This window comes from Vibrio coralliilyticus ATCC BAA-450 (genome assembly GCF_000176135.1).
In the GTDB taxonomy this organism is placed as follows: Bacteria; Pseudomonadota; Gammaproteobacteria; order Enterobacterales; family Vibrionaceae; genus Vibrio; species Vibrio coralliilyticus.
The window spans coordinates 865,070-946,679 of record NZ_ACZN01000017.1; the positions used below are offsets into that span (position 1 = coordinate 865,070).

Below are 81,610 nucleotides of genomic sequence, written 5' to 3' on the forward strand. Positions count from 1 at the left end.
AGGTCGGTTATTCGCTCCCGAACTGACGGTCGATTACACCACGCTATTTGGCCGTGAGGCTCAACAAGTCAAACGCCAAGATTTGATGCAACAGTGGGCGGGATTCCTGCCGGGTTTTGACGCCACTTTCCATGACTTAAGCAATCTGAACGTCTTTATTAATGGTGATAAGGCGAATGCAACAGTCGACTTCACCGCAAGCCACTGGTCAGGTGAAGAAGGTTTCTGGTCCGTTTCGGGGGAATACGAGTTTGGTTTGCAACGAGCAGGTGATAATTGGCAAATCACTTCAGTAAAGCTAAATCGAAAAGCAGAGCAAGGCAGCCGAGATGTGTTAGCAGAAGCGCCTAAGCATGCAGCACAAAACTTAAAAACACGTGAAGCGCTAAAAGTGACATACCAATAACCACACTAGAGCGTCAAAAAGGCACCAACTGGTGCCTTTTTAATAATTAACTAAACTTCTATTCTCGGGTAACGCATTGCGCCACATGGTCCTTATCTTCCTTCAAGCCCCCTCACTTCAACAAACAAAACATACTTAAAGCAACCAAAAAAACTAATTAGATAGTCATTTTCATCATTTTACTAGGTATAACAAACATTTGGCACGTCAACCGCACCACGCATCTTGCTAGAAAAATTAAACCGTGGAGAATACTGTTATTATCTTCTTGTCCTAGAAAAGTAGCACCTATGAGACGTCACTCAAATCCCGTATTACCAACAACCACGCAAAAAACCACCAGAGAGCTAGCAGCAAGTCAACAGTCACAACGAATTACTGACTCAAAGTACACTCCAGCCGACTATGATCGTTGGCAAAAGCGGTGCAATGAGCAGAGTGAAGCGGCCGCAAAGACAAAGCGTCTAGTCGCTTTTTTACATATAGGAACTAGGTCTGTACACAGAAATACAGTCAATATTGTGGCTGAATTTGATAAGGACGGAAATCTTAAACCAAATAGCGAAGAAGCACTTAAAGGGCTTATCGATGGCAATAAAGATTATGTGATAGGTTTTTCTGGCCACTCAATTCCTATAAAAAATGGCACGCCAAATAAATATACCTATACGAAAGAAGTTAACGGGAAAATGGCTGGCAAAGTCGATACAGCTGGAGCTATGAGAAGTATTTCTGACTGCTTAAAAGTTAAAGGTTCTAGCATTGTAGGTTTGGTGGACGGGCATTGTTTTTCAAAAACAAGAAGCCTTAGTACAATGCTAAAAGGCTTGGAGCATGAGCTGGATGCGAGTCGTATACACAGCACCACAAAGAAAACAACTGCCGAAGAATCGCGAATGGAGGGCCTGAAAATGGTGATGAAGCTTAATAAAAGGTAATCGAATTGGCGATCTTTGAAGCGTTAAAACAGGTTAAGTAAGCCACACGTCAATGTGCCAGTTCTCGTAATCTAAACTCTAAAAACTTACGTGTCCCCGCACTTGGAGCCTTCTCAATCGCCAGTTTATAAAAAATGATCGCCTCTGCATTTTGCCCTAGCTTACTCAGAATATGCGCCCGCGCTGCATACCAAGGTTGGTAATCTTTAAGGTCCTCTTTAAATTCATCCAGCTTCTTGAGTGCAAGTTCTGCGCAATCAAGCTCTGCCATCACGACTGCCCAGTTCAAAGCGACAACCGGAGTGGGCTCGAATCGCCATAGCGATTGATAAAGCAGAGACATCTGAACCCAATCAGGACTGGGCTTCATCATGTGGCAGTCTGCAATTGCTGCCTTAATCTGAAAATGCCCAGGTTGTCTTCTTTCGACAGCATTAGAAAGGATGTGGTGAGCCTCATCAATATTGTTTTGCTGCCATAGCGCAGCGTCCTGTTCTTCGACAGGCACCATAACTCCATCTACATTTATTCGAGCTGCGCTTCTCGCATCGGTGAGTAACATTAACGCCAGTGCGCCTTCTATTTCCGGCTCATACGGTCGCAGCTTAGTGAGAAGTCTAGCTAAGAAGATCCCCTCTTGGCATAGGGTACGCGGGCACTCCTCTTCCAAGACATAGCCAGTGGTGAATATCAAATAGATGGTTGTTAGCACTGTCTCCAGTCTGTCATGCCATCTGTCTGCCTCGGGGAGAGAGAACCGAATTCCTTTGGCTTTAATCTTTGTCTTGGCGCGATACAATCGTTGCCCCATGGTTTGCTCGCTATCAAGAAAAGCGGCGGCGATTTCCTTGGTCGTTAAATTACAGACCGTACGCAGGGTCAAAGCAATACGCGACTTTTCTTCCAGGGCTGGATGACAGCAGGTAAAGATAAGACGTAGACGTTCGTCCGGAATGGTCTCGGGAACATCAAGCTCTTTACCACCGGTGAAAGTGTCAGCAAGGCCCTCCACTTTACGTTGCTCTCGCTGAACTCGACGAAGATGGTCTATACCTTTGTTCAAACCAACTCTAAGCAGCCAAGCTTCTGGATTATGAGGTGGACCAGATCGAACCCAGTGTTTCAATGCCGCCATCGATGCTTCCTGTAGGGCATCCTCTGCTAATTGAAAGTCATTAAGACGCGAAATAAGCCCCGCCAAAAGCCGCCCTCTGTCTTTACTCAAGACATCATTGATAGCATGACCGATAGCAATAGCTTTTGAAGAGGCGTTATTCATACGTTAATCGGCTTCGTTATAATCCAATAGAGGGCGGACTTCGACGGTGCCGAACTTAGCCACTGGGATGATTTCTGCGCATCGCAGTGCGGCGTCCAAATCGGGAACGTCAACAATATAATATCCACCCAAGTGTTCACGTGTTTCCGCAAAGGGGCCATCCATAGTTTCCACCTTACCGGACTTAATCCGCAGTGAAGTTGCCGTTTCAACCTCCTGTAGCCCTTCGCCGCCAACAAGCACCCCATCCTTTTCAAAAGTCTCACTGGTAAGGGCAAAGTCTTCCATCATCTTGTCAAATTCAGGGGTGCCAAACGCCGGTTCTTGATCTGGTGCAGCATAAAGCAAAAGCATGTATTTCATTTTAGGTTTCCTTCTGGTTTGTTGTTTCAAACTCAAGGACGTTTTCACTTCGTTATTTTCGACACGTACTCAAATTTTTTTTCAACCTTGTGAATGTACCGCAGAACAAAAACTAGTTAGCTATCCATGGCAAGATTTGTGTTGGGTGTCGTTCAACCAGGCTGTATGTCACCCCTTTGGCGCATGACTGGCGTTAAACTGTCATATAAGAAATGTTGAATTCATATATGCTTGAGTCTCAAACATTCGATGTTGGACGTGTAATGAAGGTTAATACTAAAAAAATATCAAATGAACGTAAATCTAGAGCATGGAGTCAACAACACTTAGCTGATGTAAGTGCATTAAGTTTAAGAACCATTCAAAGAGTTGAGAAAGAAGGCACAGCCTCACCCGAAACAGTCAAAGCACTGGCAGCTAGTTTTGAAATAGATGCCAATGAACTGCTAGTACAAGAAGAAAGCTCAGAAAATTCCATCGGCATAAGTTTCAAAACGAAACTCGCGGCGATGTGCTCTTCAGTTATCGTTATTTTTGTCAGCGTTATATTGTTTTTTGTACAGCCCACAATGGCTTCAAGTATTGAAATTAGTGCAGATCAGATAGAAAGTTCTGATGAAAACAACGCTCAACTCTTTAGTGGCAATGTAGAAATATTTGTGCCTGAAGATTTGACGTTTGAAGTAGAGTCAGATGAACTTTGGGGGACAGAAGCCGCTTCCGTTGTAACAGGAAGCGTAAAGGTAATGCTAGAGGATGCGACGTTAGTAGTAGGTGATGGTGTCCTTATCAAAGTCGACAATGGTATAAAGATTACTACCGACTACGCGGAGCTTAGTCCTTTAACACTGGAGTAGAATACTGAAACCATTGTCCGATTGATCGCACTAGACACAGAACAAACGTTGCATGATTTCACTGACAGTAGTCTTCGGGCAGAAGAGCATCGCCTGAATGCTCAGCAAGATAACTAAGTGCGTCAATCACTCGGATAGGCGTTAACAAGTTTTCTTCATGACATGGGTCGAGTTCGAATGTAAGGTGAATTTGGTCTTGTTCAATTTTAAGAAACAGGTTTCCTTGAGGAGCTCTATCTTGTGTGAGAGCGAAAATACCGATACCAATGAAGTGCGAACTCTTCAGGTTTCTCGTTGGGTAGATATCACAATTCAACTTGTGGGCTAGCGCTATGAAATCGAGAAGTAAGTTGATCTGTTCATCTGAGACGCTATCCAAGGCTTTGACATGTGGCGCTTTGCAGAAACGCTCTAAATAGCTAATCATCTCATCGATATCATTGTTAAATAGCATCTTGGCTCATCCTCGCTGGAAAGCTTGCGATTGTACCTTTCACACACAGCATAACAAGGCGTTAGGTACTTCTATCTAATTAAACGCGATGTGTCACTGAACTTATACCTTATCACCTGCGTAAAACCTGTTGTTTTTAATGCAATTAGATCGGTATGGCGTTGAGATGAATCGAATAAACCCAGCTAAATTACCTAACAGCAAATGGACAGCCTTAGAGCCTGTTAATCGAGAAAAGCATTTCTTAGTCTCTGAAGTCGAGTTTGACGAGGATGGTGTGGTCACCTCTTGTAAACTGGAGGCGGTGCTATCCAAAAAAGAATATGCCATTGACTGGCGAGACTTAAAACACCGGGAGAAATGGCTTCAAGGTTGGAAATGAATACCGCTTCCTCCTCCTTGCTAAGCATTCTCACTGAAAAGGGTTCAGGATGGACCATCCTGAACCCTTGGTGGCCTTAAAGGTTACTAAAGAGTCGCTAATATATTCTCAGCCTTACTCACCTCAAATTGCTTAGGTTCTTCAACATTTAACTGGGTCACCACACCGTTTTCGATAACCATGGCATAGCGCTGTGAACGAATACCACCGAAGGTCGCCGTGTCCATTTCAAGTCCCAAAGCTTTTGTAAAGCTCGCATCACCATCAGCCAGCATCATAATTTCCGTGGCATTTTGCACTTCTCCCCACGCTTGCATGACAAAAGCATCGTTCACCGAAACACATGCGATAATATCGATACCTTTTGCCTTAATGTCGTTAGCAAGTACAACGTAACCAGGCAAATGAGCTTCTGAACAGGTTGGCGTAAATGCGCCTGGAACAGCAAAAAGCACAACTCGCTTGTTTGCAAAAAGCTCCTCTGTGTTATGGGTTACCATACCCTCCCCACCTAGTTCGCTAAGGGTTGCGGTTGGTATAGCTTGGCCTTTCTGAATCATGTCTGCATTCCTTGTTTTGTTTGCCTGAACAGTGTAGCCGCCAAAGCAAGGAGGAACCACCCACACAAAATCCGGGTATCTTCGGGGGACCGAATACACCGAACAATCCACTCCAGCCGATTAGTAACCTTGTTTGGTGTCAGTGTTCCACGTGATATAGCTAGGTGTTGTGGTCGCGTCAATCATACCGCATTACTATGTGGTTAGAATCTACACTGCGCTGTTCAAAACACTTTATTAACAATAACGCTAGAAAAATGGGTGGCATTTTGCGCTTTATGTTTCACTTCTGTGCTCGCCCAGCTTGCCAACGCTAGCCACGTGTATACAAAGTGAAGTATCATTGTTTTATCAGGGAAATAAATAGGTTGAGGGTGACAAGCCGCCTATGGCAAATCTAAAAAATTCTGTGGCGAAAAACATTAAAACAAAAGTCGCCGGTCAAACGCAGGATGACGTGGTTTATTGCCACATCTTCGATGCGATACTTGAACAACGGTTGCCACCAGCGACCAAGCTGAATGAAGAAGCTTTAGCAGAGATCTTCAGCGTTAGTCGAACCATCATACGTCGAGCCTTGCTCCGACTGTCGATGGAACAGGTGGTCAGCATCAGGCCAAACCGCGGTGCGATGGTGTCTGCACCGACCAAAGAAGAAGCAAAACAAATCATCAAAGCGCGTGAAGTCATGGAGCTTGCCATTATTGAGCTTGCCGTTGAACATGCCACCACCGCGAAGATAGAAGAGTGCCGACGCTTGGTAGAGAAAGAAAACGAGGCTTTCGATAACGGTGATTACGGTAAAGGACTTCGACTATCTGGGGAGTTCCACATTAAGCTGGCCGAGATGGCAAACAACGCCCCATTGCTCGCATTCCAGAGAAGCTTAGTGTCGCAAACATCACTGCTGATTGCCCAGTATGAAACTGGCAACCATTCAAACTGCTCTCAGGACGAGCATACCCAGTTGCTAGATACGATTGAATCTGGCGATACTGAGCAAGCTATCAGCCTGATGGAAGAGCACTTATCTCATATACGTTCCAAGCTAAACCTTGATAGTAATGCTGCTTCAAACGACCTACATGTCGTCTTTTCGGATCTATTGAAGAACAAATAATCAGCTAATTTTGCACTACCTAAGTCCGGCGCCCTGCCGGACTTTTTGTTTCTCACCATCAAGATTGTACACAAAATAAAATACAATATTAAATTTCTTTACGTTAAAATTTTTTACGTCAAAACAAACTTTAACATCATTAAATTCATAGACTTACTTTGCCACCACTCTTGTTAATGACACCTTTATCGGTCATTTCATGTTGCAATATTGTAAAATTAAAGTTGACCTTATAGTCAAATTATCCAATTATTGACCCAAAGGTCAGAAAATTATTATTGGAACAATAGTGTCAATGCACAAGGAGGTCTCTTGATTACTTTCCTACTCAATCAAGAACTCAGACAAGAGAGTGAGCTGTCACCAAATATGACAGTGCTGCAGTACCTGAGAACACATGTACAAAAAACAGGTACTAAAGAAGGCTGTGGCTCAGGTGACTGTGGTGCCTGTACCGTAGTACTAGGCGAAGTGATCGAAGGCCAACTTCAGTATCGCTCGGTGAATTCCTGTCTGACGTTCGTATCCGCACTACATGGTAAGCAGCTGATTACCGTTGAAGACTTGCAGAACAAAAACAAGCTTCACCCAACTCAGCAAGCTATGGTCGATTTCCACGGTTCTCAATGTGGTTACTGTACTCCAGGTTTTATCATGTCGATGTTTGCTCTGAGCAAGAACAAACCTGCGGCGAACAAGGAAGATGTCATGGAGTCTCTGGCGGGTAACTTATGCCGCTGTACCGGGTACCGCCCTATTGTTGACGCCGCTTTGTCTCTGACTTCTGATGAACCGTTGATGGACCAGTTTGTTGAGCTGGAAAAAGAGACCATTGCTCGACTAGAAGCTCTTCAGGGGCAACCCGCCAGTCTGAGCCAAGGTAACCTAACAGCGTATATCCCTCGTAGCATTGACGAACTGGCTCAAATTTACACTGCAAATCCAAAGGCCAAGCTGGTTGCTGGCGGTACTGATTTGGCTCTTGAAGTCACCCAATTCCACCGCGAGATTGAAACGTTGATCAGCGTAAATCTGGTTGAAGACATGAAAGTGTGTGAAGAAAGTGACGATGCTCTGCACATTGGTGCTAACGTTGCGATCAGCGATGCCTACCAACTTCTGACTCAACATTTCTCTGATTTTGGTGAGCTGCTGCATCGCTTTGCTTCTCTTCAGGTTCGTAATCAGGGCACACTGGGTGGCAACATTGGTAACGCCTCTCCTATCGGTGATGCGCCGCCGCTTTTGATTGCACTGAATGCACAAGTGAAATTGCGCCGTGGTAAGCAGACCAGAATCTTGCCGATTGAAGACTACTTCATCAGCTATAAAGTCACCGCTCAGCAGGAAAGTGAATTTATCGAGCAAGTGATTATTCCTAAATCAAAAGCGAACGAAACCTTCCGTGCTTACAAGCTTTCCAAGCGTCTAGACGATGATATTTCTGCGGTTTGTGGCGCATTCAATATTGAGATTGAAGACAATAAAGTCATCAATGCCCGCATCGCTTTCGGTGGTATGGCGGCAACGCCAAAACGTGCAACGCACTGTGAAAATGCGCTATTAGGCAAAGAATGGACACAAGCAACCATTGATGCCGCGATGGCTGAAATCCATAACGATTTTGAGCCACTGAGCGACTTCCGTGCCAGCAAAGAGTACCGCTCAATGACAGCAGCGAACATGCTGCGTCGCTTCTACATCGAGCAGACTCATCACAACAACCAGATCGAAACAAGGGTAACGTCTTATGTCTAACGCACATCATCAGACCATGACTCAAGAAGAGATGGTCGCCATCGTAAAGCAGGATCTGAAAACCGGCGTTGGTAAAAGCGTAAAACACGACAGCGCCCCGAAGCAGGTCACAGGTGAAGCGGTTTACATTGATGACCGCTTGGAATTCCCTAATCAGTTGCACGTGTATGCACGTCTGAGTACGCAAGCTCACGCAAAAATCACCAAGTTGGACGTCTCGCCGTGTTACGAATTTGAGGGCGTTGCGATTGCCATCACCCACGAAGACGTACCGGGCCAGTTGGATATCGGTGCCATTCTACCGGGCGATCCACTGCTTGCTGACGGTCTAGTTCAATACTACGGTCAGCCCGTACTTGCCGTTGCCGCGGATGATATGGAAACGGCACGCAAAGCCGCACAAGCCGCCATTGTTGAATACGAAGCCCTACCGCCAGTACTCGACGTAAAAGAAGCGCTTGAGAAAGAGCTGTTTGTCACTGAAAGCCACCAGCAAAAACGCGGTGACTCAGCGGCTGCACTCGCCAAAGCAAAACACGTGATTGAAGGCGATCTAGAGATTGGTGGTCAGGAACACTTCTACCTTGAGACTCAGGTCAGCAGCGTGATGCCAACCGAAGATGGTGGCATGATCGTTTATACCTCGACACAAAACCCAACTGAAGTACAAAAGCTGGTCGCCGAAGTACTTGGGGTTTCGATGCACAAAGTCGTGATCGATATGCGTCGTATGGGCGGCGGTTTCGGGGGTAAAGAAACGCAAGCCGCAGCGCCAGCGTGTATGGCTGCAGTCATTGCACATCTAACTAAACGCCCAACTAAGATGCGTCTGCCTCGTATGGAAGACATGACCATGACGGGCAAGCGTCACCCATTTTATAACCAGTACAAAGTAGGATTTAACGATGATGGCGTCATTGAAGGGGCAGACATCATCGTAGCGGGTAACTGTGGTTACTCTCCGGATCTGTCGAGCTCGATTGTCGACCGTGCCATGTTCCACTCAGACAACGCATATTATCTGGGTGATGCTACAGTGACAGGTCACCGCTGCAAAACCAACACGGCGTCGAATACGGCTTACCGTGGATTTGGTGGCCCGCAGGGGATGATGACCATTGAGCATATCATGGATGAAATTGCCCGCTATCTGGGTAAAGATCCACTCGAAGTCCGTAAAGCGAATTACTACGGTGGTGAGGGGCGTAACGTCACTCATTACTACCAGACAGTTGAAGATAACTTCCTGCCAGAAATCACTGAGCAACTTGAACAAAGCAGTGACTATCACGCCCGTCGTAAAGCCATCGCTGAGTTCAACAAGCAAAGCCCGATCCTTAAAAAAGGTCTGGCGATCACACCAGTGAAATTTGGTATTTCTTTCACTGCGACTTTCCTGAATCAGGCTGGTGCGCTCATCCATATTTACACCGATGGCAGTATTCATTTGAATCACGGTGGTACGGAAATGGGTCAGGGTCTGAACATCAAGGTGGCGCAAATCGTTGCTGAGGAGTTCCAAGTAGATGTTGAACGTATCCAAATCACCGCTACCAACACAGACAAAGTACCGAACACATCACCAACCGCGGCCTCATCGGGCGCCGACCTCAACGGTAAGGCCGCCCAGAACGCCGCACTGACTATCAAACAACGTCTGATCGACTTCGCTGCCAGTCACTACAAAGTGTCAGCAGAAGAAGTGGTGTTCAAAAACGGTATGGTCGTGATTCGTGACGAAATTCTGACCTTCGAAGCCTTTGTTCAGCTGGCTTACTTCAACCAAGTATCGCTATCGAGCACAGGTTTCTACCGCACACCAAAAATCTACTATGACCATGAAAAAGCACGTGGCCGTCCGTTCTACTACTTCGCGTACGGTGCCTCTTGTTCAGAAGTCATCGTTGATACCCTGACAGGCGAATACAAAATTCTTCGCGCAGACATCCTGCACGATGTAGGGGCTTCTCTTAACCCGGCAATTGATATTGGCCAGGTCGAAGGTGGCTTCCTGCAAGGCGTGGGCTGGCTGACCACAGAAGAGCTGATCTGGAACGAACAGGGTCGTCTGATGACTAATGGGCCAGCCAGCTATAAGATTCCGGCGATCGCCGATATGCCTATCGAGTTCCACACTCACCTTCTGGAAAACCGAGCCAACCCAGAAGATACCGTGTTTAACTCCAAGGCTGTCGGTGAGCCGCCATTCATGCTCGGCATGTCAGTGTGGAGTGCACTGAAAGATGCCATTGCCTCAGTTGCCGTTGAAGGTGCTATACCTAAATTAGATACACCAGCAACACCAGAACGTGTGTTGATGGCAATCAATGAGGTAACGCAAACGCAACAACAAGTGGCAAAACAGAACACGCAAGAGGTTTAAGCGGTTATTCAAGGGTTTACCGTTCAAGGAGAGACGTATGTTTAAGGACAATTGGATTCATGAACTGGCACAGCTAGAGAAAAACAGTGAACCTTGCGTGATGGTGACCGTATTGGAAGACCGTGGCTCAGTGCCACGGGATGCGGGCACAAAAATGTTGGTCACTCGCGACCGTTTGATTGCCACCATTGGTGGTGGTCATCTGGAGCACATCGCCACCAAAATGGCGCGTGAAATGCTGCTTGCGGGTGAACGTTCACTGAAAGTGGAGCGCTTTAATCTCGGGGCTCGTTTAGGTCAGTGTTGTGGCGGAATGGCAACACTGAGCTTCGAACCAATTGGTACCGCGCAAAAACATCTAGTGGTATTCGGTGCCGGCCATGTAGCCAAAGCCCTTTTGCATATCGTCTCGACTCTCCCTTTCCGTGTCACTTGGATTGATGAGCGTGAAGACGTATTCCCTGACGAACTCCCTCGCAACGTAACCAAACTGGTGAGCGATGATCCGGTCGCTGAAGTGCGCGACATGTCACCAAACAGCTACTATCTGGTCATGACACACAATCATCAACTCGATTTTGAGTTGGCCAAGGCCATCATCGATCGCGACGACAGTGTGTATTTCGGCATGATAGGTTCACTAACCAAGCGCAAAAAGTTTGACATGCGTTTGGCGCAGCGAGGCTACAGCCAGCAACAAATAAATACGATGATTTGTCCAATTGGAATCAGCATGGTGAATGGAAAACATCCTGCTGAAATTGCGGTATCGGTTGCGGGTGAATTAATCGCACACTATCAGGGAATTTCGCTTGAAGAAAAACGCCCTACGCCACACAGTAAAGAAGAACAACTGAGCGATTCATCATTGGAAGAGAAAATCGCCTAGCCCCAAAGAGGGCCTTTAAAGGAAGTAAACATGACAACTCAACGTAAAGCTTATCGTGCAAGCCTTCTGCACAGTATTGCTGACCCAAAAGACGTCGGACTGGAAAACTCGTATCAGTTTTTCGACGACGGTCTTCTCGTAGTAGAAGACGGCCACGTCGTCGATATCGGTGAGACAGAAGAGGTGCTCAAAAGGCAGCCAAAGAACCTCAACATCACCGAATATGAAGACAAGCTGATCACATCAGGTTTTATTGACACCCATATTCATTATCCGCAAACAGGCATGATCGCCTCCTACGGTGAGCAACTGCTCGACTGGTTAGAAAACTACACCTTTCCAGAAGAAAGGCGTTTCAAAAATCCGGTTTACGCGCATAAAGTCGCAAAACTGTTCTTCAATGAGCTAGCGAGCAACGGTACCACCACAGCATTGGTGTTTGGCACAGTACATAAAGAGTCGGTCGACGTGTTCTTTGAAGAAGCCGAGCGCCGCAACTTGCGTATGATCGCAGGTAAAGTCCTAATGGACCGCAACGCACCAGACTACTTAACCGACACACCAGAATCCGGCTATGAAGCATCTAAAGAGCTGATTGAAAAATGGCATAACAAAGGTCGACTGCTTTATGCGGTTACACCTCGTTTTGCTCCAACCAGCACACCGGAACAGCTAGCAACTGTAGGTAAACTTCTGGAAGAATACCCAGATGTGTACATGCATACCCACCTTTCAGAGAACAAGAAAGAGATTGAATGGGTACTTGAGCTGTTCCCAGAACGCGACTCTTATCTGGATGTCTACGACCATTACGGACTTCTGCATAAGCGCTCTGTGTTTGCTCACGGCATTCATCTCTCTGATTGTGAATGCCAGCGTTTGGCAGAAACTGAATCGGCAATTGCCTTCTGTCCAACATCGAATCTTTTCCTCGGTTCTGGTCTCTTCAAGCTGCCTAAGCTGGAAGAGCATGGGGTTCGCGTCGGTATGGGCACCGATGTCGGCGCCGGCACCAGCTTCTCGATTCTTGAGACAATGAGTGAAGCGTATAAGATCATGCAGCTTCAACAGGAGAAACTGCACCCATTGAAGTCCCTGTTCTTAGCAACCCTGGGCGGCGCACGTTCACTCCACCTTGAAGACAAAATTGGTAACCTTGAAGTGGGTAAAGAAGCGGACTTTGTCGTGCTTGATTTACACGCAACTCAACTGATGCGTTTCCGCATGGAACAGGCCAAAACCTTGGAAGAGAAGCTGTTTGTGCTGATGAGCCTTGGCGATGACCGCACCGTTTCTAAGACGTACATCTATGGCGAGAAAGCCTATGACGCAGAAGGACGTATCGACGCAAAAAAGTTTGCTAGTTAACTCGGTCTTTTAGTGAAAACGCCCTTGCTTCGCAAGGGCGTTTTTTGTTTCTCGTATCTTATTGAATATCAAAATCAATCTCAAAATAATAACGTCTGCAATAGTCAAAATAAACACATATAAAACAGCGACTTAAATACAAAAAATATCGGCACAATAACTGCTAAGTTTCATCATAACAATGGAGGTGTTGAATATGAGTGAACAAGCTAAGTATCTTGGCCAGAATAAGATTGTTTTATCCAAGGGAGACATTATCGACAAGGAGCTGTTTCACCTTGTGTCAGATATTATTGAACGCTACATCCCAAACCCTAACCAAGCACATTTTCTCGATGTCGGTGGAGGCAACGGTAGCTACGCAGACAAACTCATCGGCCGATATCCAGGCTGCCAGGTCACTATCGTTGACCCCGACGAGAATGCATTGAACGAGAACAACCCTAATAGTCGCAAAAACCTGATCCAAGCCCATTACCAAAGCTTCGACTGCTTCTTCAAATACGACTTAATCCAGTTCAACTGGGTACTCAACCATTTTGTCGCGCCAACCTACTCCAAGACGCAGGATTTACAGCTGAAGGGGTTAAAAGATGCTTACGACATGCTAGCACCTGAGGGCATCGTTGTGATTTTTGAGAATCTGTATGAAGGCACGGACCACTCCAATATTCCAGGCAAAAGAATTTATCAGCTCACCTCCTCGACTCTGATTAAAACGCTTGTAGCCAAGTTAGGTTCAAATAATGCCGGAGTTGGAGTGTGTTTTAATTCAGAACTTTTCTGGCGAGAACAACTGATCAAAGCAGGCTTTAGCAGCGTTTTCTCAGCCCACTGCTACGACTTTGGTAACTTAAATCCCATCAAAAAATGGCTGCTAGGTATCGAGAACCAAAGAGTGGGAATGATCGTGGGTGTGAAATCTGATTAGAACTACAAACTCATGCGTGTTTCTCTAACATCCCTTTCAACCACTCTAACTTAAATGGTTTAGGAAGCACGTTATCAAAGCCTTGCTCTAGGTAGTTCTGTACATCACTTTCAAACGTGTTGGCGGTCAGCGCGATGATTGCGGTATCTGGTGCAAGGTTGTCACGCTTTATCTGTTTGAGTGCTTCTAACCCATCCATGACCGGCATCTGGATATCCATAAAGATAATATCGAAATGCTCATGATTAAGTAAGTCGACACATTCCTGCCCGTTGTTCACGGTGGTGACCTCTGCCTCCAAGGTTGCCAGCATTTTCTGAGCGACGATTTGGTTCATACGAATGTCTTCAACCAACATAACGGAGACCCCAGAAACGTCGTCCCCACCCACAGTGCGCTCTTGTTTTGAATCCGTTTTAGCCATCGCTTGTAAACAATCGAGCAAACTAAATAAGTCGTACGGCTTACTCAATAATGTCATATTTTCGCTCGGCGGAAGTGTCGTATTGATATTCCCATACACAATGAGTGTTTGGTCATCACGGCAGTGCGCTTGTTTGAGCGTATTTTCCAAAACATCATCACTGCGCAGATAACATAATACCGAATCCCCATGAGCGTCATACAGCTCCAGCTTGTTAAGCTCTTTGATAATCAATTCAGTCGCATAGCGGTTATCTGATACTACTCTCACTGATCCTGTCGCCAGCTTGTCACTGGCTAAAGGGGCGGAATCAGTAATACTCACGGGGACTTCAATTGAGAATTCACTACCCTCACCCAGCGAGCTTTCTACACTGATAGCGCCACCCAACAAATTCACTAAAGACTGACATATCGACAGCCCCAGCCCGGTGCCTCCATACTTTCGGGTAATCGAGTCATCTGCTTGGGTAAACTCCTGAAACACTTTATCCAATTGCTCCTGAGTCATACCAATCCCAGTATCCTTCACCACAATATGCAGCATCCCAGACTCTGAACTAAGAGATATGTGGATCTCGACATGACCTGATTCCGTAAATTTGAGCGCGTTGTAACCTAAGTTATTGATTATCTGGACGAGCTTAGTTTTATCCGACTTTATCTTATAGTTTCGATCCAAGGATACTGAAAAGAAGACATCTACCGCTTGCTGCTTATCGAAGTTAATAAACACGGTTTTAGAGACATCAATCAGCTCACTGATAAAGAACTCATCACTGTCCAATTTGGACTTACCTTGCTCAATCTTGCTGAGGTCTAACACGTTGTTAATCAGCTTAAGCAAGTGCTCACCAGAGCTGTTGATCATCGAAAGGAAGTGTCTGGTTTGCTCATCAGACGATTGGTAATACTCTTTCTGACTCAACCCGATAATTGCATTCAGAGGAGTTCGCATTTCATGAGACATGTTGGCGAGAAATCGAGCTTTCGCAATAGAGCTTTGCTCAGCGTTGCGCTTCGCCTCTTCCATCACCTTGGTTCTTTCCTCTAGGTCTTTACTTAACCGAATCTGGTGCAGATACATCCATGAAATCACACCAATCATCAGCATGGAACACAACAAAATGATGCCTAAATAAACATACTGTTTGTTATAGAAAGATTCTTTGAAATCGAGAAACTCGATCTGTTGACGTTGTACTTCGGCGACAAAGTCAGCTAGGTAAATATTGAGTCTCGAATAAGTACCATCAATACGATTTATCACTGTATCGATATTTTCCACATTGGTAAGGCTAAGCTGGTCTATCGAGTCGAAAACAGATCGAATATCCTCAACAACTTGCTGAAGTTCATCCACGTTACCAAATTTTTCATGAACACGATTGGTTCGTTCAGCGAGGAGGTCCTGCAGGATACTCGACTTATAAATTCTGGATTTAAATTTGAGTTTTGACAGGCTTTTCTTATCTCTAAGGGCGGAAAAGGAAAGCACTTCAGATTTTACGAACAGCAGTTTTGTTTTAGCTGAAATGTTGTTGCTGATGATCGTAACGTAAGGCTCAGAGGATACATTTTTGATTTCTGTTACAGAGTAAAAAACATAGGCAATGACCAACAAAAGCAGAGAGCACAATGCCGAAATAATCACAACAAAGTAACGTCCCCTATCCCAAAACCGTTCCATACTGCTTACTCGATAACAATCTCTCGAACTTGCCACACGGACAGGCTATAAAACAGATCGTTTTGGATCTTGGGGTTATCAGTGAAGGGGAATACAACGAAGAACGGACCTTTACCATCAATGGTCATTTTGATGCCATCTTCATGCGTCGCAAGCAAAACACCGTATTTTTTGATGTCTGACATCGGAATGCTGACCACATATTCATCCCAAGCAATGACTTTGACCGTCGAACCTTTAGCACCCACATAATCCAACAAAGCACTCATTTTCGGTCCTTTGTATTCGACAACATCAGAAACCACATGGTTATTGGTCTTAATCGTTCCTTGCTCAAGTTGCTTTATCATCGCGGAATCGAGCTCAACACCATCGGCAGTGTTGGATTTGGTAATCTTTCCCGATACCCAAAGAATTGGGTCACCTTCCGGAACCGGCAGAGCGTAAACCACATTGGATAACATCAAACCAACCACCAAAGTGCTAAACCAAGTTGTTCTGCGCATAGAGACCCCTCGAATATCCCGCTTCAATCATTCACACTATTTATCAGTGTTCAGAATCAGTATAGACAAGGATTCATTAAATGCCTTTTCAAGCCTTTGAAGTCAAAACAAAAGCTGCACATTTCACACAGGAAGTTCAAGACCAACTTTACCCGGTTGAATCACGACTTTGGTCGAAAACTTTTTGATATTTTGGTTGGACATAAACAGACGCCTCGATAGTGCATCATAGGCCTTCATATCCTGAGTGACGACAATGACGACAAAATCCACGTCGCCCGCTACGTAATAAAACTGCTGAACCTGAGACTCAGCTTCAAGCGCGTGAATAAACTCATCTAGCGCAGTTTCTCCACCACGCTCCAGAGTGATATCTACCAGTGTGGTGATGAATCCCGGCAGTTGACTAGCATCCAGCACCGCCACTTCTTGCTTGATCACCCCCTGTTGTTTGAGTTTTTTGATCCGCCGCTGACAGGCCGATGGTGATAAACCAATCTCAGCACCTAATACTTCGCTACTGATTCGACTGTTGTTCTGAAGAGCTCGAAGAATGTGATGATCAAAAGCATCCATGCCATTATTCCGCGTATAATTGAATTATACGCCTTTTTATAGGCGTTTACATGTCGATATTCAAGCGAACTAACAGCGGAGCAACCTTATAATAGGGCCATCATCATCAGAAAGGACGCAACATGAAACGCATTCTCTACAGTGGTAATCGCAATGCCTCTAGCTGGGCATTCAGGGCTTGGTTGGCGTTAAAAGAACAGGGGATTCCTTTTGAAGAGCGGATTATGGACATTCGCCGCCCGCAACGTTGGGAAAACCTGCAGCATATCGGCACCTTTTCTCCACCGGCAGCAGTGCCCGTGCTGGATGACGATGGCCTGATCATTTTTGACTCACTGGCGATCGCAGAATACGCCAGTGAACTCGGTGAAGGTAGTTTGTGGCCAGAGGACATTGGCGCACGGGCGAAAGCCAGATCGTTTGCCGCCTGGCAGCATTCCACTTTTGGCCGTGTCTGCTCAGCATTATCGTTTGAAAGTGCATTTTATCCAGACAAAAAAGCGCTGAGCCAAGATGAGACAACGCAAATTGAAGCCATTTATCAGCTCTGGAACGACACCATTAACGAGTACGGAGGGCATTACTTGGTAGGAGAGTTTTCCATCGCCGACATTATGCTGTTGCCTTCGGTGGTGCGTTTCTCTTCTCACCTTGAGGCCGATGAACGATGGCCTTATACCCAACGTTGGTTCAGTGAACTTCTCAATCGCCTATACGTAAGAGAATGGCTAGATGAAGCTTCCCAGCAGGAGCCTATCTATCTGCCTGGCTATCGCAACGATCCCTAGCCTCCAATAAAAAGCGGCCTTATGGCCGCGGCCGCCTTACGAGTTAGAACTTGAACTTCGCCACCAGCTGGCTGAGAGAATTCACATTCTCTTTCAGATCGGCACAATGATGGGAGGTTTGATTCACCATCTCAGTGTTGCTGCGTGCCACATCAGCAATACTCGATATATGCGGAGCAATTTCATTGATAACCTGAGACTGCTCATTGGTCGCAGTGGCGGTCTGGCTACTCAGTTGGTGAATCTCATCAACAAACTGATTGATAGACTCTAAGTGCTTCTCTGAAGCCTGAGCGGCGGTTAAACACGCTTTACCGGTACTGTGACTCTGGCCAACTTCTTTCACCACCGTATCGCTGAGGCCCTGAAGATTTTCGATAATGGTGCGAATTTCACTGGCTGAATCCTGCGTGCGTGACGCTAATGTGCGTACTTCATCCGCTACCACAGCAAACCCTCTCCCCTGATCTCCCGCACGAGCTGCCTCTATCGCCGCGTTGAGTGCAAGCAAATTGGTTTGCTCCGACACGCCACTGATCACATCCAGTACCGTATCAATGGCGTTGATATCATTAGAGAGTTTCTCAATACTCTGACTACTCTGATCCAACTGTCGACTCATCGCTTCGGTATGAGAAAATGTGTCACTGACCGATGACAAACCATGTTTCACTTCTACTGTCGCTTGCTGCACATTGTCTGACGTATTGTTGGCATTGCTGGCGATCTCTTCCGAGCTAGCGCTCATTTCATGGATCGCTGTCGCAACTTGGTCAATGTTCTGCTCCTGCCCTTGGATCTGATGTTTCATCTCACTGGCTTGAGAATCAATATGATCAATGGTTGCCACCAAATCAGCGCGCGAGCGGTCGATCTCTTGTAAGACATTGCCCATATAAGCAACGAACTGGTTGTAACCACGGGCAATGCTGCCGACTTCGTCATTACGGCTTTCGTCCAGCCTTTGCGTCAGGTCACCACCACCGCCGCCGATTTCCAGCAGCAAGTCTGCTGTGGTCGACAGAGGTTTAAGCAAAGCATTCGTCATATAAGCACTGATGACAATAAAGAGTAAGGCCACCACCACACCGATGTAAGTCATGGTCTGAATGAACTGATTCAGCTCCGCCAGCACTTCACTTTGGGGCTGAAGAGAAACTAGTGTCCAACCTAGCTCTGGCAAAGCAATAAACCCGACAATCATGGCGCTGCCGTTCACTTCAGCTTCAATAATGTGTGAGTCTGTGTCACTGAGTTTACCCAGCTCCGCTGCCAATTCTCGCAACTGTAAGTCGTTGAGTGATTTACCAACTAGATTGGCATCTGCGTGAATTTTCACTACTCCTTGATTGTCGACCAGCATCAGTTGACCTTGCTCACCCAGTGAGTAGTTGGCGACGGTTTTCCCCATATTTTGTAGCGACAAGCCAATCCCGGTAACACCAATACGCTTGCCTTGTTGCATCACCACATGGTTAACAAACACAGTCGCTACACCAGTAGAGTCATCGACATCAATCGATAGCTCGACTTTCTTGCCACTGGCGAGAAAGCCATAAAACCATTGGTCATCATTAGACTGCGCCGACATGTCTTTCAATTTGCCGGTCGGAATGTAGTAGCTACTATCAACGGTATTAACGTAGAACGCCGTCAGTGCACCGAACTGTTGCTTGATACGGCTAAGGATGTCGACGATTTCTGCACTGCCTTCTCCGGTAAATTCGGTCAGCTGGGAAAGCTCTGACATCACATCTGCGATAACCAGCGGTTTCTCCAGCTCAAGCTTAATTTTGTTACTCACTTCTCCCAACGAAGCCGGAAGCTGCTGTGAATAGGTTTGGTCGAGAATGATCTTACGACCTTGGCTCACGGTGGTACTGATCAGTACGATGATCACCAGAACCACTGCCAATACTGTCGCCAGTATGGTTTTGTGTCTGATGCTGATGGCTAATTTCGTCACATCTAAATCCTTTTATAATTGACCAATGTAGGGCGCATCTAATGAGCCCGTGAAAAGAGAAAGAAGGTAGAAATGTCGCTCTCAGCCTTTCATTCACAACTAATGCGTTACCTATCAATAGTAAACGTAGCACAGCCGAAATTTCTGCATGCGTTGATTGAAGGTAAACATCACAACTTCAACAACCTTGCATTTCTTGCTTCTTAACACCTATAAAAAACCCCGGAACACGTTCCGGGGAAAGGGAAATACACTGTCTGGAGACAGCTGGGAATGAGGAGTCTATGTCAGCCTGAACATAGGATGACAGGAAGTCAGGCTGACACTCAGTCCCGCAAGGACAGTTATTGGATAACTGCACCTTGTTCCACCCAAACTCCGATAAGGGATCGTTCCTCATCAGTCATCTGAGTAAGGTTGCCCAGCGGCATCACTTTAGTCGCAACGGACTGAGAAATGATGCGTGGAACGTTCGTTAAGATCTCTTCAGGGGTATCCAGTACAACTCCTCCAGGCGCAACCGCAAATGCTGCGTGCGTTGGCGTGGCAGAGTGACATACAGAGCAACGCTCCTGAATGACCTTGTTCACTTCGGCAAAGCTGACACCACCTGTTGCAGGTGCTGCTTGCTCCTGAGGAGCCGCCTGCTCAGCGGTTGATGCCGATGCGGTTTGATTTGCTTCTGTTGTTGCAGCTTCAGCAACAGGCGCAGCCTGCTGTTGTACAACCGGTGCTTTCGCCACTGGCGCTGCAGGTCGGTTCGCATAAGGAGAAGTCACAAATGCCAACGTGATCATACCCAAAGCCGCCACAGGGATCGTCCAGGCAAATTTCTGACTGCCATGACGTGTGTTGAAATAGTGTCGTACTAGGATACTGAAGATCGCCAAACCCGCTAGAATCGCCCAGTTGTACTCCGAACCGTAAGTGCTCGGGAAGTGGTTACTGATCATGATGAACAGTACAGGCAGTGTCAGATAGTTATTGTGACGAGAACGCAGTAAACCTTTCGCTGGCAGTGCAGGATCCGGTTCGCGGTTTTCTTCAATCGCACTCACCAGATTGCGCTGCGCTGGCATGATAACGCGGAAAACGTTACCCACCATGATAGTACCTATGATGGCACCAACGTGGATGTAAGCACCACGACCACTGAAGACCTGAGCCAGTCCGTAGGTCGCACCGACAAGCAGTACAAACAGAACCAGTCCCAGCAACATTGGGGTTTTGCCTAAAGGCGAATCACACAAGAGATCGTAAATGAACCAGCCCGCGACTAACGCACCCACACCAATCGCAATAGCAGTGGTAGGTGACAGGCCAGAGCCTGGTGCAATCAGATAGATTTCTGCGTTGAGATAATAAACAACCGCCAGTAGCAACACACCAGTAATCCAAGTGAAGTATGCTTCCCATTTAAACCAGTGCAGGTGCTCTGGCATTTCTGGTGGCGCAAGCTTGTACTTTTCAAGGTGGTAGATACCACCGCCATGAATTGCCCACAAGTCGCCTGACAGGCCAGTTTTCGGGTTAACGCGGTTTAGGTTGTTCTCCAACCAAACAAAGTAAAACGATGCGCCAATCCAGGCGATCCCGACTATCATGTGAACCCAGCGAATCGCCAGATTCAACCACTCCGTGATATGTGGATCCATAATAAACTCCTATTTACTGCCAACGCTTTCCATCACAAGGGAACCCTGTGATGGGCAGTGCCAACATTACAACGCTTGTTCCATGCGTTGCTCTTCATCCGTGCTGCTGTTGCCTGGAATATCTTCCAGATGCAGAGAGACCAAATCGGTGTCGAAAAACACTTCATCACAGTTATGCCCTTCACCACCTCGATCGACGATCAAAAACTGATCACGCTCGGTCAGCGCCAACACCGGGTGGTGCCAAACACCTTTGTGGTAATTGACACCTTGTCGGCCATTGCTGATAAAGGCACGGCTTTGCGACAACTGCGGGTCATCTCCTTTCGGTGCAACAACAATTAAATATGGTCGCCCAAGCAACGGAACGAAGGCCTGTGAGCCAAGCGGATGACGTTCCAGCATTTTTATCGTTAACGGGTAACTCAGCGGCGTGGCCTGAAAGATACTGATGATGGCTTCACCACCTTGATCTTGTACATCCGTGCTCGCTAGCTTGTGGTAACGACGGGTCGAGCCGTTATTGATCATAAAGTAGTCGCTGTTTTCGACTTCAATAACGTCTCCAAATTCTGCAAACGCCTCTTTGGTGAGTGGCTCTATTTTTAATCGGCGAATTCCATTGCTCATTGTGCTTCCCTCGCTTATTCCGCTTTAGTTCCAAATAAACGCAGACGGCTAATACCACCATCCGGGAAGATATTCAGACGAACGTGCGTCACAGCACCCAGTTCATTCACTTCAGAGACAAACTCATGAATGTCGTGTGCCTTGAGCTTCTGCGCAGGCAAAAGTTCACGCCAGAACAGGCTTTGTGTCGCTACTTGGTCATCCGTGCCACCTTTAACGTAGGCCGCCTGAATAGAGCAGCTGTCTGGGAAGTTGCCTTTAAAGTGCGCAGTATCCACCACAACACGGTCAATATTGCCAGCATGGCCCAGCGCAACGATCACCCAGTCATTCCCTGGAGTACGTCGACGTGCGGTTTCCCAGCCATCCCCCATATTTTCGCCTCGTCCAGGGCCAAGAATGTTTGATTTATTACCATAGTGCTCGTCACTACATGCCAACGCACGACCACCATTTTCAACAGCGGCTAAGTCCACTTTCTGCTGAGCATCAATGCGGTCCCAATCCACGCTTGGTCGGCCGTAAACACGAAGACGTGCAACACCGCCATCTGGATAGATGTTAAGACGTAAGTGAGTGAACACTTCGTCGCTTTCAATTTGCTCAAGGTGATGATGGTCGCCTTGCAAGCTCATTGACGGCAGAATTTCTTGCCACTCAGTGGCATCCGTTGGGTCGCCATCTGGTGAGTAACACGCATCAATAGATGCCGATGGTGGGAAGTTGCCCGTAAAGAAAGAGGTATCGATATCAACGCCTGCAATTGTGCCAGCTAGGCCTAGACGAATCACACAATAGTCGTAGCCTTCACCACGTTTACGGCGGCTTTCCCAGCCATCCATCCATTTACCATTATCGTCATAAACACCCTCCTTCCACTCCGGCGCTTCACGGCGCAAAAGGCGGCTTTTATCAGCAAAGAAATCGTCGGTCGCGTAAATAGCTTGAGCGCCCAGTTTGTCATCAGCGAGGTTTATGTATTGTTCAAAATCTAAGGACATTTCCTTCATCCTTCCAATTAATCAAAAATAGGTTAAGTGAGTCAGTTATCTGCTCTCTAGAGAGCGTTATTACGGGATAGTCGCCAGCTCTGTGACTTACATATCTCGCAGGCGAAACAGCGCAATCTTGTTGATTTCCTGAATCGCAGTAGCAAACTCAGTTTCACTATCATTTCCTAATCGCATCTCGAACGACTCAAGAATTTGGTAACGATTGGCCCCTTTCACAGCCATAATGAAGGGAAAATTGAAGCGACTTTTGTAGCTGTTGTTATAAGTGGTAAATTTCTCGAACTCGTCCGCAGAGCATTGGTCAATGCCCGCCCCCGCTTGTTCAGCAGTCGAGGCTGCGGTCAGTTCCCCATTAACGGTAGCACGTCCGGCTAAATCCGGGTGAGCGTTAATCAGATCCAGTTGTTGATCTTTGTCTGCACCCAGCAAGGTTTTAGCCATACGCAGGTGCAAGTTTTCAATTTTGTTGTCTTCGGTATTAAGCCCTTGATCGAATACCGATTCGGCCACCCATGGGCTGTGCTCATACACATCACCAAAATGCGAGACAAATTCCGCGCGAGCCATCTCTGATGGTTTACAAGTACGAAATTCAGTCATATTACTTCTCCTTTTTTGGTGTGTATGGGTGGTGCTCATGCCAGTGGTGAGCAATATCAATGCGGCGACATAGCCACACATCATCATGTTGTTTTACGTAATCGAGAAAACGCTTGAGTGAAGCAAGACGACCGGGTCGACCAATCAATCGACAATGCAATCCGACCGACATCATCTTCGGGGCGGATTCCCCTTCTTCATAAAGAGTGTCAAACGTGTCTTTCAGATACTGGAAGAATTGCTCACCAGAGTTGAACCCCTGAGCGGTAGCAAAACGCATGTCATTAACATCCAAAGTGTATGGAATCACCAACTGAGGACGACCCGCTTCAGTGTGCCAATACGGCAAATCGTCATCATAGGCATCGGAGTCGTATAAGAATCCGCCTTCTTCCGCCACCAAACGGCGGGTATTTGGCCCAGTGCGACCGGTATACCAACCGAGTGGTCTGCTACCTGTGATCTCTTTGATGATTTCAATCGCTTTTGCCATGTGGTCACGCTCTTGTGACTCATCCATGTACTGATAATCAATCCAACGATAACCGTGGCTACAAATTTCATGGCCTGCTTGCACCATGGCTTCTGCCACGTCAGGGTGTCGCTCAATCGCCATAGCCACCGCAAAAACGGTGAGTGGAATTTCGTATTCGTCAAACAGGCGTAAGACACGCCACACACCAGCACGACTACCGTATTCATAGATAGACTCCATGCTGATATGGCGCTCACCCTTAATAGGTTGAGCGGCTGGGATTTCAGATAGAAAGGCTTCGGACTCGTCATCTCCATGCAGAAGGCAACGCTCACCACCTTCTTCATAATTCAATACAAATGACACTGCGATACGAGCACCGCCCGGCCATTTGGGATGCGGAGGATTCGCCCCATAGCCAACCAGATCTCGTGAATAATCCTTATCCATTCAGGCTCTCCTTAAAAAGCTTGGCGCGATTGTAACGCCACATCAACTTCATACATTCATTGTATACAATAAAATATCTTAATGTAAAGATTTTGTTGCTAAAGTTACTTTTTATCAACATAAGCATATTAATCAATTAGTTACAAATAAACGCACTTCAATACAGACGAAATTACACTTCACATAATTCATTTTTCAATTTATCCACTAGTAACATTTTTATAACAACGAGCTTTACTATATGAATATTTTGTGTACATATATAGGTATCCAACAAAGTTTAAAAACAACTTTGTATACAATTTAAAATAACCTCAAAGCTAAGGAGAGCGCGACGCGCGAACAGGAATTATGGGAAAACTAACCACACACGTATTGGATACAATGCATGGCCTGCCAGGTGCAGACATCGAAGTTGAACTGTTCCGAGTGGAAGGTGACAACCTAACCAAGATTAAAACCGTCACGACTAACTTTGATGGCCGCACTGACGCGCCTGTTTTAGAAGGCGAAGCTTTTGAACTTGGAAAGTATCAGCTTGTTTTTCACGTTGCCGATTATTTTCGCAACAAAGACGTCGACCTGGGCGACATTGCCTTTCTCGATGACGTCGTGATCCGTTTTGGATTGGGTGAGAAAGATGCGCACTATCACGTGCCGCTACTGGTTTCACCGTATAGCTTCTCGACTTATCGGGGCAGCTAACTCAATAACGATAAGCGTCACCTAACAGCGTCATATAACTATTCAATCGGGATAATTGAAGTTCGTCTGAGACAGAGAAGTCCGGGCGAAGTGCGGTCTTCAATTGAAGAAACACCAAAATAAAAGGACTTGCTGACATGAATGAAAGCAAAGCAGAAGTGCTTAATACCGAAGGTCAACCTAGTGGCTTTTTGGAGCGCTTTTTCAAACTGAAAGCACATGGAACCAGTGTCAAAAATGAAATGATTGGGGGCATCACCACCTTTGCCACAATGGCGTACATCATTTTCGTAAACCCTCAGATCATGGCCGCTTCTGGAATGGATTCAGGCGCCGTCTTTGTCGCAACCTGTATCGGTGCAGCCATCGGCTGTCTATTAATGGGGCTGTTTGCTAACTGGCCTGTCGGTCTGGCACCGGGTATGGGCCTCAACGCGTTTTTCTCATTCACCGTTGTCAGCGAAATGGGTTACAGCTGGGAAGTGGCACTAGGTGCGGTGTTCCTCTCTGGTATCCTGTTTGTCGGGATGAGCTTCTATAAGATTCGTCAGTGGATCATCGAAAGTATTCCTGAAAGCTTGCGCTTCTCTATGACAGCCGGTGTCGGACTATTTCTTGGTCTGATTGGTCTTAAAACCGCAGGCATTGTCGTCGAAAACCCAGCAACTTTGGTCTCACTAGGCGATTTCACCAAGCCAGATGCCATGCTCGCTGCCATCGCATTCCTTATCATCGCTGTGCTCAGCGAACGTAAAATCTTCGGTGCTGTTCTTATCGGCATTCTGAGTGTGACTCTGATTGGCATGATGCTAGGGCTGGTGCATTACAACGGCTTCTTCTCTGCACCGCCAAGTATTGCTCCAACCTTTATGGCAATGGACATTTCTGGCGCATTTAATATCTCAATGGTGAGCGTGATTCTAGCCTTCTTGTTCGTCAATATGTTCGATACTGCAGGTACCCTGATGGGCGTGGCAGAGCGAGCACACTTGATCAACAAGGAAACAGGTAAGATTGAAGGCCTAAGCAAAGCGTTGAAAGCCGACAGTATCTCTAGTGTGGCAGGAGCGTGTGTAGGTTGTCCTCCGGTAACTAGCTATGTTGAAAGTGCCGCTGGTGTAGCTGCGGGCGCTCGTACAGGTCTGTCTGCCATTGTGGTTGCTGCGCTTTTCCTCGCGGCAATATTCTTATCGCCTCTGGCGGGGATGATTCCATCGTACGCGACCGCTGGCGCACTGATTTATGTAGCCTTTGTGATGATGAGCAGTATGCAGCACGTCGACTGGAAAGACTTCACTAATGGTGCTCCTGCTGCGATTACAGCACTGATGATGCCACTGACCTTCTCGATTGCTAACGGTATCGCGTTAGGCTTCATCACTTACACTGTGCTCAAAGTTGCCACGGGTAAAACCAAAGACGTCTCTATCTCGATGTACATCCTGACAGTCATCTTCGTTGCCAAGCTGATTTACATCTAATTCATCTCCACCACCTCGCCTGAGCTTCTGCTCAGGCGAGACTGTTACACGTAAAATCCATCGACCCTACGCAGTTTGTAGAAGTCTGTCACCTGTTTAGTGGGAGCATTCCCCACTCAACGAGAGATAACCAATTACGCCAACTCTCTCTGAGGTAAAACAAATGAAACTTCTGTACACGCTTGACCAAAAACCGCCTCATGGCATCACTTTACTCCTTGCACTCCAGCATATGCTGGCGTCTATCGGCGGCATTGTTGCCGTTCCTCTCATCGTCGGCGCCTCTATTGGGCTTCCCAACGAAGAAATTGTTTCTCTGATTAATGCCGCCCTACTCGCCTCAGGTATTGTCACCATAGCGCAGTGTCTCGGCTTAGGTCCGATTGGTATTCGCTTACCTGTGGTAATGGGCTCCAGTTTTGCGTTTCTTGGCGTCGCCATTGCGATAGGCCTCGAAGGCGGTGTGGCCAGCATCATGGGATCGGCGTTAATCGGCTCACTGGTGGTGATTCTCGCCAGCTTCTATATGGACAAGGTACGCAAGCTCTTCCCGACCGTGGTCAGCGGCGTGGTCGTCACCTTGATTGGTTTGACCATATTGCCAGTCGCAATGAACTGGGTTGGCGATGCGCCTGCCGCCAGTGAAAACTTCGCGACACTACCCAAGCTTTTCCTCGCCATAGTGTCACTGGGCATTGTGGTCGCGGTATCAGTTTACTGTAAAGGTGCCGTTGCAGCATCCGCCATCGTTATTGGTCTGGCTGGCGGTTATATCGTTGCCCTTTCCATGGGCATGGTCAATCTGGACGACGTCTCGACCGCCGCTTGGGTCGGTGGCCCAGAACCGCTTAAATACGGTTTAAGCTTTCACGCCAGCGCCATTGTCAGTATGAGTTTGGTTTACATTGTCGTGATCGCAGAAGCCACAGGCGACTTCATGGCGCTCGCCAATAACTGTAACAAGCAAGTATCAGGTAAAGATTTACAACGTGGCTTGCTGGGCGATGGCCTCGGCAGCACGCTTGCCGCAATTCTTACCGCGATGCCACTGGCTTCATTCAGTCAAAACGTTGGTATTGTCGGCATTACCGGCGTTGCCAGTCGATTTGTCGTTGCTGCAACTGGTGGCTTGCTCATCCTAGGCGGACTCTTCCCGAAACTGGCTGCGATTGCCGTCACCATTCCAAAGCCGGTATTAGGCGGCGTCGGTTTTGTGATGTTCGGTATGATTGCTTATGCTGGGATTCGTATGCTGATCACAGCCGCGGACACCAAACGTAACGCTCTGGTGATTTGTGTTGGCCTTGCTTCAGGTTTGGCGGTCACGTTTGAGCCGCGTCTGCTACAGCACTTACCACATGATATTGCTAACTTCCTTCACTCAGGTATCACAACGGGCACCATCGCAACCGTTCTTCTGCATCAACTGTTACCTAAATCGAGCCGCAGAGAAGAGCGCGATGCACTCAAAGAGAGCCGCGATCAAGTGCAAGAAGAGCTGGCACAGTCTAAGAAAGAAGAGCAGACACCAGACGCACAAAGCCCGTTGAAAGCTCAGCAAGAATAACGACTGTTTCGGTTGTTCCTCTCTAGAAGCAACCGAAACACACTTAGCGTCAGACCAGTCTGGCAATAACTCAACCTAAAATCGATCAAGACCCTCTCCCCTGAAATGGCTGAGATGGCTAAGGATTACTATGAATGGAAACCATCTGGATTAAGAATCCACTGGCAATTTACACTGCAAATCATCAAGACGCGCAAGGCGGCTTGGTGGTGCAGGGAAACAAGATTGTCGAACTTATCGCAAAAAACGAGACGCCGTCTCATCAGATAGATTACGTCGTCGACGCCTCGCACCATGTGGTGACCCCCGGCTTAATCAACGCCCATCATCACTTCTACCAGACTCTGACTCGCGCCTATCCTGATGCCTTGAACAAAGAATTGTTCCACTGGCTGCAAAGCCTGTACCCAGTGTGGGCGAATCTAGACGAAGAGATGATGAGTGTCGCGACTGAATTGGCACTGGTGGAACTGATGCTATCTGGCTGCACCACGGCATCCGATCATCACTACCTACTGCCAAACGGACTCGAACATGCGATTGATCTTCAGGTTGAAGCGGCGCAAAAACTCGGCGTACGAGCCATCTTTACCCGCGGTTCAATGAGCCTCGGCGAAGATGAAGGTGGCCTTCCTCCTCGTCACACCATTCAGACAGAACAAGCGATTGTCGATGACAGCCAACGCTTGATTCGCCAATACCACCAGCACCACGATGGCGCCATGACGCAAATCGCCCTCGCGCCGTGTTCGCCCTTCTCTGTAACCACAGATCTGATGAAGGAAACTGCTTACATTGCCGCGCAGGAAAACGTCATGATGCATACGCATTTGTGTGAAACACTCGACGAAGAAGATTTCTGTCTGCAGAAATTCGGCCTGAGACCCGTCGACTATCTCGAAGACGTTGGTTGGCTGAATGATAGAACCTGGCTGGCACACGGTATTCATTTCAATCAAGAAGAGATTCGCCGTCTTGGCAAAGCAGGTGTGGGGATCAGCCATTGTCCGACATCGAACATGATGTTGGCATCGGGGATCTGCAAAAACAACGATTTGGAGGCCGCTGGCGTCAAAGTCGGTTTAGGTGTCGACGGTTCGGCATCCAACGACGGCTCTAACATGATTGCCGAAGTTCGTATGGCGATGTACTTGCAACGATTGCAATACGGCTCAGCCAATGTTACCCATTTCGACGCCCTTCGCTGGGCAACACAAGGCTCTGCTCGTGCCATGGGCCGTAGCGATATCGGTGAGCTGGCCGTCGGAAAACAAGCCGATCTTACCATGTTCAAGCTCGATGATATCCGTTTTTCTGGCAGTCACGATCCGTTAGCCGCTCTGATCTTATGTGGCGCACAGCAAGCAGACCGAGTTATGGTCGCGGGCCACTGGCGCGTGCTAAATAGTGAAGTGATTGGTGTCGACTTGCATCAGCTACTCGAGCGGCATAAACACGCCGCCGCACGTTTGGCGAAAAAAGCACTCGGTGAATAAACCTAATTCAGCCCTAGCATCACGCTAGGGCTTTTTATAAGATAGATTCAATTCCATTATCCAAAAATCCCCTAATGAAACTGATCCGTTGACGCTTTTTCCTCTTTCTATTTAAACAATCACTTTGTTAAATCTGAAGGGGTCGCTTGCGACCTGAAAAAGGAACAATATGTACAACAAGACGACAAGTTTTATTCAAACGGATGGGTTCAGACTAAAAGTCATTGAGCAAGGCCAAGGACCAACACTTCTGATTATCGGTAGTGCAGATTATTACTACCGCATTATGCCTGTCGATATCTATCAACATTTTTGCTGCGTATTCATTGATCACCGAGGTTTTGCGCACTGCGAAAGGCCTGTGAATTTAAATGACGTGTCATTGGAACAGATATCGCAGGATGTTGAACTAGCCTGCAGACAACTCCACGTAGAACGTTGTTGGGTGATGGGACATTCTGGCCATGCCTATATGGCTCTCGACTTCGCCTACCGATTTCCAACTCGCGTAAAAGGGTGTGCTTTAATCGGCGCTTCGCCAAGCTTATCAGAGGAAATACGAACTCTGCAGATGGCTAATTGGGAAAAACATGCCTGTCAGGATCGCAAAACGGCCTTTGAGAAAAGCATTGCGTTGTTGGAAGGCGATATTCAGCTTGAGCCACATCGAAAGTTTTCCCATCTCTGTCGGAGATTAGGTCCAATGCGCTGGTTTAATCCAGACTTCGATGAGCTCCCATTGTGGCGAGATATTCCAATGCATACCGCATTGCTCGATAAACTATGGGGCAATGAGTTCGCTTATTTGGACATCAGCGCCTACACGCAAGCTATTGCGCTACCCACACTGGTGCTAGGAGGTCTTCAAGATTTCAGCATCGCGCCACTTTCAGCGTGGTCAGACGTTCACCCTCCTTTCTGCAACGCAGACTTTATCAGTCTACCAGAGTGTGGTCACACTCCGATGTTGGAACAGCCAGACGCATTCATTACCGCCTTAAGGGACTTTATCACTCACTAAAACTTGGCCTCGGGATACTTCCGAGGCTTATCTTTTGTTGATAACTCGATCTTCCCCACCGAATGCTTCGAGCGCTTTCATTACACTGGTGTATCCAATTTACACTGCAAATCAGACTCTCACCCACCCGAGTAGGTAGATACAGGATTCACTCTCAGTATGGAAACACTCTCAATTGCACAGGCTCAGAAGCTTGCTCTACTGTCCCAAGGTTTACCACAAAACCCGAAATCAGGTGGTGCGTTACAAAACACGCTTTCAACATTTGAGCGTATCGGTTATGTGCAAATCGACACTATCTCGGTCGTCCAGCGCGCCCACCATCACACCTTGTGGAGCCGCAATTCAAAGTATCAACCCAATCACCTCGATAAGCTGGTAAAAAATCGTTCTGTGTTTGAATACTGGTCTCATGCCGCCGCTTATTTGCCCATGCGAGATTATCGCTTCACTCTGCCACGTAAACAGGCCATAAAATCCGGAGACCAGAACCATTGGTATCGCCGCGACAACCAGTTAATGAATGACATCATGAGTCGAATTGAGCACGAAGGGCCATTAATGGCAAAAGACTTTGAGTCTGCGGGCGTCAAAAAACAGGGCTGGGGAACCAAACCCACTAAGCAGGCGCTGGAGAATCTCTACATGCAAGGTGATTTAATGATCACCGAGAGACGCAACTTCCATAAGGTGTACGACCTGACAGAACGAGTCCTGCCGCCAGGAATAGATACCTCAATGCCAAGCGACGAAGAATATGGGCGCTATTTGGTGATGAATTACCTCAGAGCGCATGGTTTTGGTCATCTGTCGGAAATCAATTACCTGCTCAAAAACACTAAGCAGTTGGTCAGCAACACGATGAAGCAGTTGTGCCAACAAGGTGAAATTTTCCCATTTAAGGTCGACGGCCACACCTATTACACGTTCCACGGCGCGTTGGATTTGCTTGGTAAGCGCCTCAATCGCCAAAAGGCCAAAATACTCTCTCCGTTTGATAATTTACTGATCCAGAGAAAACGTGCTCAGAAGATTTTCAACTTCGATTACCTGCTTGAGTGCTATGTGCCAGCGGATAAACGCCAGTTTGGTTACTTCTGCCTGCCTGTCATGTGGGATGGAAAGTTAGTCGCTCGTGTTGATTGCAAAGTAGACAAGCCAACCTCGACACTTCAGGCGCTAAGCTTACATATCGAACCCACACTGAGAAAGCGAGATGACTTTCACTCTGCCCTCGAACAAGAGCTGTCGGAGTTTGCCCAGTTCAACCAGTGTGAGCAGTTTAAAATCCAACAGATTCACGCTTAACCTTCAGATACAAACAAACCCCGGCCAGTGTCTCTGGTCGGGGAATTGAGTTCACTCAAAGGCAGTGGTTAACTCAAATTAGAACACTTTTTTAATTGCGGCATCAGCGCATTCCACATCTAGGTGACCACCCGGTGCTCCACCTACACCAACTGCACCGATTAGGTTGCCATCAAGCTGAACAGGAACACCACCCGCTAAGAACAGCAAGTTGTCATCCATATTTTGCAACGGCTGCATAATCGGCTTGTCAGCTATCAGCTTCATCAAGTTCCCTGACGGCTGTTTCATACTGGTCACAGTAAAGGCTTTCTTACGTGAACTGTCTAAGGTGTGGATGCCTGCACCGTCTGAACGAAGCTGAGCCAGTACATTGCCCGATAGGTCAACCACCGTCGCGGATACTTTGTAGCCTTTCACTTCACATTGATTAACGGCTTCTTTTGCCAGACTAAAAGCGGACTGAGACGAAATTTGCGTCACTGATACGGTGTGGCCTTTATCTGCGGCTGACGCATTAAAAGACATAGAAAGGAAGCCAAGAGACGCTGCTAGTACGCTAAGTTTGATAGTTTTCATGTTCACTCCTGTAAGGTAGACCTTGTTTGATTCGACAGGTACATCCTAACTAAGGCTCTATTACTGAAGACTTTCCCAATCATTACAAAGCTGTAATGTTGGTTAAATTCATGAAAGGTTGTTGGTAGAGTATGAAGGACTGTTTAGGGAGAGTGAGGAAATGGACAGCTGATGAAAATACTTTTGATTGAAGATGACACCCACATTGCACGCTTTCTTATCAATGGCTTCCAGCAGGAAGGCTGTACAATAACACACGCCACCAACGGCGTTGACGGATTGCATGAAGCCATCAGCGAATCTTACGATGTGATTGTGCTCGACATTATGCTGCCACAAAAAGACGGCTTTGAAGTCTTGGCTCAACTGAGAGGAGAAGGCCATGCAACACCAGTTCTCATCCTGAGCGCAAAACACTCTGTAGATGAAAGAGTCAAAGGGCTGCAATCTGGTGCGGATGATTATCTGGTCAAGCCGTTCGCTTTTCCGGAACTGCTAGCTCGCTGTCAGTCACTGGCCCGCCGAGGTCAGCAGAACCCTGCCCAAAGTTATCAATTGAGCTACAGTGAGTTATCGCTGGATCTGCTCAAACACTCACTTGAAAGAAATGGCGCCTCGATTCAACTCAATCAACGAGAGTTCATGTTGATCAAGCTGATGCTGGAAAACCCTGAAACCGTCATTTCAAAAACCGCCATTCTTGAGCAAGTCTGGGGGCATCAGTTTGATCCGCAGACTAATGTGGTGGATGTACTGGTATGTCGTTTACGCAGCAAAGTGGATAAAGGCTTTGATACCCCATTAATTCATACACTCAGAGGGGTTGGCTATGTCCTCAAGTCACAACATTGAGCAGGCACTGGCTAAGGCTCGCAACACGCTACTGATGCGTTTTATGGCGATCTTATTGCTGTGCTTGATACTGGTTGAAATAGTGGTGGGTGTGATGTTCTTCTTCGATTTATACCGCACCGAAAAGAAAATCCTCAACTCAATGGCCACAGAATACCAGCGTATTCTTACCTACGATTCAGCCGATCAACTGATTCACGTCATGACTGCCAATCCGCATCGCCTGATCGAAAACAATATCGCGGCCTTTTCTATTTCGAAAGAGCCTGCGGCAAGCCCCAACTTTGTCGCTGGTGATAACAACTTGCCAGCCGACATCAAACTCAATGATTACGTCACAGATGATAAATCCTGGTTCACGGCTTTCATTATTAACCCATATATGTCGCTGCAGATTAAAGGAGAAACGCTAGATTTTTGGTTAGTTCTCGACAATCAACCGCGTTACGCTATCGCCTATAAACAATGGCTGATGACTTTGTACGCTTTAATTGTGTTGGTTGCTATCACTACTTTGTTCACTCACCGCATTATTCGCAGCGCGATGTCACCACTGGTTACGCTCGGAGATTCGCTGGATAAGCTTAGCCAAGGCAAATTAGAGATGACGGACAAACCAGCCGCCACGCCGCAAGGGCTGAGCGTCATCAGTGCCAGTGTGCATGACGCTATCGCCCGATTGCATCATGTCACCACTACACTCAATACGACCGTCGATGCCATTGCTCATGATATCCGTACTCCCTTATCACGAATTACGCTCTCTTCACAATCCGCGCTGTTAGGCAGCAAAGACCCCCAGCAGATGGAGCACGCTTTATCTGATTGCGCTGAATATGCAATGCAGGCCAGCAATATGCTGACCGCTCTAATGAAGCTCAACGATGAGGTCACCGGCAAACGTCAGCAACAAAGCACCTCAACCAATGTCTCTGAGGTTCTGAAAACCGTTGTGAGCTGGTATGAAGACGTAGCGGATGACAAACAGATTCAATTGCAGGCAATAGCTGACGACAATCTCATCATTCAATCAGACCCAGAAAAACTCACACAGGCGCTGGTGAACTTGGTCGATAATGCAATTAAATACACCGAAACAGGCGGAAAAGTTAGTCTAAAAGCCGATAAAACCAGTGATCATCACGTTCAGATTCTTGTCTCTGATACGGGTATTGGTATCGACAAACAGTATCAGGATTTGATTTTCGAACGACTCTACCGCGTCGATGCCAGTCGCAGCAACATAGAAGGGTACGGACTGGGCCTATCACTGGCCGCCGCTATGGTTGATAACTTAGGTGGCAACATTCAACTGGTGTCTGAACCGAATCAAGGCAGTACATTTACGATTACGTTGACCGCGAACTCAAACAGTAATTGATAAAAAAGGGGACAAGCGTCCCCTTTTTAAATATCACACAGTTTATCGGCTGTAGCGCCATAGGCGGAACTTCACCAACAAATTAAACATCTTATTGTCCCATGGGGCAGCAATCATACTCGCGAGATCGATTTTCCCTTTCTTCACCACACCTTTTGCTTTGCTGAAATTCAGAAAACCCTCTTTACCGTGGTAATGTCCCATTCCTGAAGCGCCCACGCCGCCAAAAGGAATATCGTCTGCCATCACATGAATCATAGAATCGTTGATGCAAGCACCGCCAGAATGAGTCGTATCAAGGAGCTGATTTGCCCGGCGCTGATCATCATCGAAGTAATACAGTGCCAGTGGTCTCTCGCCCGCTTGAACGTACTCAGTCACTTCCGACATATCCGAATAGGTGATGACCGGAAGAATCGGACCGAAGATCTCTTCCTGCAGCACCAACATGTCGTTAGTTGGATTAAGCACAAGCGTCATTGGCATTTTTCGAGTGCCTGAAAAATCTTCATTTGCAGGATTTATCTCAATTAAGGTGGCGCCTTTGTCCTCTGCATCTTGCAGATACTGCTGAAGTCGATGCAACTGGCGTTCATTAATGATCGCAGTGTAGTCCTGATTGTTTTTCATGCTTGGATAACGGCTGGAGAACACGTCACTGAATGTCTCGCAAAACTCTTCCACTTGAGAGTGATGACAGAACACATAGTCAGGAGACACACACACCTGACCGGCATTAATTGCCTTACCAAATGCGAGACGTTTGGCCGCTTCTTTGGCGGAATAGCTATCGTGAATAATAGCGGGCGACTTCCCTCCAAGCTCCAGTGTTACAGGCGTTAAGTTCTCTGCCGCAGACTTCATCACCAATTTGCCCACGCTGGTTGCTCCCGTAAACACTAGGTGGTCAAAAGGTAATTTGGTGAACGCGCTGCTGACCTCAACATCGCCTTCCACGACTGCCACTTCATTCTCATCAAAAATTGAACCTAGCATCTCTTTCATTACCGTAGACGTCTTCGGAGCAAATTCTGAGGTTTTGATCATGGCTCGATTGCCTGCCGCCAGAGCACCGATAAGAGGTGATAAACCAAGAAAAATCGGGAAGTTCCAAGGGACAACGATGCCAATCACACCGAGTGGTTGATATCTAACTTCAACCCGAGACGGCTTAAGGGAAAGAGGCACATGGCGTTTTTGCGCTTTCATCCATTTGCGTAAATGCTTTTTGTTGTATGCAATACCTTCCAATGCAGCAAGAATCTCAACCATCATGGTTTCCGCCGAGCTGCGGTTACTGAAGTCAGCGCTGACAGCCTCAATAAGCTGATCTTTGTAGTCCAACACCGCGTAGTTCAGCTTCTTCAGCTTAGCGATACGCTCATCTGCATTTGGCATTGGGTTTTCTGCAAATGCTTGTTTCTGAACGTCAAGCACCTGACTTAGGTAGTCAAATGAAGAGTGTGTGTGGTCTATCATTACGGCTGTCATAGTTCTGTCCTCCAATCTGATTTACACAAATTATACGAAGAGAACGGCAATAAAATAATTGAATATTTTTATTATCCGTTACAAAAATTTGGAATAACCAAGTTTATACTGGAGCTATGCACAAAGTTTGTCGGTGTTGAAAAGATCCTTCATTAGCCAAACTGTACCAGTGGCATACAATCAATAGCCATGAAACCTAGAATCACCCCACACTGACTCATTTCCTAATGTGCTATGTGGCCGACAATTAAAGAGAAGAACTATGCTTGATGTTTCGGATATAAAGCTGCTGCAGAAAGTGACAGAATTGGGCAGTATTAACAAGGCCGCTGACGAGCTTTATATGTCGCAGCCAACTTTGAGCAAGCGTATTTCACGACTAGAACAGACTCTTAACGTAAAGTTGTTTTTCCGTCATAGCTCAGGAATGCAGCCGACTGATGTGACTAACTACCTGATAAAAAACGGACAGTTGGTGCAGGCCAAATTGGATTCAATGTGCCGACACGTTGAACGACTTGCCTCTCTGGAAGGCGGTAAGCTGAATATCGGTGTTGGGCCTATCATCGAACAACTTTACTTTCCCAAAGTCCTATTGGACTTTGTCGAGCAAACCAGTCAGGTCAAGACGTTACTCAAAACCGCGAATGCGAGTGAACTGCTCACTATGACAATGGATGGTCACCTCGATGTCGCAGTAGGGCCATTTAACATTGATGACTTACCCAATGAGCTTATTTCAGCCCCTGTGCAAGGTGCGCCCATTGTGTTTGTCGCTCGCCCAGAGCATCCATTGTTTAGCGACAAGAAACTCAATTGGGATAAGCTTAAACAGTACCCAGTGATTGCTCCTGATGCTGGCAACACACTTAAAAGCTATCACTCAAGTCAGTTCAACAGCGATTTCGTCCAGATAACCTGCGATAACTACACCACATCGAAATCTCTGGTGAAGACATCAGACTTTATCACCGCGGGTCCCAGACTGCTCTTTTCCCGCGAGATTCAAGAACAACAGTTAGCTGAGATTCCTCTAGAATCAAATATTTACTGGCAGTCATCGTGGATAGCACGGCGAGAAGCGGTCTACACCCCAACGGTCAACAAATTCATTAAGATTCTGGAATCTAACGCGCTCGCTGGAGGCTAAGTTCAGCCAACACTGGCCTGAGCGTAAAGGCTTCAGGCCAAATCGTCATATCGTTTAGTTAACGCATTGCTTCAAAGCTAAGTGGGTCCGCGTTACCATCACAATCAAACTTAGCGACATGCTCGTACCCCTCTAACGTCATCGGTACACCACTTTTCGCGTTCCATTCAAAACCGCATTGCTTGCTCTCAATCAGGCTGTAAATGTAGCTGCTACTAATAGACAACGGGTCGCCGTCATTGCTGCAATCAAACTTAGCTATATGCTCATTACTGCCCATTGGGCTTGGCGTACCTTTGGCGGCATGCCATTGCAATCCGCAGGAAGAGCCATAAATATTGGCATAGATGTAACCGTCTTCTATCTGCACAGGATCAGCTGAGCCATTACAATCAAATTTTGCCACATGCTCGTAACTGGCTAGCGCTATCGGTGAGCCCTTGTCTGCATCCCACTCCAAACCACAACGCTTACTTTCAATCGTCGCGTAAACTTTTTGTGCCTCTATATCACCAACAAGAGGAAAACCATCAAGGCGTAATCGGTTTTGCTTGATACCGAGAAACTCTAAAATCGTTGGTACAATAAAGGTTTGAGCTGGCAGGTTATACAGGCCGTCAAAGTCTTGGTTCGCCACGGAAACATAAGACTGATAGCGGCTGTGCAGAGGTTGGTTGGAAGCAATAAAAATGGTCTTTTCACTCGAGGTTTGGTTACCATGGCCACTGCCTGTTCTCGCATTGCGGCCATGATCGGTGGTGACAAGAACCAGCCAATCCTCGTTTTTCTCAGTCTGGCGTTTCTCAACCGCATCTAGCAGCTTACCCAGTCTAGCATCGCTGTCTGTAATTGATTTGTCGTACTCATCACCCCAGCCATGGCTATGACCTGCACCATCAGGCTCATCCAAGTGAACAAAGATGAAGTCAGGGCTTTGAGAGCCTAGGACTTCCAGCGTTCGATTCACACTGTAATCGTCACCGCCCCCTTCAGAATGGGCTGCTAACAGAGGCATATCTGCAGGGAAATAGAGCGTATTGATGGTCCCCCAGGTCGAAAATGAGTACATCTGAGCTTGGTCTTTGGCGTTGTGAATCTGACGAAAGATACTCGGCCAGTCAGCATCGGCGGGGCCGACACTATTACTCGAAATGCCGTGTTTGTTGACCCAAACACCAGTAAGAATCGTTGTCCAACCCGGGCCACTACTGGTCTTCTGTTCACTAAATCGCCCTTTAACACCTCCAGCATAAGCTTTCGTGATCTGGAGACGATCAAAAGCAGGGGTCGGCAATTTAGCGATATGTTCAAACTGCATGCCATCAATGCCAACCAGCAATACCTTCTTATTGCTGGCCTGCGCAGTGGTGGCAAAGATGAAGATTAGCGGTAGCAGCCAACGTAACGTTATTAGTCCTTTTGTCATGATTGTTGTTCCTGTGGAGTTAAACACGCGGACGATTTAACACAGCATTCATGACATCAATGTTATCTGGTGATGAATTTTAATACGCAATAAAGTCAATAAGATGGAGGCAATTCCATCTACATATGTGGCCTCATCGCAGTAAGGTTATATTCTAACGCGGAGCTGATCAGTTTCGGGGTCGGCAGCTTTGGATTTCTCGCGCTAGGCTGATGAACAGAGCCCTGATCGTGCAATTCATCACCAAGCGTCGTCTTATAAACCAACTCATCTGGGCTGCTTGGTTCGTTATGACACAGGTACACTTCGGTCGAGTCTTTGAGTTCATATATCTTAGATAATGACTCAAATGTCGGGTCGCTATCTTTAGCCGAATCCCCTTCTCCAGAATGAAGATGTGAATCACCCACGAATAATGCATCACCAATTTTAAAGGTAAGATCAGATGGTGGATGACCGGGAGTTTCTAATACTTCAATATGAGAATGACCAAAATCCAGTTGTTCATTTTCCAGCAGGAAATGCTCAAAATGATAAAGATCGGTAAGTGACAAATCATCCTTGCAGCTAGCGTATACCTCTTTGACATGATCAGAAATGTAGATTGGCGCTTGTAGTACTTTGCTGAGGTAGAACGAACCCGACAAATGATCAGCATGAATATGTGTTTCAAGAATCGCGGTGACATGAAGTTGATTTTGTTCAACGTGGTCAATGATTTGCTGCGCGGATTCAAAACTGATCTTACAGTTTTCCTCATCATAATCAGCAACAGGATCAATCACTATCGCCTCATTGGTGTCCGAATCTGCCACTACATAACTCAAGCTACCGGATTCAGGATGAAAAAAGTGCTGAATGTTCTGGGTTGTCATTATGCCCTCCCGCAAAGACCGCTTTTCATTGAACGTAACTTTGAGTTTAGTCGCGATTGGCGTTTAACGAGAGGTGCATAGACCATAATTTAATCTCCTTTTTAGGGAGAAAAAATACACTGAGATTTTTTCTGTTTAAGAATCAGGCCAGTACCAATTTGGAGATGAAAGAGGGTCCAAACCCGGAATAATCGTCTGACCAAACTCCTTGTCTAGCTGAATAGCATTGCATTCTGGATGCTCGGCCAACGCCGCAATCAAACGTGGAGCATGAGACACAACCCAGACCTGAGTATTCTCGGCCGCGTGAGAAATTAGACGCGCTAAAGCAGGCAACAAATCTGGATGAAGACTGGTTTCTGGCTCATTAAGAATCATCAAGCTTGGTGGTCGAGGCGTAAGAAGAGCGGCCACCCACAGCAAGTAACGTAAAGTCCCATCTGACAACTCAGCACCACTCAATGGTCTGAGCAAACCATGCTGGGAAAACTCCAACGAGAATCGACCATCAGCCTGATTCACAATACGGATGCTGGCGCCGGGAAACGCATAGTCGATTGCTTTATAAAGTACCTCTTTGTCACCAATTTCGATAATGGTCTGTAAAGCAGCGGCCAGATCGCGGCCGTCATGGTGTAAAACCGGAGTACGAGTCCCAAGTTGGGGTTGTCTGGCGGGGGCATCTTTGTCAGTTCTGAAATGATCGTAAAAGCGCCAGCCGCGAATCGTTTCCCGCAGCATAAACGCCTCTGGCGTTGCCATTGGGTCGGCAATTTGATCAAACAGACTATGATAAGTGGCGATATGGTTTGAAATGACTTGCCATTTTCGTCCTTCACGCGCTTTAATCGCGGGCCCATTTCGGTCTATCAGTGCACTGGCAGGTCGATATAAAGGACCATTCCAAATACATTCACGTTTTATCTCTGGGTCAAAGCCAAACATTGACATCGTCGGCGCTGGTAAACCTAAGGAAATCGCGTAGCTGAACTCTTCAGTGGCAAAGCCAAGCTTGAGGCGTTTGACCTTCTGCCTTACTGTCGCTTCAATGGCATGTTCGCCTCGCTTCATCGAGTTGGTTATCTTTTCCGGCCCCGCCCAGAAAGTTGAATCCAGGCCACCTTCAGTCGCGAGCGCAGACACCACACCACCTTGCGCTGTATCCGCCAACAAACGAAGTGCTTTATACAAGTTGGATTTACCGGTGCCATTGGCTCCCGTTATCACATTCAATCTGCCTAGTGGAATAACCAGATTTAGAATCGAACGATAATTATTGATCGCCAACGCTGTAATCATATTCACATCTCATTTAAATAAAATAAAACATATATTGAAAAACTATTAATCGAACGTTAACATTCGATCGTCTACATGTCATGCGGCCCCCAGTATTGACGAGCTCCACAGTGTGGACCCTACCTTTTTGTGAGACATTCAGCCAAAACCTTTCAATTTAGTCATTTAGAACGGTAAACCATTCATTTTAACTAACCTTTTGGTTAGATTGATGTGCGCTTTATTTTATATCATTGCTTATCTTTTTTGTTGATTCAGGTTACATCATGGGTGTCACAGTTTGCGCAAATGGGCTGAGCGTGGTCCACAAGGGATCGGGAGGAGAAGCAAATGCGACTCTCCCCGACGTTTGTTTGACGACAGTAGGTAATTCCGTTGTACCAATTCCATATGGTAACAATGCGAAGTCGGCAGATCTTGTCGGCGGGACCACAACGGTATCTATGGATGGTGGTAATAGTATTGCCATCAAAGGCAGCAAATTTGCAGCAAGTACTGGTGACGCCGGTGGTGATAAAAAAGGCGTGTCATCTGGCACGATTGAGTCCGAAGCTGAATTTATCTCTGCTTCTCCAACCGTCACAATGGAAGGAATTGGTGTTTGTCGCCTGACGGACCAGATGACCATGAATATGGCTAATACCATGTGCCTTGGTGGTGTACAAAACCCTTCCGTCTCTGTCACTGAGGATCAGGAAGGCACCTACACACTCGAACTTACTTGCAAATACCCCAATGGGCAGCCTTACGCGAATGCACCATTTGAGCTGAGAGAATCAGGCGGTGGCCCAATTGGCGCAGGTGTGCTGGATGCAACAGGTTGTGGCACCGTCAGCGGCTTACCTCTAAAAGAGTGTATTCTGGTGCTAAAAGAGACCGCAGACACCTATGCTCCAAACGCAACATTGCCAGAAAACGCCCCAACAGAAACATACGAAGACTCCCATGATTTTTGTACTTTTGTCGCGGGAAGAAGAGCGCCGTTTTGGGAAGACAAAGTTGGTGTTGCCAATGACTGGGGCATCTTGCTCTCGCCTTCTTTTAGCGATGATGATTTCAAAGCTATGGTCTACGAACAAAGCCGAATCTTGTCACCCCATGTCGTCAGCAAAAATCATTCTAACGATTTCTCCGAGTCTTTCGTTTCATCCCTTTTCCACATTCAGGAAGATCTTGAATCACTAGAAAAGTACGAATCACTGCTTGAACTCCTTTTCGAGAAAGTGCATGAGAACGGCGATATCCTGCGCATCTTATTCCAGGCGGATCTTCTGGATCCGCCTTCTGAACTGCTTGCCAAGCTACGTTTGTTGGGTACAGGCAATACCATACAGCACCTTCAACTGGTTCTTTGGACACTCATCAACCAGCAGCTTTGTGGCTTTATTGATGACTTGATTGCTGCATTGGACATGCGATTAGAGTTCATTCAGGCGCAAGCTGAGGCTCGCTCTCTGACTGCAGTTCAAGAAGGCGTTCAAGGCTATCGAGATGGCATGAAAGTGATGTCTCGTGCGCTTCCTGATGTCTTCAGTGAAATCCTCACCCAGACTAACGATAAGCTTTTAACCATTTCAGGCATGGCGATTGGCACCATCGTGAATGTCACGGGTCAATCAGGTTTCGCAACGAACTCAGGTGAAATCAACGCCGTTGTCTACACCAAAGCCAACAACCTCAACCGTCCTTCTTTCATTGTCTTTGACGACGTTTTCTCAGATTAAGGTATGACCTCATGGATGCAGTTTTTCCTATAACACAAAGAAATGGCGAGCCCTATCATACACTTAGTGATTTCACTAAACTGTTCGACCAAGTTAAGAGCGGTCGTTACCTCCTAGGTCAAGGTTATGGTTGGCACAGTGGTGTTCACTTGACGTCCAAAATGGTGCCTTGGGGTAAAGGATTAAGACCTATCCAAGCAATGATGGATGGGAAAATTGTCGCTTATCGTATTCACGCTGACTACCAAACCACTACATACAAAGACCAAGAGCTCAAATACAGTAACAACTTCGTTCTACTGGAACATGAATACAAAAACCCTGAGAAAGATGACGAAGTCTTTAAACTGTACTCTCTCTACATGCATCTTGCTCCACCATCCGATATCGGGGCGAATTCATCGCTGACGACTCGCTATAAGTTGGTTGACGATGGGTGGAACGTCCGAACGTTTAAACTTGGTGGTGATCCTGAAAGGGGGAAAGTGGAAAACAAAGTCTCTATGTCAAGCGGTACGGTTTTGGAGTATTTGCATGCAGAAGAGCAAGAAACCGTAGGGTTTGAAATTGGGGGCCACACTTATAAGATGATTAAGTGCCGCGTTGTTCAATTAGGTGACTCCCCTTCATCTAGCGAAAAGAGAATGAAAGGCAAAATCGTCTGGTTTGCTGCGGGTAAAGACAGCGATTTCGATATTCTTAACAACACCTCAGTAATGGTCCCTGAGCCTGTCTCTGAACCAGAGTGGATGTCTAAAAATGCCGCCTCATTACGCGATGGCAGCGTCGTAACACTGGGCCTCCCCTTACCACTCAACATCGACTTTGGCGCTATCGAAGTGAAAGCGGGGGATGAACTGGGCTATATGGGGCTTCACGAGTACAGTAACGATGCCCACGCCACCAAGAAAGAAGATAACCGAGTCCACATAGAGCTATTTTCCGTAGAAGAGCCGCCTGAGTTTTTCTTAAAAAAGATTGCCCCAAAAAATGCAGAAGAAAGCCCTCTTATCACCATTGACGGCAGTGGGAGTGATGGCGCTCTGAGCGTATCCAATGCGTTCTATAGCCAACTGCTCGAAGAGCTATCCAAAGGTGAAGAGATTGATTTCTCAGTATTCAAACCAAGAGAAGCCAAGGTTTACTTAGAAAACAAACGTAAACACTTTGAACGCGTTATCGCAAAGCACCCTTCTGACTGGTATACAGACGTCACTAAAGAAAGCTATTCTATGATTCATCAACTCGCCAAAGAAGTGATGGATGAAAAGTACATGACTGGTTTTGTTTCTCAGCAGGACTACCTAGAGTCACCTTGGCGCAGTGAGGTCATGAAGCATTACGAAATATTCTCACAGCATGAACGAGAAAGAGCGGATAAGTTTTCCTGGATGCAAGACACACAAAGCAAGATTACGCTCCCGGACGATAAAAGTGTCTGGCATTATTGGCCTTTTGTTACTAAACAAAAATCAAACTGTCTGTGCCATGAAACTCTCACAGCAATGCAACTAAAGCATATCGTTTCTGAACTGAGGAAGTCAGAGAACATAAACTCGATTGAGTTGTTTAGTGACTCGAGATCACTTTTAAACGAACAAGATAGAACGTACGAAAAGTTTGCTGATTCTCTAAATAACTGTTTTAAAAAGTATAATATTGACTCCTGTATTAGAAAAATTCATTTCCTTGCTCAAACTTATCATGAGACGGATAGATTTCGTTCGACTGTTGAATACTCAGGAACTAGAAAAGACTACTCACCTTATTACGGACGAGGGCTGATGCACCTTACGCATAAGAGTAGTGGCTACCTGAATTATGAAGCATATTTGAATGAGGATATCATGGGAGATCTTGATAAAGTTGGAAAGAGAATAGATCTTGCTGTCGACTCAGCTGGATGGTTCTGGAGCGAAGGAAAAATACTGAGTACTTCCAATACATGGAAACCAATATCCAGCTCAAGTATAGTGGGAAGTTATAGTAACGAAATAGAGATACCCAAAACAAAAGTGCGCAGGTCACTGAGCAATGGAAAAACAATTAGCTATGGTACGTTTAGCTTCAATATTTTAGCTGACAGTGATTATACTGATGTCATTAGCTACCTAGTTAATGGAGGTAGTAATGGCTTGTCAGAGAGAAGAGAATATGTAGCTAAACTTAAGGAAATATTTAAATTTGATGAGTGTAATAATGTTAGATAAAAGAAAGTCAATAAAAATACTTTTATTCATTGCTCTACTACCATTTAACTCTTTTGCTTTTGAGGATAAAGAATTTTTTTTAGACATAAATCATGATTCTGTCAATGAAAAGATAATAAGCAATCCAATCGAAAATTATCTATATATATATGATAATAAAGGAAATAAAGTTGTTGAAACTACAAACTTCACAGTAGATGGATACAGTACATTTAAAGAAATAGTACCGACCAAGGATGGATTTTACATTGTTAATAAAGCCAGCGGCTTTGATTCCACTTTCAATATTTATATTTCTTTAGAAAAAAATATATTTATAGTAAAAAAAATTGAATCATCGTATAACTATATATCTGATGGTATATTTAGTATTACCCAAAATTGTACCAAGAATGTTAACAGATTATTAGATGACATTGATATTTCAAGCTTGGAGCCTTTGCTATCAAGAAATGAAAAAGATCTTGATCGCTACTGTAAAATTAAAGTATTTGCAGAAAACAATCTCCTATGGTTTGAGAAATCAATAAAAAACAAAGATGTAGTTATTAATAATGATTTCATCGAATATTTAACCAAATCCCATCCAATAAGTAAGAGTAACCAAGTTACATATAATAATATTGCTTATTACCTAGCTAATAATGGTTACCATGAAGATGCAATTAAGATATTGAAGGAAATAATACGCATTGTACCGAGTAGAATTGTTGCATACATAAATATTGCTGACTCATATTCTTCTGTAGGGGAAATAAAACTGGCCGAAGAAAATTATAGGCACTATTATAATATTATGAAAAAGAACGGTAAAATTGAAAAAATACCAGAAAGAGTTTTTGATAAAATTAATATAGATAAATAATAAATAGAGAAAGGCTCCATGCTAAATTCATTACCGTCCGGCCATGTTTTTATGATAAGGACTTTAATAGATTAGGGAATTACGTTATTGATAGTGATGAAGTTAACGTATCCGACTATTACTATGATGGCGAGACAGAGTGGGTATTTTCGAAATACAATAATACTATTGGCTATCTAAAGAGAGATACACTGACACTATCAAAATATGACAAATTATGAACGTAATAAAAAATACCCTAATAATATTATCTATAGCATTTGCATTTCCTGCTTTCTCAATTGACACACTAGTGACAGAACAAGGATATAGGATTAAAATTTCGGAACAAGATAACGAGTTTGCTCCCTATTTTCTATCAATAGATAATGGAAGTAAGACGACCAAAGTTGATGAATACTTCCATGAAGGCGCAAGACCTATAATCGATTCAATGAAGATAGTAAGCTTAGAAAACTCTAATAACCTTATAGTTCTCGTATACTGGAATGTTGCAAATCCTGAATTAAGAGGAACGGTTTATAAAACTTACGTTTATACGTTGGAAAATGGCGCTCTTTCTATAAACAAAAAAATCACTAATGATCATAATCTAGAGGGTTTCGAAGGTATATATAACGAAGGTGAAGGTGGCAATGGTCAATATCAACTAAAAGAACTACCAGAAGTAGAAGAGTATCTACTATCTAAGTATTCTCAATCTAGTAAAAAGCCAAGCAAGCTATCTATGTGTAATGACGGTACAGAAGAAGTTTTCTCATGCACTTTAGAAAACAATAAAAATGTATCTTTATGTGCCATAGGATCTAGTTTTATTTATCGATATGGAGTTCCAGATAATATTGAGCTTGAATATCCAAATGATGGTGAAAAACCTCTAGATTGGCGATTAATTCAAGGCCCCAGCCTGAAGCAAGAAATATTCTTCAACAAAGGAAATTACAGCTACGTCCTTAGCTACGCAATGGATGTTGTTAATTTACATTCTGCTGAGTTCAAAGATACCTATGCTTTAGGTGTAGAACATAATGGAAAATCAGTATTTTCTAGATCATGTAAAGAAATATCGAAACCTTTCCCTCCACACTTTGGCGGCAGATTCCAATAGTTAACCGCTAAAGGTAATTGAGAAACCAGAAAAATACTTCTGGAATGCGCCACTAAAACGCTACACATTGCTTAGCGAGTTCCAGCAGCAATAAAAAGCGCCCCGTCCTTTCTCTGCTTACACAAACATGCCGGTATCGGATATCTCAGGCATAAAACCGTTATCGGCTTAGCAGGTTCAGGAAGGAGCGCTTAACTCGTTAGATGGGTAGTGGAATCAGCTCCAGACCCAGTACACCACTGATGCTCATCACCACCAGCAGAGAGACTTTAAACACCGATTTCGACCATTGGACGTAATTGCTGTAGTCAACCTTGCGAAACGTCACCTGCGTCCACATAAAGCACACAACAGCGGCAACCGCTAGGTACTCATAGCCAGCCTCTCCCAATAGGAATAGAGCCAGTGAGACGGCACCAAAAGCCGCAACATATGCCTTCATATGGCGATGAGCTTTGTTGATACCCTCTTTCACTGGCAAAACTGGAATGCCCGCGTCACGGTAATCTTGCATACGGAACATCGCAATCGCGTACGAGTGCGGCATTTGCCATAAGCAGAACATGGTAAACAGCAGAATGGCCTCAAGGCTGATGTAGTTTGTTACCGCCAGATAGCCCACCAGAGGTGGCACTGCACCGGAAATGCTACCCACTAACGTGCCGTACACAGACGTACGCTTGTACCACATGGTGTAGAAAAACACGTAAAACACGTAGCCCAGCAGTACTACCACTGCCGACAGCGGATTGGCGAGCTGAAACAACAAGGCGGTCCCGCTGAGCAGCATCACCAAGGCATAGACAAAAGCAACATCGATATTGATGTTACCTTTGACGGTTTCTCGATTCTGAGTGCGCTTCATCTTTTGGTCGATGTCTCGGTCAAAGATGTTGTTCACTACGCAGCCTGAAGCAATCACAAGCCCGACACCAGCGAGTGTCGCCAGTAACAAGTTCAGACTTGCGTGCTCTGTTTTTGCGGCAAGGAAAAACCCCGCCGCAACAGATATCAGGTTGCCGAAAATGATGCCCGGTTTGGTAATAGACAAATAACTTTTCAGCATACTCTGGCCTACAGCTTCATGTTGACGTTCATGTTGTAGATGATCCACACCGAGCCAGCGATAAGAATCAAGACAACGATGGCTGTAAACATCAGTGACACTAGGTTCCAGCGACCATCGGAGGTTTTTACTTCCATATGCAGGAAGTACTTAAAGTGCACAAAGATTTGTACCAGAGCACAACCAAACAGAAGAACATATGTCGTCGTGTCAGGCAGCGATTGCGTCCACACAAAGTAGAACGGAATCACGGTCAAAATCAGAGATGCAACGAAACCTTTAACGTAATCCGACGCACCCGTTTCCAGATGTTGATCCATTACATTACCCCCAACAAGTAAACGATGGTGAAAACACAGATCCAAACAATGTCTAGGAAGTGCCAGAACAGGCTCAGGCAGTTAAAGCGCATCGCCATATTGTCGTTAAGACCTTTCGTCGACAGTTGGTGATAGCACACCGCCAGCCAGATAAGACCAAACGTCACGTGCAGGCCGTGAGTGCCCACCAGCGTGAAGAACGCAGAAAGAAATGCGCTCGCCTGTGGGCCGTAGCCCTCAGCAATCAAGTGATGGAACTCGTACACTTCCATGCCAATAAAGCCAAGCCCGAGCAAGAAAGTTACTTGCAACCAACGCTTTAAGCCCGCGACATCTTTGCGTTTCATCGCAATCATGCCAAAGCCAAACGTAATACTACTGAACAGCAGCAGCATGGTTTCAACGAACACAAATGGCAGTTCGAAAATATCTTTACCTGTCGGCCCGCTAATCGAGCCGCTTTCTAGCACTGCGTAGGTCGCAAACAGGGTCGCAAACAGTACGCAGTCACTCATCAGGTAAACCCAGAAACCAAACAGCTTGTTGCCGCTGGTATCGTGGTGATCATGATCGTGAGACGCGATGTTAGCTTGCATACGTCACCTCCAGATCGTCTTTCTTATTATCATCTTGCACAGGTTTTTTATTCGCTTCTTCAAACTGAGCACGGCGCTCAGCTTCAATCGCTTTTATCTCTTCGACTTCAACGTAGTAGTCCACGTCATCGTTGTAGCTATGTTGAATACAGGTCACGATGATGCCGACGAAACTCGCTGCTGCCAGCCACCAGATGTACCAAATCATCGCAAAACCAAATACCAGCGCCCATGCAGACACATAAATACCTGTAGGCGTGTTCTTCGGCATATGGATGCGTTCGTATTCCACTTCTTTGGTTGGGTCGAAATCACCGCTCTGCTTCTGATACCAGAATGCGTCTAGCTCGTCGCCTTTTGGTAAATGCGCGAAGTTGTAGAACGGCGGAGGTGAAGACGTCGCCCACTCAAACGTACGGCCACCCCATGGGTCACCTGTCAGATCACGATTCTGTTCGCGATCACGGATACTGACGTAGATCTGGATGAACTGGCATATGACGCCCATCGCAATCACAGCAGTACCTGCCGCAGCAACAGCCAGCAGAGGGAAGTACTCTGGGTTAATGTCTTGGCTCAAGCGACGAGTCATGCCCATAAAGCCCAGTGCGTACAGTGGTAGGAAAGCCATCAGGAAGCCGACAATCCAAAGATAGAATGCACGCTTGCCCCACGCTTCGTTCATCGTGAAGCCAGTCGCTTTCGGGAACCAGTAAGTGATTGCCGCAAAACAACCAAACACCACACCACCGATGATGACGTTATGGAAGTGCGCGATCAGAAATACTGAGTTATGAAGAACAAAGTCAGCACCCGGAACCGCCATCAGTACGCCAGTCATACCACCGACTGAGAAGGTGATCAGGAAGCCTACCGTCCACATCATTGGTGTGGTAAAGCGAATGCGGCCTTTGTACATGGTGAACAACCAGTTGAAAATCTTCACCCCAGTTGGGATGGAAATGATCATGGTTGCAATACCGAAGAAGGCGTTAACGTTCGCCCCCGATCCCATGGTGAAGAAGTGGTGGAGCCATACAACAAACGCCAGAATGGTAATCACAACCGTTGCCCACACCAGCGAGGTGTAACCAAACAATTTCTTGCGAGAGAAGGTCGCGGTCACTTCCGAGAACACACCAAAAATTGGCAGGATCAGGATATACACCTCAGGGTGGCCCCATGCCCAAATCAAGTTGACGTACATCATCACGTTGCCGCCAAGATCATTGGTGAAGAAATGGAATCCGAGGTATCGATCCAGTGTCAGCAATGCAATCGTCACTGTCAGGATTGGGAACGAGATGATGATAAGGATGTTGGCACATAGAGACGCCCAAGTGAAAACGGGCATCTTCATCATTGGCATAGACGGAGTACGCATACGCAGGATGGTGGCGAAGAAGTTCACACCCGTCAGCGTGGTACCGACACCAGATATCTGCAAGGCCCATATCCAATAATCGACCCCAACTCCTGGGCTAGCATCAATACCCGACAGAGGCGGATATGCTAACCAGCCAGTACGACCAAATTCACCTAAGCCTAGCGACATATTGGTCAGGATGACACCAACAATAAACAACCAGAAACTGAGGTTGTTCAGATACGGAAAGGCAACATCACGAGCACCAATCTGCAACGGAACAATGATGTTCATCAGGCCGATAACCAGAGGCATCGCGACGAAGAAAATCATGATCACGCCGTGCGCGGTGAAAATCTGGTCATAGTGATGAGGCGGCAGGTAACCCGCTTCACCCGCAGAAGACAGCAACTGCTGACTGCGCATCATGACGGCGTCGGCAAATCCGCGCACAAGCATCACCATCGCAACTGCGATGTACATAAAGCCGAGTTTTTTGTGGTCTACTGACGTAAACCATTCGTTCCACAGGTACTGCCATTTCCCTGCTTTGGTCACCGCGACAACCACTGCCAAACCAACCAAAGCGACAATCGCTAAGGTGATGACGATGATGGGTTCGTGGTATGGAATTGAATCGAGAGTTAATCTTCCAAACATTACGATTGTCCTTGGTTTTCAGGCAAACAGTTCATTGAACCAGGATGCTGGGTCACGACATCAGTAAACAAAAACGGTGGCACACTGGAGAACAGCGTGACTGGCTCAGCGACACTTGGTGCTGCCAGCGAGCGGAATTGCTCCCAGTCTTCGATGCGATCTGGGCTGGCTTTCACCTTCTGCACCCAGTTCAGGAATGCCGCGCGATCAGGCATAGCGGACGCAGTAAACTTCATCTGCGAGAAACCTTTGCCGCTGTAGTTCGAAGCAAAGCCTTTGTAATCGCCTTCGTGGTTAGCAATCAGGTTCAGCTTGGTCACCATGCCCGGCATCGCGTATATCTGTGTCCCAAGGCGTGGGATAAAGAACGCGTTCATAATGTTGTCTGACGTCAGTTTGAAATTGACCGGGACATCTTTCGGAAACGCAACGTAGTTAACCGTTGCAATGTGTTCTTCCGGATAGATGAACAGCCATTTCCAGTCGAGTGACACCACTTCAATCGTCATGGGTTTCACATCACTCACCAGAGGCTTGGACGGCTCCAGTTCGTGCGTTGAACGCCATGTAATGGTGGCAAGAATCGCGATGATGATGATTGGAATCGTCCATACCACCACTTCGATCTTGGTCGAGTGAGCCCATTCAGGCGCGTACTCTTCGTCGGTGTTGGTCGCTCGGTATCGGTAGGCGAAGTAAATCGTCATCAGAATCACGGGGATCACAACGATCAACATCAGCAAAAGAGCAGTAATAATCAGCTCTTTTTCCTGGACACCAATAGCACCTTTCGGGTCAAGCAAAGCAGAATTACATCCTGAGAGCATCAGAATGGCGGTCACCAAACTTCCCCTCGACAAGATGCGTTTATATCTTGAGGCTTCCATTAACTTTCTCGATGTTTGTCCGGTTGCAGGTCAATGCCTGAAGGCCGGTTGTTATAGTCATTAGAATGTTTATGTGTTGAGCATGTGCAGCATCGCAAAGCAAAGTGCGGGGTTATCAAATAAGCAATCCGGTTAAAAACCATGCTACTTATATGGTTTAATTGTTACACTTCGAAATACAATGTTACATTCTGCGCATTATGCTTAGATCGAAATTGAAGCTCATCTGTCGAACTTGGAAACTAACCTTCCATTTCTGAAATTGACGCACTGAAGAACACCTGCTTACGTTCCACAACACTGATAACGTGCCACATAAGAAAGCTATGAAAGATAAGGGATAGCTGCTGATTTACAGCTCAATTAAGCAATAGGTCATTTGTTCGCCTTTAACGAGCTAAACAGCTCGATCTACAGACAGAGAAATGTGACATCAATCACATCATGGAATTCACGTAGTTTTTGATGGGTATTCACGGTAAAAATCACCTGCAGCACCAATGTATTCATCAATAAAATCATTACGACCTTATTGACGCTATGATGAACAATGCGACTACACGCCAAGCAGAGAAGGTAAAAAAATCCCCATCATAAGACGGGGATCGAAGATGAGATTGGAGTGAGCGAAAAGCTACTGAAAGCGTTCCCCAGCCGCGGCAACAAACGCCATTTCGACCAGAAGATCAGGGTTCGCCAGCTCCACTTTGACACATGCGCGGCTCGGTGCCGTTCCTTGCGGAAACCAGTTATCCCACTCTTGGTTTAATGCATCAAAATGAGCAAAATCAGTCACATATATGGTGACTGACAAAATACGCGACTTATCGCTATCGACACTGCTAAGCATTTGTTCTGCCTGAGCAAAAATCTGCTGAACCTGACCTTGCATGTCAGCAGAAGTATCGCTCTCTGCGACTTCGACAAAATGTGCGATGCCATTAAATACGGTCACGTCAGACCAACGTTTGGTGGGGTTAATTCGGTGTACTTGTTTCATTTGATTCTCAATATTAGTGCTCAATCAGACAAACAGGTGCATCAATTTGGCACTGGTAATTTGCCGGACTCAGGAGACCTGTTGATTGGCAACGTAGGTAGCTAGCGAGATTATTAGAATGTTGATTGGCGACAATTAGCCAGTTGCCATCAGATGATAGCGTAAAGTCCCGCGGAAACTGGCCCTGACAATCTTGCGCCGCTAACCACGAAGGTAACCCATCTACCAGCTCGAAAATACTAATCGCATTCTGCTGACGACAAGAAACGTAGATAAAGCGCTCATCACAAGACAGCTTGATCGCTGCGGCGGCCTCTCCTTTTGGCTGGCCGGGCAGCAAGTCGCACTGGTCTACCATACGCCAGTGGTTACCTTCCTTAGTCAGCGTAATCAGCGTTTCCGCTAGCTCGCATACAACGTAAGCCATGTCTTCATCGCCATTCATCACCAGATGCCTAGGGCCACAGCCGGAGGGCAGTGAGATGGTTTGATGAAGTTGGAACTGGTCACTTTGTGTATCAATGTCATAGAGATGCAGCGAATCACTACCCAAATCGACCACAGCCAACTGAGGTGTGTGATTTAAAAACTGCACCTGATGAGCATGCGGCGATTGCTGACGCTCACTGTTCGCGCCTTTACCATCCACAAACAGGTCCGCGACGAGTTTGAGCGGCTTTCCATCGCCATCCAGCACGTAGACATTCACATTTCCGGAACCATAATTGGCCACCGCCGCATATCGCTGTTGGCAATCCACATCAATATGACAAGGGTAGTCACCTTCAATGGCCAACACGCCAGAAAGAGCATCCGACTGAAACACCAAAGCAGCACTGTCGGAGCGGGAAACTTCAGAAAATGTATAAAGACCAGAGGAAGTATGAGTGAGGTAAGAGGGATTGCGTATCACCATGGCATCATCAAGTCGCGTCAGTTCCCCCGAAGAGGTGTTTAGACTCACTTGAGCAATACCCTGGCTCTGACTTGGATCGTCGGTATAGGTACCAACATAAAAATGTAAGTGATTACTTGCTTTCATTATTGACCAGATAAATAAAACATTAGACTCTTAATACATTGCCGCCAACATACGTTGACGGCAATGCCAAAAGTCAATTAGTTGGCCAGTTTGTGAAGTAACATCTCGGTCGGTTTAACAATCGCCACAATGGTTTCATCAAGAACAATGGCGTTATCATCGATGATGCGTTGATATTCAGCCACATCACTCACACGCAGTGTTTGTCCTTGCTTTTCTGCTTCTATCAAAGTTAGAGCTAACTCAGAAACTCGCACCGTCGCATCTGACACCACCACAGTATCCACTGATGCCACATTGGCAGCAAAAATCGGTTTTGCCTGCTGCGCCGCAAGCTTGGCAGTCTGGTAATGAAGCGCCAACTTATCCAGTGCATGAGTGTCCCCTTTGGCGAACGCTTCAACCAAATCGTTCATCTCATACACCGTGAGGCTTTCCATCGGTAGCGCATCCGCAAAACGATTTAGACGCTCGTACTTGTTGTACAAGTCACCTTTGTTTGGTGTGGAGATCCACTTCTCCCAATGGCGTGCATAGTACTGCGCAGGTTCGATGTAGTTCGACAACGTTTGCAACGGTGCAACATCAGCACCATTCGCCAGACGCTTGAGCATCATGTTGGCATCCGCGTGATGACGAAGGCCTAGCGAGATTTCAGACCAAGTGTCCATCACTTTCATGCGCTGATACATGCTGCGCTCATCGGTCAGCTCCTGACTAGACCAAAGACGCTCTGCAATCGCATAGCTACGAGGCCACAGTCGATGTTCGATGGTGGTTGAATCCAGATTCTCACCCCAGACGGTAATCTCACCACCTAAAATCAGATCCTTCGCATCACCTTCTAGTACTGCTGGATAGCCACCGTTTGGAGCAGGAATCACGCTGCCTTTCACGTCGCTACTTGCCACTAGCTCACCCGTTGCAGGCCAGCGCACGTTACCAATCAACTGGTAGCTGCCCTCTTTAAGCTTGCCGCCTGCAAACTCATAGTTGAACTCGGTGTACGACATAAAGTTATCGAAGTGACCACGGAATTTCACACCCGGTACGTATTCAAGAATATGCACTTCCTGGCGTGATTTGCCGTTGTAGTCGGTAAAGGCTCTGAATGAACCGTCTGCCGCTTCAATAATGGTCAGGTTACCCTTACGCGGACCGCCCTTATTGCGTGGTTTAACCCAGTCGTAGGTGGCAAACTTTTCACCTTGATGTAACTTGTCGTCAACGGTGATGCCGCTTGGCATTGGGTCATTGCGATAGTGGTAGCTGGTCGGTTGTGGTTGATCCAGATAGTAGCCGGTCGAAAGCACACCCTGATAGCCCTGCTTCGCCGCGCGACCAATGCTGTCGTGACCACGCCAGCTCTGGATGACAATCGATGTAGGCAGATCTTTATGCCAGATCTCATCCCAGCCCGTCATCTTCTTACCACGCTGTTCAAGCATCTTTTCAACTTTGGTGTTGAGGTAAGATTGCAGGCCACGCTCACCATCCAGCTCGTTGTCAGCGATAAACTGCTGGATGCGTGGGTTTTCTTGCCACTGTTTATAATCCGGCTCATCACCACCGATGTGGAAATACTCGTCTGGGAACAGTTCAACCACTTCATCGAATACACTGGCCAACATCTTGTAGAGCTCTGGGTTAGTTGGATCCATCAGAGGTTCAAACACACCCCAGCCCCGTTGCTGCGGGTAGGATTGCTCACCAAGGCCAGACATGAGTTCAGGATAGGCATGCGCGACAGCAGAAGCATGACCCGGCAGGGAAATTTCAGGAATGACACGAATACCAAGATTGCGCGCGTAATTCACCACATAACGGATTTCGTCTTTGGTGTAGTAATCACCATCAGCCGTCTCTTGCCACAGTTTCTGGTAGTTATCGAGCTGAATGCGAATCCCTTGGTCATCCCAGATATGCCAGTGGAAGACGTTCATCTTCGCGGATGCCATTGCATCAAGTTGACGCAGAATCACGTCCAATTCAATAAAATGACGCGCAGTATCATAAGAGACACCACGCCATTTGAAACGCGGTTCATCCTCGATCTCTACATTCGGTACAAAGTAACCGGAAGCGTCTGTGGTCACCAGTTGTAGAAACGTCTCCAGACCATGCAAAGCGCCGTATGGGCGCTCGGAGTCAATACGGATTTGGCCATCTTTGATCGACAGCTGATAAGACTCATCACTCTCAACGTTTTGTACTTCATCTTTCGGTGCCTTACTGATATCAATTACCAAGGTAGCCTTGTCTTCCGACTCAGCCTGCCAGTGGAGCATTGGCAAACCCGTCTGACGATAGAGGCGATCCACCGTTCGTTTGGCGTTGAACTGAACACGTTCAGAATCATAGCCTTTGATGTAAATGCTGAAAGATTTGTCGATTGCGACCTTGCCCTCGCCCAATTCCACTGTTTGTGGATAAGGCATCAAATTAAGGTCTGTGTTTGGAGCCATAGCCATTGTCATAGGGGCCGCCATTAAACCAGAAATAACCAGTGCTAATGTAGCTTTCTTCATCCGTATTCACCCACTGTTTGCTTTTATTCGTTATTGTTTTCGATTCACATCACGCTACGTGCGCGACCGCTTCACGAACCAGTTGACCAATTTCTTCCCATTGTTCGTTCTCAATCAGCTTTGGTGCGACCATCCAGGTGCCACCACAACAAACAACGCGATCGATCGCTAGGTAGTCGTTCACATTACCCTTTCCGATCCCACCTGTTGGCATCAGGCTGACATCCACATACGGCGCCAGTAACGACTTAACCATCGCGACACCGCCAGACGCTTCTGCTGGGAAGAACTTAAGGAAATTCAGGCCAAGTTCTAACGCTTGCTCAACCTGACTCGGGCTGTTAACACCCGGCACGATTGTCATGCCAACTTCCTGACAGCGACGTACCGTATTCGGGTTCAGACCCGGTGCTACGACAAATTCTGCACCCGCTTGTTGTGCCTGTTCGATTTGCTCTGCGTTGAGCACCGTGCCCGCGCCGATGCACATTTCAGGGTAAGCTTCGCGCATGGCTTTGATCGCATCTGCGGCCGCTTCTGTTCTGAAGGTCACTTCCGCCACTGGCAGGCCGTTTTCAACCAACACTTTGGCAAGCGGAATAGCTTGCTCAACGCTGTTGATTTGAATCACTGGAATTACTTTGAATTGTTTAAGTTTGTTGATCATTTCGATAGTCATGTTGCTTACCAAAAAATTTTATTGAGTCAGATGGGCCATTGCTTCACGAGGGATGATGGCGCCAGAATATTGAATAACAGTCGCGGCCAGCTGATGGCCTAACGTTGCAGAAGCTTCGGGCGTTCGACCCGTTAACCGGCCTGCAAGATAGCCCGCGGCAAAAGAGTCACCAGCGGCACAAGTATCGACAACATGAGCGACACGTTCAGCGCCGACCGTACAACGCTCAGGCTGCGCTGCATCAAATTGGATAATCTGGCAAGGCTCACTGCCTCGCTTGATCACCACTTCTCTGCAACCAAAACGCTGACAACGTTGCTCGACACTTTCTTCGTCACCCCAGACACACTGATCGTCGTCTTCTGTGATGAGAGCAATATCAACCAATGGCAATAGCAGGCCATACCAATGCCTTGCCTGTTCCGCGTTCCACAGTTGAGGGCGGAAGTTGTTATCGAAGATGACTTTGCCACCACGCAGAGCAAAGCCCTTTAACTCCTGAATCAGACGTTCTTTACTCGCGTCATCAAGAATGGCAAAGCTAATCCCACTGAGATACACGTATTGCACCTCGCCCCGCATCATCGCTTGTTCAAGTTTGTTGGCGGATTCAGTCGCGAAGTAACCTTTCACGGCAGCACTATCGCGCCAATACATAAAGCTGCGTTCGCCCGTTGCATCAGTTTCCACCATGTACAGACCTGGCAATTTGTTCGCAAAGCACTCCACCAAATGGGTTTGAATGCCCTCTTGCTGCCAAGCCAATAACAGCTGCTGAGATAACTTGTCTTCACCCAGCCCGGTGGCGTACGAAACCGATAATCCAGCTTGCGCGGTTAAGCGCGCCAGATACAAAGCAGTATTGAGCGTATCGCCGCCAAACCCTTTGCGAAGAGGTTCGCCGCTCAGCTCAATCATGCACTCACCGAAAAAGGCGATATGGGGTTGAGAAACTTGTGTCATGAATACTCGACCTGTGAATTAGAGGCAGCAGTCAGAACAGACCGCCGCCGTTTAGAAAGGACTAGGCACTTTCCGCTGCTTTGCGGTTTTGTAGAGATTCGTCGTTTTGTAGTACGCCGTTTTCTGACAGTTCCATTTCCATCAGAGCGCGCTCGTCATCAAGAATCGCACGTGCCATTTCTGGAGATACCTTATTCGCTGGTGTCATCAGGCTAATAACCACACCAGCAAACAATGCAACTGCACAAGAAGGGATCACAGGGTTACCCCAGTAAGCGGTTAGGTCAGCGCTTAGCATCACAGTGAAAGACGCTACCGAAGCACCAATTAATGTTGCTAGTGCCCCCTGCCAGTTGTAACGCTTCCAGAAGCGACCCAACATACCGCACACAAACATGCCCGACATGACGGTAGAGATCATCTTAGTGATGTAGCCAATGATGTCGTTCGAGGTCAGGGCAAACAGCAGAGCGCAACCAATTACAATCACCAATGCCAGACGAGAGTAGTTCAGCATTGACTCTTTGTTTGGCACCCGACCCGTGAACATTACATAGACATCACGCAGCAGGATAGAGACACCCGCAATCGCGTCCGAACTTGCACTCGACATGGTCGCAGACAAACCTGCAATCAGAACAATCAGGCCAACACCAACAGGAAGCACAGTTGCTGCCACGTAAGGGAAGGAGAAGTTCGGGTTATCCAGCGTCGGGTCAATCGCGTGAGCGGCCATACCAATCACAGCTGGGATGATTGAGAAGAATAAGTACAGAATGCCTGAGCCGACGAATGAACGACGGATAGTCGGCACATCTTTACCTGAGTAGATACGCTGACGGAACGATGGTGTTGCCAGTACGCCGACACCAATTACTACAGCCAGTGATAGCGCTGGCACCACGCCAAGCTTTTCAATCGCTAGGAAGCTGGTCGCTGCAGGGTCCATTGCTGAATACAGGTTCTCAAGACCACCAATGTGTTGTACAGACAGCACCGCCATCAGGATAAAGCCAACAAACAAAATGATTGCCTGAATAGTGTCGGTCCATACCACAGCGGTGTAACCACCGATCACAACATAAATGGTAAAGGCAGCAGCGATGATGATCTTAGCGGTGTTAAGGTCAATATCCGCGATCCACGCTAGATACATACCGCCACCCAAGATGTGAGCGCCAAGCCAGCCGATTGAAGCGATGAAGATCAGCAGACCAACAACGTTCTTGACGATGCGATTTGCACCCACGTAATAAGCCAACTCTTCACTCATGGTCATGAAGTTCAGTTTACGCACTGGCGCAAACCAGAGTGCCAGTAACAAAATACCAATCGCACCACCGATACCATAGAGCGCACCCGCCCAGCCGTTAGCGTAACCAAAACCAACAGCCCCCATACTTGAGCCAGTACCCACCATAGTGGCAACGGTAGTACCTAATACTAAAAACAGAGGTAAGCCGCGTCCGCCTAACAAAAAGTCTTCACCTGATTTTTGGTTACGGGAAACAAACCATCCTAACCAAATCAGAAATACGACATATGCGCCGAAACCGGTAAGAAAAAGTGTGCTATTCATTGAACACCTCTCAATATCAAAGTCCATCTTTCAGAGTGATATAATTCCAGCAGTATTTATTTAAAGATAATGATGAATATTATTATCTAGTTATTTTCATTTGCTTATTAAATGCAATTATTAGCACTGCGAATTAGAATTATATTTGTAGGGAGAGAGTGCCAAGAATATATTAACAGGGAACAAATATTTCCCGGCACTCTTAATAGAGTTTTGTGACGCTTATCGGCGGTCTTCGCGATAACAAGTCACATCTACTTCGACTTTCACATCTACCACCAAATCACACACCATACAGATGCGTGCTGGAGGATTTGCACCGAAGAACTCTTTAAATACTTTGTTAAAAGACTGGAAGTAACGCGAGTCCGTCAGCACGACCTTCACGTGTACAACGTCTTCTAGGCCATAACCCGCTTCTTCCATGATATCGACACAGTTCTGAATCGCTAGACGTGACTGGTCAACGATACCACCTTCAACCACTTCGCCATCAACCATAGGTGTCTGGCCTGAAACGTAAAGGAAACCGCCAGCTTCTGTTGCACGGGCAAATGGTAGATGTTGACCGCCAGTACCGACACCGCCTTCTACACCATATCGTTTAATTGACATAATATTCTCCAGTTTTAAATCTATTACTTCTGATTTATATATTCAGTTTGTTTTCAGGTATTTAATTTCTATAAATAAATACGCCGTTTCTATTTTCAGTGACTTCGCCTTTTAAATAAGACAATTCACCATTAACAAATACCGATTCAATTCCTTCTGCTACTGAAATAGGATTTTCAAATGTAGCGGTATCTTTTATCGTGTCAGGGTTAAATAAAACCAAATCGGCAAATGCGCCTGGTTTTATTTCCCCGCGATTTTTTAGGTTATATCGGCGTGCCGACATGCCTGTCATTTTGTGGATCGCTTCCGCTAGCGAAAACAAAGCTTCTTCACGGCAATAATGGCCAAGAACTTTAGGGAACGTGCCCCACAACCTTGGGTGCGGGTGCGGATCGTTTGGCAAACCATCCGAACCGACCATAGTCAGCTTATACTTAAGGACACGTTTAACATCTTCTTCATCCATGCAGTGATAAACCGCACCTGCTGGTTGAATCGCTTTAGCGGCTTCAAGTAACGGCAACGCCATTTCGTCAGCAATGTCTTTCAGCATTTTTCCCGCATGCTCGGGCTTGGCTTCAGACCAGGTAATAAAAATATCAATCTCATCAGTCACTTGTTTGAGATCCAGCGTGGAAGAGCTGGCGGAATACGGATAACAATCGCAAGACACATCTTGCTGCTGAGATACCTTGTCCATCAAATCCAGTACCTCAACAGTACGACCCCAGTTCCCAGCTCCGGCACACTTAAGGTGGGAGATAACCACTGGTACTTTAGCGTACTGACCTGTCTCGAACGCTTCTTCCATCGCACTGAGAATTTCTTCAAACTCAGTACGCATATGTGTGGTGTAAATACCGCCATGCTGACCGAGAATCTGAGCCAATCTCATCACTTCATCTGCAGTAGATTCTTTGGCGCTGGCATATGCCAGACCTGAGCTCAGACCGAGTGCACCTTCTGCCATTGCCTGATCTAACGCAGCACGCATCTGAGCAATTTCGCTATCGGTTGCGGTGCGCTGCAAATCATCCATCACGTTGTTACGCAATGTCGTATGGCCAACCAAGGCAGCAACGTTGACCGCTGGGTGAGCATCTTGCACTGCCTTGGCATAAGTGGCGAAAGTCGGATACTGAAAGTCTTCTTGCTTACCCAACAAATTCATTGGGTCAGGTGGATCATCTGCCAACACGGTCGGGCTCGCACTAATACCACAATTGCCAACGATCACCGTCGTTACACCTTGGCTGATCTTTGGCAAGCAGTCCGGGTAGCGAATCACATTGGTATCATCATGGGTATGGACATCAATAAACCCCGGAGCCAGAGCAAGGCCTGAACCATCGACGACACTGCGAGCCGTAGTGCTATCGAGCTGACCGACTTGTTCAATTCGATCCTGACGAATAGCCACATCGGCAATAAATGGCTTGGCGCCCGTACCGTCAAAGACTTCTACACTTTTGATAATGGTATCGAACAACTTTTCACTCTCTTCGTCCGTCGTTTTCATAACCTCCATATTAATAATTCACACACTAGAATCAGTGACAAAACACACAAACAATCTCAATTTGTTTGATAGTTTCTAACATTTAATTTATTCTTGACAACATCAAACATTAAATATCAATAACTTAAGTCATGTTAGAAGTGAGCTCCCCATGATAACGGATAATCAAAAGTGTGATAAAAACTATCAAAAACAAGAAATGGTAACGCCAGGTTACGGCGAAAAAGCCCAGCCCGTCGCCTGCAATGACGACGGTTTACACAGTTTGGTCAACGAAGAGATCACTCTGCCTGCAGCAGTGATCAAAGCCTCTTCACTGCAAAATAATATCGATTGGATGAAAGACTTTGCATTGCAGCACGGAGTCAAGTTGTGCCCACATGGGAAAACCACCATGACACCGGATTTCTTCTCTCAGCAGCTCAACAATGGTGCTTGGGGCATTACCGTGGCGACACCGGCTCAAGCAGAAATCGCCGTTGCAGCGGGCGCAAAGAATGTCATCATGGCTAATCAATTGGTGGGTAAAGCCAACATGGCCGTGATCGGTAGCTTGCTACAAAACAACGATGTCAACTTCTACTGCTGTGTGGACTCCACGCGCAATGTGCTGGCACTAGAAGCCTTCTTTTCAGAGCATGAGCAACAACTCAATGTGCTGATTGAATTTGGCGTAGAAGGAGGCCGATGTGGCTGTCGCAGTCAGCAGCAAGTTGCCGAGCTCGCTCAGTTGATTCACCAACAGTCACATCTTTCCCTGCGTGGTATTGAAGTCTATGAAGGCGTGATTCACGGAGACAATGCCGAGCAGGACATTCGAGATTTTCTAGGCCAGACTCTTCATCTCACCAAACAGTTGCAGCAAGACCTTCTGATCGATGGTAAACCTCTGGTCACTGGCGCAGGCTCCGCTTGGTATGACGTGGTATCCGAGTGCTTTTCCCACCTTAAGGAGTTTGATGCCATAATTCGCCCGGGGTGCTACGTCATCCACGACACCGGTATCTACCTCGATGCTCAAAACAAAGTCATGCAACGCGCCCAAACCAATCAGGGCATGGCCTGCGAGCTGGGCGGAGATCTTGAATCTGCGCTTGAAGTGTGGGCGTACGTCATTTCCCGACCTGAGCCGACCAAACTAGTGGCAGGCATTGGCAAACGGGATGTCGCTTTTGACGCTGGCTTGCCGATTCCTGAACGTGCCTATCGCGATGGGCAAGCAATTTCGGTTTCAGGCGCGGTAACAACCGCAGTTATGGATCAGCATGCCTTTATCGAAGTCGACGCCAGCAGTGAACTGGACGTGGGTGACGTGATTGCCTTTTCTACTTCTCACCCATGCCTGACGTTCGACAAGTGGCGTGCTATTGCGGTGTGTGATGATGAGTTCAACGTGACACATTGGGTCAACACACGCTTTTAACCCTATTTCAGGTATACTGTGGCACAAATCAAATGGCGGCCAACTGACTCGCCGCCATCATTGGACAGGAAGACGTTTTGAGCTTAGAAGTCGATATTATTTCTCGAATTACAGAACGATTTAGCGCCCTTCGTGACGCTGAAAAAAAAGTCGCCAAACTGATCATGGATGATATCCAGAGCGCAGCCAATGCCAGCATTACAGAATTGGCAGAAAATGCACAAGTCAGTGAAGCGACCATCACCCGCTTTGCCAAAGCAGTGGGCTGCAAAAATGTTCGTGATATGAAGATCAAGCTGGCTCAGACTCTGACCGTCGGACAACGCTTTATTCTTGAGCCGCCGGATCAAAGTGGTTATCAAGGTATTTACGAGTCGATCAAGCAATCACTGGACGTCAACCGCAACCTAATCAATGAGCAGGATATCGACACTGCGGTCGGCTGGCTGCACAACGCACGCCAAGTGATCACCATTGGTATGGGCGGTGGATCTACAATTGCGTCGCAGGAGATGCAGCACAGGCTGTTTCGGTTAGGCTACCCTGTAGTTGCTTACAATGACGGCCTGCTATCACGTATGATTGCCGCCACCGCAGATAATAACGATGTGTTGGTGATGCTCTCAGCAACAGGCTACACACCAACCATCATTGAAACAGCAGAGCTGGCCAAAGAATATGGCGTCAAAGTCATTGCAATTACACCCGCTGACTCGCCACTGTCCGAGATTGCTGATCTGACGCTGCCTATCGAGCACAAAGAAACCGACTTTATCTACAAACCTTCTGCGTCACGCTACGCCATGCTGGCACTGGTTGATGTGATCTCTATGGCTCTGGCCGTCAATCACAAACGCCGTTCACGAGACAAACTGCGCCGCCTAAAACTGGCGCTTGATTCTTATCGTGGCGGCCTTGATAGACAACCTCTCGGCGACTAAAAAAACCTCAGCAAATGCTGAGGTTTTTTGTTCGCTAAACGTTATTTAATCCCATACTTCGCCAGAATCTTATCAAACGTACCGTTAGACTTAATTTCCGCCAACCCCTTATTGAAAGCATCTATGTATTCCGCATTGTTTGGGTTAGCCAAACCTGATGTAACATGCAGCGGATTCACAGAAAGGGCGTTACTGGTAAACTCAAAATCATCGAGATTCATGCCTGCACCTGACAAGGTCGACTTAGCGACGAGTTCATCTTCCAACGTCAGATCGATTCGTTTCGCCATCAATTTTTTAGCATTCGCCACTAAATCATTCGCTTCTGGCTTTTTAAAGTTAGAAGCGCCAAGAAAATCATCGCCATAGCCGTAGTTACGAATGATACCAACAGTTTTGCCAGATAAACTGTCCATTCCGTTGTACTCGAATCCGTCACCTTTTCGCTTAATGAATTTCAATGAGTTCTCTAGATAAGGCTCGCTGTAATTCAGATAAGACGTTCTTTCGTTCGTGAACCATGTGGCAACTAACACATCGACACGGCCACCTTTCACTTCATTCAATGCGCGCGTCCAAGGCATGATCTTAAAGTCCACGTCATGACCTTGAGATTTGAAAGCTTCAGTAATAATTTCAACTGACACCCCGGGATTGGCGCTATCTTTTTGCACAAAAGGTGCCCAAGGGTCCTGTGCAGCCGTAATCGTGGCAGTATAACCAGTGATTGAAAATAGGGCCGTGAAAGCCAGTAGTACGAAATTTCTCATAACATATCCTCTATGAATTACCTAAGTGCGGAATTTCGCCATATGACTGGCGATACTCTGGCTTAAGCCCAGCACTTCTTGTGTCCTTTGTGCATTTTGTGTCGCACCTGAAGACACTTCGTTGGTTGCTTCCGATGCTTCTACTATCGCTTGACTGATTTCCTCAACTGCCATCCTTTGCTCATCCGTTGCCTGAGAAATTTGGCCACTGCGGTCTGAAATAATGGTGATTAAGGACTGCACCTCTCCGACTGAAGCTTGAGATTCACTGACGCGCGATGCCGTCGCCTCTAACAGGGTCGCAATACGGGTAAGTTCATCTTCAACGGATTTGGTTGCTACTCCGAGCGCAGTAATATTTTTCTGAATCTGCTCTGTCGACTCGCTGGTCTTCACAGCAAGGTTACGCACTTCATCGGCCACGACTGCGAAACCTCTACCTTGCTCACCTGCTCGAGCCGCCTCAATAGCGGCATTGAGCGCCAGTAGGTTGGTTTGCTCTGAAATATCATTAATCACGTTCAGTACAGTGGTGATTTTCTCGCCTTCTTCAATCAATATGTGCATCTCTGCATTCACGTGGTTCATCTCTTCACGCATATTGATGATATCGTTCGCAGAACTTTCAATGGCATCATTAACGCTCGATGCCAGACCTGTGGCGGTTTGAGCCTGATCAGCCGTTTCTGAGGCAGTATCAGCCACCGTTGATACCGATTGATTCAGCTCGGTAGCGGCAGCTGCCACTGTGGTGAGCTGCTGCTTTTGGGATTCTAGTTTCTCAGCATTGGTTCGCGCTGTTGCGCCATTCGCCTGTGCTTTCTCACCCAAAGCTTCAGAGGATTGATTTACGTCCTGAACAATGACTCTCAACGACTCGGTAAAGCTATTGATGCCGTTAGTGATTTCGTCGAACTCTCGATATTTCGCCGGAGCAAGTTTGTTGGTTAAATCACCATCTCCTGAAGCTAAATCTTTTATAACATCAGTCAGTTCAGAAATCGGCCTTAGTACAGTCATCGACAACACAATGATAATGACGATAGAAATGATGATGTCGAGAACGATTAACTCAATGATATTCGTCCGCAATGAGTCTGCCAGCTTGGCATCCATCGCATGAGTATCAAAATAAACGACTACTTTACCGACCTTGTTTTCTTCACCATAATCGACAAACGTCAGCTCTGTACTCATGCTGTTTTCAGCTAGATAGGCGTCTTTGTTTGTCACATCAACCAGTTGTTTCTCGTCCCCTTCCCCAGTCTGAGTCAAAAACAATAATTCACTTTCCTGCGCGTCAATTAACTGAATCGCGGATATTTCAGCGAGATCGAGTTCAGCAGCCATAGCAACCTTGGCTGTGTCTAAATCAAAATCCCAAACGGCTTTGGGCAAACTGATCGACATCCTCTGGCTGGTATTTTGCACGTTAACCAACAGCTCTTGATGTAAATTATCTTTAAAATTCTGATATTTAATAAATGCTGAGACCAGTAATACCAGCGTCAATGCCACGATTACTTGGGCCAAAAATACTACCTTTAATCTTTTCAAAACTTGCCCCTTCTGATTTTCGGCAGTTATCTAAAAAAGTAGTAAGTGATTAATCAATTATCAAATTGAAATAAAAATGAGACAAACATCACACCAAAGTGAGTTTATGGCACTCCACCTTATAAAAAGTGTGGAATTAGGAAGGAAGCGATTAGAAGTCTGATTATGCCTAGACTTACACGTCAATTGTGGAGTTCATATGATCGGTAACTTATGGGTAGACACTGACTTCAATCAGGTTACTATCCGGGTCGAGAAAGTAGACCGAGCTAATAGCTCCAGTCGCGCCCGATTTTTCGACTGGTCCCTCAACAATCCTAATATTTTGCTGCTGTAAGTGAGTAATCACATCTTCCAGTGACCAGTGTGTGATTAAGCACAGATCACCTGAGCCGACCTGAGCATGATTACGGGGTTCCTGACCTAAGAGCTGAAGATTGATTTTCTGATTACCGAACCTCAATGCTTTACGACCACCAGCAAAAGTTACCTCTTCCATTTTTAATACACGGCGATAAAACTCAACCGAAGCTTTAATATCCGAAACGGTAAGAACAATGTGATCAATATGGCTAATCATGAAACCCTCCTTATCTAGTTGTACCCTAACTCAATACAATGGCTGTGCTATACCAATGAACGGTATACACAAACCTCACGTTTTTCACCGTGTACCTCAACCGTCCGGTCTTCCTGATACTTAATCCCCAGTTTTTCAATTACTGACTTTGAACGCTGGTTGTGCACCAAATGCTGAACTTCAATCTCGACCAGATTCAGGTGCTGTTTGGCATACTCAATTAAGGCTTGGGATGCTTCAAACGCGATGCCTTTCCCCCAATAGGGTGTCCCTAACCAATAACCAAGAATGCCAACACCTTCTTTCAGTGTTGGAAGGCTGACGGCGCCAATGATGTCGTCACAACCTTTAATTGTGATGGCAAAAACAACCGCCGTTTTCTCGCTAAAATGATGAATATGTGTCTTGATCCACTCCACGGCCATATTCGATTCGTACGGGTGAGGTATATTCGCCGTCATCTCCGCGATAACCTTTTCTCCCGCTAAATGGGCCACTCTCTCGCTGTCTGATAAACGAAAGGGTCTTAGGACTAATCTGTTTGTTTCTATATTGGGTTGCATTGCATGCCTTGGTTTACAGTGTAAAAATGACAAGCTTTAAAATATCAATAGCAAAGCTCTACCTGAGTATTGATCGTCATAGTGAGTTCAGAAACAGACTCATCATCAACTCGATAATAATCTGTCATTTCCCCAACAATTCGAAATCCATGTTTGAGATAAAGATTTTTAGCGGCAAGATTGACTGATAACACATTTAAGTCGAGCCAGACGATCTGCTCATTGCGTTGACAAAACTCGATCACGGTTTGGATTAGCCGACTGCCTAATCCCATTTTCCGGCACTCCCGCTCTACGCCCATCCCTAGCCAAACGCGATGAGAGCAATAATCTTCCATATGATGTCGAAGGTCAATGTGGCCACAAATCTTACCCTGTACGTCTTTCGCTAACCAGAGTTGTCTCCATGCAACGTCAGAAAACTCAACGCTCACCCCGTCTATAAACTTTTGCTGTGTTTGAGTCGGAATGGCCCTGTTTGTACGTGATAGTGGCTGAAAAAGTGGTGTGCCATCGACACCATTTTCCGCAAGTTGATTTTCAAGGTAAACAAAAAACTGAGGTAAATCACTCTGCTCAGCTTGAACAATAGATATCTGCATCTGAGTATTCTTCAAAAGTAAATCGATTACAGCTTCAGTTTGAAGCCCTCATGGCTGGGTAGAAAGCCCAGTTTTTCGTAAAAACGCAGCGCATCGGGTCTCTGTTTATCGCTAGTCAGTTGCACCATAGAGCAACCTCTTTGCTTCGCAAGTTCGATGGCATGCTGAAACAAACACTCACCTAGTCCCTGACCGCGAAAGTTTTCATCCACTCGTACCCCTTCAATCAAGCAACGCCAGCTTCCCTGATGCGTTAAGTACGGAATGTATGTCAGTTGTAGCATTCCAACCACCCGTTGCTCAAACACGGCAACGATCAGTTCATTGTTTGGGTCTCGGTTAATCTCAGCGAAAGCCGTCTGGTATTTATCGAATTGCGTCTTATCTTCACGCTGCTGACCTAATGGATCGTTGGCCAGCATACCAACGAGAGCGCCTAAATCATCCTCAGTCGCCGATCTGAATATCAACTCCATGTGTTTCCTTATTTTTCTATTTCTTCAAGCAATTGTGTCGCAATGCGTTCTATCTTCTCCAACGAGTGGTCACTCTTGTCTAACAAGAGCAAATCCGCCAATTCTGGATTCTCCCATTGTTTACCTTTAATAAAACAGCGCTCCGACAGCTTATCTAGCTTAAGGTCTTTCAACTCGAAGCTCAGCTCTGTCCAGAGCAATGACAGCTCTCCTTCAGTATCAATATCTCGAATAGGGTTCTGCTTTTGTTTTCTGATGTAAATGGCAGTTTTTCGACTCGCAACCACCACCTTACGCAGCGCAGCGGTTGACTCCAGCTTTCGGGATTGCTTCGCACGCTTCAGGTTAGATACCCAGGTTCCGGCATGCTTCACTAACTCCCAAAGCGACACACTGGTGACCAGTTCGATCAAATCATCTTCCTCTCAACATGGATTAACTGACACGCTCAAGTTAAGCGACATTATCAGACACTATGCAACAACACGAGTTTGTCGAATTAAAAACGTGCCTCAGGTAGGAAGTCTTAACGATAAAAATGGGCACACTAAGGTGCCCGACAGGAGCAGTACGTTCTTGGGGGAAGAACTGAACTAATTATTTGCGAGGAGTGAGCATGCCTTGTGTGACAATAAAGTCGATGATGGTATTCAGACCATGGCTCTCTTTGAGGTTAGTGAATACATAAGGCTTGGTTGGGCGCATGCGTTGCGTATCTTGCTCCATCACTTCCAATGAAGCACCGACATAAGGTGCGAGGTCGATTTTATTGATCACCAATAAATCTGAACGCGTAATACCCGGGCCGCCTTTTCGTGGAATTTTCTCGCCTTCGGCGACATCAATCACGTAGATAGTTAAGTCCGCCAATTCAGGGCTAAACGTCGCGCTGAGGTTATCACCACCACTTTCGACAAACACGACATCCAGATTCTTATGTCGCTTTGCAAGCTCTTCAACCGCAGCTAGGTTCATGGAAGCATCTTCCCTAATTGCCGTGTGCGGGCAGCCTCCGGTTTCAACACCAATAATTCGATCCGGTTCGAGTGCTTCCGCGCGGGTGAGAATCTTAGCGTCTTCCTGTGTGTAGATATCGTTGGTAACCACAGCGATATTAAGCTTGTCGCGAATCGCTTTACATAGCACTTCCAATAGCGCCGTTTTACCCGACCCCACTGGGCCGCCGATACCCACTCGCAGTGGTTGTTTGTAACTTTCCATATTAAAACCTCTGATTAAATTCCGTTATGAGCGAAACAGCCGCGTGTATTGCGTTTCGTGAAGGCTGCTTGCGATAGATACCGAAGGTGTAAAGCTGCCTATCATCCAGTCTTCCGTCTGCTCGGCTTGCAACAGCGCTTGAGGAAACAACTCACTCAGGTGAATCAAAACGCGCTGTCCGTCAGTTTGCCCTAAAGGCACCAGTTTCACGCCTGCCATGACCAAGTTTTCAGCCCAGCTCCACAGGTAGCCTTGCTTCAAAGCCAGCGGATCAATGTTCCAGTGCTGCGCGGCAATACACAGCCCTAATAGCTGATTCATTTCCAACTCTTCATCGATAAAGCAGGCATGCTCAATGTCCAATTGCTTGAGCAGCGTTTTCAGTGCCAAACCTCGCTGACGCTCTTCAGCTCTTAGCTCACGGGTTTCCCGACTGGAATAAAGTAGCTCGCTGCAATGACGTATTTTCTCCATGTCATCGTCTCGAAGCGCCTGCATATACTGCTCGATTAAGGGCAGCTCCAATGTCGCCACGCTATTAAGCAACATGTTCGCTAGCCAATCCTCCATCGCATGCCGTCCGTCGACCCACCCCGCTTCTACGACCCATTCCAGACCTTGCGAGTAGGTAAAGCCGCCAATAGGTAAGGAAGGGCTGATGAGCTGAAAAAGTCGGTATAGCGCTAAATCGGATTGCGTTTTCGTTGGCTCCATATTATTCAATTAGATCAAAACCAATGCACTGACACCAGCAACCCCTGCCGCTAACCAAGGGCTGAACATTGCTCGGCCAAGCTGCATGCCTAAAAGAATCAATGCACTTGCGCTGGCCACCATGCCGGCAGCAAACGCAGACACCGCACCTTGCGCTTCCACACCATGGGCGTAGCCGTGGAAAAAAATCAGCCCAATACATAAGGTGACAGCCAATCGCATCACATTCTCAGAAGCGTGAAAGGCTTGCCAGATAGCGCCACTGACCACAAACAGAGAAGCGCCAATAGCAAGCTCCATGGCAGAAAATCCGCCCATCACCTGCCCTGTTGTCAGCCCCACAACCAAAGACATTAACGCGGCCGCTACGAGGCCGATTTGGCGCTTAACCGACGTGCGAAGACAAGCAATCAAAATACCAAACGCAACGAGCATAGTAAGGTGATCAAAGCCTGTGACGGGATGCGTCAAGCCTGAAGAAAAAGAATGACTATCGTGCCCCGGATGAGCCAGAACAGGTGTTGAAATCAGAAGCAGCGGCAGCACTGACGTAAGTGTTTTTTTCATAATAACTTCCTTGTCGTTTTTGTAGTAAGTAATTCGTTTTATTGGCAGTTAATGGTGGTGATGGTGCCCACCAGAACGGCCACCATAAGCACCACTTTCTGGCTCAAACGGAGCTTCTTCCGTCGTGACATTTGCGCCAAGCCCTTCCACCATCTCATCCAGAACATGATCATGTTGATAGCGCACCCAGCCAAACTCGACTTGCAGTGGTACATGGCGATTACCAAGGTGATAAGCGACACGAGTCAGCAGGTGCAGATCACTGCAGTACACCGTCGATACCTTCTCAGGCGCGGCTTTGACTTCAACCACCATGCCGCACTGACTTTTTAGCTGCTCACCACCACGTAAAATATGCCCGCGAGGCAGAAACAGCCCCGCTTCCCGACCATCATCCAGCTCGACCTTAAGACGGCTTTTAATTCGACTGTCAATCGGCAGGCTGAGAAATGCGTTGGGTTGTATTGTGATTTCAGTATTGATTTCGGTTAGCTCAATCATCTCGCTCCCTCATTGATGGTGTTAAAACAAAAAATATCGTTGTGCCATAGGTAGCACGTCGGCAGGCTCACAAACCAACAGCTCACCATCAGCACGAACCTGATAAGTTTGGGAATCGACTTCGATCTTTGGCTGCCAGTCATTGAGTTTCATGTCGGCTTTGCTGATATCGCGGCAATGGCTGACGACACCAATCTGACTGCCAAGCCCAAGCTGCTGAGCAACACCGTCACGCTGTGCCTCCTGAGAAACAAACAGCATGGATGTGTTCTGGCTCGCTTTGCCGTAACTGCCAAACATACTGCGATAGTGAACCGGTTGAGGGGTTGGGATCGACGCATTCGGGTCCCCCATTGGCGCCATGGCAATCATGCCACCTTTGAGAATCACGCTAGGTTTGACACCAAAGAAAGCGGGCTTCCACAAAACTAAATCCGCTAGCTTACCCACTTCGATCGAACCAATTTCATGGGCCATACCGTGAGTAATCGCCGGATTTATTGTGTATTTAGCGATATAGCGGCGAAGACGGAAATTATCACTGTAAGACGAGTCCTCAGCCAGACTGCCACGCTGGACTTTCATCTTGTGCGCCGTTTGCCATGTACGGGTGATCACTTCACCAACTCGGCCCATTGCTTGTGAGTCCGACGCAATCATAGAGAAAGCACCAAGATCATGAAGTATGTCTTCAGCGGCGATGGTCTCGCGGCGAATGCGAGATTCCGCAAACGCGACATCTTCGGCAATCGAAGGAGATAGGTGATGACACACCATCAGCATATCGAGGTGTTCATCCACGGTATTAACCGTGTAAGGGCGTGTCGGGTTGGTTGATGATGGCAAGACATTCGACTCACCCGCAGCGCGGATAATGTCAGGTGCATGGCCACCACCGGCACCTTCGGTGTGATAGGTATGGATAACACGATCACCAATCGCACCCAGCGTCGACTCCACAAAACCAGACTCGTTAAGCGTATCGGTATGAATCGCAACCTGCACGTCCATTTCATCGGCGACCGTCAGACAAGTATCAATTGATGCGGGTGTTGTACCCCAATCTTCATGCAGTTTAAGCCCCACTGCACCTGCCGCGACTTGTTCTCGCAGGGCTTCTGGTTGGCTGGCATTCCCTTTGCCGAGCAAGCCAAAGTTCATCGGAAACTCGTCAAGAGACTCAAGCATACGATGCATGTTCCACGGCCCCGGAGTACAGGTCGTCGCATTGGTTCCGGTATTGGGGCCAGTGCCGCCACCGATCATGGTTGTCACACCAGACGCGAGCGCTTCTTCTATCTGTTGCGGGCAGATGAAATGGATGTGAGAGTCGATACCGCCTGCGGTCAAAATCGAGCCCTCTCCTGCCAGCACTTCCGTCCCGGGACCAATCACAATGGTCACTTCTGGCTGAACATCTGGGTTGCCCGCTTTGCCTATCGCTTGAATTCGACCGTTTTTAATCGCGACATCCGCTTTCACAATCCCCCAATAATCAAGAATGACAGCATTGGTGATCACTAAATCGGGTGTTTCAGCGCTGGGTCTCTGACTCTGGCCCATGCCATCGCGAATCACTTTACCACCACCGAATTTGACCTCATCGCCGTATACGGTGAAATCCTTTTCTACTTCAAGCCATAACTCAGTGTCCGCGAGACGCATGCGGTCGCCCACTGTTGGCCCAAACATTTCGGCATACGCCTGTCGGGAAATGCTTGCCATTACCTATCCTTGTGTTTGCTTTTTCGTTGTTCAGGCGATCACTAATCCAATTTGCCCATAACTTTGCCCTGAAAGCCGTATACGTGCTGGCTGCCTGCGTATTCGACGAGTTCGACGCTGCGAGATTGCCCAGGTTCAAAACGCGTCGCAGTGCCTGCTGGGATATTGAGTCGATAGCCACGACAAGGCGTTCGATCGAACACCAAGGCATCATTGACTTCATAGAAATGATAGTGGGAGCCGATCTGCACCGGACGGTCGCCAATGTTCTCAACGCTCACCTGAATGGTTTTACGTCCGACATTGAGCTCAATTTCGCCAGCTGCGGTTTCAATCTGACCGGGCACAAAGCCGGATAAATGAGTGGTTGTTCCTGCCATATATCCCCCTTAGACAATCGGCTCGTGGACCGTGACCAGCTTAGTTCCGTCAGGGAATGTCGCTTCTACCTGCACATCCGGAATCATTGAGGCCACTCCTTCCATTACGTCTTCTACCGTAAGTAGGGTGCGACCAAAATCCATCAGTTCAGACACGCTTTTGCCTTCACGAGCACCTTCGAGAATGGCACTGCTGATGTAGGCAACAGATTCGGGGTAATTAAGTTTGAGACCTTTTTCTTTGCGACTTTGCGCCAGCATGCCAGCGCAAAATATCAGTAACTTATCTTTTTCTCGAGGTGATAATTCCATGTTTGTCCTTATGTCGCCCAAATCCTCGGTGGATGTGGGAGAGTGCCTGTCCATTGCTGACGTGCCTGCTGCCACACGAGCTGAAAAATGTTGAGGATCACTTCACTCCAGTGACCCAATGCTCGAATCACCACCAGCTCTTCTAACTGTGTCGCAGCGATGATGACTTTGTCTGTGCCCACTTGGCTTTGTATGTTAGAGAGCAAGCTCTGTACCAAATGGAAAAAATCGTCATCCTGTGAGGAAATGTAAAGCGTTCCCGACATAGGAAATCCGAGAAGGCCTTTTTGTTTCATATACTTATCACCACCTCGAATATTTAACCCCTCGGTCAGAATTTTTTTGCCTTGGCGATAAATCTCTGTTTTTCCGACCAAATGCCCTGAGGAAAATCCCTCATTTAGTGCAGGACGTCCAAAACAGTGCATCTCCCAGCCCACAAATTGTGCATCCTTTTCTAAGTGAATCTGAGTGTCTAAACGCGCGTGCGCATCGGGGAAAAAAATGTTCTCCTGTGGCAGCCATTCGAGTAATCCACCACTTTCGACAGTCAGGACTTGTTGCTGGTGCGCGTAGCGCTGTTCGGAGCGGTAAAACTTCGTTGCCCCCGGCGTTGTCACTAAAGCGTGTGCCCCTTGCGCAACTTGTGTGTCAATGCGTAACGTGTCACCACCCACGACGCCACCGGGAGGATGCAATAGATAGGTGTGGCAAGCCTTACCTTCAGGGTAAAGCGGACGCTGAATCGCCAAAGGCCCTTGTTGCTGGCGTTCGCGAATCACGGTTTTGTCACCACGATCCGTAAACAGCAGTTTGAGTTTCGCTTTCCAGCCAGATTCAGTATCAGATTGAATCAGCTTATCCAGTCGCTGATTGTTGTTTTCGATGGCGAACGCCACCGCAGGATCACACATCATACTGTCAGATACTCCTTTATCAGTGTGTCATTCAGTTGGCCCATTTCACCCTGAGCAACATTCCGTCCTCGGTCGAGAATGCAGAATTGGTCACCCACTTTGCGTGCAAAAGGCAGCTTCTGCTCAACCAGCAACACCGTCAGGCCGAGCTTTTCGTTAAGCATGCGTATAATGTCACCAATTTCCTGCACAATATTGGGCTGTATCCCTTCCGTCGGCTCATCGAGGATCAAAAGTCGCGGGTTGATTACCAAAGCACGACCAATCGCAAGCTGCTGTTGCTGGCCTCCTGATAAGTCACCACCTCGTCGATGACGCATCTCCTTAAGAACCGGAAACAACTCATAAATAAACTCAGGAATCTGCCTGTCGCCCTTATCTCTGATAGGTAAACCAACCTGAAGATTCTCCTCAACCGTCAGCATAGGGAATATTTGCCTGCCCTGAGGGACATAGCCGATTCCAAGTCTTGAACGCATTTCCGCATCCACATTGAGTAATGAATTACCTTCCAGAGTGATATCGCCACTCTTGCTCGCCACCAAGCCCATGATGCACTGCAATAGTGTTGTTTTTCCGACCCCATTTCGGCCCATCAACACGGTGCATTTTCCCTCAGGGATGGTCATATTCAGATCCCATAGCGTGTGACTCTCGCCATAGAACTGATTCAGTCCAGATATCGTCAGCATTCTATTCCCCTAAATAAACCTGTTTCACTTGTTGATGTGCCTGTACTTCATCCATGGTTCCTTCAGCCAGCACATGTCCCTGGTGGAGCACAGTGACATGGCTGGCGATGGAACGGACAAAGTCCATATCGTGCTCGACCACAACGACGGAATGCTTACCTGCCAGAGAGTTAAGCAGTTCAGATGTGCGATCCATTTCTTGATGCGTCATACCAGCGACAGGTTCATCAATCAGCAGCAACTTAGGGTTTTGCATAAGCAGCATACCGATTTCCAGCCACTGCTTTTGCCCATGAGAAAGGTTTCCAGCCAGCGATTTCGCACAGTCTTGAAGGTGGATAAGGCTCAGTACCGACTCGATCTGATCCCTTTGCTCACCAGTCAGGTTGGCGGTGTAGGTCCCCCAGACTGAGCGCACACCGGACATCGCCAGCTCAAGATTTTGCCAGACGTTGAGGCACTCTATGACGGTCGGCTTTTGGAATTTACGACCAATCCCAGCGTTGGCAATTTGTGCTTCGTTCATCTTTAACAAATTGATGTTCGCTCCCAGCCAGACAGAGCCTGAGTCGGGTTTGGTTTTACCAGTGATAATGTCCATCATGGTGGTCTTGCCTGCCCCGTTTGGGCCGATAATGCAGCGTAATTCACCTTCACGAATGTACAAATTCAGATCATTGATTGCCTGAAAACCATCAAAGCTTTTATTGACGCCTTCGACGTAGAGCAAGATGTTGTGGCGAGTATCAATCAAGGGGTGATTGTCGGGCTTTAGAAAAGGAAAAACTTGATCGCGGCGAGTCAGAGTACGCATTGATTCACTGATCTGCCCCGGTTGAGTATACGCATTCATACCAGCGCCTCCTTGTCAGTCTGCTGACTGGCCTTTTTGTTGGACCATGTAAAGAAAGCGGATTTATCGCTGATAAAACCCATCAAGCCTTTCGGGAAATACATGGTTGAAAGCACAAACAAACCGCCCAGCGCGAATAACCAGACTTCGGGAAATTCAACCGTAAACCAGCTTTTGGCGTAGTTGATCAGCAGCGCCCCAACAATCGCACCAAACAATGTCGCTCGGCCTCCCAGCGCTACCCACACCACGACTTCGATAGAGTTGAGTGGCGCAAACTCACCGGGGTTAATAATACCGACCTGAGGAACGTATAAAGCCCCAGCAATACCAGCAATCACAGCTGAAAGGACAAACACCCACAGCTTGATGCCATCAACGTCGTAGCCCATAAATCGGGTGCGAGACTCTGTATCACGGATCGCCAGTGCAACACGGCCGAGGCGACTGGCGACAATCGAACGGCACAGCAGGTAGCTGAAAATCAGCGCTATACCTGTTGCAATAAACAACGCGATGCGGGTTGAGTCCTGTTGCAAACTAAAGCCAAGGATATCTTTAAAGTCCGTTAGGCCATTGTTGCCGCCAAAGCCCATTTCATTGCGGAAGAAAGCCAGCATCAGAGCGTAAGTCAGTGCCTGAGTGATGATCGACAAATACACACCAGACACCCGTGAACGAAACGCCAGATAACCAAACACATAAGCCAGCACGCCCGGAACCAACACCACCATCAGGCTGGCAAACCAGAATTGATCAAAGCCATACCAGAACCATGGCAACTCCTGCCAGTTAAGGAACACCATGAAATCCGGTAGTTCAGGATTGGCGTACACGCCGCGATCGCCAATCTGACGCATCAGATACATACCCATCGCATAGCCACCCAGCGCAAAGAAAGCGCCGTGGCCTAAGCTGAGGATCCCGAGATAGCCCCACACTAAATCTACCGCCAATGCCAACATGGCGTAGCTGAGATACTTACCTAGCAGTGAAATGGCAAAGGTTTCCACATGCAGAGGGTGCCCTGCTGGAAGCAGAACATTCGCCAGTGGTATCAACACTACCGCAGCCAGAATCGCCAGCAGCGTCAGTTGCCCGCCTTTGTCTCCAGCCAGAGAAGAGAGAAGAAATGATCGTGACAGACCATTTTTAAGTACTTGATTCATAGTCTGGTTACCCCTCTGCTGCTCGACCGCGCTGCGGGAATAATCCGCGAGGGCGCTTTTGAATGAATAAGATGATGAACACCAGCACCAGAATTTTCGCCAGTACCGCACCCGCCCATGGTTCTAAGAGTTTGTTGAACAGGCCAAGGCTTAAGCCAGCAACCAGCGTGCCCCATAAGTTACCGACACCGCCAAACACCACCACCATAAATGAGTCGATGATGTATGCTTGCCCCATATTCGGACCGACGTTGGTCAACTGTGAAAGTGCGACACCTGCGATGCCTGCCACACCAGAGCCTAAACCAAAGGTCATGGCGTCAACGCGCTCCGAGCGAATGCCCATTGCTCTCGCCATCGAACGGTTCTGCGATACTGCACGCACTTGTAAACCTAGTGGCGTCTTCTTCAACACCATGACCAAGCCAATAAACACCATGGCGCAGAATAGAATGATGTAGAGGCGATTAAATGTCAGAGACAGCATTGGGTTGATTTCCAGCGCACCAGACATCCATTCTGGCGTACTAACAGAGCGGTTAAGTGGAGAAAACACCGAGCGAACCGCTTGCTGCAGAATCAAACTGATACCAAAAGTAGCTAACAAGGTTTCAAGCGGTCGGCCATAGAGGTGACGTATCACCGAACGTTCAATGACAATACCGACTAACCCCGAGACCAGAAACGCCATTGGAATAGATAGAATCAGCGCTAGCCCAGTTTGTTGAGGCAATAACTGCTGCATAACGTAAGTGGTGTATGCGCCAAGCATGATCAGCTCACCATGAGCCATGTTGATCACCCCCATCACACCGAAAGTGATCGCCAGACCAATCCCAGCTAAAACCAGCACAGAGCCAAGACTCAAACCGAAAAACAAGGTTTCTACGCCTGAGTAAAAGCGCTGACTTTGCTGATAGTCGTCTAGTGCTCTTTGCGCAGCAGCAATCACAGCCTGATCCTGTTCACGGCTTAACACCTTGTTAAGCGTTTTTAGCACTATGGGTTGCTGGTAATCCGCCAGAATCTCAATCGCTGCGATGCGTGCCTTGGTATCCGCATTCAAAGCGCTATCCACCGCCAACGCCAGATGCAAAGCTGCAATCACTGATTCATCGCTTTCAGCCTTAAGTTGCAGCTTAAGCAGTGCGACCGTGTCCTGACTCATCTTCGCCATTAAGGCATTCACGGCACTAACGCGTACCGAGGGCTCTGGGTGGTTCAAGTCGAGCGAAGCTATTTCAAGGCGCAATATTCCGCGCAATTTATTGTTCACTCTCACTTTTTTAAACTGACGTTTATTTTCAATCACATAAGTTTCATTACTCCAGACATTCATTGCCTCAGAGCCAGCAGCCGGAGACGATGTGATATACAGTGCCTGCTCGCGGGGTTCACCCGGCGCCTTAAGATGGTAGAGCTGACCATTGAGCCAGGCAGAAAGAATAGGGTGAGCGATATCGGCAGGCTGAGTGCGCACCAGCCAATAGATGGCCTGCTGTTTTTTGGCGGTGCTTTTACCAGTCAGAATCTTTGAAAATTCCGATGGGTTTATTGCTGGCCCGTTATACGCGAAAGCAGTCTGAGATATAAAGGGTAGCCACACCAAGGCTAAACAGACCACCAGCTTTTTAAGCACCCGAACTAAGCTTGTCATGAATTGTATCCTTACAAGACATATGGCAGAAAAGAAAAAGCAGCGCCGTAGAGGTTGCCCTCCTTGGCGCCGAAGGGAGACATCTAATTTGTGCTACCTGCACATTTATTGGTTTCAACATTAAATGCGCCGCAAGAAAACGGCTTAGACCAGCTGGAATAAAGCTTGGCGGATTCCGGTAAGTATTGTGACCATGCATCCCCTGCAACCAGCCCTGTAGTTTCCCACACCACGTCGAACTGACCGTCATCCTGAATTTCACCAATCAGGACGGGTTTGGTGATGTGATGGTTTGGTAGCATGGTTGAGTAGCCGCCAGATAAGTTAGGCACAGACACCCCAATTAAGGCATCCTGCACAGCTTCTGAGTCCGTGGTGCCAGCGTTCGTCACCGCTTGCGCCCACATATTAAAGCCAATGTAGTGCGCTTCCATAGGGTCGTTGGTCACACGTTTTTCGCTGGCGATAAACTTCTGCCAAGCTTCAACAAACTCAGCGTTGTTATCAGTATCGACACTCATGAAGTAGTTCCACGCCGCCAAGTGACCAACCAGTGGCGCTGTATCCATACCAGACAGCTCTTCTTCACCCACAGAGAAAGCCACCACAGGGATATCTTCAGATGAGACCCCTTGCGCCCCTAACTCTTTGTAGAAAGGTACGTTAGCGTCGCCATTGATGGTTGAAACAACGGCGGTTTTCTTACCTTCAGCACCGAACTTCTTAATATCCGAGACAATCGACTGCCAATCAGAATGACCAAATGGCGTGTAGTTGATCATGATGTCCTGTTCACTGACACCTTTACTCTTAAGGTAGGATTCCAAAATCTTGTTGGTAGTGCGAGGGTAAACGTAATCGGTACCCGCCAGCACCCAGCGCTCAACTTCCAGCTCTTCCATCAGATAATCCACTGCTGGAATCGCTTGTTGGTTTGGCGCAGCGCCAGTATAGAAAACGTTTTTCGAAGACTCTTCGCCTTCATACTGAACAGGGTAGAAAAGAATGCTGTTGAGTTCTTCAAAAACCGGCAGCATGGATTTGCGCGATACCGAGGTCCAGCCCCCAAACACAACGTCCACTTTCTCTTTTTCGATCAGCTCACGTGCTTTTTCAGCAAACAAAGGCCAGTTGGAAGCCGGATCGACCACCACAGCTTCAAGCTTCTTGCCTAGCAGACCGCCCTTTTTGTTTTGCTCCTCAACCAGCATCAAAACAGTGTCTTTCAAAGTGGTTTCGCTGATTGCCATGGTGCCAGAAAGGGAGTGCAGAACGCCGACTTTAATCGTCTCTTCCGCCTGAGCAGCCCCCGCCGCAATTGCCAGTGAAGTGCCTAATGCAGCAAGCTTAAGTTTGAACATCATGTTCATGTTGGATATCTCCTTATAATGAATGGTTATTCAACCTTTCGGTATCTGAGAAGAGAAATCCAAGAACAGTGCCAAGCTTAAAACCCACACTAAATAACAATTAATTTATTGATTTTTAAGTAATTAAAATTCAAACCCACCAAGTTAGGGCGGAGAGTAGAATGATATTTGCTGCATAGTAGTGCAATCACATAACTATTTTCACCATTATGGCGATATGGCTCGAAAAGTGTGTGGGGGGGGGATTGAGAAGAACTATGTGGGAGGGCTGAATCTATAACAAGCTTCTGCCCCATTGTGTTTTACGTTAAAGCTTTATTGTGCAGCAGTCACCTTAGTGTTTGAATTACATTCTGTTATGAAAAACACATTAAGTTGATTAACCCCCCTACATACGCAGCCGACGTAAATAAGCTTAAGTACTCAATGTAATATCGAGACCGATAACATCAGTCACCTCTTTCTTGTATGGAACATATCGGAATCGTTTTTTGCAGGAGCGTAAAACAACGTGCTAACTGGTAAAATGAACAATTCCAAGTTCTACAGCTTTACCAATGTTTACTTTGCCTTGGACTAAAGCTTGTAATGCAGCTTCACTCATAAGCATGACGGATGATGGCTTGGCTGAAACGGGTGAGACATGAATCTCAATATTTTGATCGGGGGATACCTTAGTCCATAAATGGCTGTCGATAAGATAAATATATGACACAGACCGAAGTTCAACTTGCTGCTTCTTTGCAATTAGTTTTAGCCACCAACTCGCGCGTCGTAATCCTTGCTTACCTTCAAGAGT

Annotated in this window: 78 protein-coding genes (1 of these 78 only partly in view); 26 read left to right on the plus strand and 52 right to left on the minus strand. The window is 47.0% G+C overall.

All coding sequences use genetic code 11. The annotated features are described in order from the left end of the window. Nucleotides 1-406, plus strand: the 3' portion of a protein-coding gene (locus VIC_RS18995) for a nuclear transport factor 2 family protein (RefSeq protein WP_006961830.1). It extends 146 nt beyond the left edge of the window; 406 of the gene's 552 nt are visible here — the last part of the coding sequence; the start codon falls outside the window, past its left edge; the stop codon is at nucleotides 404-406. A gap of 290 nt (nucleotides 407-696) precedes the next feature. Then, on the plus strand, nucleotides 697-1,344 hold the full coding sequence (locus VIC_RS19000; RefSeq protein ID WP_006961831.1) for a hypothetical protein: 648 nt from the start codon (nucleotides 697-699) through the stop codon (nucleotides 1,342-1,344). A 49-nt stretch (nucleotides 1,345-1,393) separates the two neighbouring features. Here VIC_RS19000 and VIC_RS19005 read toward each other — a convergent pair whose 3' ends face one another. Next, nucleotides 1,394-2,623, minus strand: coding sequence for an RNA polymerase sigma factor (locus tag VIC_RS19005; RefSeq protein WP_006961832.1), 1,230 nt, complete (start codon nucleotides 2,621-2,623; stop codon nucleotides 1,394-1,396). Nucleotides 2,624-2,626: 3 nt separating this feature from the next. Next, the gene (locus tag VIC_RS19010) at nucleotides 2,627-2,986 is read right to left on the minus strand and encodes a YciI family protein (RefSeq protein WP_006961833.1); all 360 of its coding nucleotides are present in this window, start codon (nucleotides 2,984-2,986) and stop codon (nucleotides 2,627-2,629) included. A gap of 263 nt (nucleotides 2,987-3,249) precedes the next feature. Between VIC_RS19010 and VIC_RS26620 the strand changes: the two genes are divergently transcribed. Next, entirely contained in the window at nucleotides 3,250-3,843 is a 594-nt protein-coding gene (locus tag VIC_RS26620) for a helix-turn-helix domain-containing protein (RefSeq protein ID WP_039952284.1), read from the plus strand. A gap of 58 nt (nucleotides 3,844-3,901) precedes the next feature. Here VIC_RS26620 and VIC_RS19020 read toward each other — a convergent pair whose 3' ends face one another. Further along, complete coding sequence (locus VIC_RS19020) at nucleotides 3,902-4,297, minus strand: hypothetical protein (protein ID WP_006961836.1); 396 nt, start codon at nucleotides 4,295-4,297, stop codon at nucleotides 3,902-3,904. Between the two features lie 166 nt (nucleotides 4,298-4,463). Between VIC_RS19020 and VIC_RS19025 the strand changes: the two genes are divergently transcribed. After that, on the plus strand, nucleotides 4,464-4,679 hold the full coding sequence (locus tag VIC_RS19025) for a TIGR02450 family Trp-rich protein (protein ID WP_006961837.1): 216 nt from the start codon (nucleotides 4,464-4,466) through the stop codon (nucleotides 4,677-4,679). An 86-nt stretch (nucleotides 4,680-4,765) separates the two neighbouring features. On the opposite strand, the gene VIC_RS19030 is transcribed toward VIC_RS19025, so the two are convergent. Beyond that, nucleotides 4,766-5,239 carry a peroxiredoxin gene (locus VIC_RS19030; RefSeq protein WP_006961838.1) on the minus strand — a complete coding sequence of 158 codons (474 nt, stop codon included), beginning with the start codon at nucleotides 5,237-5,239 and terminating at the stop codon, nucleotides 4,766-4,768. Nucleotides 5,240-5,627: 388 nt separating this feature from the next. Here VIC_RS19030 and VIC_RS19035 point away from each other — a divergent pair, with 388 nt between their 5' ends. The 6 genes from VIC_RS19035 (at nucleotide 5,628) to VIC_RS19060 (ending at nucleotide 13,688) form a co-directional block, all read left to right on the plus strand. Continuing rightward, entirely contained in the window at nucleotides 5,628-6,359 is a 732-nt protein-coding gene (locus VIC_RS19035) for a GntR family transcriptional regulator (RefSeq protein ID WP_006961840.1), read from the plus strand. 312 nt (nucleotides 6,360-6,671) lie between these two features. Then, entirely contained in the window at nucleotides 6,672-8,117 is a 1,446-nt protein-coding gene (xdhA, locus tag VIC_RS19040; RefSeq protein ID WP_006961841.1) for a xanthine dehydrogenase small subunit, read from the plus strand. Beyond that, entirely contained in the window at nucleotides 8,110-10,500 is a 2,391-nt protein-coding gene (xdhB, locus tag VIC_RS19045) for a xanthine dehydrogenase molybdopterin binding subunit (protein ID WP_006961842.1), read from the plus strand. Before xdhA ends, xdhB begins: the two co-directional genes overlap by 8 nt. A 37-nt stretch (nucleotides 10,501-10,537) precedes the next feature. Continuing rightward, entirely contained in the window at nucleotides 10,538-11,389 is an 852-nt protein-coding gene (xdhC, locus tag VIC_RS19050) for a xanthine dehydrogenase accessory protein XdhC (RefSeq protein ID WP_006961843.1), read from the plus strand. 30 nt (nucleotides 11,390-11,419) lie between these two features. Beyond that, on the plus strand, nucleotides 11,420-12,757 hold the full coding sequence (gene guaD / locus VIC_RS19055) for a guanine deaminase (protein ID WP_006961844.1): 1,338 nt from the start codon (nucleotides 11,420-11,422) through the stop codon (nucleotides 12,755-12,757). A 196-nt stretch (nucleotides 12,758-12,953) separates the two neighbouring features. Next, nucleotides 12,954-13,688: a class I SAM-dependent methyltransferase gene (locus tag VIC_RS19060; protein WP_006961845.1), complete on the plus strand. Its 735-nt coding sequence runs from the start codon at nucleotides 12,954-12,956 to the stop codon at nucleotides 13,686-13,688. Between the two features lie 10 nt (nucleotides 13,689-13,698). On the opposite strand, the gene VIC_RS19065 is transcribed toward VIC_RS19060, so the two are convergent. The 3 genes from VIC_RS19065 to VIC_RS19075 form a co-directional block, all read right to left on the minus strand. Beyond that, nucleotides 13,699-15,801 carry an ATP-binding protein gene (locus tag VIC_RS19065; protein WP_039952213.1) on the minus strand — a complete coding sequence of 701 codons (2,103 nt, stop codon included), beginning with the start codon at nucleotides 15,799-15,801 and terminating at the stop codon, nucleotides 13,699-13,701. Nucleotides 15,802-15,806: 5 nt separating this feature from the next. Continuing rightward, nucleotides 15,807-16,307, minus strand: a complete 501-nt coding sequence (locus VIC_RS19070) for a putative pterin-binding protein (protein WP_039952214.1) — start codon at nucleotides 16,305-16,307, stop codon at nucleotides 15,807-15,809. A gap of 123 nt (nucleotides 16,308-16,430) precedes the next feature. Then, nucleotides 16,431-16,883, minus strand: coding sequence for an Lrp/AsnC family transcriptional regulator (locus VIC_RS19075; RefSeq protein ID WP_006961848.1), 453 nt, complete (start codon nucleotides 16,881-16,883; stop codon nucleotides 16,431-16,433). A gap of 122 nt (nucleotides 16,884-17,005) precedes the next feature. Here VIC_RS19075 and VIC_RS19080 point away from each other — a divergent pair, with 122 nt between their 5' ends. Then, nucleotides 17,006-17,671, plus strand: a complete 666-nt coding sequence (locus VIC_RS19080; protein ID WP_006961849.1) for a glutathione S-transferase family protein — start codon at nucleotides 17,006-17,008, stop codon at nucleotides 17,669-17,671. Nucleotides 17,672-17,714: 43 nt separating this feature from the next. Here the strand turns inward: VIC_RS19080 and VIC_RS19085 are convergent, their stop codons facing one another. The 6 genes from VIC_RS19085 to puuE all read right to left on the minus strand — a co-directional run bounded on the left by VIC_RS19085 (nucleotide 17,715) and on the right by puuE (nucleotide 24,460). Next, entirely contained in the window at nucleotides 17,715-19,637 is a 1,923-nt protein-coding gene (locus VIC_RS19085; protein WP_006961850.1) for a methyl-accepting chemotaxis protein, read from the minus strand. Nucleotides 19,638-19,981: 344 nt separating this feature from the next. Then, the gene (locus VIC_RS19090; RefSeq protein WP_006961852.1) at nucleotides 19,982-21,292 is read right to left on the minus strand and encodes a urate hydroxylase PuuD; all 1,311 of its coding nucleotides are present in this window, start codon (nucleotides 21,290-21,292) and stop codon (nucleotides 19,982-19,984) included. Between the two features lie 66 nt (nucleotides 21,293-21,358). Next, a complete protein-coding gene (locus VIC_RS19095; RefSeq protein WP_006961853.1) occupies nucleotides 21,359-21,922 on the minus strand; it encodes an ureidoglycolate lyase in 564 nt (187 codons plus the stop codon). A gap of 14 nt (nucleotides 21,923-21,936) precedes the next feature. Next, the gene (gene alc, locus VIC_RS19100; protein WP_021455252.1) at nucleotides 21,937-22,923 is read right to left on the minus strand and encodes an allantoicase; all 987 of its coding nucleotides are present in this window, start codon (nucleotides 22,921-22,923) and stop codon (nucleotides 21,937-21,939) included. 96 nt (nucleotides 22,924-23,019) lie between these two features. Further along, complete coding sequence (uraD, locus tag VIC_RS19105; protein WP_006961855.1) at nucleotides 23,020-23,535, minus strand: 2-oxo-4-hydroxy-4-carboxy-5-ureidoimidazoline decarboxylase; 516 nt, start codon at nucleotides 23,533-23,535, stop codon at nucleotides 23,020-23,022. 1 nt (nucleotide 23,536) lies between these two features. Then, on the minus strand, nucleotides 23,537-24,460 hold the full coding sequence (puuE, locus tag VIC_RS19110) for an allantoinase PuuE (RefSeq protein ID WP_006961856.1): 924 nt from the start codon (nucleotides 24,458-24,460) through the stop codon (nucleotides 23,537-23,539). Between the two features lie 351 nt (nucleotides 24,461-24,811). Here puuE and uraH point away from each other — a divergent pair, with 351 nt between their 5' ends. From uraH to VIC_RS19140, 6 genes are all read left to right on the plus strand, one after another. Next, nucleotides 24,812-25,165, plus strand: coding sequence for a hydroxyisourate hydrolase (gene uraH / locus VIC_RS19115; protein ID WP_006961857.1), 354 nt, complete (start codon nucleotides 24,812-24,814; stop codon nucleotides 25,163-25,165). Between the two features lie 137 nt (nucleotides 25,166-25,302). Then, entirely contained in the window at nucleotides 25,303-26,646 is a 1,344-nt protein-coding gene (locus VIC_RS19120; protein ID WP_006961859.1) for an NCS2 family permease, read from the plus strand. 163 nt (nucleotides 26,647-26,809) lie between these two features. Further along, entirely contained in the window at nucleotides 26,810-28,213 is a 1,404-nt protein-coding gene (locus VIC_RS19125) for a nucleobase:cation symporter-2 family protein (RefSeq protein WP_006961860.1), read from the plus strand. A 134-nt stretch (nucleotides 28,214-28,347) separates the two neighbouring features. Continuing rightward, nucleotides 28,348-29,709: an 8-oxoguanine deaminase gene (locus VIC_RS19130; RefSeq protein WP_006961861.1), complete on the plus strand. Its 1,362-nt coding sequence runs from the start codon at nucleotides 28,348-28,350 to the stop codon at nucleotides 29,707-29,709. A gap of 169 nt (nucleotides 29,710-29,878) precedes the next feature. After that, nucleotides 29,879-30,730 carry an alpha/beta fold hydrolase gene (locus VIC_RS19135; RefSeq protein ID WP_006961862.1) on the plus strand — a complete coding sequence of 284 codons (852 nt, stop codon included), beginning with the start codon at nucleotides 29,879-29,881 and terminating at the stop codon, nucleotides 30,728-30,730. Nucleotides 30,731-30,889: 159 nt separating this feature from the next. Further along, on the plus strand, nucleotides 30,890-32,038 hold the full coding sequence (locus VIC_RS19140; RefSeq protein WP_006961863.1) for a winged helix-turn-helix domain-containing protein: 1,149 nt from the start codon (nucleotides 30,890-30,892) through the stop codon (nucleotides 32,036-32,038). Between the two features lie 78 nt (nucleotides 32,039-32,116). Here VIC_RS19140 and VIC_RS19145 read toward each other — a convergent pair whose 3' ends face one another. After that, the gene (locus tag VIC_RS19145) at nucleotides 32,117-32,617 is read right to left on the minus strand and encodes a GlcG/HbpS family heme-binding protein (RefSeq protein ID WP_006961864.1); all 501 of its coding nucleotides are present in this window, start codon (nucleotides 32,615-32,617) and stop codon (nucleotides 32,117-32,119) included. Between the two features lie 171 nt (nucleotides 32,618-32,788). Between VIC_RS19145 and VIC_RS19150 the strand changes: the two genes are divergently transcribed. Both VIC_RS19150 and VIC_RS19155 read left to right on the plus strand, forming a co-directional pair. Then, nucleotides 32,789-33,469 (plus strand): response regulator, encoded by a 681-nt coding sequence (locus tag VIC_RS19150; protein ID WP_006961865.1) that lies wholly within the window; start codon nucleotides 32,789-32,791, stop codon nucleotides 33,467-33,469. Beyond that, nucleotides 33,447-34,850, plus strand: a complete 1,404-nt coding sequence (locus VIC_RS19155) for a sensor histidine kinase (RefSeq protein ID WP_006961866.1) — start codon at nucleotides 33,447-33,449, stop codon at nucleotides 34,848-34,850. The genes VIC_RS19150 and VIC_RS19155 overlap by 23 nt, the downstream gene beginning before the upstream one ends. Before the next feature lie 42 nt (nucleotides 34,851-34,892). Here the strand turns inward: VIC_RS19155 and VIC_RS19160 are convergent, their stop codons facing one another. Continuing rightward, nucleotides 34,893-36,341: a coniferyl aldehyde dehydrogenase gene (locus VIC_RS19160; RefSeq protein ID WP_006961867.1), complete on the minus strand. Its 1,449-nt coding sequence runs from the start codon at nucleotides 36,339-36,341 to the stop codon at nucleotides 34,893-34,895. 262 nt (nucleotides 36,342-36,603) lie between these two features. Here VIC_RS19160 and VIC_RS19165 point away from each other — a divergent pair, with 262 nt between their 5' ends. Continuing rightward, nucleotides 36,604-37,491 carry a LysR family transcriptional regulator gene (locus tag VIC_RS19165; protein WP_006961868.1) on the plus strand — a complete coding sequence of 296 codons (888 nt, stop codon included), beginning with the start codon at nucleotides 36,604-36,606 and terminating at the stop codon, nucleotides 37,489-37,491. A 58-nt stretch (nucleotides 37,492-37,549) separates the two neighbouring features. Here VIC_RS19165 and VIC_RS19170 read toward each other — a convergent pair whose 3' ends face one another. The 3 genes from VIC_RS19170 to VIC_RS19180 all read right to left on the minus strand — a co-directional run bounded on the left by VIC_RS19170 (nucleotide 37,550) and on the right by VIC_RS19180 (nucleotide 41,091). Further along, nucleotides 37,550-38,917 carry an alkaline phosphatase family protein gene (locus VIC_RS19170; RefSeq protein WP_006961869.1) on the minus strand — a complete coding sequence of 456 codons (1,368 nt, stop codon included), beginning with the start codon at nucleotides 38,915-38,917 and terminating at the stop codon, nucleotides 37,550-37,552. Nucleotides 38,918-39,036: 119 nt separating this feature from the next. Continuing rightward, nucleotides 39,037-39,792, minus strand: a complete 756-nt coding sequence (locus VIC_RS19175; protein WP_006961876.1) for an MBL fold metallo-hydrolase — start codon at nucleotides 39,790-39,792, stop codon at nucleotides 39,037-39,039. A gap of 135 nt (nucleotides 39,793-39,927) precedes the next feature. Further along, the gene (locus VIC_RS19180; protein WP_006961877.1) at nucleotides 39,928-41,091 is read right to left on the minus strand and encodes an AAA family ATPase; all 1,164 of its coding nucleotides are present in this window, start codon (nucleotides 41,089-41,091) and stop codon (nucleotides 39,928-39,930) included. A gap of 266 nt (nucleotides 41,092-41,357) precedes the next feature. Between VIC_RS19180 and VIC_RS19185 the strand changes: the two genes are divergently transcribed. The 4 genes from VIC_RS19185 (at nucleotide 41,358) to VIC_RS19200 (ending at nucleotide 46,998) form a co-directional block, all read left to right on the plus strand. Next, nucleotides 41,358-42,815, plus strand: a complete 1,458-nt coding sequence (locus VIC_RS19185; protein ID WP_039952215.1) for a DUF4150 domain-containing protein — start codon at nucleotides 41,358-41,360, stop codon at nucleotides 42,813-42,815. 11 nt (nucleotides 42,816-42,826) lie between these two features. Then, on the plus strand, nucleotides 42,827-45,025 hold the full coding sequence (locus VIC_RS19190; protein ID WP_006961879.1) for a lysozyme family protein: 2,199 nt from the start codon (nucleotides 42,827-42,829) through the stop codon (nucleotides 45,023-45,025). Further along, the gene (locus VIC_RS19195; protein WP_157622144.1) at nucleotides 45,015-45,890 is read left to right on the plus strand and encodes a tetratricopeptide repeat protein; all 876 of its coding nucleotides are present in this window, start codon (nucleotides 45,015-45,017) and stop codon (nucleotides 45,888-45,890) included. Before VIC_RS19190 ends, VIC_RS19195 begins: the two co-directional genes overlap by 11 nt. Before the next feature lie 217 nt (nucleotides 45,891-46,107). Further along, nucleotides 46,108-46,998: a hypothetical protein gene (locus tag VIC_RS19200; protein ID WP_006961881.1), complete on the plus strand. Its 891-nt coding sequence runs from the start codon at nucleotides 46,108-46,110 to the stop codon at nucleotides 46,996-46,998. Nucleotides 46,999-47,197: 199 nt separating this feature from the next. Here the strand turns inward: VIC_RS19200 and cyoE are convergent, their stop codons facing one another. The 13 genes from cyoE to VIC_RS19265 all read right to left on the minus strand — a co-directional run bounded on the left by cyoE (nucleotide 47,198) and on the right by VIC_RS19265 (nucleotide 61,821). Beyond that, the gene (gene cyoE / locus VIC_RS19205) at nucleotides 47,198-48,064 is read right to left on the minus strand and encodes a heme o synthase (RefSeq protein WP_006961882.1); all 867 of its coding nucleotides are present in this window, start codon (nucleotides 48,062-48,064) and stop codon (nucleotides 47,198-47,200) included. 8 nt (nucleotides 48,065-48,072) lie between these two features. Next, nucleotides 48,073-48,384, minus strand: a complete 312-nt coding sequence (gene cyoD / locus VIC_RS19210; RefSeq protein WP_006961883.1) for a cytochrome o ubiquinol oxidase subunit IV — start codon at nucleotides 48,382-48,384, stop codon at nucleotides 48,073-48,075. Beyond that, nucleotides 48,384-48,980 (minus strand): cytochrome o ubiquinol oxidase subunit III, encoded by a 597-nt coding sequence (gene cyoC / locus VIC_RS19215; RefSeq protein WP_006961884.1) that lies wholly within the window; start codon nucleotides 48,978-48,980, stop codon nucleotides 48,384-48,386. The genes cyoD and cyoC overlap by 1 nt, the downstream gene beginning before the upstream one ends. After that, on the minus strand, nucleotides 48,970-51,006 hold the full coding sequence (cyoB, locus tag VIC_RS19220; protein WP_006961885.1) for a cytochrome o ubiquinol oxidase subunit I: 2,037 nt from the start codon (nucleotides 51,004-51,006) through the stop codon (nucleotides 48,970-48,972). The genes cyoC and cyoB overlap by 11 nt, the downstream gene beginning before the upstream one ends. After that, nucleotides 51,006-51,893 carry a ubiquinol oxidase subunit II gene (gene cyoA, locus VIC_RS19225; RefSeq protein ID WP_080555947.1) on the minus strand — a complete coding sequence of 296 codons (888 nt, stop codon included), beginning with the start codon at nucleotides 51,891-51,893 and terminating at the stop codon, nucleotides 51,006-51,008. The genes cyoB and cyoA overlap by 1 nt, the downstream gene beginning before the upstream one ends. A gap of 634 nt (nucleotides 51,894-52,527) precedes the next feature. Then, nucleotides 52,528-52,893, minus strand: coding sequence for a RidA family protein (locus VIC_RS19230; RefSeq protein ID WP_006961887.1), 366 nt, complete (start codon nucleotides 52,891-52,893; stop codon nucleotides 52,528-52,530). Between the two features lie 13 nt (nucleotides 52,894-52,906). Further along, nucleotides 52,907-53,935, minus strand: coding sequence for a lactonase family protein (locus tag VIC_RS19235; protein WP_006961888.1), 1,029 nt, complete (start codon nucleotides 53,933-53,935; stop codon nucleotides 52,907-52,909). Between the two features lie 77 nt (nucleotides 53,936-54,012). Further along, the gene (locus tag VIC_RS19240; protein ID WP_006961890.1) at nucleotides 54,013-56,463 is read right to left on the minus strand and encodes a beta-N-acetylhexosaminidase; all 2,451 of its coding nucleotides are present in this window, start codon (nucleotides 56,461-56,463) and stop codon (nucleotides 54,013-54,015) included. 49 nt (nucleotides 56,464-56,512) lie between these two features. Further along, a complete protein-coding gene (locus VIC_RS19245) occupies nucleotides 56,513-57,142 on the minus strand; it encodes a bifunctional 4-hydroxy-2-oxoglutarate aldolase/2-dehydro-3-deoxy-phosphogluconate aldolase (RefSeq protein ID WP_006961892.1) in 630 nt (209 codons plus the stop codon). Nucleotides 57,143-57,160: 18 nt separating this feature from the next. Beyond that, complete coding sequence (locus tag VIC_RS19250; protein ID WP_006961893.1) at nucleotides 57,161-58,105, minus strand: sugar kinase; 945 nt, start codon at nucleotides 58,103-58,105, stop codon at nucleotides 57,161-57,163. Between the two features lie 61 nt (nucleotides 58,106-58,166). Further along, nucleotides 58,167-59,684: a sodium:solute symporter family protein gene (locus VIC_RS19255; RefSeq protein ID WP_006961894.1), complete on the minus strand. Its 1,518-nt coding sequence runs from the start codon at nucleotides 59,682-59,684 to the stop codon at nucleotides 58,167-58,169. Nucleotides 59,685-59,906: 222 nt separating this feature from the next. Then, on the minus strand, nucleotides 59,907-60,299 hold the full coding sequence (locus VIC_RS19260) for a RidA family protein (RefSeq protein ID WP_006961895.1): 393 nt from the start codon (nucleotides 60,297-60,299) through the stop codon (nucleotides 59,907-59,909). A 61-nt stretch (nucleotides 60,300-60,360) separates the two neighbouring features. Next, nucleotides 60,361-61,821: an N-acyl-D-amino-acid deacylase family protein gene (locus VIC_RS19265; RefSeq protein WP_006961896.1), complete on the minus strand. Its 1,461-nt coding sequence runs from the start codon at nucleotides 61,819-61,821 to the stop codon at nucleotides 60,361-60,363. Nucleotides 61,822-61,972: 151 nt separating this feature from the next. Between VIC_RS19265 and VIC_RS19270 the strand changes: the two genes are divergently transcribed. Further along, nucleotides 61,973-63,244, plus strand: a complete 1,272-nt coding sequence (locus VIC_RS19270) for an amino acid deaminase (protein WP_006961897.1) — start codon at nucleotides 61,973-61,975, stop codon at nucleotides 63,242-63,244. A 77-nt stretch (nucleotides 63,245-63,321) separates the two neighbouring features. Continuing rightward, a complete protein-coding gene (locus VIC_RS19275; RefSeq protein ID WP_006961898.1) occupies nucleotides 63,322-64,185 on the plus strand; it encodes a MurR/RpiR family transcriptional regulator in 864 nt (287 codons plus the stop codon). Between the two features lie 41 nt (nucleotides 64,186-64,226). On the opposite strand, the gene VIC_RS19280 is transcribed toward VIC_RS19275, so the two are convergent. The 21 genes from VIC_RS19280 to VIC_RS19380 form a co-directional block, all read right to left on the minus strand. Further along, nucleotides 64,227-64,955 (minus strand): transporter substrate-binding domain-containing protein, encoded by a 729-nt coding sequence (locus tag VIC_RS19280; protein ID WP_006961899.1) that lies wholly within the window; start codon nucleotides 64,953-64,955, stop codon nucleotides 64,227-64,229. A gap of 21 nt (nucleotides 64,956-64,976) precedes the next feature. Then, nucleotides 64,977-66,512, minus strand: a complete 1,536-nt coding sequence (locus tag VIC_RS19285) for a methyl-accepting chemotaxis protein (protein ID WP_039952216.1) — start codon at nucleotides 66,510-66,512, stop codon at nucleotides 64,977-64,979. A gap of 211 nt (nucleotides 66,513-66,723) precedes the next feature. Further along, nucleotides 66,724-67,092, minus strand: coding sequence for a VOC family protein (locus tag VIC_RS19290; protein ID WP_006961901.1), 369 nt, complete (start codon nucleotides 67,090-67,092; stop codon nucleotides 66,724-66,726). A gap of 47 nt (nucleotides 67,093-67,139) precedes the next feature. Then, entirely contained in the window at nucleotides 67,140-67,655 is a 516-nt protein-coding gene (locus VIC_RS19295; RefSeq protein WP_080555948.1) for a GNAT family N-acetyltransferase, read from the minus strand. 44 nt (nucleotides 67,656-67,699) lie between these two features. Continuing rightward, on the minus strand, nucleotides 67,700-68,251 hold the full coding sequence (locus VIC_RS19300) for a GNAT family N-acetyltransferase (protein WP_039952286.1): 552 nt from the start codon (nucleotides 68,249-68,251) through the stop codon (nucleotides 67,700-67,702). A 32-nt stretch (nucleotides 68,252-68,283) separates the two neighbouring features. Beyond that, on the minus strand, nucleotides 68,284-68,733 hold the full coding sequence (locus tag VIC_RS19305) for a GNAT family N-acetyltransferase (RefSeq protein WP_006961904.1): 450 nt from the start codon (nucleotides 68,731-68,733) through the stop codon (nucleotides 68,284-68,286). Between the two features lie 8 nt (nucleotides 68,734-68,741). Beyond that, complete coding sequence (locus VIC_RS19310) at nucleotides 68,742-69,146, minus strand: hypothetical protein (RefSeq protein WP_006961905.1); 405 nt, start codon at nucleotides 69,144-69,146, stop codon at nucleotides 68,742-68,744. Nucleotides 69,147-69,330: 184 nt separating this feature from the next. Then, nucleotides 69,331-69,954, minus strand: coding sequence for an urease accessory protein UreG (gene ureG, locus VIC_RS19315; protein ID WP_006961906.1), 624 nt, complete (start codon nucleotides 69,952-69,954; stop codon nucleotides 69,331-69,333). A gap of 24 nt (nucleotides 69,955-69,978) precedes the next feature. Then, nucleotides 69,979-70,668 (minus strand): urease accessory protein UreF, encoded by a 690-nt coding sequence (locus tag VIC_RS19320; protein WP_006961907.1) that lies wholly within the window; start codon nucleotides 70,666-70,668, stop codon nucleotides 69,979-69,981. 9 nt (nucleotides 70,669-70,677) lie between these two features. Continuing rightward, on the minus strand, nucleotides 70,678-71,235 hold the full coding sequence (locus tag VIC_RS19325) for a HupE/UreJ family protein (protein WP_006961908.1): 558 nt from the start codon (nucleotides 71,233-71,235) through the stop codon (nucleotides 70,678-70,680). 48 nt (nucleotides 71,236-71,283) lie between these two features. Continuing rightward, nucleotides 71,284-71,736, minus strand: coding sequence for an urease accessory protein UreE (gene ureE / locus VIC_RS19330; RefSeq protein ID WP_006961909.1), 453 nt, complete (start codon nucleotides 71,734-71,736; stop codon nucleotides 71,284-71,286). A gap of 21 nt (nucleotides 71,737-71,757) precedes the next feature. Next, entirely contained in the window at nucleotides 71,758-73,461 is a 1,704-nt protein-coding gene (gene ureC / locus VIC_RS19335) for an urease subunit alpha (RefSeq protein ID WP_006961910.1), read from the minus strand. 41 nt (nucleotides 73,462-73,502) lie between these two features. Next, the gene (locus VIC_RS19340) at nucleotides 73,503-73,841 is read right to left on the minus strand and encodes an urease subunit beta (RefSeq protein ID WP_006961911.1); all 339 of its coding nucleotides are present in this window, start codon (nucleotides 73,839-73,841) and stop codon (nucleotides 73,503-73,505) included. 9 nt (nucleotides 73,842-73,850) lie between these two features. Then, on the minus strand, nucleotides 73,851-74,153 hold the full coding sequence (gene ureA / locus VIC_RS19345) for an urease subunit gamma (RefSeq protein WP_006961912.1): 303 nt from the start codon (nucleotides 74,151-74,153) through the stop codon (nucleotides 73,851-73,853). Between the two features lie 8 nt (nucleotides 74,154-74,161). Next, nucleotides 74,162-75,070: an urease accessory protein UreD gene (locus VIC_RS19350; RefSeq protein WP_006961913.1), complete on the minus strand. Its 909-nt coding sequence runs from the start codon at nucleotides 75,068-75,070 to the stop codon at nucleotides 74,162-74,164. Then, nucleotides 75,067-75,762: an urea ABC transporter ATP-binding subunit UrtE gene (gene urtE / locus VIC_RS19355; protein ID WP_006961914.1), complete on the minus strand. Its 696-nt coding sequence runs from the start codon at nucleotides 75,760-75,762 to the stop codon at nucleotides 75,067-75,069. The genes VIC_RS19350 and urtE overlap by 4 nt, the downstream gene beginning before the upstream one ends. 1 nt (nucleotide 75,763) lies before the next feature. Then, nucleotides 75,764-76,615 carry an urea ABC transporter ATP-binding protein UrtD gene (gene urtD / locus VIC_RS19360; protein ID WP_006961915.1) on the minus strand — a complete coding sequence of 284 codons (852 nt, stop codon included), beginning with the start codon at nucleotides 76,613-76,615 and terminating at the stop codon, nucleotides 75,764-75,766. After that, entirely contained in the window at nucleotides 76,612-77,784 is a 1,173-nt protein-coding gene (gene urtC / locus VIC_RS19365; protein ID WP_006961916.1) for an urea ABC transporter permease subunit UrtC, read from the minus strand. The genes urtD and urtC overlap by 4 nt, the downstream gene beginning before the upstream one ends. Nucleotides 77,785-77,791: 7 nt before the next feature. Beyond that, entirely contained in the window at nucleotides 77,792-79,441 is a 1,650-nt protein-coding gene (urtB, locus tag VIC_RS19370) for an urea ABC transporter permease subunit UrtB (RefSeq protein WP_006961917.1), read from the minus strand. Between the two features lie 83 nt (nucleotides 79,442-79,524). After that, a complete protein-coding gene (gene urtA, locus VIC_RS19375) occupies nucleotides 79,525-80,811 on the minus strand; it encodes an urea ABC transporter substrate-binding protein (protein WP_006961918.1) in 1,287 nt (428 codons plus the stop codon). Nucleotides 80,812-81,325: 514 nt separating this feature from the next. Next, nucleotides 81,326-81,610 (minus strand): hypothetical protein (locus VIC_RS19380; protein ID WP_039952217.1); only part of this gene is annotated, 285 nt, incomplete at its 5' end.

Excerpts from the sequence above, each read along its gene's own strand:
- VIC_RS19000 (WP_006961831.1), top strand. The coding sequence starts at position 697 with ATGAGACGTCACTCAAATCCCGTATTACCAACAACCACGCAAAAAACC.
- VIC_RS19005 (WP_006961832.1), bottom strand. The coding sequence starts at position 2,623 with ATGAATAACGCCTCTTCAAAAGCTATTGCTATCGGTCATGCTATCAAT.
- VIC_RS19010 (WP_006961833.1), bottom strand. The coding sequence starts at position 2,986 with ATGAAATACATGCTTTTGCTTTATGCTGCACCAGATCAAGAACCGGCG.
- VIC_RS26620 (WP_039952284.1), top strand. The coding sequence starts at position 3,250 with ATGAAGGTTAATACTAAAAAAATATCAAATGAACGTAAATCTAGAGCA.
- VIC_RS19020 (WP_006961836.1), bottom strand. The coding sequence starts at position 4,297 with ATGCTATTTAACAATGATATCGATGAGATGATTAGCTATTTAGAGCGT.
- VIC_RS19025 (WP_006961837.1), top strand. The coding sequence starts at position 4,464 with ATGAATCGAATAAACCCAGCTAAATTACCTAACAGCAAATGGACAGCC.
- VIC_RS19030 (WP_006961838.1), bottom strand. The coding sequence starts at position 5,239 with ATGATTCAGAAAGGCCAAGCTATACCAACCGCAACCCTTAGCGAACTA.
- VIC_RS19035 (WP_006961840.1), top strand. The coding sequence starts at position 5,628 with ATGGCAAATCTAAAAAATTCTGTGGCGAAAAACATTAAAACAAAAGTC.
- xdhB (WP_006961842.1), top strand. The coding sequence starts at position 8,110 with ATGTCTAACGCACATCATCAGACCATGACTCAAGAAGAGATGGTCGCC.
- xdhC (WP_006961843.1), top strand. The coding sequence starts at position 10,538 with ATGTTTAAGGACAATTGGATTCATGAACTGGCACAGCTAGAGAAAAAC.
- guaD (WP_006961844.1), top strand. The coding sequence starts at position 11,420 with ATGACAACTCAACGTAAAGCTTATCGTGCAAGCCTTCTGCACAGTATT.
- VIC_RS19060 (WP_006961845.1), top strand. The coding sequence starts at position 12,954 with ATGAGTGAACAAGCTAAGTATCTTGGCCAGAATAAGATTGTTTTATCC.
- VIC_RS19065 (WP_039952213.1), bottom strand. The coding sequence starts at position 15,801 with ATGGAACGGTTTTGGGATAGGGGACGTTACTTTGTTGTGATTATTTCG.
- VIC_RS19070 (WP_039952214.1), bottom strand. The coding sequence starts at position 16,307 with ATGCGCAGAACAACTTGGTTTAGCACTTTGGTGGTTGGTTTGATGTTA.
- VIC_RS19075 (WP_006961848.1), bottom strand. The coding sequence starts at position 16,883 with ATGGATGCTTTTGATCATCACATTCTTCGAGCTCTTCAGAACAACAGT.
- VIC_RS19080 (WP_006961849.1), top strand. The coding sequence starts at position 17,006 with ATGAAACGCATTCTCTACAGTGGTAATCGCAATGCCTCTAGCTGGGCA.
- VIC_RS19090 (WP_006961852.1), bottom strand. The coding sequence starts at position 21,292 with ATGGATCCACATATCACGGAGTGGTTGAATCTGGCGATTCGCTGGGTT.
- VIC_RS19095 (WP_006961853.1), bottom strand. The coding sequence starts at position 21,922 with ATGAGCAATGGAATTCGCCGATTAAAAATAGAGCCACTCACCAAAGAG.
- alc (WP_021455252.1), bottom strand. The coding sequence starts at position 22,923 with ATGTCCTTAGATTTTGAACAATACATAAACCTCGCTGATGACAAACTG.
- uraD (WP_006961855.1), bottom strand. The coding sequence starts at position 23,535 with ATGACTGAATTTCGTACTTGTAAACCATCAGAGATGGCTCGCGCGGAA.
- puuE (WP_006961856.1), bottom strand. The coding sequence starts at position 24,460 with ATGGATAAGGATTATTCACGAGATCTGGTTGGCTATGGGGCGAATCCT.
- uraH (WP_006961857.1), top strand. The coding sequence starts at position 24,812 with ATGGGAAAACTAACCACACACGTATTGGATACAATGCATGGCCTGCCA.
- VIC_RS19120 (WP_006961859.1), top strand. The coding sequence starts at position 25,303 with ATGAATGAAAGCAAAGCAGAAGTGCTTAATACCGAAGGTCAACCTAGT.
- VIC_RS19125 (WP_006961860.1), top strand. The coding sequence starts at position 26,810 with ATGAAACTTCTGTACACGCTTGACCAAAAACCGCCTCATGGCATCACT.
- VIC_RS19130 (WP_006961861.1), top strand. The coding sequence starts at position 28,348 with ATGGAAACCATCTGGATTAAGAATCCACTGGCAATTTACACTGCAAAT.
- VIC_RS19135 (WP_006961862.1), top strand. The coding sequence starts at position 29,879 with ATGTACAACAAGACGACAAGTTTTATTCAAACGGATGGGTTCAGACTA.
- VIC_RS19140 (WP_006961863.1), top strand. The coding sequence starts at position 30,890 with ATGGAAACACTCTCAATTGCACAGGCTCAGAAGCTTGCTCTACTGTCC.
- VIC_RS19145 (WP_006961864.1), bottom strand. The coding sequence starts at position 32,617 with ATGAAAACTATCAAACTTAGCGTACTAGCAGCGTCTCTTGGCTTCCTT.
- VIC_RS19150 (WP_006961865.1), top strand. The coding sequence starts at position 32,789 with ATGAAAATACTTTTGATTGAAGATGACACCCACATTGCACGCTTTCTT.
- VIC_RS19155 (WP_006961866.1), top strand. The coding sequence starts at position 33,447 with ATGTCCTCAAGTCACAACATTGAGCAGGCACTGGCTAAGGCTCGCAAC.
- VIC_RS19160 (WP_006961867.1), bottom strand. The coding sequence starts at position 36,341 with ATGACAGCCGTAATGATAGACCACACACACTCTTCATTTGACTACCTA.
- VIC_RS19165 (WP_006961868.1), top strand. The coding sequence starts at position 36,604 with ATGCTTGATGTTTCGGATATAAAGCTGCTGCAGAAAGTGACAGAATTG.
- VIC_RS19170 (WP_006961869.1), bottom strand. The coding sequence starts at position 38,917 with ATGACAAAAGGACTAATAACGTTACGTTGGCTGCTACCGCTAATCTTC.
- VIC_RS19175 (WP_006961876.1), bottom strand. The coding sequence starts at position 39,792 with ATGACAACCCAGAACATTCAGCACTTTTTTCATCCTGAATCCGGTAGC.
- VIC_RS19180 (WP_006961877.1), bottom strand. The coding sequence starts at position 41,091 with ATGATTACAGCGTTGGCGATCAATAATTATCGTTCGATTCTAAATCTG.
- VIC_RS19185 (WP_039952215.1), top strand. The coding sequence starts at position 41,358 with ATGGGTGTCACAGTTTGCGCAAATGGGCTGAGCGTGGTCCACAAGGGA.
- VIC_RS19190 (WP_006961879.1), top strand. The coding sequence starts at position 42,827 with ATGGATGCAGTTTTTCCTATAACACAAAGAAATGGCGAGCCCTATCAT.
- VIC_RS19195 (WP_157622144.1), top strand. The coding sequence starts at position 45,015 with ATGTTAGATAAAAGAAAGTCAATAAAAATACTTTTATTCATTGCTCTA.
- VIC_RS19200 (WP_006961881.1), top strand. The coding sequence starts at position 46,108 with ATGAACGTAATAAAAAATACCCTAATAATATTATCTATAGCATTTGCA.
- cyoE (WP_006961882.1), bottom strand. The coding sequence starts at position 48,064 with ATGCTGAAAAGTTATTTGTCTATTACCAAACCGGGCATCATTTTCGGC.
- cyoD (WP_006961883.1), bottom strand. The coding sequence starts at position 48,384 with ATGGATCAACATCTGGAAACGGGTGCGTCGGATTACGTTAAAGGTTTC.
- cyoC (WP_006961884.1), bottom strand. The coding sequence starts at position 48,980 with ATGCAAGCTAACATCGCGTCTCACGATCATGATCACCACGATACCAGC.
- cyoB (WP_006961885.1), bottom strand. The coding sequence starts at position 51,006 with ATGTTTGGAAGATTAACTCTCGATTCAATTCCATACCACGAACCCATC.
- cyoA (WP_080555947.1), bottom strand. The coding sequence starts at position 51,893 with ATGGAAGCCTCAAGATATAAACGCATCTTGTCGAGGGGAAGTTTGGTG.
- VIC_RS19230 (WP_006961887.1), bottom strand. The coding sequence starts at position 52,893 with ATGAAACAAGTACACCGAATTAACCCCACCAAACGTTGGTCTGACGTG.
- VIC_RS19235 (WP_006961888.1), bottom strand. The coding sequence starts at position 53,935 with ATGAAAGCAAGTAATCACTTACATTTTTATGTTGGTACCTATACCGAC.
- VIC_RS19240 (WP_006961890.1), bottom strand. The coding sequence starts at position 56,463 with ATGAAGAAAGCTACATTAGCACTGGTTATTTCTGGTTTAATGGCGGCC.
- VIC_RS19245 (WP_006961892.1), bottom strand. The coding sequence starts at position 57,142 with ATGACTATCGAAATGATCAACAAACTTAAACAATTCAAAGTAATTCCA.
- VIC_RS19250 (WP_006961893.1), bottom strand. The coding sequence starts at position 58,105 with ATGACACAAGTTTCTCAACCCCATATCGCCTTTTTCGGTGAGTGCATG.
- VIC_RS19255 (WP_006961894.1), bottom strand. The coding sequence starts at position 59,684 with ATGAATAGCACACTTTTTCTTACCGGTTTCGGCGCATATGTCGTATTT.
- VIC_RS19260 (WP_006961895.1), bottom strand. The coding sequence starts at position 60,299 with ATGTCAATTAAACGATATGGTGTAGAAGGCGGTGTCGGTACTGGCGGT.
- VIC_RS19265 (WP_006961896.1), bottom strand. The coding sequence starts at position 61,821 with ATGAAAACGACGGACGAAGAGAGTGAAAAGTTGTTCGATACCATTATC.
- VIC_RS19270 (WP_006961897.1), top strand. The coding sequence starts at position 61,973 with ATGATAACGGATAATCAAAAGTGTGATAAAAACTATCAAAAACAAGAA.
- VIC_RS19280 (WP_006961899.1), bottom strand. The coding sequence starts at position 64,955 with ATGAGAAATTTCGTACTACTGGCTTTCACGGCCCTATTTTCAATCACT.
- VIC_RS19290 (WP_006961901.1), bottom strand. The coding sequence starts at position 67,092 with ATGATTAGCCATATTGATCACATTGTTCTTACCGTTTCGGATATTAAA.
- VIC_RS19295 (WP_080555948.1), bottom strand. The coding sequence starts at position 67,655 with ATGCAACCCAATATAGAAACAAACAGATTAGTCCTAAGACCCTTTCGT.
- VIC_RS19305 (WP_006961904.1), bottom strand. The coding sequence starts at position 68,733 with ATGGAGTTGATATTCAGATCGGCGACTGAGGATGATTTAGGCGCTCTC.
- ureG (WP_006961906.1), bottom strand. The coding sequence starts at position 69,954 with ATGGAAAGTTACAAACAACCACTGCGAGTGGGTATCGGCGGCCCAGTG.
- VIC_RS19320 (WP_006961907.1), bottom strand. The coding sequence starts at position 70,668 with ATGGAGCCAACGAAAACGCAATCCGATTTAGCGCTATACCGACTTTTT.
- VIC_RS19325 (WP_006961908.1), bottom strand. The coding sequence starts at position 71,235 with ATGAAAAAAACACTTACGTCAGTGCTGCCGCTGCTTCTGATTTCAACA.
- ureE (WP_006961909.1), bottom strand. The coding sequence starts at position 71,736 with ATGATTGAGCTAACCGAAATCAATACTGAAATCACAATACAACCCAAC.
- ureC (WP_006961910.1), bottom strand. The coding sequence starts at position 73,461 with ATGGCAAGCATTTCCCGACAGGCGTATGCCGAAATGTTTGGGCCAACA.
- VIC_RS19340 (WP_006961911.1), bottom strand. The coding sequence starts at position 73,841 with ATGGCAGGAACAACCACTCATTTATCCGGCTTTGTGCCCGGTCAGATT.
- ureA (WP_006961912.1), bottom strand. The coding sequence starts at position 74,153 with ATGGAATTATCACCTCGAGAAAAAGATAAGTTACTGATATTTTGCGCT.
- VIC_RS19350 (WP_006961913.1), bottom strand. The coding sequence starts at position 75,070 with ATGATGTGTGATCCTGCGGTGGCGTTCGCCATCGAAAACAACAATCAG.
- urtE (WP_006961914.1), bottom strand. The coding sequence starts at position 75,762 with ATGCTGACGATATCTGGACTGAATCAGTTCTATGGCGAGAGTCACACG.
- urtD (WP_006961915.1), bottom strand. The coding sequence starts at position 76,615 with ATGAATGCGTATACTCAACCGGGGCAGATCAGTGAATCAATGCGTACT.
- urtC (WP_006961916.1), bottom strand. The coding sequence starts at position 77,784 with ATGAATCAAGTACTTAAAAATGGTCTGTCACGATCATTTCTTCTCTCT.
- urtB (WP_006961917.1), bottom strand. The coding sequence starts at position 79,441 with ATGACAAGCTTAGTTCGGGTGCTTAAAAAGCTGGTGGTCTGTTTAGCC.
- urtA (WP_006961918.1), bottom strand. The coding sequence starts at position 80,811 with ATGAACATGATGTTCAAACTTAAGCTTGCTGCATTAGGCACTTCACTG.